This is a genomic window from Paraglaciecola sp. MB-3u-78 (assembly GCF_002835935.1).
Taxonomy (GTDB): domain Bacteria; phylum Pseudomonadota; class Gammaproteobacteria; order Enterobacterales; family Alteromonadaceae; genus Paraglaciecola.
Genome location: NZ_PJCF01000003.1, coordinates 288,358 through 403,700, shown reverse-complemented (window position 1 = coordinate 403,700; position 115,343 = coordinate 288,358). Strand labels below are relative to the sequence as shown.

94 protein-coding genes, 1 tRNA gene and 8 pseudogenes (2 of these 103 only partly in view) are annotated in these 115,343 nt (G+C 41.5%); 33 read left to right on the top strand and 70 right to left on the bottom strand.

Annotated features, from left to right (window positions below):
* The 25 genes and pseudogenes from CXF95_RS05730 to CXF95_RS05615 form a co-directional block, all read right to left on the bottom strand.
* Positions 1–470, bottom strand: a pseudogene (locus tag CXF95_RS05730) (IS1634 family transposase); its annotated part reaches 784 nt to the left of the window's first position; the annotation flags it as partial.
* Between the two features lie 27 nt (positions 471–497).
* On the bottom strand, positions 498–2,114 hold the full coding sequence (locus CXF95_RS05725) for an IS66 family transposase (protein WP_101197785.1): 1,617 nt from the start codon (positions 2,112–2,114) through the stop codon (positions 498–500).
* Positions 2,115–2,149: 35 nt separating this feature from the next.
* Positions 2,150–2,515 (bottom strand): IS66 family insertion sequence element accessory protein TnpB, encoded by a 366-nt coding sequence (gene tnpB, locus CXF95_RS05720; protein ID WP_101197784.1) that lies wholly within the window; start codon positions 2,513–2,515, stop codon positions 2,150–2,152.
* Entirely contained in the window at positions 2,512–2,814 is a 303-nt protein-coding gene (locus tag CXF95_RS05715) for a hypothetical protein (protein WP_101197783.1), read from the bottom strand. Before CXF95_RS05715 ends, tnpB begins: the two co-directional genes overlap by 4 nt.
* 83 nt (positions 2,815–2,897) lie before the next feature.
* A pseudogene (locus CXF95_RS05710) lies at positions 2,898–3,251 on the bottom strand (DUF4277 domain-containing protein); the annotation flags it as partial.
* 329 nt (positions 3,252–3,580) lie between these two features.
* Positions 3,581–3,697: pseudogene (locus CXF95_RS05705) on the bottom strand (helix-turn-helix domain-containing protein); the annotation flags it as partial.
* Between the two features lie 337 nt (positions 3,698–4,034).
* Complete coding sequence (locus tag CXF95_RS05700) at positions 4,035–5,612, bottom strand: bifunctional diguanylate cyclase/phosphodiesterase (protein WP_232787665.1); 1,578 nt, start codon at positions 5,610–5,612, stop codon at positions 4,035–4,037.
* A gap of 113 nt (positions 5,613–5,725) precedes the next feature.
* Positions 5,726–5,890 carry a hypothetical protein gene (locus CXF95_RS30395; protein ID WP_232787664.1) on the bottom strand — a complete coding sequence of 55 codons (165 nt, stop codon included), beginning with the start codon at positions 5,888–5,890 and terminating at the stop codon, positions 5,726–5,728.
* A 161-nt stretch (positions 5,891–6,051) separates the two neighbouring features.
* Positions 6,052–7,287: a methyl-accepting chemotaxis protein gene (locus tag CXF95_RS05695; protein ID WP_157828082.1), complete on the bottom strand. Its 1,236-nt coding sequence runs from the start codon at positions 7,285–7,287 to the stop codon at positions 6,052–6,054.
* Positions 7,288–7,308: 21 nt separating this feature from the next.
* Positions 7,309–8,319 carry a chemotaxis response regulator protein-glutamate methylesterase gene (locus CXF95_RS05690; protein ID WP_232787663.1) on the bottom strand — a complete coding sequence of 337 codons (1,011 nt, stop codon included), beginning with the start codon at positions 8,317–8,319 and terminating at the stop codon, positions 7,309–7,311.
* Positions 8,320–8,408: 89 nt separating this feature from the next.
* Positions 8,409–9,059, bottom strand: coding sequence for a chemoreceptor glutamine deamidase CheD (gene cheD / locus CXF95_RS05685; RefSeq protein WP_369809286.1), 651 nt, complete (start codon positions 9,057–9,059; stop codon positions 8,409–8,411).
* Positions 9,056–9,943: a protein-glutamate O-methyltransferase CheR gene (locus CXF95_RS05680; protein ID WP_101197780.1), complete on the bottom strand. Its 888-nt coding sequence runs from the start codon at positions 9,941–9,943 to the stop codon at positions 9,056–9,058. Before CXF95_RS05680 ends, cheD begins: the two co-directional genes overlap by 4 nt.
* A 125-nt stretch (positions 9,944–10,068) precedes the next feature.
* A complete protein-coding gene (locus CXF95_RS05675) occupies positions 10,069–13,233 on the bottom strand; it encodes a methyl-accepting chemotaxis protein (RefSeq protein ID WP_101197779.1) in 3,165 nt (1,054 codons plus the stop codon).
* A 96-nt stretch (positions 13,234–13,329) separates the two neighbouring features.
* Positions 13,330–13,842: a chemotaxis protein CheW gene (locus CXF95_RS05670; RefSeq protein ID WP_232787662.1), complete on the bottom strand. Its 513-nt coding sequence runs from the start codon at positions 13,840–13,842 to the stop codon at positions 13,330–13,332.
* Entirely contained in the window at positions 13,829–14,353 is a 525-nt protein-coding gene (locus tag CXF95_RS05665) for a chemotaxis protein CheW (protein WP_101197778.1), read from the bottom strand. Before CXF95_RS05665 ends, CXF95_RS05670 begins: the two co-directional genes overlap by 14 nt.
* A gap of 11 nt (positions 14,354–14,364) precedes the next feature.
* The gene (locus CXF95_RS05660) at positions 14,365–16,530 is read right to left on the bottom strand and encodes a chemotaxis protein CheA (protein WP_101197777.1); all 2,166 of its coding nucleotides are present in this window, start codon (positions 16,528–16,530) and stop codon (positions 14,365–14,367) included.
* A gap of 38 nt (positions 16,531–16,568) precedes the next feature.
* Positions 16,569–16,931 (bottom strand): response regulator, encoded by a 363-nt coding sequence (locus tag CXF95_RS05655; RefSeq protein ID WP_101197776.1) that lies wholly within the window; start codon positions 16,929–16,931, stop codon positions 16,569–16,571.
* Positions 16,932–16,971: 40 nt separating this feature from the next.
* Positions 16,972–17,253 carry a lipid asymmetry maintenance protein MlaB gene (locus CXF95_RS05650; RefSeq protein WP_101197775.1) on the bottom strand — a complete coding sequence of 94 codons (282 nt, stop codon included), beginning with the start codon at positions 17,251–17,253 and terminating at the stop codon, positions 16,972–16,974.
* A 934-nt stretch (positions 17,254–18,187) separates the two neighbouring features.
* The gene (locus tag CXF95_RS05645) at positions 18,188–19,789 is read right to left on the bottom strand and encodes an IS1634 family transposase (RefSeq protein ID WP_101197774.1); all 1,602 of its coding nucleotides are present in this window, start codon (positions 19,787–19,789) and stop codon (positions 18,188–18,190) included.
* Positions 19,790–19,908: 119 nt separating this feature from the next.
* Positions 19,909–21,045: pseudogene (locus CXF95_RS05640) on the bottom strand (IS1182 family transposase); the annotation flags it as partial.
* A 433-nt stretch (positions 21,046–21,478) separates the two neighbouring features.
* Complete coding sequence (locus CXF95_RS05635) at positions 21,479–21,661, bottom strand: hypothetical protein (protein ID WP_232787693.1); 183 nt, start codon at positions 21,659–21,661, stop codon at positions 21,479–21,481.
* 25 nt (positions 21,662–21,686) lie between these two features.
* Positions 21,687–23,846, bottom strand: coding sequence for a response regulator (locus CXF95_RS05630; RefSeq protein WP_101197773.1), 2,160 nt, complete (start codon positions 23,844–23,846; stop codon positions 21,687–21,689).
* A gap of 202 nt (positions 23,847–24,048) precedes the next feature.
* Positions 24,049–24,672: a tyrosine-type recombinase/integrase gene (locus CXF95_RS05625; RefSeq protein WP_101197772.1), complete on the bottom strand. Its 624-nt coding sequence runs from the start codon at positions 24,670–24,672 to the stop codon at positions 24,049–24,051.
* Positions 24,673–25,645: 973 nt separating this feature from the next.
* Positions 25,646–27,877, bottom strand: a complete 2,232-nt coding sequence (locus tag CXF95_RS05620; protein WP_101197966.1) for a S9 family peptidase — start codon at positions 27,875–27,877, stop codon at positions 25,646–25,648.
* Between the two features lie 143 nt (positions 27,878–28,020).
* The gene (locus CXF95_RS05615) at positions 28,021–28,668 is read right to left on the bottom strand and encodes a UPF0149 family protein (RefSeq protein ID WP_101197771.1); all 648 of its coding nucleotides are present in this window, start codon (positions 28,666–28,668) and stop codon (positions 28,021–28,023) included.
* Positions 28,669–28,830: 162 nt separating this feature from the next.
* On the opposite strand from CXF95_RS05615, the gene CXF95_RS05610 reads away from it, so the two are divergent.
* Positions 28,831–31,002, top strand: a complete 2,172-nt coding sequence (locus CXF95_RS05610; protein ID WP_101197770.1) for a TonB-dependent receptor domain-containing protein — start codon at positions 28,831–28,833, stop codon at positions 31,000–31,002.
* Between the two features lie 107 nt (positions 31,003–31,109).
* Here CXF95_RS05610 and CXF95_RS05605 read toward each other — a convergent pair whose 3' ends face one another.
* The 4 genes from CXF95_RS05605 to CXF95_RS05590 all read right to left on the bottom strand — a co-directional run bounded on the left by CXF95_RS05605 (position 31,110) and on the right by CXF95_RS05590 (position 34,031).
* Positions 31,110–32,237, bottom strand: coding sequence for a MalY/PatB family protein (locus CXF95_RS05605; RefSeq protein WP_101197769.1), 1,128 nt, complete (start codon positions 32,235–32,237; stop codon positions 31,110–31,112).
* A 49-nt stretch (positions 32,238–32,286) separates the two neighbouring features.
* Positions 32,287–32,673, bottom strand: coding sequence for a response regulator (locus tag CXF95_RS05600; RefSeq protein ID WP_101197768.1), 387 nt, complete (start codon positions 32,671–32,673; stop codon positions 32,287–32,289).
* Positions 32,674–32,915: 242 nt separating this feature from the next.
* On the bottom strand, positions 32,916–33,041 hold the full coding sequence (locus tag CXF95_RS31110; protein WP_255418891.1) for a hypothetical protein: 126 nt from the start codon (positions 33,039–33,041) through the stop codon (positions 32,916–32,918).
* 369 nt (positions 33,042–33,410) lie between these two features.
* Complete coding sequence (locus CXF95_RS05590; RefSeq protein WP_101197767.1) at positions 33,411–34,031, bottom strand: FKBP-type peptidyl-prolyl cis-trans isomerase; 621 nt, start codon at positions 34,029–34,031, stop codon at positions 33,411–33,413.
* A gap of 192 nt (positions 34,032–34,223) precedes the next feature.
* Between CXF95_RS05590 and ppc the strand changes: the two genes are divergently transcribed.
* Together ppc and CXF95_RS05580 are read left to right on the top strand one after the other, a co-directional pair.
* Positions 34,224–36,845 (top strand): phosphoenolpyruvate carboxylase, encoded by a 2,622-nt coding sequence (gene ppc, locus CXF95_RS05585; protein WP_101197766.1) that lies wholly within the window; start codon positions 34,224–34,226, stop codon positions 36,843–36,845.
* Positions 36,846–37,266: 421 nt separating this feature from the next.
* A complete protein-coding gene (locus tag CXF95_RS05580) occupies positions 37,267–38,211 on the top strand; it encodes a family 16 glycosylhydrolase (protein WP_232787661.1) in 945 nt (314 codons plus the stop codon).
* A gap of 175 nt (positions 38,212–38,386) precedes the next feature.
* Here the strand turns inward: CXF95_RS05580 and CXF95_RS05575 are convergent, their stop codons facing one another.
* The 14 genes from CXF95_RS05575 to CXF95_RS05510 all read right to left on the bottom strand — a co-directional run bounded on the left by CXF95_RS05575 (position 38,387) and on the right by CXF95_RS05510 (position 56,807).
* Positions 38,387–39,112 (bottom strand): ABC transporter substrate-binding protein, encoded by a 726-nt coding sequence (locus tag CXF95_RS05575; RefSeq protein ID WP_232787660.1) that lies wholly within the window; start codon positions 39,110–39,112, stop codon positions 38,387–38,389.
* A gap of 460 nt (positions 39,113–39,572) precedes the next feature.
* Positions 39,573–40,754, bottom strand: a complete 1,182-nt coding sequence (gene tuf, locus CXF95_RS05570) for an elongation factor Tu (RefSeq protein WP_101197764.1) — start codon at positions 40,752–40,754, stop codon at positions 39,573–39,575.
* Between the two features lie 67 nt (positions 40,755–40,821).
* Positions 40,822–42,924 carry an elongation factor G gene (fusA, locus tag CXF95_RS05565; protein WP_101197763.1) on the bottom strand — a complete coding sequence of 701 codons (2,103 nt, stop codon included), beginning with the start codon at positions 42,922–42,924 and terminating at the stop codon, positions 40,822–40,824.
* A 12-nt stretch (positions 42,925–42,936) separates the two neighbouring features.
* The gene (rpsG, locus tag CXF95_RS05560) at positions 42,937–43,407 is read right to left on the bottom strand and encodes a 30S ribosomal protein S7 (RefSeq protein ID WP_101197762.1); all 471 of its coding nucleotides are present in this window, start codon (positions 43,405–43,407) and stop codon (positions 42,937–42,939) included.
* A gap of 79 nt (positions 43,408–43,486) precedes the next feature.
* Complete coding sequence (rpsL, locus tag CXF95_RS05555) at positions 43,487–43,861, bottom strand: 30S ribosomal protein S12 (protein WP_101197761.1); 375 nt, start codon at positions 43,859–43,861, stop codon at positions 43,487–43,489.
* A gap of 235 nt (positions 43,862–44,096) precedes the next feature.
* The gene (gene rpoC / locus CXF95_RS05550; RefSeq protein WP_101197760.1) at positions 44,097–48,281 is read right to left on the bottom strand and encodes a DNA-directed RNA polymerase subunit beta'; all 4,185 of its coding nucleotides are present in this window, start codon (positions 48,279–48,281) and stop codon (positions 44,097–44,099) included.
* Positions 48,282–48,369: 88 nt separating this feature from the next.
* Positions 48,370–52,398, bottom strand: coding sequence for a DNA-directed RNA polymerase subunit beta (rpoB, locus tag CXF95_RS05545; RefSeq protein WP_101197759.1), 4,029 nt, complete (start codon positions 52,396–52,398; stop codon positions 48,370–48,372).
* Positions 52,399–52,692: 294 nt separating this feature from the next.
* On the bottom strand, positions 52,693–53,064 hold the full coding sequence (gene rplL, locus CXF95_RS05540) for a 50S ribosomal protein L7/L12 (RefSeq protein WP_101197758.1): 372 nt from the start codon (positions 53,062–53,064) through the stop codon (positions 52,693–52,695).
* A 53-nt stretch (positions 53,065–53,117) separates the two neighbouring features.
* The gene (gene rplJ / locus CXF95_RS05535) at positions 53,118–53,636 is read right to left on the bottom strand and encodes a 50S ribosomal protein L10 (RefSeq protein ID WP_101197757.1); all 519 of its coding nucleotides are present in this window, start codon (positions 53,634–53,636) and stop codon (positions 53,118–53,120) included.
* 368 nt (positions 53,637–54,004) lie between these two features.
* Entirely contained in the window at positions 54,005–54,703 is a 699-nt protein-coding gene (gene rplA / locus CXF95_RS05530) for a 50S ribosomal protein L1 (protein WP_101197756.1), read from the bottom strand.
* Positions 54,704–54,706: 3 nt separating this feature from the next.
* Positions 54,707–55,135: a 50S ribosomal protein L11 gene (gene rplK, locus CXF95_RS05525; RefSeq protein ID WP_101197755.1), complete on the bottom strand. Its 429-nt coding sequence runs from the start codon at positions 55,133–55,135 to the stop codon at positions 54,707–54,709.
* A gap of 364 nt (positions 55,136–55,499) precedes the next feature.
* On the bottom strand, positions 55,500–56,036 hold the full coding sequence (nusG, locus tag CXF95_RS05520) for a transcription termination/antitermination protein NusG (RefSeq protein WP_101197754.1): 537 nt from the start codon (positions 56,034–56,036) through the stop codon (positions 55,500–55,502).
* A gap of 3 nt (positions 56,037–56,039) precedes the next feature.
* Positions 56,040–56,417, bottom strand: coding sequence for a preprotein translocase subunit SecE (gene secE / locus CXF95_RS05515; protein ID WP_101197753.1), 378 nt, complete (start codon positions 56,415–56,417; stop codon positions 56,040–56,042).
* 313 nt (positions 56,418–56,730) lie between these two features.
* Positions 56,731–56,807, bottom strand: a tRNA-Trp gene (locus CXF95_RS05510).
* 523 nt (positions 56,808–57,330) lie between these two features.
* On the opposite strand from CXF95_RS05510, the gene CXF95_RS05505 reads away from it, so the two are divergent.
* A complete protein-coding gene (locus CXF95_RS05505) occupies positions 57,331–58,035 on the top strand; it encodes a DUF445 domain-containing protein (RefSeq protein WP_101197752.1) in 705 nt (234 codons plus the stop codon).
* 5 nt (positions 58,036–58,040) lie between these two features.
* Here the strand turns inward: CXF95_RS05505 and CXF95_RS05500 are convergent, their stop codons facing one another.
* From CXF95_RS05500 to CXF95_RS05465, 8 genes are all read right to left on the bottom strand, one after another.
* Positions 58,041–58,748 (bottom strand): RluA family pseudouridine synthase, encoded by a 708-nt coding sequence (locus CXF95_RS05500; protein ID WP_198556505.1) that lies wholly within the window; start codon positions 58,746–58,748, stop codon positions 58,041–58,043.
* Complete coding sequence (locus tag CXF95_RS05495) at positions 58,712–59,290, bottom strand: hypothetical protein (RefSeq protein ID WP_101197751.1); 579 nt, start codon at positions 59,288–59,290, stop codon at positions 58,712–58,714. The genes CXF95_RS05500 and CXF95_RS05495 overlap by 37 nt, the downstream gene beginning before the upstream one ends.
* A gap of 24 nt (positions 59,291–59,314) precedes the next feature.
* Positions 59,315–61,156, bottom strand: coding sequence for an ABC transporter ATP-binding protein (locus tag CXF95_RS05490; RefSeq protein ID WP_101197750.1), 1,842 nt, complete (start codon positions 61,154–61,156; stop codon positions 59,315–59,317).
* 69 nt (positions 61,157–61,225) lie between these two features.
* Positions 61,226–61,852 carry an RraA family protein gene (locus CXF95_RS05485; RefSeq protein ID WP_101197749.1) on the bottom strand — a complete coding sequence of 209 codons (627 nt, stop codon included), beginning with the start codon at positions 61,850–61,852 and terminating at the stop codon, positions 61,226–61,228.
* A 4-nt stretch (positions 61,853–61,856) separates the two neighbouring features.
* Positions 61,857–62,276, bottom strand: coding sequence for an MAPEG family protein (locus CXF95_RS05480; protein ID WP_101197748.1), 420 nt, complete (start codon positions 62,274–62,276; stop codon positions 61,857–61,859).
* An 85-nt stretch (positions 62,277–62,361) separates the two neighbouring features.
* Positions 62,362–64,875 (bottom strand): ABC transporter permease, encoded by a 2,514-nt coding sequence (locus tag CXF95_RS05475; protein ID WP_101197747.1) that lies wholly within the window; start codon positions 64,873–64,875, stop codon positions 62,362–62,364.
* 28 nt (positions 64,876–64,903) lie between these two features.
* Positions 64,904–65,584 carry an ABC transporter ATP-binding protein gene (locus CXF95_RS05470; RefSeq protein WP_101197746.1) on the bottom strand — a complete coding sequence of 227 codons (681 nt, stop codon included), beginning with the start codon at positions 65,582–65,584 and terminating at the stop codon, positions 64,904–64,906.
* A gap of 45 nt (positions 65,585–65,629) precedes the next feature.
* A complete protein-coding gene (locus CXF95_RS05465; RefSeq protein ID WP_101197745.1) occupies positions 65,630–66,961 on the bottom strand; it encodes an efflux RND transporter periplasmic adaptor subunit in 1,332 nt (443 codons plus the stop codon).
* 203 nt (positions 66,962–67,164) lie between these two features.
* Between CXF95_RS05465 and CXF95_RS05460 the strand changes: the two genes are divergently transcribed.
* Both CXF95_RS05460 and CXF95_RS05455 read left to right on the top strand, forming a co-directional pair.
* The gene (locus CXF95_RS05460; RefSeq protein WP_101197744.1) at positions 67,165–68,568 is read left to right on the top strand and encodes a sigma-54 dependent transcriptional regulator; all 1,404 of its coding nucleotides are present in this window, start codon (positions 67,165–67,167) and stop codon (positions 68,566–68,568) included.
* Complete coding sequence (locus tag CXF95_RS05455; RefSeq protein WP_101197743.1) at positions 68,558–69,910, top strand: PAS domain-containing sensor histidine kinase; 1,353 nt, start codon at positions 68,558–68,560, stop codon at positions 69,908–69,910. Before CXF95_RS05460 ends, CXF95_RS05455 begins: the two co-directional genes overlap by 11 nt.
* A 180-nt stretch (positions 69,911–70,090) precedes the next feature.
* Here CXF95_RS05455 and CXF95_RS05450 read toward each other — a convergent pair whose 3' ends face one another.
* Positions 70,091–71,431, bottom strand: coding sequence for a sensor histidine kinase (locus CXF95_RS05450; RefSeq protein ID WP_101197742.1), 1,341 nt, complete (start codon positions 71,429–71,431; stop codon positions 70,091–70,093).
* A 581-nt stretch (positions 71,432–72,012) separates the two neighbouring features.
* Between CXF95_RS05450 and CXF95_RS05445 the strand changes: the two genes are divergently transcribed.
* From CXF95_RS05445 to CXF95_RS05435, 3 genes are all read left to right on the top strand, one after another.
* Complete coding sequence (locus CXF95_RS05445; protein WP_157828081.1) at positions 72,013–74,940, top strand: ligand-binding sensor domain-containing diguanylate cyclase; 2,928 nt, start codon at positions 72,013–72,015, stop codon at positions 74,938–74,940.
* A 101-nt stretch (positions 74,941–75,041) separates the two neighbouring features.
* Complete coding sequence (locus CXF95_RS05440; protein WP_101197740.1) at positions 75,042–75,398, top strand: hypothetical protein; 357 nt, start codon at positions 75,042–75,044, stop codon at positions 75,396–75,398.
* Between the two features lie 184 nt (positions 75,399–75,582).
* Positions 75,583–76,464: a universal stress protein gene (locus CXF95_RS05435; RefSeq protein WP_101197739.1), complete on the top strand. Its 882-nt coding sequence runs from the start codon at positions 75,583–75,585 to the stop codon at positions 76,462–76,464.
* A 78-nt stretch (positions 76,465–76,542) separates the two neighbouring features.
* Here CXF95_RS05435 and CXF95_RS30385 read toward each other — a convergent pair whose 3' ends face one another.
* On the bottom strand, positions 76,543–76,773 hold the full coding sequence (locus CXF95_RS30385; protein ID WP_232787692.1) for a hypothetical protein: 231 nt from the start codon (positions 76,771–76,773) through the stop codon (positions 76,543–76,545).
* Positions 76,680–76,892, bottom strand: coding sequence for an SDR family NAD(P)-dependent oxidoreductase (locus CXF95_RS30380; RefSeq protein WP_232787686.1), 213 nt, complete (start codon positions 76,890–76,892; stop codon positions 76,680–76,682). Before CXF95_RS30380 ends, CXF95_RS30385 begins: the two co-directional genes overlap by 94 nt.
* A 65-nt stretch (positions 76,893–76,957) precedes the next feature.
* Here CXF95_RS30380 and CXF95_RS05425 point away from each other — a divergent pair, with 65 nt between their 5' ends.
* Complete coding sequence (locus CXF95_RS05425) at positions 76,958–77,194, top strand: TetR/AcrR family transcriptional regulator C-terminal domain-containing protein (protein WP_101197738.1); 237 nt, start codon at positions 76,958–76,960, stop codon at positions 77,192–77,194.
* Between the two features lie 1,108 nt (positions 77,195–78,302).
* On the opposite strand, the gene CXF95_RS05415 is transcribed toward CXF95_RS05425, so the two are convergent.
* Entirely contained in the window at positions 78,303–79,004 is a 702-nt protein-coding gene (locus CXF95_RS05415; protein ID WP_101197736.1) for a hypothetical protein, read from the bottom strand.
* A complete protein-coding gene (locus tag CXF95_RS05410; RefSeq protein ID WP_101197735.1) occupies positions 78,997–79,335 on the bottom strand; it encodes a PadR family transcriptional regulator in 339 nt (112 codons plus the stop codon). Before CXF95_RS05410 ends, CXF95_RS05415 begins: the two co-directional genes overlap by 8 nt.
* Positions 79,336–79,606: 271 nt before the next feature.
* Here CXF95_RS05410 and CXF95_RS31375 point away from each other — a divergent pair, with 271 nt between their 5' ends.
* A complete protein-coding gene (locus CXF95_RS31375) occupies positions 79,607–79,864 on the top strand; it encodes a M13-type metalloendopeptidase (protein WP_101197734.1) in 258 nt (85 codons plus the stop codon).
* A gap of 114 nt (positions 79,865–79,978) precedes the next feature.
* Here the strand turns inward: CXF95_RS31375 and dbpA are convergent, their stop codons facing one another.
* From dbpA to pyrC, 3 genes are all read right to left on the bottom strand, one after another.
* Entirely contained in the window at positions 79,979–81,358 is a 1,380-nt protein-coding gene (dbpA, locus tag CXF95_RS05400) for an ATP-dependent RNA helicase DbpA (protein ID WP_101197733.1), read from the bottom strand.
* 35 nt (positions 81,359–81,393) lie between these two features.
* On the bottom strand, positions 81,394–82,083 hold the full coding sequence (locus tag CXF95_RS05395; RefSeq protein ID WP_101197732.1) for a crotonase/enoyl-CoA hydratase family protein: 690 nt from the start codon (positions 82,081–82,083) through the stop codon (positions 81,394–81,396).
* A 253-nt stretch (positions 82,084–82,336) separates the two neighbouring features.
* Positions 82,337–83,374 carry a dihydroorotase gene (gene pyrC / locus CXF95_RS05390; RefSeq protein ID WP_101197731.1) on the bottom strand — a complete coding sequence of 346 codons (1,038 nt, stop codon included), beginning with the start codon at positions 83,372–83,374 and terminating at the stop codon, positions 82,337–82,339.
* 208 nt (positions 83,375–83,582) lie between these two features.
* On the opposite strand from pyrC, the gene CXF95_RS05385 reads away from it, so the two are divergent.
* The 4 genes from CXF95_RS05385 (at position 83,583) to CXF95_RS05370 (ending at position 87,079) form a co-directional block, all read left to right on the top strand.
* Positions 83,583–85,325, top strand: a complete 1,743-nt coding sequence (locus tag CXF95_RS05385) for a lysophospholipid acyltransferase family protein (protein WP_101197730.1) — start codon at positions 83,583–83,585, stop codon at positions 85,323–85,325.
* 243 nt (positions 85,326–85,568) lie between these two features.
* Positions 85,569–85,835 (top strand): hypothetical protein, encoded by a 267-nt coding sequence (locus CXF95_RS05380; protein ID WP_101197729.1) that lies wholly within the window; start codon positions 85,569–85,571, stop codon positions 85,833–85,835.
* A 274-nt stretch (positions 85,836–86,109) separates the two neighbouring features.
* Positions 86,110–86,409, top strand: a complete 300-nt coding sequence (locus CXF95_RS05375; protein ID WP_157828079.1) for a hypothetical protein — start codon at positions 86,110–86,112, stop codon at positions 86,407–86,409.
* On the top strand, positions 86,378–87,079 hold the full coding sequence (locus CXF95_RS05370) for a TonB-dependent receptor domain-containing protein (RefSeq protein WP_101197727.1): 702 nt from the start codon (positions 86,378–86,380) through the stop codon (positions 87,077–87,079). Before CXF95_RS05375 ends, CXF95_RS05370 begins: the two co-directional genes overlap by 32 nt.
* Before the next feature lie 402 nt (positions 87,080–87,481).
* On the opposite strand, the gene CXF95_RS05365 is transcribed toward CXF95_RS05370, so the two are convergent.
* The 4 genes from CXF95_RS05365 to CXF95_RS05350 all read right to left on the bottom strand — a co-directional run bounded on the left by CXF95_RS05365 (position 87,482) and on the right by CXF95_RS05350 (position 89,793).
* A complete protein-coding gene (locus tag CXF95_RS05365; protein WP_101197726.1) occupies positions 87,482–87,685 on the bottom strand; it encodes a hypothetical protein in 204 nt (67 codons plus the stop codon).
* 184 nt (positions 87,686–87,869) lie between these two features.
* Positions 87,870–88,205, bottom strand: coding sequence for a zinc ribbon domain-containing protein YjdM (locus CXF95_RS05360; protein ID WP_101197725.1), 336 nt, complete (start codon positions 88,203–88,205; stop codon positions 87,870–87,872).
* A 170-nt stretch (positions 88,206–88,375) separates the two neighbouring features.
* A complete protein-coding gene (locus CXF95_RS05355; RefSeq protein WP_101197724.1) occupies positions 88,376–88,897 on the bottom strand; it encodes a hypothetical protein in 522 nt (173 codons plus the stop codon).
* Between the two features lie 368 nt (positions 88,898–89,265).
* Entirely contained in the window at positions 89,266–89,793 is a 528-nt protein-coding gene (locus CXF95_RS05350; RefSeq protein WP_101197963.1) for a hypothetical protein, read from the bottom strand.
* Between the two features lie 240 nt (positions 89,794–90,033).
* On the opposite strand from CXF95_RS05350, the gene CXF95_RS05345 reads away from it, so the two are divergent.
* The 4 genes from CXF95_RS05345 to CXF95_RS31105 all read left to right on the top strand — a co-directional run bounded on the left by CXF95_RS05345 (position 90,034) and on the right by CXF95_RS31105 (position 92,047).
* On the top strand, positions 90,034–90,816 hold the full coding sequence (locus CXF95_RS05345) for an AsmA family protein (RefSeq protein WP_101197723.1): 783 nt from the start codon (positions 90,034–90,036) through the stop codon (positions 90,814–90,816).
* Positions 90,817–90,972: 156 nt separating this feature from the next.
* Positions 90,973–91,245, top strand: a complete 273-nt coding sequence (locus CXF95_RS05340; protein WP_157828077.1) for a TonB-dependent receptor — start codon at positions 90,973–90,975, stop codon at positions 91,243–91,245.
* A gap of 56 nt (positions 91,246–91,301) precedes the next feature.
* Positions 91,302–91,817 carry a nuclear transport factor 2 family protein gene (locus CXF95_RS05335; RefSeq protein ID WP_101197722.1) on the top strand — a complete coding sequence of 172 codons (516 nt, stop codon included), beginning with the start codon at positions 91,302–91,304 and terminating at the stop codon, positions 91,815–91,817.
* A gap of 116 nt (positions 91,818–91,933) precedes the next feature.
* On the top strand, positions 91,934–92,047 hold the full coding sequence (locus tag CXF95_RS31105; protein WP_255418899.1) for a transposase: 114 nt from the start codon (positions 91,934–91,936) through the stop codon (positions 92,045–92,047).
* A 334-nt stretch (positions 92,048–92,381) separates the two neighbouring features.
* Here the strand turns inward: CXF95_RS31105 and CXF95_RS05325 are convergent, their stop codons facing one another.
* Entirely contained in the window at positions 92,382–93,263 is an 882-nt protein-coding gene (locus CXF95_RS05325) for a LysR family transcriptional regulator (RefSeq protein WP_101197721.1), read from the bottom strand.
* Between the two features lie 131 nt (positions 93,264–93,394).
* Between CXF95_RS05325 and CXF95_RS05320 the strand changes: the two genes are divergently transcribed.
* The 3 genes from CXF95_RS05320 (at position 93,395) to CXF95_RS05310 (ending at position 96,789) form a co-directional block, all read left to right on the top strand.
* Positions 93,395–94,015 (top strand): glutathione S-transferase family protein, encoded by a 621-nt coding sequence (locus tag CXF95_RS05320; protein ID WP_101197720.1) that lies wholly within the window; start codon positions 93,395–93,397, stop codon positions 94,013–94,015.
* Positions 94,016–94,141: 126 nt separating this feature from the next.
* Positions 94,142–96,274, top strand: a complete 2,133-nt coding sequence (locus tag CXF95_RS05315; protein ID WP_101197719.1) for a pyridoxamine 5'-phosphate oxidase family protein — start codon at positions 94,142–94,144, stop codon at positions 96,272–96,274.
* Between the two features lie 47 nt (positions 96,275–96,321).
* Positions 96,322–96,789 carry a nuclear transport factor 2 family protein gene (locus CXF95_RS05310; protein WP_101197718.1) on the top strand — a complete coding sequence of 156 codons (468 nt, stop codon included), beginning with the start codon at positions 96,322–96,324 and terminating at the stop codon, positions 96,787–96,789.
* Between the two features lie 356 nt (positions 96,790–97,145).
* Here the strand turns inward: CXF95_RS05310 and CXF95_RS05305 are convergent, their stop codons facing one another.
* Entirely contained in the window at positions 97,146–97,757 is a 612-nt protein-coding gene (locus tag CXF95_RS05305; protein ID WP_101197717.1) for a hypothetical protein, read from the bottom strand.
* A gap of 622 nt (positions 97,758–98,379) precedes the next feature.
* Here CXF95_RS05305 and CXF95_RS05300 point away from each other — a divergent pair.
* Positions 98,380–100,263: an acyltransferase family protein gene (locus CXF95_RS05300; RefSeq protein ID WP_101197716.1), complete on the top strand. Its 1,884-nt coding sequence runs from the start codon at positions 98,380–98,382 to the stop codon at positions 100,261–100,263.
* A gap of 230 nt (positions 100,264–100,493) precedes the next feature.
* Here the strand turns inward: CXF95_RS05300 and CXF95_RS05295 are convergent, their stop codons facing one another.
* The gene (locus CXF95_RS05295; protein ID WP_101197715.1) at positions 100,494–102,131 is read right to left on the bottom strand and encodes an IS1634 family transposase; all 1,638 of its coding nucleotides are present in this window, start codon (positions 102,129–102,131) and stop codon (positions 100,494–100,496) included.
* 240 nt (positions 102,132–102,371) lie between these two features.
* Here CXF95_RS05295 and CXF95_RS05290 point away from each other — a divergent pair, with 240 nt between their 5' ends.
* The 8 genes and pseudogenes from CXF95_RS05290 to CXF95_RS05255 form a co-directional block, all read left to right on the top strand.
* Positions 102,372–102,923, top strand: coding sequence for a GbsR/MarR family transcriptional regulator (locus tag CXF95_RS05290; RefSeq protein WP_101197714.1), 552 nt, complete (start codon positions 102,372–102,374; stop codon positions 102,921–102,923).
* A gap of 77 nt (positions 102,924–103,000) precedes the next feature.
* Positions 103,001–104,380 (top strand): cytochrome ubiquinol oxidase subunit I, encoded by a 1,380-nt coding sequence (locus CXF95_RS05285; RefSeq protein WP_101197713.1) that lies wholly within the window; start codon positions 103,001–103,003, stop codon positions 104,378–104,380.
* Positions 104,377–105,375, top strand: a complete 999-nt coding sequence (gene cydB, locus CXF95_RS05280; RefSeq protein WP_101197712.1) for a cytochrome d ubiquinol oxidase subunit II — start codon at positions 104,377–104,379, stop codon at positions 105,373–105,375. Before CXF95_RS05285 ends, cydB begins: the two co-directional genes overlap by 4 nt.
* Positions 105,376–105,584: 209 nt before the next feature.
* Positions 105,585–106,133 carry a hypothetical protein gene (locus tag CXF95_RS05275; RefSeq protein ID WP_101197711.1) on the top strand — a complete coding sequence of 183 codons (549 nt, stop codon included), beginning with the start codon at positions 105,585–105,587 and terminating at the stop codon, positions 106,131–106,133.
* Between the two features lie 9 nt (positions 106,134–106,142).
* Complete coding sequence (locus CXF95_RS05270) at positions 106,143–106,610, top strand: RidA family protein (RefSeq protein WP_101197710.1); 468 nt, start codon at positions 106,143–106,145, stop codon at positions 106,608–106,610.
* On the top strand, positions 106,591–107,346 hold the full coding sequence (locus CXF95_RS05265) for a phytanoyl-CoA dioxygenase family protein (RefSeq protein ID WP_157828076.1): 756 nt from the start codon (positions 106,591–106,593) through the stop codon (positions 107,344–107,346). The genes CXF95_RS05270 and CXF95_RS05265 overlap by 20 nt, the downstream gene beginning before the upstream one ends.
* A 101-nt stretch (positions 107,347–107,447) precedes the next feature.
* Positions 107,448–109,304: a choice-of-anchor I family protein gene (locus CXF95_RS05260; RefSeq protein ID WP_101197708.1), complete on the top strand. Its 1,857-nt coding sequence runs from the start codon at positions 107,448–107,450 to the stop codon at positions 109,302–109,304.
* Positions 109,305–109,660: 356 nt separating this feature from the next.
* A pseudogene (locus CXF95_RS05255) lies at positions 109,661–109,816 on the top strand (IS5/IS1182 family transposase); the annotation flags it as partial.
* On the opposite strand, the gene CXF95_RS05250 reads toward CXF95_RS05255, so the two are convergent.
* On the bottom strand, positions 109,778–110,500 hold the full coding sequence (locus CXF95_RS05250; protein WP_255418888.1) for an NnrS family protein: 723 nt from the start codon (positions 110,498–110,500) through the stop codon (positions 109,778–109,780). The pseudogene CXF95_RS05255 and the gene CXF95_RS05250 sit on opposite strands and share 39 nt — an antisense overlap.
* Before the next feature lie 137 nt (positions 110,501–110,637).
* Positions 110,638–111,164 (bottom strand): annotated as a pseudogene (mog, locus tag CXF95_RS05245) (molybdopterin adenylyltransferase).
* Between the two features lie 328 nt (positions 111,165–111,492).
* On the opposite strand from mog, the gene CXF95_RS05240 reads away from it, so the two are divergent.
* Positions 111,493–111,873 (top strand): SirB2 family protein, encoded by a 381-nt coding sequence (locus CXF95_RS05240; protein WP_101197707.1) that lies wholly within the window; start codon positions 111,493–111,495, stop codon positions 111,871–111,873.
* A gap of 28 nt (positions 111,874–111,901) precedes the next feature.
* On the opposite strand, the pseudogene nrdD reads toward CXF95_RS05240, so the two are convergent.
* Both nrdD and CXF95_RS29495 read right to left on the bottom strand, forming a co-directional pair.
* A pseudogene (gene nrdD / locus CXF95_RS05235) lies at positions 111,902–112,993 on the bottom strand (anaerobic ribonucleoside-triphosphate reductase); the annotation flags it as partial.
* A gap of 197 nt (positions 112,994–113,190) precedes the next feature.
* On the bottom strand, positions 113,191–114,171 hold the full coding sequence (locus CXF95_RS29495; protein ID WP_157828074.1) for a transposase: 981 nt from the start codon (positions 114,169–114,171) through the stop codon (positions 113,191–113,193).
* Positions 114,172–114,563: 392 nt separating this feature from the next.
* Here CXF95_RS29495 and CXF95_RS05225 point away from each other — a divergent pair.
* Positions 114,564–115,343 (top strand): annotated as a pseudogene (locus tag CXF95_RS05225) (choice-of-anchor I family protein); its annotated part runs 369 nt beyond the window's last position; the annotation flags it as partial.

Here is a 115,343-nt window from a genome sequence, read left to right as displayed (position 1 = left end):
TCGCTGTCATAACTGACGCCTTCATAGCCTTGGGAAATAGGGGTAAACAGTAAAGTGGGGGCTTGTGCAACCAGTGCCTTCGCTTCTCTCAGTGTTTGCGGCACCCGCGTGATAAATAATTGACCTTGGGCGTCTAATTCCTCAATCGTTTCTTTGACATAAAGCGCCGCATCGGCCACTAAATAGCGGCTGGCTTGAGCCGCTTTTAAACTACCAATATGCGCCTTCACAATCTGTTTAAAGCCTTCCATATCATTGTTGTTGCCACTGGCGGGCTTCATGTACACCGGAATACCCGACTGGTTTTCGCAAATGAGATTTAATATCACCTGATTGAGCTCAGGGCGATGGTCACGTGAATAGCCTTGGGCAATGCGAATGTGTCCAAACTCACCCACTGGTGTGGCTTGGCCATCATAATGGAAACTAGTGGAGTCGAGATGCACCGCTTGGCAATCTAACCCTAGATGATTGTAAGCGGCTAATCAACCCACGTATCAAACAGTCGTAATACTGCGCTTATAGTTCCACGGCAATAACGCTTCAAAATCTTCCACCGTTTCCGCATAGGGTATCGCTTTGAATATAGTATTGAGATATGCGTATGGCTCAATGCCATGTAACCGAGCGGTTTCAATCAAGCTGTAATGTGCGGCACTGGCGTTTGCGCCAGCAGGTGTGTCGGCGAATAACCATGCACGCCTCCCAACGGCAAAAGGGCGAATGGCGTTTTCAGCCATAATGTTACTGATGCGAAGCTGCCCATCTGTGCAATACACAGTGAGTTTATCCCACTGATTATGCAAGTAGGTCATGGCCTTGCCAGTTAAACTGTCGGTGGCCACGCGCGGTTTGTTTGCCGTGAGCCATGCCTGCAGTGTGTTTAATATCGGCATGCTCTTAGCTTGGCGAACGGCCAGTCTTTTCTCATTGCTAGCATGTTTGATGGTGCGCTCAATCCCATAGAGCTTGTTAATCAGGCTCAAGGCCATGTCGGCTTTGCTGGCTTTTATTTTTTTCCCTTTAGGTTGTGATTGCTGTGCCTCGATGAATTTGCGGCGAGCGTGATCCATACAGCCTAATTGAATGAGCTGGTTTTTGCGGCACACTTCGTTGTAACCTGCATAACCGTCGGTTTGCAGGTAGCCATGAGTAAATCCATGTAGCAAGCGCATAGGCACATGGCGAGCACGCGATGGGTCATAGTCAAACAGCACGCTTTGTTGGTCGGCTTTACCGCCGAGTGTCACCCACATAAATTTATCGCCCGTGGGCGCAAGCCCTGGCTCTTTTAATACCTGAATGCGGGTTTCATCCGCCATAATGAGTGAGCCGGCATGCTGAGTCTCCCTTAATAAGTTAATTAAGGGTTGGATTTGTTTGCCTAGCGCAATGACATAGTTGGCGAGTGTTGTTCTTGATATGCTGCCCCCGTATCGTTCGATAATCCCCTCTAATCGATAAAGCGGCATGCCATCGGCGTATTTAGCAATAATGATGTAGGTCATTAAGTTGATACTGCCCATGGCTTTGGGTACAGGGTGTTTAATGACCTCAGCCGCTTTCATGGTGGTTGTGCCTTGTTCGTCTTTAAACACCGCCTTTTCCTGCATGTACTCTAGTACCTGTACTTTGGCAGGGATAATATCTAGCTCTTCTCTGACTTTCACAAAGAAGGTATTGATTGCGCCTTCTTTTTCAGTATCTGACAAATACGCAAACACTTGGGTGCGTGGTAGGTTTTTAGCAAAGGGTTTGCGACCGGTTTTGGCTTTAGGCTCGCTTGTGGTCGGTAACTCAGGCTCAGTTTGTTCTGGCTCACTGGTCGCTTCGGCTTCGTTGAACAAGTTACCTTGCTCTGGCGGGGTTTGTTCAGAGCTGCTGCCAAAGCGTTTGCTATTAGATAAGCGTAAATACTCTTCGAGTAACTCAACGCGCTTTTTAAGTGAATCGATGACATCAGACTTCTTTTCGATGATGTCACTTTGCTCTGCAATCAGTGTTTCTTTTTCCCCAATCACCCCGTCTTTTTCAGACAGCATAGCTTGCAACCTTGACATGGTATCGGTGTCGCTAAAAGCCTTGTTTTTATGGGTGTTGGGCGGTAATTTCATGCCCGATATTATACTAAACTTGAGGCTAAAAAGCCCTAAAAAACACTGTCGAAATGCAACTTTTTATGGCCCTTCATGGCACTAATATCAAGACCATCAAGTAGCCAGTTTATTTGCTGGCCGTTGAGTGTTATCACCTCCTTTTCACACCTCGGCCAAATGAATCTATCTTCCTCTAGGCTTTTGTAATACAGCACGAAACCATTGTTTTCCCAGAACAGACATTTGATTTTAGTGCGCCGTTTATTGGTGAACACATACAAGTGACCCGAAAAAGGGTTGTGACCCAACTCACATTCGACAATGGCGCTAATGCCTCGAAATGACTTACGGAAGTCAATTGCCTGCGGATATAGATAAATATGCGTAAGCGACATGCACGGGCGCATCGCACTTGTCATGACAATGCCGCCGTTAGCTGTTTCACCACATCGATATTATTGGGCGCAATACCCGATAACGACAGGCCATTGGCGAAGTGCAGCGTTAATAATTCTGGCTTGGGTAAATACTCTGGAATAGGCAATGCAATGAAACCCGTTTTGACCGGTGCTGTTTCTTGCGTTTCTAATCTACGCTTATGGTGACTTAGTCGCTGCGGGTTTAGTTGATGCTTTTTACAATACTGCGTTTGTGTTAATGCTGAATCCTTCCATTGGCTTACGTGTTGCTGCCAAAAGATGATGGGTTGTTTTGACATGTCATTTCCTCACTTGATTTCAGTGACGAAATTATGCACCAGCGGTAATGGTAAAATAAGACCGTGGGTTTATTTGGCGCTTACAGATGATTGACCACCCGCTCGCCTATGCCTTGGTAAAGAGAGGATACGCCCTTGTCGTAAAGTGCATCCAAACATCGCCCAAGCGCATCGTCATTAATATCATCGGCAGATATTCCTTCCCCGAGCAAACGGTCAAGCGGTTTGCTTTCAAAATATTCACTGTACATATGCAAAGTGCGACCGGTAAAACCTAAACCATTGAGTAGCATCGCCACGAATAATTGTCCAAAGCTGACTTTACGCTCATTAGAGCCACCTAATGCATCATCAATGTATTGTGCAAGTTGAATATCTTTACAAAATCCAGCGACAAGGCCAAGGTGATCGAGGGATTTGGAGGAGGGGTAAGTCATTATTTATAGCTCTCAAAAGAGAGTAATAGATCAAAACTGGGGATCGGCGTCAAGGTGTTTTTAACAAACCCACATCAAGTGGTCAATTAATAACCAAATTCAATTCTAAATTTAGGTGCGGAATGACAGATATATCGTCATGTCTGCGTATTTAGCAAACCCATTGCTTCCACCCAAATTTAACTAAGACAAACCGTGATTGAGAATATTTAACCGGCTTTCCATCTGAAAATATGAAATGTAGCTCATCAAATAGGGCTCGATTTCATGAATTGAATAAGCGAGTTATGTTGGATGACTAGTTAATACTCGCTGGCTTCACTCTTATGTAGTGCTTGTGCAATTTTAGCGATGGGCCACCCTTCACTACGCAACAACACCGCTTTAATACGGTCACGCTCCCTTCCATCACGTGCTTTTGTATGCCGTGCTTCTAGCGCCGTTTTTGCTCGGGTGTGAGGGAAATATCAATCATGTGTAGAGCCTGATCCTCAAACCAGACAAAATCAAGCATTTTCATTGATCACGGGTATATACGCGGGATTTCAAGCATAAGGCTTTTTATAAATGGCTCGCGTATTTTGCGCGTCCTAAACTTAAATACAAGTTTCAAAAAGAGGGCCACTTTTAGACTACCTTCAACACAACGGACTAGTAGTATGAGAAAAATAAAAACGTTATTTGTGCTGAAAATCAGCACAAATGGGCAGGTAGTACGTTGACATCAAGGGAGCGTTAATACACGCCATGTTAACTGTCTTGTGGTTTTTAATAACGCATATCCTAAGTCAACTTTATAAGACTTTCATTATAATACTTTCTTTCTAATTCTATTACTCTGAGGGGCTTGGAATAGTAATAACCTTGGATGAAATTACAGCGCATGGTTCTAAGGGCAATGATCTGGAATTCTGATTCAACGCCTTCGGCAACAGTCTGCAAGCCCAGACCATTAGCTAATGAGATGATCCCAGAGCACATTGCATACGCATGTTTATCTTGAATTATGTTATCGATAAACGACTTATCGATCTTTAAATAGTTGATAGGTAATACTTGTAAATAAGCCAAATTAGAAAAACCGGTTCCAAAATCATCAAGTGAAAATGATATTCCAATCTTGCGCAATTGATTCATTATGTCGATAACGGCATTAATATTTTCAAACAACGAGTTCTCAACAATTTCAATATCCAAATTTTCGCCACTTAAATTGCTTTGGTTAAGAAGTTCAGAGACAAAGTTAACAAAGTCCTTGTGCTGCAATGTGACCCCCGTTACATTAATAGAAACACGTGGCACATCAAATCCCTGATCTTTCCACTCTTTTATTTGATTTATTACTGTTTTAAAAATCCATTTTTCTAACTCGTATGTCAGATTCGATTTATTCGCAATTTCGATTATTGAAGGCGGTGACACTAAGCCATGCTTGTGGTGATCCCATCTTAGCAGTGCTTCCAGACCTGCCAATCTCTCATTGTTTGCATCAATCTTCGGTTGGTAAACAATATGCAACTTGTGTTGAGCTAAGTTTTGACTAAGATCTAGGGTAAGCTCATACTTCATCAATACGTTTTTCCTAACATCGTCAGTGACAACTTCCGAGTTAATTCCTGGTTTTTGTGGAAGATTTTTTACAAAAAGTTTTGCCATAAGATAAACGTCATTGGGTGCAGATACTTTAAAATTGTCTTGAATGATGGCCATATTTATATTGGGTGTTATCTCATATACCGATGTTTTAACGGGGCCTGCCAGACATGCTAGCAATTGACTTGTGATTTCGTTAATTAGCTTTACACCAGGACCTTGAGCAATATTTAGGGCTATAAATACACCTAAGTGCCTGTTTTCGGTTCTGCCAAACACATGTTTACCTACTTTGGATATACCACGTTTTAATCTTGCAGATATCTCCAAAATGACCTTATTAGCAATAATAGAACCATAATGGTTCTCAATATATTCGATATCAGAAAACTCTAAACACAAGACATAATATTCTAGATTATTAACACTTTTTGATAATACTTGGTTTATTTTTTCAAAAAAAGTGTTACTCAAAAAAGCATTGGTTAAGGGGTCTCTGTTTTCCTTCAGTTGACTGCGCATCCTGTGCACGGATACTTCTTCGGGTTGGATTACCTCTTGTCGCACTATCTTGGCCATGGATAAAAAAGATTGGCGTTCCTGTTCGCAAAGTGTTCGGGGTACCTGATCCATAATGCAGAAAGTACCCAGTGGCAGGGTATCGTTTCCTCTGATCACAGCACCAGCATAAAATCGGATATACGGTTTTCCTGTCACCATTGGATGGATTTTGAATATAGGGTTGGCGAGGGTATCTTCTACAATCAATAATTCTTTTTCATGAATAGCATGAGAACAAAATGCCTCATCCCTATGTATCTCTTTAACCCCTAGCCCAATATTGGATAAGAACCATTGTCGTTCGGAATCTAAAAGAGATATTAGTGCAGTAGATACTTTAAAACGGTAGTAGCAAGTTCTGTTAGATCATCAAAGCGACTAGAGTGATCTGAGTCTAGTAGCTTTGTCGCTTTTAATGATTCTAAACGCTCAGTTTCTCTTTGGTGTAATGGCGCAACGTAATTATGCATTATAGTGTTTTTCATGAGATAAAAATTTATCCTTATTTAGTTTATGGAGTCTTTATCGAACGAATTACGCATTTACCACTTTGCTTACATAAAGTAGAATTATTAAATGCATAGTGTTCCCCAAACTCTGGTTATTAATGTTCCCGTGTTAGTTATCTTATGTAGCAGTTCATTATTTAGAACAACTCAACGTCACCTTCTTCCATGGAGTTTTGTTCCACTTTGCGCTCTAGTTTTTGGCTGTTGAATGTATTCCTTAGCTGGGTCATTTTTTCTGCCATCGCCACCAGTGTATGTAAACTCTTTGCGCCATACAGATTTTTTGGATATGCATCTACGGCCACCTCGTTGATGTGAATGAGACGAGCCTGAATATGGGTTGAAAGCTGATTGACAATATCTTCGAATTGTAAGGCACGCATGGCATTCTTAATTTCATTCTGTATTACATGGCTACTTTCTTTAAGTTCGACGACGATGTTATTGGTGGAGTTATTAATGCCCTCAACTTCAGCCAACATTTTGTCAATATTTTTTTTGTCTGCGATGGCGCTATTCATGTCCAACGTGGCAATACTGTTCACTACATCACTGACCTCGATCATACTTTCTCTAGTCTCTTGAATTTTTAAGCGTATTTGTTCATTCAAGGTTGACGAGTTAACAGAAAGCGCTCTTACTTCATTGGCCACCACAGCAAACCCCCGGCCTGCTTCGCCTGCTCTGGCCGCTTCAATAGCAGCGTTTAGCGCCAGTAAATTAGTTTGATCGGCCAGTTTTTGTACACTGTCCAGAATGCTGTACATACCTTCCATATGTTTAGCCATATGATTTATTTTAGGGATTGCACCAAGACTTTTTTCACTAATATCCACCAATAAATCCACATAATGCCCAATGATGCTGTCTGCTTTGAGGATGAAATTGGCCATATTCATGGTTTCAGTCACTTCATTACTTTTATTGTCATTACCGGTAAGATTATGAACAAGGTCTGATGCAATTGAGCTTTGATGACTGGTTTGATTAGCCACTTCACTAAAGCTGTTTTGCAACAAAACAACGGCGTCGGACAAAAGGATCTGGATACGGTCAATATCCTCGTTTATCTGTTGTGTTTCAGCACCCATTATATGTTCCAGCTGTGTGCCAATCACGTCAAGTTGATGCCCTGTTTCATATTGTGTTGTTTTACTCATACTAAGTAATTGGTCAGCAAAGTGTTGTGAAGAACTATCGCGTATAATATGTATTATCCATATACCCACAGTTACCGCCAAGGCGGTGAAATGTATTGCATGGTTAATTGTGAAGGCAACTAAAAACAAACTTAATAATGAGGTGAACAGAGGTAACCTCGATAGTTTGATTTTATCCATGTAACTTGGTGCGGCAATTTTCGAATATGTCATTGTGTGATCCATTTCTTTTTTTTAGTTGATTTTGTTGGAGCATTGCATCACCAATTGGTGGCCTATCTCTTCCAGGGGAAGTACTTGCACAGCAGCATCCTGCTCAATTGCTATTCGCGGCATACCCCACACCACACTGCTATCTTGATCTTGGGCAATCGTCATAGCACCAGCGCTACGCATGTTTTTCATTCCAGCTGCCCCATCCATGCCCATTCCAGTCAGAATGACGCCTATCGCTTTGTGTTTGCAGGACTGGGCAACAGAGTTGAACAACACGTCAACGGAGGGTCTGTGACGGTTAACAGGAGGTGATGTGTCGCACATCAGCCGGTACTTGCCTGCCGACTTTTGTACTGTCATATGCTCAGCGCCGTTAGCGATATAGACATGATTAACTAACAAGTCCTCTTCAGGTTGATTAAATTCTTTTACTATCAGGTTAACCAGCTTGTTTAATGCTTTGGCAAAACGATAGGTAAAACCTGGCGGCATATGTTGTACAACAAGAATAGGTGGCATCTTGTCAGGTAGTGTAAGCAAAATTTGTTTGATTGCCTCGGTGCCACCTGTAGAGGCACCTATGGAAATCAAGTCAATTTTTTTGTTAGGATATTCCAGTACTGGAATAGACTCTGCTTGCAATCGTTGTTGGTTTTGCCTGTTTCGGATCAGTGCCGCTATATTGGCAGTGGCAGCCTGCTTTATTTTGCGGGTGATCACTTCAGCCAGGGCCTGCAACTCGGTGACCACTTTTAGTTTGGGTTTGGCGATAAAATCGACCGCACCCATGTGCATTGCTTGCATCGTTCTGTCTGCACCTTGTTCTGTGAGGGTTGAGATCATAACTACAGGCATGGGACGCAGACGAATGATATTTTCCAGAAACGTTAGGCCATCCATACGTGGCATCTCAATATCCAGAGTGATCACGTCGGGATTAAGGCGTTTTATTTTTGCCCGCGCCTCAATTGGATCACTCGCGGTCCCTATTACTTTAATGCGAGGGTCTTGACAAAGGATCTCGCTCAATAATTTTCGGAAAAGCAGGGAATCATCGACAATCAATACTTTAATCAATGGTTGCAGATCCAGCCGTCATTAGCCACCCGATAACTAGCCTAAAAAAGCTCAACATCACCTCCCACTGGTGGCTTATCAATAACTTTCTGGTAGTCACGTTCGCGGGCTAAAATAGTATCGTTGTGCATGTGAAGAATCCTTAGCATTTGTACCTTGCCATTTAGTGGATTAAAAACTATCTTGCGTGGACACGTGCTACCTAAATCGTGGGCAATAATGGATATCATCTCAAGTGATAGGTAGTGCAGCACAAAATCACAGTTTTTTTGGCCAACGTCACCCATATTTTGAATTATTTTGCCACCACCAAAAACCTTGCATTTGAGATTTTTCCGTTGCCCACCATTTTTTAATATCCCGTTAATCAAATACTCCATGGCGTAGTTGCCATAACGTGTGGCGTCGCTTTCAACATTGCCCCAGCTAACTTCATGGCTTGGCTTCTTGGTCAAGGGCAACATAAAATGATTCATCCCTCCAATACCGGCGAATTCATCCCAAATGCAGGCCGATACGCAGGACCCTAAGGTGGTAGCAATTAATTCATCGTCGCGACTGACGTAATATTCACCGGGCAATATTTTGGCAACAAATTTTTGCGTTTGTCTATCCAGATAACGATTAACGTGCTCAAAACCTCGAATGCAGGTTTTAGGCAGAGGGAGTGCGTCTCTAGACAGCATGTTCATAATGCCTCCACTGTGTGTAAATCAGGGCTGCTTTTTTTTGCAAAAATAGTGCGCCCTAGCATGTCGAATACGGTGTTATCTTTAGGCAGACTCTCGCTGTGCCCCAGCATCAATATTCCCCCAGGGCGAAGCATCTGGTAAAAACGCTGGATCAGTTTAGCCTGTGTTGGTCGGTCAAAATAAATAAGTACGTTGCGACACATGATCACATCAAACGGCCCCCGCATAGGCCAGTTTTCCAACAAATTTAACGGCATAAAAGTGATTAAATCTGCCAGCTTTTGTACTACTTTAATATTGCCTGCATTGACTTCATCGCCACGTAAAAACCACTTTTTCCTGACTGATTCAGGCAACGCTTTTATACTCTCGGCTTGGTATACACCTCGCTGCGCGGTGGCAAGCACATCGGTGTCTAAATCTGTGGCCAGAATTTTCACGTTCCAATTGTTTATAAGAGCAGGCATAGACTGCAACAACGTAATTGCAAGACTGTAAGGTTCTTCACCCGTAGAACAGGCAGCAGACCAAACTCTAAGCTTGCGGGTGTGAGCATAGTGTTGGATATGCTCAGGTAAAAACTGCTCAGTTAGGTGCTCAAAATGATGCATCTCACGGAAAAAACTGGTTAAATTGGTCGTTATCGCATTGATAAAGCTCGTTAACTCACCCTCATTATTTTGTTGTAAAAGCTGGCAGTACGCTTTAAAACTAGCGAGTTTTAAATCTCTGGTACGGCGCATCAGACGGCGATAAACCATTTCGCGCTTACGCTCATCCAAAACTATACCGGTGCGCTCATATACTAGTTTACAGATAAAGCTGAATTCTTTTTCACTTAAGCTAAATTCTGCGGATCTGTCATTATTCACCCTAGTGCTCACTATTTTCTTTCCCTTTAAACCTAGTTTCCTGATGCTAATTACACGGTGAATTAATTATACGCAACCTCGTGTTTGGTGATTTGACTGAACGGTTCGCGGCAGCTTAAGCTGCCGCATAGACGAGCTTAAAACTCTTCCCACTTTTCGTTTCCTGCCACTTTACGTTGGTTTGTAGTGCTGGCTCGCTTGGCGCTAGGGGCAGCGCGTCGCGATGCAACTGGCGCGGATGCACGATGGCCTGTAATTGGCGCCACTATGGCATCTTGATGCTCGTCAGTTTGAAAGAAGGAGACTTGCTCAATGAGTTCCTGTGATTGTTCTTCCATGGCTTTACTGGAGGCCGTTGCTTCTTCCACCAGCGCTGCGTTTTGCTGGGTAATTTCATCCATCTGCGCCACTGCCTGACTGACTTCAGTAATGCCTGCGGATTGCTCTTTACTAGCGCTAGCAATGTCTGAAATCATCACCACCACTTCTTGCACCGCCTTGACTAACTCAGCAAAGGTTTTGCCGGTTTCATCCACTAACATAGTGCCTTTACCTACTGCTGCAACACTGTTTTTGATGAGACCTTTTATCTCTTTGGCTGCTGCTGCGCTGCGCTGGGCCAAATTACGTACTTCGGCCGCTACCACCGCAAAACCACGTCCCTGCTCACCCGCTCTGGCTGCTTCTACCGCCGCGTTTAAGGCTAGTAAATTAGTCTGAAAAGCAATCTCATCGATAACCCCTATGATATCGGCTATCTGGGTGCTGGACTTGTCAATTTCTTGCATTGCGCCAACGGCATTGACCACCACTTCACTGCCGTTGCTGGCTTTTTCCATTACACCCGTAGACAGTTTGGCCGCCTCGTTGGCATTTTCAGCATTTAGTTGCACTGTGGTGGTAAGTTCTTCCATCGCCGAGGCAGTCTGTTCCAGACTCGCGGCTTGTGCTTCGGTGCGCTGGCTTAGATCGTTGTTACCTTGGGCAATTTCTCTTGCAGCAGAAAACACATTAGTCGATGCATTTCTTATCTCACCAACCATATTACGCAGGTTGTTCATCGATTCATTGACCGCATTTGCCAGTGCCAGGAATTCCCCCCCGTACTCACCGTCCATATTTTGACTCAAGTCGCCTTTAGCGAGTCCCTGTGTGACGTTAATTGCAGAGGTGATGGGTTCGACAATATTATCCATTAGTTTATTAATGTTTTCCCCCAACACTTTCATAAAGCCCTGATATTCCTCAGTATTGATACGGGTATCCAGTTCACCACGAATAGCTGCGGTAATTAAACCTTCAATTTGTCGCTGCGCATCTTTCTCTTCTGTGCTATCTATCCACTGCACGGCTGTGCCTAAATGTGTACCTTCCTGGTCTTGGAGGGCGATGGCGGTGAGGTTAAACTCCAAGCCTGCAACCGCTATATCTACATTAAAAGGCAAGTTAGCCGGATTGCCTAACAAGTTCTGCTGATGGGCTGGGTTTTTGTGAAATGCGTCAAAATTTGTACCGATAATTTTGTCGGCATTAAAAGCGGGAAGGGCAGTACGCAGCTGCATTTCGCGTCTACGGAACATCGCTTCGACAGACGGATTCATATAGACAATATTGCCTTTGGTATCCGCCATCATGACATTCGTTGTCATGCCTTCAACGGCAGAACTAAGGCGCCCTACTTCAGTGGCTCTTAGTCTCGCTTCAGTTACGTCCAACCATTCCAGTGAATTGCCGATGTAATTTCCGGATGCGTCATTTATTGCTGTCACGTTTAATTCAAAGCGCAGATGTTCAACGGTAATATCTGTTGTCCAGGGTAAGTTACTGGGGTCGTTAAGCAGTTTGCGTTGATGAGCAGGATTGGCATGGAAAACATCGATGCAGGTGCCCATAATTTTTTCTGCTGAAGCACTAAATCCCGGGTATTTTTTCTGAAAGGTTGGTTCGTGTTTTTGCATCAGATCAAGTGTCGCTTGGTTAGCGTAAGTGATAATAAAATCACGGTCTATCATAACCTGAGCGGTACCAGACTGGTCAATGGCACCTTGTAACTGAGCCGTTTTGTTTTCTTGCTCGCGGACATTGGTGACATCTTGCCATTCCAGTGAATTGCCGATGTAGTTTCCAGCCGCGTCATTTATCGCTGTCACGTTTAATTCAAAGCGCAGATGTTCAACGGTAATATCTGTTTTCCAGGGCAAGTTACTGGGGTCGTTAAGTAGTTTGCGTTGATGAGCAGGATTGGCATGGAAAACATCGATGCAGGTGCCCATGATTTTTTCTGCTGAAGCACTAAATCCCGGGTATTTTTTCTGAAAAGTTGGTTCGTGTTTTTGCATCAGATCAAGTGTCGCTTTGTTAGCGTAAGTGATAATAAAATCACGGTTGATCATAACTTGAGGAGTACCTGACTGATCGATAGCGCCCTGCAATTGGACTGCTTTGTCGCTTGATTCTCGCATGGCCGTTACATCCTGCCACTCCAGTGCGTTACCTATGTATTGATTATTCTCATCAAAAATGGCGGTGACATTGAGTTCAAAGGTCAGATGTTCAACCTTTATATCAGTGACCCATGGCAGGTTATTTGGATCACTTAACAGACTTCGTTGGTGAGACGGTTTTGTGTGAAATGAGTCTATGCAACTGCCAACAATTGAATCGGCCTTAAACCCTGGATATTTTATCTGAAAAGTGGCTTCATGCTCCTTTAACAACTTTAAGGTGGCCTCGTTCGCATACGTAACGTTTAACTGACGGTCAACCATTACAGAAGCTGTGCCAGACTGGTCTATTGCTCCTTTGAAAAATGCAGCATTTGCGTTCTCAGGTTTACTCATGAAGTCCCCCTCAATATTGAAGGCCTCTTGTGCCTGTGAAACGGGGATCTCAACCACTGCAGGTGCGGGCTTGGTCAAGTTGGAAGACAAAATGATATAGGCAGACACCCATGCATCCTTTGTCTGCTTATCAAAGTGGCTGCCTAAACCGCTTTCAAGGGTTTTTAACCACGCTTGTGCAAAGGTACGATAACTTGTCTCTTTTACATTGTGTTTGGCTCGACTTTCCCCTAGCTCATGCAAAAATGGCAGTAGTGTGTCCAAGTCGTCTAAGAGACTTACTGCTTTGCCAAGCATAGCCATCAATTTTTCACCTTGGAGTTTCATGTCCTCACTAAACAAAGATTCCAATTCAGGATCCAACTCGAATAAGGTGTTATAAAAAACCCCTGCAGAGTCGTCTGCTGTTAACTCCAATCTGTTCCAGCTTTGGCGCACCAGTTCTATATGTGTGGGTGTCATAAAAGTTCCTTAAAGTCATATGATATATTTGTAAACCTAATTAGGTTTTGTTCAACGAGTATTGGATGGGTAAAACCAAGGTATTAGGACATTGTGCTACACCGCCCTAACTTGGTTGATTACGTTGTACAAGTGTTCGGCATCTAACAGTTTTGTGGTGTTAAGTAAAATAACGATATTGTCTTTGATTGTGGCCATGCCAGTGATAAACCGTTGGTCTATATTGCTACCAAAGTTTGGTGCTTCTCGTATATCTTTTTTATCCAATTTGTAAACGTCTGACACGGCATCAACGACTATGCCGACCACTATTTCTTTTTCATCTATGCGAGTATGCAAAACAATCACCACTGTGGTGTCGTTATAACTTTTTGGCGGGCGTTGAAAACGTTCGCTCAAATCAACGATAGGGATGATTGTGCCGCGTAAATTAATCACCCCTTTTAGATAATTGGGAGCATTGGGGATATTGGTGACTTTTGACCAGACACGAATTTCTTTGACTGCTAATATATCCACGCCATATTCTTCCCCATCGAGGACAAAACTCAGTACTTCTTGATCACTGCTCAGCAGAGCAGAGCGGCTGGTATTATCAGTGTTCAACATCGTCTTCATCCAGATTTAGTAATTTTTTGATATTTAATAAGGTCACAACATTGTTGCCAACATTGACCAAACCCGTTACATATTCTAGGGGCACTGAACCACCGAAAGCGGGTGTGTTTTTAATCTCGCTTTTTTCCGCATTCAAAACATCTGAAACTGCATCAACTACGAAACCCATGGTGCGACTCACGGTTGCATCTTTTATTGCAACTATGATGGTCACAGTAAACGGGGAATATTCCACTTCTCCCACCTTAAACAGAATACGAAGATCAATCACCGGTACTATATTGCCGCGCAGATTGGTCACACCTTTGACATGTACAGGAGCGTTGGGGATAAGAGTGGGGGCAACCCAACCACGTATTTCATTTACCGCGAGTATATCCAGTCCATAGTGTTCCACACCTAATGTAAATGTTAGGTATTGATCCCCACCTGTAATAAAATCAATTCCTTCAAGTCGTAACACTTGCTCACTGATGGCCTGGTCGGCTACTTCTATTTTCATCACATGTATCCTTAGGCGACCTTAAATTGACGTTTTACATTTGAGCGCCGGCAGGAAGCGGTGATTAGTCCCGGAATATCGAGGATCATAGACACAGAGCCATCACCAAGGATGGTGGCCCCTGAGATCCCTTCAATACGTTTGTAATTACTTTCCAAACTTTTTATCACAACTTGTTGCTGGGCCAATAGATCATCCACTAACAAACCGATTTTTTGTCCGTCACTCTCCACGACTACCAGCAAAGCATTGTCGATATCGGTATTGTCGGCACTGATATCAAATTCCTTATACAGGTAAATGATAGGAACGTTATCTTCTCGCAAGCGATACATCACCATGTCACCTGACACCCTGTTTACCAGCTCTGGTTTAACTTGTAGTGATTCCACTATGGTTATCAGTGGGATGATGAAGACTTGCTGTCCAACCCGCACAAGTTGCCCATCCAGTATCGCCAGAGTTAAGGGTAAATGGACTTTAATGGTGGTGCCCACATCAACCTTGGATTGAACAACAATACGCCCACCCAATGATTTGATGTTACGCTTTACCACATCCATGCCTACTCCGCGGCCTGAGATATCACTAACCTGAGCGGCAGTAGAAAAGCCGGGTTGAAAAAGCAGATCATAGATTTCGTTGTCACTGAGCTGCTCGTTACTGTCAATTAACCCTTTTTCAATGGCTTTGTTACGTATTATAAGGGTGTTGAGCCCTTTACCATCATCACTGACTTCAATCACTACGTTGCCACCCTGATGATGGGCATCAAGTCGGATACACCCTTGCTCAGGTTTGCCTTTACGAATACGTTCTTCAGGGGTTTCAATACCGTGATCAATGGCATTGCGCACCAGATGCACCAAGGGATCGGTAATTTTTTCCATTACCGTCTTATCCAATTCGGTATTTTCGCCGAGGATCACGAGTTCAACTTTTTTGTCTATTTGGATGGCAACGTCGCGGACCATCCGCGGGAAACGATTAAAAGCAAAACTAATGGGCAACATCCGAATACGCATGACGCTTTCTTGTAACTCTTTGGTATTTTGTAATAACTGCTCTAAACCATGAAAAAGCCTTTCCAATTTAGTCATATCGAAATTATTGCCCAGCTCCGATAACATAGACTGGGTAATAACCAACTCACCGACTAGATTAATAAGGCTATCTACTTTGTCGATACCCACTCTTATGGATGATGAAGAGCTGGGATGGGTATTTTTATCTGAGCGAGGGGCTCGTATTTCGGGGGCCGCTTTTTTGTCTGCTCCAGCAAACTGCTGCTCCGGCTCTTCAGTATTTGTTGTCAGCATATTCTCGATGTCGACTGAAGGCACCTCGAAGGGTTCAGATGTCATTGCATTGTCTTGGGTGGATGTGTTGTCGCCAACTAACTGAATATCCAGTGTACATTCGTCGATTACCCAGTCGAACACTTCTAAAATATCTTCTTTACTGGCGCTGCTGTTACTTAGCTCAAGATCCCAACGTATGAAACATTCATCAACGGTGAGATCGGCAAAATTCGGAACTTCACTGATATCAGCACTGGTCGCCAGATCTCCCAGAGCCGCCAGTTCTCTAAATAACCTTAGGGGTTCGTTGCCAGCGAGTAATATTTGCGGTTCCGGAACAAATTTTATTTGCCAATGTTTAGTGACTTTGTTGTCAGTACCGGAAGAGGTATTAGCGTCATTTTTGCTATTTTGGCTGAGCATAGGTCCGGATCCCGCTTGTGATGTTTGAGTCACTGCATCAGCTTGCACAGTGTTTACCGTTTTGTCTGTTGCACCTAAAATACGCTCGAATGCGGCAATTAATTCTATCGATTGGTATAAGTTTGGTGTTTCTTTAGCTTGTAGTGCAGTGAACATGCCACGCAGGCAATCACAAGAGCGCAGCAAAAGTTCAATACATTCTTCATTTAATTCGCGCTTACCGTCTCTGGCTTCATCCAGCAGGGTTTCAAGTACGTGGGTGAAATTTGCCACATCGCCAAAACCAAAGGTGCCGCTGCCGCCTTTTATCGAATGTGCCGCGCGAAAGATAGTGTTGATCACTTCCGGATCGTTACTTTGGCCGATGATGAGCAATGCTTGCTCCATTACATCTAAACCTTCAAGGCTTTCTTCGAAAAAAACCTCATGAAATTGTTCCATGTCGATAGACATAAGCGAATATTTTTCCCTGTATTATTAAGGCTGTTTAATTATCCGATCACTCGTGCCACTGTGGCTAACAACTTATCTGGATTGAATGGTTTAACTAACCATCCTGTCGCACCCGCTGCCTTGCCTTCGGATTTTTTGTCCATGGAGGATTCTGTTGTCAATAATAGAATTGGAGTGTATTTGTAATTTGCTAACGCTCTTAAGTTTCTAACCAAATCAATGCCATTCATAATCGGCATATTTAAATCAGTAACAATAACGTCAAACTTACTGCTTTTGGCTTTGTTTAATCCTGCCTGTCCGTCGGGTGCATCAGTCACCTGATGGCCTGCTGATTTTAGGGTTGTAGCAACCATGTTACGCATGGAAGCCGAGTCATCTACGATTAATATTTGTGCCATTTATCAAATCCTGAGTCATGAGTTAACATTTATATTTTTTCTAATTATGTAAGCCCAAATCCTCAAATAGCCCCAATATACGAGCCGCATCAAGTAGAGGAGGAGAAGGATTTTTCCAGCTGATTTTTCCGCCGCAAGTGTCGACTTCTTTTTTCAGGGAGAGGATAAGCTGCAGACCAGCGCTATCTGCTATTCGCACTTTATCTGCTTTTAATTCGATGGTTGAACATTTTCCAAGTGAAATAGCCAAACGCTGGTGCAAATTACTGACTTGTGAGATATTCAATGATTCGCCTAACGATAGGCTTGTTTTAGTACTCATGTTGATATTTCCATTTCTAGGCTAAAGACTTATGTCGAAAGCCAATACATCTGCAATACATCTGCAATACATCTCCAATACATCCATATATCAGGCATTGTAATTCTTAAAAGATAAAGAATTATTTTTAGATAATGCCATTAAACTTTAGTCATAGGACGTTAAAATTAACGTTCCCCGTGGTTTTTTTATTTGACTTTTTAATTTAAACATGAAGAAAATATTAATCTGACCTGCGCTAGGTTTTATGTCTGAGGGAGTCAGATTTATATAAGACATGCCTATGAATGCACTCTTAATCAAGGTTTCAATAGATTTACAATGGTAAGCGAGACGGACTAATCAGTAAAAGTTTTTTATATACACGTATAACTTAACAATAATTTTGTGTATACATAACTATACTTAGGTATAATTTTAAATACTTTCTTGCTATCAAAATAAGTAAAAATACCTATAGCTTTTTTTATTTTCAAAAAAAATATCGTTAATTTAGTGTTATAAAAAATGATTTTGTTATTATTTCGCCACTTTTTGTTTGGCGAGCTTTAGCTTTTAGTCTTTTTTGAGTTCTGCTTTTATCGAATTAAATACGTGAAATGTCTTCAATATGAATCATGTATTGTCCGGTGACCACGTCATGGCTTTGATAAGGTAGGATAGACCGTTTTCTTCATCATTTTATGACTAAGCAAGGTGGGTAAACTATGTGTTATCCCGTGTCTTACCTTCCACAACACCCAAACAGGCTTGATACCTTTGTCTTTGACAGAATTGAGCTAAACAGCAGATTTCTTGCTGGTACTCGGTTTTAATCGACAATCACAAGCTGGTGGGTAGCGCTTCATTTTCACGCTTTAAAGTGAAGAGTTCGAGATTATTTAATATTTGACAATATAGCTTAAAGTATACCAGCCGATCTTCCGCACCCACTTTAAGAATAAATTCTCCGGTATACATCACCAAGGCAATTAATGATGATGTGTTGTCGTTCTTTTAAGTTCATCACCAGCGGAATGTGTTCAGCTTGATACAGAACTGTAATATTTTCGAAGCATTGGAAAACCCATCGAGCAGTGGGTGTTTGGCTTGGCTTTTTTTTCTGGTCGGGGAAGTAACACGCCTTGTCTTTGAGTGTTTTGCGGATTTGATGCTCTAGACTGGCGTACACCATTAAACAACTGGTCATGACCATCAGTAAGGCTTCAATACGTTCTGGCTTCTTGAGGTAAATGGCACTGGTTAGGAAGTCGGGACTTTTTAAGAAACGAAAGCCTTTTTCAACATTTTGCTGGGCTTTGTAGCTGCTGAGTAAACTGGCCATATCCAAATCATCACTGACATCATTGGTGGCAATAATGAACAGTCCGAGTTGCTGTAAAGCGGTTTGGCGTGATATCAGAGGTGTGCATAATTCGCCCGTGATTTGATATTCAATGCGCGTGGGTAATTCGCCTCGTTTAGGTCGTCCTGCGTTTGCATATACCGCCACTTCAATTGCTCGGGCATTGACATCACACACGGTTTGTTTACTTCGCCATTTTACAATGGCGCTTTGTGCATCTTGGACGCAGGCAAAGCGTTGTTGGCTTAACTGTTTGAAGCTTTTTCGCGCTTGCTCGCCGGCTTTTAACATGCGCTTGTTTAAGTTGTGTTGCTCACGCTTGTAAGCCTGCTCACTGCGAATGAGTAACCATGTTTGTTTAACACCGCCATATTCGCTGTCATAACTGACGCCTTCATAGCCTTGGGAAATAGGGGTAAACAGTAAAGTGGGGGCTTGTGCAACCAGTGCCTTCGCTTCTCTCAGTGTTTGCGGCACCCGCGTGATAAATAATTGACCTTGGGCGTCTAATTCCTCAATCGTTTCTTTGACATAAAGCGCCGCATCGGCCACTAAATAGCGGCTGGCTTGAGCCGCTTTTAAACTACCAATATGCGCCTTCACAATCTGTTTAAAGCCTTCCATATCATTGTTGTTGCCACTGGCGGGCTTCATGTACACCGGAATACCCGACTGGTTTTCGCAAATGAGATTTAATATCACCTGATTGAGCTCAGGGCGATGGTCACGTGAATAGCCTTGGGCAATGCGAATGTGTCCAAACTCACCCACTGGTGTGGCTTGGCCATCATAATGGAAACTAGTGGAGTCGAGATGCACCGCTTGGCAATCTAACCCTAGATGATTGACCACCCGCTCGCCTATGCCTTGGTAAAGAGAGGATACGCCCTTGTCGTAAAGTGCATCCAAACATCGCCCAAGCGCATCGTCATTAATATCATCGGCAGATATTCCTTCCCCGAGCAAACGGTCAAGCGGTTTGCTTTCAAAATATTCACTGTACATATGCAAAGTGCGACCGGTAAAACCTAAACCATTGAGTAGCATCGCCACGAATAATTGTCCAAAGCTGACTTTACGCTCATTAGAGCCACCTAATGCATCATCAATGTATTGTGCAAGTTGAATATCTTTACAAAATCCAGCGACAAGGCCAAGGTGATCGAGGGATTTGGAGGAGGGGTAAGTCATTATTTATAGCTCTCAAAAGAGAGTAATAGATCAAAACTGGGGATCGGCGTCAAGGTGTTTTTAACAAACCCACATCAAGTGGTCAATTAATAACCAAATTCAATTCTAAATTTAGGTGCGGAATGACAGCTACAATCTCGGCAAGCATAAAAATTAACGTATACCTTTTGCTCAAGGCCGTCTTCGGTTACGTTCCGTCGATGCGGTAATTCCTCGCCCGCTGGGCAAATATAAAGGTCTTTGTCTTTATCGTATTTAAATAATGACTTGTTAAAGATGCCTTTCTTTGCTGAGCCTGATGTATCAGTTTGTGGCACGTTTGCCGTCATGCCTAAATCTTGTGTGGCCTTGATATCGTTGCGACTAAAGTACCCCTTGTCGGCGATGATAGTGATGTCTTGTTTACCTAATGTTTTTTGGACTTGCTCTGCCACTAAGGTGAGCTGGCCTCTGTCTGTTGTCATAGTGACATCGTGTTCAACAATCAAGTGATGTTTTGTATCCACAGCGCTTTGCACGTTGTAGCACACCTGTCTTTGCATATGTTGCGTCTTCATCAAACGTGCATCAGGGTCGGTTTGTGATACTTGCTTGTCTGGGTGTTCATTCACTTGTATTTCGAGTGCTTTAAGCTCAACTAATCGCTGCTCAAGCCATGCTAATTTTGAAGTAGATACTGTGGTGTCGATATCCTTTTCATCCCCGTCTTTGGTGTCCATTTGACTTAAGTATTGTTGAATACTCTTTTCTGTTCGCTCGATATGAGCCTGAACTTTGGCGGGTGTATAATTCTTGGATTTGTTGTTGACGGCTTTAAACTTACTACCATCAATGGCGAACACTGAATCCTCAAACATGTTGAGCTGACGACATAACTCAACAAACTTGCGGCAGACATTTTTGATCCCCTTGCCATTATCTTTTCTAAAGTTGGCGATAGTTTTAAAGTCAGGTCTTAAACGCTCAAGCAACCACATTAATTCAACGTTGCGGTGACTTTCCTTTTCCAACCTGCGAGATGACTGAATGCGATTTAAGTAACCATAGATGTAGAGTTTTAACATTGTAGAAGGATGATAGCCTGGGCGGCCAGTAAGCTTTGGGTTAACGGTCTCAAAACCTAAGTCTAATAAATCAAGGTGGTCAACAAACATATCGATAACTCGAACTGGATTATCTTCGGTAACAAAGTCATCTATTGCTTCTGGGAAGAGTGTCGATTGGTGTCTTGGTTGACCTTTAATATGGTGAGACATGTCAGATATACTCTGGTTTAGCTTACCATTTTATTATACCAAATTCGGTCTTAAAGTTGGATCGGTGGCTAAGACTGATTGATCATAAACATCACATACTTAGACCAAAAGGTGATCAATAGTTTTTACACAGTCTGCCGACATAGCAGACATACGAACGAAGAATTATATTGCTGCATTTTGCTGCTAAAACCCATCTTTAGGAACGTCTTCTATCCATAGGCCATGTGTCAAATAAGTCGTTCAACCATAATAATCTACACTTAGATTGTTAAGGTTATGTGCTCGTCATATACGAATAATGTGGAGCTTGATGCAAACACCATGAAATCTAGTAAGGTTTACGCGGGACTTGGTTACCAGCGCCGCTAAACAGCCAATAAAATCCAGCTACTCAAAGAGCACATGACTGCGACGGTCAACGGTGGTGCCGTCACGATAGGGTGTTTAGAGTGGGTAACAAACCTTGCCGTAAGTCGTTATTGCCGCACTTTTTTTCTGATAGCAGTTTTTCGATGTCACGGAAGCTAAGTGTAATTTTGTGACCAAACCAGACAGCATGACTGATTATTTGGTGTAGATAACGATATCCGGCATAAATATTGGTGTTTTTCATGCCCAGATTATCGCATATTGCTGAGTCATCTTGTTAACTTGACAGTACCTAGGTCACTTGCCGAAGCTAAACTATGGATTGCCGTAATTAAGGCCTTCTTGTCAATCGGCTTGGTCAGTACTTGATCCATACCCGCGTCTAGGCATAACTCATGGTCAGACTTAAGCGCATTGGCTGTTAATCCAATAATTGGAATGGTCAGTTGCATTTCTTGCAGAATATAACGTGTTGCCGTCACGCCATCCATTGTTGGCATTTGCATATCCATCAATATCACTTCAGGTGGAATTGTGCTGTTTTTCAGCCAATCTATGGCTTGTTGACCATCGGGCATTATGACAACTTCGTGTCCATTATCCACAAGAATAGCTTCGATAATATACGCATTAATATCGTTGTCTTCAGCCACTAATATGGGCCCATGCAGTATTGGGGTATTCGTCTTTGCCTGCTTTTGCACAGAGCGTAAATGATACTCCAGCGTTTCCACTACGATGGGTTTTTCAATAATCGCGTCAATATGCGCTTTTACATCCGCCATGATATCCAGATTGTCATATGCGGCAGTGACCAGAAATATATACTTCGGAAGTCGGTTACATTCTATAAAATGCTTAATAACGTCACCGCCATTAACTTCAGGCATAAAGTAATCTAAAAGCAGAACATCGTAGCATTGTGTGCCATTTATAAACGCCTTTCCGTTCTCAAACACATCCGTTTTATAACCAATATCTCTGGCGATGGATGCCATTAATTCGCGACTTGAGGCCAAATCATCTACCACCGCGCACGTCATAAAGTGGGTATCATGAGGTATTTTCTTTTTCGGTGCTGATGCCTTTTGAACAGGAATTGAAACGGTAAATCGACTGCCTTTGCCAATATCACTTTGCAACTCTAATTTTCCATTCAGCAGCTGAGTCAGTCTAGAACTGATAGCAAGCCCTAAACCCGTGCCGCCATATTTTTTTGAGGTACTTGAGTCAGCTTGGCTAAACTCTTCAAAAATACTCTGTTGTTTATCGGTTTCGATACCAATACCAGTATCAGTAACACTGAAAACAAGCCAAAGACGTTTTTCTTGCACGGTTGCACCGACCGACAGTGTGACTGATCCTTTTTCGGTAAATTTAATGGCGTTGGTCATTAAGTTATTTAAGACTTGAACAATTTTACCTGCGTCACTTTTTATGTATTCAGGTATGTTCGATGGCTTTTCATAAACAAAAGCTATATTTTTTTGTCGACATAAAATATCGGTGTTGGTGCAGGTTTGATCTATTAGCTCAAGGAGCGAAAAAACACTTTCATCTAACTCTAGTTTACCCGCTTCAATTTTTTCGAAATCTAGAATATCGTTAATCAGCAAAAGCAATTGTTGGCCTGATGCCTTTGCCCTTGATACATAGTCTTTTGCCTGATTTGGCCGGCTTAATGCTAAATCAAGCAATCCAAACATTCCGCTCATTGGGGTGCGTAATTCATGGGACATATTAGCGACAAATTGCGCTTTGACTTTATTCGACTCAACCGCTTTTTGTTCTGCCTCAATGGCTCGGGTTGCTGCGAGCTTTAAATCACTCATTTGTCGAGTAATAAGTCTTTTCATCGGCTCAAAAATAAACAAAACTTCTAGGGTAAGTAAAAATAATGTAAGCGCCCATAGCCAAGTTTCAATCTGATACAACGAGCTTACCCGTTTTTCGGCATCGTTTTCAAAAACACTAACAACCAAATTCAAATCATTTAGGAGTCGTTCGGTGTCGACCTCTGCAATCTGTTGGAGCAGATATTCTGGCGAAGTCGTGCCTTTGATAAAACTGCTGATAATATTAATCAAGGTCTTAGAACGCTGGTCTAATTGAACGTCACCGAAGTAGAGTGATTTGGCCTCATCTGGGATGTGCTTCAAGTTAATCAATTTATTATGGTTACTGGCAAACGTGGCGACGGCGTCCTCGAGCTGTTTGTTAACAACATCGATTTCACCCGCCTTATCAATTCGATAGGATAGCAACGCGATCCGTTGGCTTAACATTCGCTGTTGACCGGCTACATTGATAATTTGCGCGTCTTGGCCTTGTTGGTTAATGATTTTCGACAACCAAAACCAAGAAGAGGTAACTAAGATTGCCAACAAAAATACGGCTAGTAAATATCTAAAGCGGATCGACAGGGTCATATTACAGCGTTAACCTTAATGCAAACGATAAGTAAAAGCTGAACCTTAGCAAGGAATGTGAAAATAACAAAACGTTGATTATGCTCATACAAAATAAGTCACCGTGATATCGGTAAAATAAACGTAATTCAGAATTCAAAACAAGCACCACCCACCGTCTGCTGATCGCTCAAAGCGTCCATGCTTATTTGAAAATATTGGGCTAGATGTCAGTGTGCTCAGACAATTCAAGGGCATCATCAACCTCTACACCGAGATATCTGACTGTGCTTTCTAGCTTGGTATGCCCTAATAATATTTGAACTGCACGAAGGTTCTTTGTTCGCTTATAGATAAGCGATGCTTTCGTTCTTCTCATCGAATGTGTTCCATAAGCAGTAGCATCAAGTCCTATGCTAGAAACCCAGCGTTTGACTATTCTGGAATATTGTCGAGTAGAAAGGTGGTCGTGGTTTTTTACTCTGCTTGTAAATAGATAGTCGTCATTTTTTAAGCCATTGGATTTTATCCATGAAGTAATAGTCACTTTAGTTTTTGGTGTTATTTCAAATTGAACAGGTTTTCCTGTCTTTTGTTGAACCAATATCGCTCGCGATTGAACAGTTGTTCCGTGAGCAATATCACGGACTTTCAATTTAATAAAATCGCATGCTCTAAGTTTACAATCCAGCGCTAAATTGAACATTGTTAACTCTCGGAGGTTATTACTAATATCCAACCTTGTACGAATAGACCATACCTCCTCAAGCTTTAGGGGTAGCTTTTGTCCAACAAGTTTGTCTTTATTCCAGCTTGGTTTTGGTATGTAAGGAATTATTTGATACATGACAGTTATCCTTTGATAAAGGGACTATCAAGTATGGATGATTTTCAGATGGTCGTTTTTTCCGACATTGCAGACATTAGTGGCTCAAGCTATTACCAATTATGTAGCCAAAAGCATCAGGAATAATTTAACTTTGTTCTGACCCCGATAGTTTTTGATGATAAGTGTGGCTGGCTTCGCAGGTTACAGCGTTAAATAGGCGATGAATTATCAATTTCAAGGGAATATTCCAGAGTTAAATTATGTAAAGAAACCTGATAGTGCGTCGCTCAATTTATACAAACTCAAAATCAAGGGGTCACAGCACTTGAAAAGGCGTCGAGTGATAGTCCGCTAACGCGGTGTGACCTTGTTATATTTCAACGCCTAGACGTATGTCCGGTGAGTGCTAATTGCCGTCAGTCACATTTGATTAATCGTATGATTGTTTTTAGCTCAATATAGTCTGATAGTTCGAATTCTCTTACGACCGCTTTAGGTCGTTAGCTGCCCTTTTGGGCTGCGAACTAGACTGACAAATTATCGCGAAAATCAGTTTAACTGAAGTGACTCCGAATGATGGGTATTGGCACATTTGAGCCGAATAGATAAAGGCAGAGCTACGCAGCATCTTCCCGCGCGGCGGCGGCCTTCTGTACGACTTATTTTTTGTCTACAGCCACAAAAAGTAAGCAAAAATGGCCGCTCGTCAAACTATGTTCTTCATCCAATTATTTCTGGTATTTAGTAGGTCAAAAGCACCCGCTTCGGCTACGCCGATTTTAATCTTAGGTGGCTCCACCACTGCTGTTTCCGCCTTTAAAGTTTCAGCAAAAAATGGCTTGTTTTAGGGGCAAATGGCATGCGGACGCCGCGCGGGATGATGGCGCGAAGGGTGCTTTTAGTCTCTTAATCAAAAATAATTCGTATAAAAAACGGCGACCTCTAAAACTTAAAGGCCGTCGTTTAATCTAGTCGCGTTAATCTACTCAGATTACAAATTATTCATAAAATAATTCGCTCGCATGGTACTTAAGTGCAATGACGTGCCTTTACCTTCAACAATTCCATGACGCCTATTCGGATAAGACATCAGGTCAAATTGTTTATTGTGTTTGACTAACTCATTGATTAATCGCTCACTGCCTTGGTAGTGCACATTATCGTCACCTGTACCATGCACTAGCAATAATTTCCCTTCTAGTTTTGAGGCGTGATTAATAGCTGAAAATTCCACATAGTTTTCGACATTATCTTCTAACAGACCTGAATAACGTTCTTGATAAATAGAATCATATAGGTGTTTGTCAGGCACTGGCGCCTGAGACACACCCACCTTGAACAACTCAGGATATCGGAACATCAAATTGAGTGTTAAAGAGCCTCCACCAGAATGGCCCCATACACCCACACGATTACAATCGATAAACTTCCAGCGAGCACAAGTAGCGTTAATAGCATCTGACTGATCCCGTGTTTCTAAGTCACCATTACTTGCGTAAATAGAACGTCGCCAATCGTGACCTCTAGGCGCTGCTGTGCCACGGTTATCAATAGAAGAAATTACAAAGCCGCGTTGCGACATCATAAAATGCCACATACCTCGGTTTCCCTGCCAAGCATCTCGCACGGTTTGACCAGCCGGCTCACCGTAAACATAATGGATCAATGGATATTTTTTACTCTTGTCTAGCCCTGCAGGGCTTAACATATAACCGTCTAAACGTAATCCGTCTTGAGCTTTTACGCTGTAAAACTCAACTTCACCTAAGCTTAACTCATCCAATTTTGCCATCAGCGCAGCATTATCTTCTAGCATATGATGTGCCTTGTGATCGGGTAACGAAATTAAGCTATAAACCGGTGGCGACAAAAAAGATGAATGGGTATGTATCGCCCAACTGGAGTCAGCTGATATTTTATATGAATTACTACCGCTAAATTGACTTGGAGTGACCTGCTCCATTTTACCGCTGCCGTCTAAACGTGTCCGTTGTAAGTATCGCTGAGACACATTGTCGGGAGAGGCAATAAAATATAACCAACCGTTTTTCTCATCAACCGAAACCAATTCAGTTACGTCAAACTCTCCTGGTGTAAGGTCTGTGTATGTTTTGCCATTGCGAGATACACGATACACGTGTTTCCAGCCATCTCTTTCACTCTGCCAAATAAAGTCGTCAGAGTTTTCAAGCCATTCAGGCTCAATCATCAACTCAATAAATGTGTCTTCTTTTTCAGTAAGAAATGTCTCAGCTTTGCCTGTATTTGCATCAGCGTAAAACAAGGAATTGGTATCCTGTTTACGATTAAATTGTTGAATCAGTAATTGCTCACTGTTATTCGCCCAATCCATTCGCGGTACGTACATATCTTTAGCCACACCGGGCAGTGACATCCATTGAGTCTTGACAGTTTCAAGACCGACTACTCCAATACGCGCTGCAGCATTTTCTTCGCCCACTTTCGGATAGGGAATAGCGGTCACTACAGGATATAAAGTATCGGTGTTATTAATGATCAAAAAGTCTTTGGCTGCATGGGTATCTAATTGCCAATAAGCAATACGCTGACTGTCTGGACTCCAACGATATCCATCGCGAATAGAGAACTCTTCTTCATATGCCCAATCGAACAACCCGTTGATAACAGTGCTTGAAGCGTCATTGGTCAGCGCCTGTACTTTTCTTGACTTAAGATCTTGCACATAAATGTTGTTTTTCCACACATAAGCGAACTTCAAACCATCAGGTGAAAATTTACCGAACATCATTTCTGCTGGTGCAGATTGCTCGCCGCCTAACTGCCATAACTCATTAGTATTAAGGTCGCGGATCCAATAATCGCCGCGATCTTTCTTACGCCAAACATATTTAGCATTGGTGTAGATCAATATTTTAGATTTGTCTTCAGACCATTGATAATCATCTACAGCTAATGCTTTGTCAGAGCCTTGGGGAATAAGTTGTTTAAGGGGCAATAAAACAGTGCGCTCTAATGTAGCAGGATCGTATTGTACAATTTCCTCATACACCTTGATGTCGTCCCCATATTGGTCTTTTTCTAGTTTGGCATCTTTGTAACCTGATGCAGTTTCTAATGCACTATAGCTAGCACCTTCGTCTAACCAGCGCACCGCTCCAGGTTTTTTTGCGTTGTATTCCCAGTCGCCATATATAGTCTCGTTAGTCAACTTTACGCCATTTTTAACAGGTTCTTTGTTCAAGTTATTCCCCCCTACGCAGGCAGTTAAAGTGTACAAGACGGCTACAAGGATTGTGGCACTCTTATAGCTAGTAAAACTTCTCATTTATATTTTCCCTTGTTTTTGTTTTTGTTTTTGTTTTTAGTAAGTTTATCAAAGCTACTTTATTTTTGTTCAAACGTTTCAAACTGGTTGGGTAAATAGTCAACCAATCTGCCAGACAATCCTACGTAGGTTTTTAAGGTTTGTGGGAAAGATAAAAAGATTTTTGGCAGTATATTAAGCAACTGGTCGTTGCCTCTATTTTCAGCCTGCTTAACTGCCAAGGGGATATCTGCAAAGGTAGTAAACATATATAAACAATGGCTTAGGTCTTTTTGAAGCTGCAGCATCTGCGTGACTTCACTGAGTTGCATTTTATTCCAAGCATGTTGCCAAACTGATTCAAGTTGACTATGCCCAAACAACATACCTTGGCACCACACGGCTACTGAACTTTGCTTTTGACCGTCCTGATTAAATGTTATCCCCATGGGTAAATGTATCTTTTCTTCACTCATACTTTTTAATTGCACTTGCAATACTTTCATCAAGATATCGGTGAGATTATCTGCATGTTTAGTGTTAATCAGTTGATGATCCGTTTTCATCGCCCAAAGTAACCACTTTTCAGGCATAGGAATTTCGGGTGCTGCTGCGACTGCGAAAACAACGCCTTGGATAAAGGCATAAGGATGCAACACACCGCATAATTCTTCGGACTCACATAATGAGTGAAGCGCGGCGTGAGTGTCTGATTCAAATTTTTGCATAACCTAAAATTACTAACCTTTTACCTTGTTGTGCCCAAGGCATATTTATCTCTGTGACATGACTCTAGATTAACAGTTGAGAGAATTTATTCAAAAAGTGATTGCACAGAGCTACAATTGTTATAATATAACATCACTTTATCATTTAAATTATAGTGACATATGTCTTTTAATCTATCAAAAATTTCCTTATTTGTATTGGCCGTAATTGCCAGTCGACCCGTTTTATCAGAAGACAAGCCAACTCAAAAAGATGAAAATGACATTGAAAAATTGATTATCACGGCCTCCCCACTTGGGCGTTCAGTTTTACAGTCTTCCACCCCTGTTTCAATTTTAAGTGGTGAGGAATTAGAAAAAAATCAAAGTGCCACCTTAGGTGAAACTCTCAAGTCGGTACCAGGAGTAAACAGTACTTATTTTGGTCCTGTTTCTAGTAGCCCTATTATTAGAGGCTTAGATGGCCCAAGAGTAAAAGTCATACAAAATGGATTAGATAGTTCTGATGCATCACGCGTGGGCCCTGATCACGTAACAACCAATGAAACGAGCACAGCGACTCAAATCGAAGTGTTACGTGGGCCATCGACATTGTTATACGGGAGTGGAGCAATTGGTGGTGTGGTAAACGTAGTTGATAACCGCTTACCTAAAACCCGCCAAGATACAACATCAGGCCGAGTCAGTGCACTTAACGATTCAGTTTCAAACGAACGTTCCGTATCGACTGATCTTAATGGCGGTTCTGGGAAAGTAGCATGGCATCTTGATGCGTTTAAACGTAAAACTGATGATTATGATGTGCCTGAGTTTGCCCTTGAAGATGGTGACATAGTAGACACCATTGATAATTCAGATATAGATTCCCAAGGTTTTACTTTTGGAGCAGGTTGGATTGGTGACGATGTGACAGTTGCTTTATCTTATGGCCGATTAGAAACGGATTATGGTATTCCTGGGCATGCCCATGAAGATCATGAGGAACACGATGAAGAAGAGGGACATGACGAAGAAGTCATTGAGGAAGCAGCAGTCTTTGCTCGGATGAAACAAGATCGTGTTCAATCAACGGTCGATTGGAAGAACCTTTCTGGCTTATTCACCGAAGTGCATTGGCATAGTGCTTATACAGATTATCAACATAGTGAAATCGAAGAAGGCGTTGTAGGCACCACTTTCGCCAATGACTCTCTTGAATCAAGACTTTGGGCTAAACATAAAGCTGTTTTAGGTTGGGAAGGCGTTGTAGGTTTACATTATACAAACTCTGAATTTTCAGCTTTTGGAGAAGAAGCCTTTACGCCATCTACCGATTCAACCAATGCGGCTTTATTTGTATTAGAAGAAAAATCAATTGGCGATTTTTTATGGCAGCTTGGCGGTAGAATTGAGGACGTATCTCACAAACCAGACAACGACTTTTTTATCGATAACGAAGTTGATGCAGATTTTAAAAACCTAACGTATACAGCAGCCAGTGCATCAGCAGGATTTGTTTATCAAGTGAACGATAACCAATCGATTGCATTAAATTATGCATTCTCTGAACGGGCACCGTCTTCATCTGAAATTTTTTCAAATGGACTCCATATTAGTACGTCTACCTATGAAGTTGGAGCAGGTTTTGATTTAGTGATTGATGACAGTGATCCAGACGATATTGAGTTTGCTGTGGTGCAATCTAGTCATGAAGTTGATAAAGAAATCTCTAATAATTTAGATATTACTTATAGGATCCAAGCTGATAACCTTCAAATGAATTTCAGTGTATTTTACAACCAAATCGATAACTATTTGTTTCAACAAAACACCGGCTTAGAATTCCACGACCATGAAGCAGAGGAAGTTCATGCCGCGGAAGAGGAAGAAGGCACACCGGTGTATTTATTCACTCAACAAGATGCGGAGCTTTATGGTTTTGAAGTTGATGTTGATTGGCATTTAAATGAGTATTTACGAGTTAGCGCTTTTACTGACTTTACCCGGGCAAGGTTAGCCCATAGTGATGATAACAACACCAATTTACCTAGAATTCCACCAATGAGATTGGGTGCAGAATTACACTGGGAACAAGATAATTGGCACGCAGAATTAGGCGCAACCCACTACTCAAAACAAGATGAAATTGCTGACTATGAAACCCAAACCGATGGATATACCTTAGTTTCTGCGTCGTTTAATTATTATGTTCCGTTGGGCGACAATGATTTAACCCTTTACGTGAAAGGTAATAATTTGACGAATGAGTTAGCCAAGGTTCATAGCTCTTTTATAAAAGATGTGGCTCCTTTGCCTGCCCGTTCTTTCGTTGTGGGTGCTAAGTACAACTTTTAGTTACCGTATTTCTAGATAGGACACTCCATGAAAAAGGGCCTAACTTCACAGTTAGGCCCTTTTTTTAATCTAAAATAATCATTAGGCTTTAATCTTGTATAACGGCACTAGGCCTTTAACAATACCATCGCTTGTTCGAGTTGTGAACGTGGGCAGCCAAAGTTAATACGTACAAAATTCTTATCACCAAAATCAATCCCAGGTGAAGGGCCAATACCTTTGTCTTCAAAGTATTTTTGAGGGTTATCAACCCCTAAACCACTGGCATCAATCCACGCCAAAAAGGTTGCTTGTGGTGTCAGTAATTTTAAGCCATCTATACTGGCTATTTCTGCCGCTAAATAATCTCTATTGCCACGTAAGTAGGTTAATAATTCCTGATGCCAATCATCACACAGCGTAAAAGCAGCTTCGGTGGCAGCTAAACCTAAAACCGTTACCCACGGCACCATACCCTTACCTGCAACATTAAATTTTTGTCTTGTAGCCGAGTCTTCAATAATCGCAAAAGACGTACCTAAACCTGCAACATTAAAGGTTTTACTTGCAGCCATAAGCGTAATGGCCTGTCCTTTAAAACCTGCTAGTTTTCCCGCTGGAATATGTTTGGTATTTTCATCTAAAATAATGTCACAGTGAATTTCGTCAGAGCACAACATAACGTTATTGCTTAAACAAATATCGGCGATACGTTGCAACTCACCTGACGTAAGTACTGTACCAACGGGATTCATTGGATTACATATTATAAATAACTTACATGCAGGATCAGCCGCTTGCTTTTCAAGTTCGTCAAGGTCTATTGTCCAACGACCGTCGACTTCCACTGTACCAATATCGACCTTAACCAAATCATGTAACTTAGGTGCGGCAATAAGAGGTGGATAGTTAGGGGTTTGAATTAACACTTTATCACCTGGCTGACAAAATGCCTTGCAGGCTACATTAAATGCAGGTACCACACCCGGTGTCCACACAATCCAGTCTGCTGAAATACTCCAATCATATTGACGAGCTAACCAATCTACAACCGCTTGATTTGCCGTGACATGGTCATTGGGCAAGGTATAACCCATCAAACCATGCTCAGTGCGCTCTTTTATGGCATCTAAAATCGGCTCAGCACACCTAAATTCTGTATCCGCAATCCACATGGGCAAAATATCGCGGCCTTTATATCTTTCCCACTTGAGTGAGTAACTGGGTGTTCTATCAATAATATTGCCAAACTGCATGAATAGTGTCACTTAAATTGAAAGTTTAAGAAAATGAAATACGACTTGATTAGCCATTAGCGTCACGGATAAGTCGCTCGATTTTGGTTAATAGGTCATGAGTAATGAAAGGCTTTACAATAAAGTCAGTGGCGCCTAACCGCATAGAATCGACCACCAACTGTTTGGTTGCATTAGCGGTTATCATCAAAAATGGGCATTCGGAATTAGTCTTGCGCAGTGCTGCGAGTATCTCTAAGCCACTGACATCAGGCATTAACCAGTCACATATCACCAATGAAATCTTGTCCATACTGTCGCTTTGTACATAATCTAAAGCTTGTTTGCTATCAGAAAAGACATGAATTTCACCCGATATGACTTCTTTAAGAATAAGCTGGACTAATTCAAGCGTCACAATATCGTCGTCAATTACCACTAGGTTACAGTAGAGCATGGATTTTCCCTCGGTCAAATAACTTCAATGTATAAAAATATCTCAGTATCTTGGAAAATAGATTACTTGATAGAATGCCAAAGTAACATTATTTACGGTGGCCCCGCTCTAACCTTTTCAAAAATGCCCAACAAATACTTGGCGACGATGATTTTAAGAGCTTTAGTCTAACTTATAAGTGGCAATATGATACCGCGGATATTCGTTTAGATTCATCCTCACATATTCTTGTGCTTTGGTCATCAACTAACGATATTCTGGGCTGATATGCCTAAATGTAAGTTGTTGCCTTGTTCTTTGTATTTGTCAGCCAGTTCATCTACCCCATCTATATCTGAAGGATCCAACACCAGATTCATTAAAATCAATGATCACGTCCTGTGGATCGTTCTAGGGTCGAACCAACCTTAAAGTGTTTACAGCAGTAGAATCAGCTCTACGGAATTGACTAAATAACTGGCGAACAGTTCCAATTATGATGTTTAAAAGGTATAAAAAAGGGTGAAACTGGATTATTTAGAAGCACAGCTTCGCCCAGTTGAACAGTTTGACAAGCGGACGCCGCGCGGGAAGTCAAGATTGGGTGCAGATCATCACGGATGTGTGAATGACTAATCCAAAGTTTTTATAGCAAGATGTCTACTAAGTCTCCTAATAATTGACGAACAGTCCTGTATGGTAATTTAAAGACATAAAAAAAGGCCAGATATCCGGCCTTCATTATACTAACTTGCTAACTAAGAAATGATATCGAGTAACTCAACATCAAAAATTAGTGTGCTGTGGGGGCTAATGGCGCCGCCTGCACCTTGTTCACCATAGGCTAGCTCGGCTGGAACATGAAGTTTTAACTTAGTTCCTGCTTTCATAAACTGCAGTGCTTCAGTCCAACCTTTAATCACGCCATTTACTGGAAATTCAGCTGGCTGACCACGGTCGTAAGAACTATCAAATACGCTACCGTCTAACAAAGTACCGTGATAATGAACACGTACAGTTGAATTCAAGTTCGGTACTTCTCCCTCGCCTTGACTGACTAATTCGTATTGAAGGCCACTTTCTGTCACTGTAATTTCTTCACGTTTAGCATTTTCTGCTAAATACTCTTCGCCTTGAGTAATCACTTCTGCAAATTCAGCTGACTTAGCGGCTTGCATAATTTCATGAATTTCATTGAAAGCAACACGTAAAGTATCATTATCAACTTGAGCTGGCTGATTGTTAAATGCATCGGCAAGACCTTCTTGCACTGCTGCAATATCTAAACCCTCGAAAGGATTAGCGCGCAATTGCTCGCCCATTTGTAGACCAATACCGTAACTTGCTTGTGTTTCTATGCTAGAAAATTTATCTGACACTTTGGCTCCTAACTTTGCGTGCCTCTTTTCTCATAAAAGAGATTTTGGCACTATCGCTGTAAAAGCGGGCTAGTATATAGATAAACGTCACAAAAAACACATTTGGGAATGAATAAACGTCTTATATGCTTAGACAAATAGTTGACTTCTAAGTATCGTATATTTAGGTTTTAATCAGTTTTAGAGGCGTATATGTCACAGGTTTTGGATTCTCAGTTAATAGGCACAGTGCGAAATTTAGGCGCTGTATTAGGCGACACCATCCGTGACCAGCTGGGCGAGCAATGGTTAGCGCGAATTGAAATGGTCAGAATAGAAGGACGAAAAGCCCATCATGGAGATGAAGACTGTGCCCAACGTGTAAAGCAACTTTTTTCTGAACTGAAAAATGATGAATTGCTGACTGTCGGTAGAGCTTTCTCACAATTTCTAAATTTGGCCAATATTGCTGAGCAGGAATTTAACAGCAGTAACGATCAAAACGACCCTATCGATACCTTGTTTAGTCATTTGGATGAAGCGGGTATAAAAGCTGACACATTTGAAAAGGCTCTAGAGCACCTTAATATTGAGCTGGTCTTAACCGCTCACCCCACAGAAGTGACACGTAGAACACTGATTCATAAGCATAGCGAGCTTGCTAAATGCCTGAGCAAAGAACATACCTCGGATATTAATGAATCAGAGCGAGACAAAATTGAAACTCGTATTGCTGAACTCATCAGTCAAGCATGGCACACCGAAGAAATTCGTACTATTCGCCCTACCCCTGTTGACGAAGCCCGTTGGGGATTCTCAGTCATTGAAAACTCATTGTGGGAAGCCGTCCCTGAGTTTATTCGTGAATTAGATAAACGTTTCGTAGACAAATTTGGTTTGGCTATCCCTTTAGATGTCTCACCTGTGAAATTTGGTTCATGGATGGGCGGCGATAGAGACGGCAATCCCTTCGTCACGTCAAAAGTAACAGAGCAAGTTTTACTGTTAGCACGCAAACGCGCGGCCAAATTGTTTGCAAAAGACATTGATATTTTGCAGACCGAATTATCCATGAGCGATTGCGACGCAATTCTTAGAGAGCAAGTAGGCGATGAACTCGAACCCTATCGTGCGGTGTTAAGACCTCTTTTAGATAAATTAGTCAAAACCCAAGAAGGTATCATCGAAAAGCTCAAAGGTGTACCTGTAGATATGACAGATTGGGTTGACGATAAAGAACAATTACTTGTTCCTTTGATGACTTGTTATCACTCATTACAATCATGTGGTATGTCTGTTATCGCCAAAGGGCATCTGCAAAACACGATCCGCAGGATCCACTGTTTTGGGGTGCATTTACTTAAGTTAGATGTGCGCCAAGACTCAGAAAGACATGCGGATGTATTTTCTGAACTAACCCGTCATTTAGGTTTAGGTGATTACGGCCATTGGAGTGAAGAAGACAAACAAGCTTTTTTACTTAAAGAGTTAGGCTCAAAACGTCCATTGTTTCCGCCAGCATGGCAGCCCAGTGCAGATGTACAGGAAGTTTTAGACACCTGTAAAGTGATTGCTCAAAACAGCAAAGACGGATTTGGTATTTATATCATCTCTATGGCTAGCCTGCCCTCAGACGTTTTAAGTGTAAATTTATTACTTAAGGAACTGGGTGTAACTTGGCCGATGCCAGTGGCTCCTTTGTTTGAGACATTAGACGACTTAAACGCAGCGGCGAGTGTCACTAAAAAACTGTTTTCTATTGATTGGTACCGCGGTTATATCCAAGGCCATCAATATGTGATGATTGGATATTCAGACTCAGCTAAAGATGCAGGTGCTATGGCCGCAGGTTGGGCACAGTATGAATCTCAAGAAGCCTTGGTCGCCTTAGCCGAAGAAAACGACATTGGACTCACTTTATTTCATGGACGAGGAGGCACCATTGGCCGTGGCGGTTTACCTGCTCACGCAGCGATACTGTCGCAACCTCCGGGTTCGTTAAGCGGCGGTTTCAGAGTCACCGAACAAGGCGAAACCATACGTTATAAATTTGGGATGCCTATTTTGGCACAGCGTAGCTTAGCGATGTATGCTAGTGCAATATTAGAAGCGCTGATTTTACCGCCACCTGCTCCTAAACAAGCATGGCGGGAGGCTATGATAAAAATGGCAGCGGACGGGCGTGATAACTATCGTCAAATCGTCAGACATGACGAAAACTTTGTGCCTTACTTCCGCGTAGCCACACCAGAACAAGAATTAGGTAAACTGCCATTGGGCAGTCGTCCCGCGAAACGTAAACCCACAGGTGGCATTGAGAGTTTGCGAGCTATCCCATGGATATTCGCATGGGCACAAACCCGTATGGTTTTACCTTCTTGGTTAGGTGTAATGAAGGCAGTACAAAGCTCTTTAGACGCAGGCAAAGAAGACACCATTCAGGACATGTTAGCTAATTGGCCATTTTTCTATTCAAGGTTATCTATGTTAGACATGGTTTTCGCAAAGGCCGACCCAAAAATCAGTCAAGAATACGACCAAAGCCTGGTACCTCAAGAACTCAGGCACTTCGGTGATGCATTACGCGCTGAGTTACAACAAAGCATAGATTTGTTACTCAAATTGCTTGACCAAAAAACAGTCATGGAAAGCGATCCAAAAGGCACAACTTCAATGAATATCCGCGCAAGTTACCTGCAACCATTGCACTACTTACAAATCGAACTGCTTAAAAGAATAAGGCAACTTGATGATAATGAACACGACGCAACACTAGAGCGCGCCATGATGGTGACGATTGCCGGCATAGCGGTTGGAATGAGGAATACAGGTTAGAGATATTCGGCCATTATAATACTCGCCAAGGAAGGCAAGATGGTATATGGACATCAAGTGTTAGGCGGAGTTCTTCGGAGCATTGCTTCAGCCTGATTAGCAATCCAACTCGGAAGTCAAATATGGGTGTTCAACATCCGGGATGATGAGATGGACATCTCAAAGTGAATTCAGAGTCAGCCTCTTTTGCTGCCCACGCTATTGCTGCCGGAGCATGGACACACAGTCTCAATACGCTTCTGACTTAGGTCAATAATCGAATCTGAACCTTTAATTGCACAAGTTTGGGGATTCTTACAATACAAGTCATTGAAAAATCACTTTTATTTACACTGTATTGGTAGTTATAATCTTTACTCTTTAATATTACTTTTATCTATGCTGGCTGCTGGAATGCCCAAGATACCCAATGAGGCCGAATGTGACACCCATTAAACAGAGAATAAATCTAGCTATCGTTGTGATGTTACTAAGTAGTTGTATCCGAGGTTCTTTAGACCAAGGCCACAATAGTTTGGATAATTTACCTACAGCCTATGCAGGTTATACTGGTATTTACTTGGATTTCACTCTGGTTTTGGATGAACGTTTTGATGTCTTCGATTCGCAGATTTGGGAAATAGGTGACGGGGCCGTAGGCGGTGAAGCTGCCTGTCGTTTCCAGCCTCAAGGGGTACAGGTTGACAATGGACTACTCCATTTAATTATTCAACAAGAGCCAATAGCACCAGGATGGTCAAATGATCATCAGATGCAAAAATCCGCTTATGAGTTCTCCTGTGGAGAGTTAAGAACGACAGAGAGTAAAAAAATTCGCTATGGCCGTTACGAAACCCGCATGAAAGCCCCTGCTAGAGCTGTAGCATCGGGTTATATATCTTCTTTTTTCACCTACACCAATGAAGGAGAGCCCCGTGAATGGGAAGAAATAGATGTGGAGTTGGAGGGGGGGAGACCTGACAAATTTCAAGCAAATTTAATTTATGGAAGAAATACCTGGCAGTGGTGGGCGACCCGAGAATGGGGTGCTTGGGAAGATAAAATTAATATTGCACCTGTTGATGAGTGGCGAGTTTACGCTATCGAATGGATGCCCGCAGAAATCAACTGGTATGTCGACGGTGTATTAACAAAATCCCTTAAACAGGATGCGTTAGATTGTGATCCAAACTGCGTACCTCCACAAGTTTATCCAACACCTATCCCCGATAATCTCAGCCAATTAATGATTAATTTTTGGATACCAAAGGATGAAATCCAAAATGATTTTGGTGGTAACAAAAAACGCAATGTTTACCCTATGTATACCAAATATGACTGGATCCGATTTTATCAGTTAGACGCAGAGCCATTAACACAATGGTAAAACCTAACTATTTACACAGATAAAGACCAAGAGAAGATGATTGATACTAGATGCGTAAAGAGTAGTGAAACAGCTTAACTTCTGATTCACATTGGAAGACACCACAGCAGTTGGCTATACAATTTTAGTCTATTATTGCCAGTTCATTAACTAACGGCCACTTTACAATATCCACTCAGTTTCGAGACGCCTCCCAACTGCGACTAATCCTTTTTAATTCGCCATTATCAGTTAAAGTTTCAATAGCCTTATTGATTTTATTTAAAGTCTCAACATCAGAGGATTGTTTACTCAACAGAATAAAAATGTCCGCGCTATATATCTCCAGAGGATGGGGCTCAAATTCATTTTCCATTTGATATTTTTGAATAAAAGATTTCATGGTGTTGGGGTCGACTAAAAAACCATCTAAATAACCTTTCATCAATAAGGTCACGTTCTGTTCAAGGTCGATCACTTCACTTATGTTGGCGTTAAAGTCTGGGGTATTGATTAGTTTTTCATAGTCTTTACCATAATAATAACCACTTTCCACACCCAATATATATTGACTGCCCACTAAATCGGACAAAGTGCGTAATTGGATATTTTGGGCATTACCCTTTTTAACGAACAGCTTCACCGTTTCTTTGCGATAAGGATGCGAAAAATAAGCAAATTTTTCTCGATCTTTGGACCAGGATGCACCCATAGCTAAATCCATTTTACCCGTGTTAATAAAAAGTAGGTGCGTCTTCCAAGGTATCTCTGCTATGGTAAAACTTAACTTTGCTTCCGACATGATGGCGTTAAAAGAATCAATATCTAAACCGACAAGTTGACGGTCTGTATTATGATATTGATAGGGGGTACCACAACTCCCAACCCACAGATAATTCTTTGGCTTTAACAGGGGCCACAAACAATAGAATGACGAACATAAAAAGAAAATGTGGCTTCATTTTTTCACTTAGATGTTTAAATTATCTACACACTTTACCAACATTAAATTCTTACGCCATGTTTTATCATCGTTCAATGGTACCAATTAGCCGCTTTCTTAGGTTACCCCTATAAACCCCCACTAAAGTTAACAAGGGAAACAAAGCGGATAATAAGGAAACTAGGGCTATAACTGCACCACTTAGCCACATATAAACTTCAGTCTGGCTATCAAAGTATCAACATCATATTCACGGCAAAAGCCGTGGCAACAAAGGTTTCAATGCGATTCATATGTTCGCCACGAATTTTAAATGGGTGAACATTAGGTTTATTCGGCATCAGTTTATCTTTTTTGAAACTGAGACTATTAAAATATTTTTTGCAGCCAATAAAAAAGGCCACCGAGGTGACCTTTTTTGCATAAGTAAACGGGTTACTTATATAATTTTAGACACTACACCAGCACCTACAGTACGGCCACCTTCACGGATTGCGAAGCGTAAACCTTCGTCCATCGCGATTGGGTGAATTAGATCAACTACGAATTTCAAGTTGTCACCAGGCATAACCATTTCTACGCCTTCAGGAAGCTCAACAGCCCCTGTTACGTCCGTTGTACGGAAGTAAAACTGTGGACGGTATCCTTTGAAAAATGGAGTATGACGGCCGCCTTCGTCTTTACTTAGTACGTATACTTCAGCTTCAAACTTAGTGTGTGGATTGATTGAACCAGGCTTAGCCAATACTTGACCACGCTCTACGTCTTCTCGTTTAGTACCACGTAATAGGGCACCAACGTTCTCACCAGCACGACCTTCGTCAAGTAATTTACGGAACATTTCTACGCCCGTACAAACACTCTTAGTCGTATCTCTGATACCAACGATTTCTACTTCATCACCTGTCTTAACGATACCGCGCTCAACACGACCTGTTACCACAGTTCCACGACCTGAAATTGAGAAAACATCTTCAATTGGAAGTAGGAAAGGCTTGTCAATATCACGCTCTGGAAGTGGGATATAGGTGTCTAGTGCTTCAGCTAGCTCAATGATTTTTGCTTCCCAAGCTGGGTCGCCTTCAAGGGCTTTAAGTGCTGAACCTTGGATAACCGGTAAATCGTCACCTGGGAATTCGTATTCAGATAGAAGTTCACGCACTTCCATTTCTACCAATTCTAGTAATTCTTCATCGTCAACCATGTCACATTTGTTCATGAATACAACCATGAAAGGTACGCCAACCTGACGACCTAACAAGATGTGCTCACGTGTTTGTGGCATAGGACCATCTGTTGCAGCTACTACCAAAATAGCACCATCCATTTGAGCAGCACCAGTGATCATGTTTTTAACATAATCGGCGTGACCAGGACAATCTACGTGGGCATAGTGACGTGCAGGTGTATCATATTCAACGTGAGACGTTGAAATAGTGATACCACGCTCACGCTCTTCAGGAGCGTTATCGATCATATCGAATGCTGATGCATTGCCACCATAAGTTTTAGCTAATACAGTAGTGATTGCGGCTGTTAATGTTGTTTTACCATGGTCAACGTGACCGATAGTACCGACGTTTACATGCGGTTTAGTACGTTCAAACTTTGCTTTTGCCATTTTACTGGTTTCCTAAGTTAAAAATCCGACCTCAATTTTGAGTACCGGATCAGACCTTCATTAAAATTTAAGTGCGCGCGTTGGTAATGGCTTTAGTGACATTACTGGGCGCTTCTGTGTATTTAAAAAATTCCATTGAATATGACGCTCGCCCTTGAGTTGCACTGCGCAAGTCAGTAGCGTAGCCAAACATTTCTGATAACGGTACTTTAGCATGTATTATTTTAATACCTGCCACACCATCATCCATGCCTTCAATCATACCCCGACGCCTATTAAGGTCGCCGACTACGTCACCCATCCAGTCTTCTGGAGTGGTGATTTCGACTTTCATTGTTGGTTCAAGTAAAACAGGATTTGCTTCAGCAGCCCCCTTCCTAAACCCCATCGACCCAGCGATTTTAAACGCCATTTCTGAAGAGTCAACATCATGATAGGAACCATCAAACAAGGTAACTTTTACATCAAGCACCGGGTATCCAGCTACCACACCATTTTGCATCTGTTCTTCGATACCTTTATCAACTGAAGGGATGAATTCTTTTGGAACTGAGCCCCCTACAATCTTGTTAATAAACTCGTATCCAGCACCTTCTTCATTAGGTTCGATAGTTAACCAGACGTGACCAAACTGGCCTCTGCCGCCTGATTGACGAACAAACTTACCTTCAACATCGACTTTTTTGCGGATGGTTTCACGATAGGCAACCTGAGGTTTACCAACATTACACTCAACATTGAACTCACGTTTCATTCGGTCAACAATAATATCAAGATGTAATTCACCCATACCCGATATAATAGTTTGACCAGACTCTTCGTCAGTACGTACCTTAAAAGAAGGATCTTCTGCCGCTAGTTTACCTAGGGCAACACCCATTTTTTCTTGGTCTGGTTGCGAGCGTGGTTCTACTGCAATAGAAATAACCGGTTCAGGAAATTCCATACGCTCTAGTGTAATGATGTGGTTAGGGTCACACAATGTGTCACCGGTAGTTACATCTTTTAAACCTATTGCGGCAGCAATATCACCAGCACGTACTTGTTTAAGTTCTTCTCTATCCTTGGCATGCATTTGCACAATTCGTCCAAATCGCTCACGCTTAGCTTTCACTGGGTTGTAAAAAGCGTCGCCTGTGTTAACAACACCAGAATAACAACGGAAGAACGTTAACGTACCAACAAAGGGGTCAGTGGCAATTTTAAATGCCAATGCAGCAAAGGGTGCAGCATCATCTGCCGGACGCTCTGCTTCTGTCTCATCTTTGTCGCTTAGTACACCTTTTATCGCCGGTACATCAATAGGTGCAGGTAGATACTCGATGACTGCATCAAGAACGGCCTGAACACCTTTGTTTTTGAATGCAGAACCACAAGTTGCGAGTACTATTTCATTCGCAAGTGTACGTTTACGTAAACCAAATTTAATTTCATCTTCGGTGAGGTCAATGCCTTCCAAATATTTATTCATCAATTCATCGGTCGCTTCCGCTGCTGCTTCAATGAGCTCAGTGCGCAATTCTTGGGCTCTGTCCATCAAATCAGCTGGGACTTCTTCATAAGTGAAGGTCATGCCTAGATCAGAATCATTCCAATTAATGGCTTTCATCTTGATAAGGTCAACCACACCTTTAAAAGTTTCTTCAGCACCGATATTTAAATGAATAGGAACACAATTGGCACCTAAACGAGTTTCTATTTGTTTAACAACACGTTCAAAATCTGCTCCAGTTCTGTCCATTTTGTTGACAAATACTATGCGTGGTACGCGGTATTTATCAGCTTGACGCCAAACTGTTTCAGATTGAGGCTCTACACCTGACGTACCACAAAACACAACGACTGCACCATCAAGCACACGCAGAGAACGCTCTACTTCAATAGTGAAGTCAACATGTCCAGGGGTGTCGATGATATTAATTCGATGTTGTTCGAATTGTTTGTCCATGCCCGACCAAAAACAGGTCGTCGCTGCCGAAGTAATAGTAATGCCGCGCTCTTGCTCTTGTTCCATCCAGTCCATTGTGGCTGCGCCATCGTGAACTTCACCGATCTTGTGAGACAAGCCAGTATAGAAAAGAACGCGCTCAGTGGTCGTGGTTTTACCCGCGTCCACATGGGCGACAATACCAATATTCCGATAACGCTCAAGGGGCGTTTTACGAGTCATAACTTTCTCTTATTACCAACGGTAGTGAGCGAAAGCTTTGTTAGCTTCGGCCATACGGTGAACGTCTTCACGTTTCTTAACCGCAGAACCTTTGTTTTCAGCAGCGTCGAGCATTTCAGCTGCAAGGCGTTGAGCCATTGATTTTTCACCACGTTTACGAGCAGCGTCCACTAACCAACGCATACCTAGGGCATTTCGACGAACAGGACGGACTTCTACTGGAACTTGATAAGTAGAACCACCAACACGACGAGATTTAACCTCGACTGTAGGGCGAATGTTGTCCAATGCGCTTTCAAATATTTCTAAGTGCGTTTTGTCAGCTTTAGCAGCAACAATTTCTAGTGCACCGTAAACGATTTTTTCAGCAGTCGATTTTTTGCCGTCTAACATGACGACATTCATAAATTTTGCAAGTAATTCTGATCCGAACTTAGGATCGGGTAGGATTTTACGTTGACCTACGACTCTTCTTCTTGGCATTTCAAATTCTCCGTAGAATTTTCAGGGTATTCCCAAAACTCAATTAATACTTTAGTTTGGCCTTACTAACGGAGAACCGTTAAGACTTAGGCCTTTTTGTACCGTATTTAGAACGGCCAGCTCTTCGATCACTCACGCCAGAACAATCTAATGTACCGCGAACAGTGTGATAACGAACACCTGGTAAATCTTTAACACGACCACCACGAATAAGAACAACACTGTGCTCTTGTAAGTTGTGACCTTCACCACCGATGTATGAAGACACTTCAAAACCGTTGGTCAAACGAACACGACATACTTTACGCAATGCAGAGTTCGGCTTTTTTGGTGTGGTGGTATATACACGAGTACATACTCCACGGCGTTGTGGACAGGCTTGCAAAGCGGCGACGTTGCTCTTCGTCGCAGGTTGTTTGCGTGGCTTGCGCACTAACTGGTTAACTGTTGCCATTAACTAGCTCCTGGTTAAAATTACGACTGATTGCCCTTTTTTGAGGGCGTAAAACGCGAAAAATCCGCGAGCCCTATTTCATTGACGATTAAGTCATCGAATTTCGGGTCGCGGAAGTCTAATGATCAATGGGTGAACTGTCAAGTAAGACTGCTGCTAAACTGCATTAAATATGGCTTGGCATAATGCTTTAGTCAGCAATCCTAAAAATCCAGATCACTTTGCGATCTTATTTTTATTCGTCAGCAGGAGTTTCACTGACTTCAGCATTAAGCGCTTCGGTGAGTGCTAATTCTGCTTCAGATGCAGAAACAGAAGGTTCTTCCCGTTCCTGAAGTTCTGCTAGTTTTCTAGCAGTACGTTTTTGGTGATGCGTGAAGCCGGTACCGGCTGGTATCAAACGTCCAACAATAACGTTTTCTTTCAAGCCACGTAACTCATCTTCTTTACCTTGCACTGCTGCTTCAGTAAGAACACGAGTCGTTTCTTGGAAAGATGCCGCTGAGATAAATGACTCAGTAGACAACGACGCTTTAGTGATACCTAATAACACAGTTTGGTACTCGGCTGGGATTTTGCCCTGTCTTTCCAACTCACGGTTAGCGATTTTCACGTTAGACACTTCAACTTGCTCACCTTCTAAGAACTTACTGTCACCTGAATAAGTGATCAAACACTTACGCAACATCTGACGAATAACCACTTCGATGTGCTTATCATTAATTTTTACCCCTTGCAGGCGGTAAACTTCTTGTACTTCATTAACGATATAGTTGGAAACAGCACTGATACCACGCAATCTAAGAATGTCATGGGGAGACTCAGCACCATCTGCGATGACTTCACCTTTCTCAACGTTTTCACCTTCAAACACGTTGAGGTTACGCCATTTAGGGATCATCTCTTCGTAATGATCGCCGCCTTTAGGCGTAATAGTTAGACGTTTCTTACCTTTAGTCTCTTTACCAAAACCAATCATACCTGATACTTCAGCTAGGATGGCTGGCTCTTTAGGCTTACGGGCTTCGAACAAGTCAGCAACCCGTGGAAGACCACCGGTAATATCACGAGTCTTCGAGCTTTCTTGTGGAATACGCGCAAGTACATCACCTGGCTTAGCTTCCATACCATCGGTTGCTTCAATGGAAGTAAAGCTTGGTAGACGAATTTCTTGTAAACCAAATTCTTCACTTTCAAGGATAAGCTTAGGCTCTTTCGCATTCGCTTTAGATAAGTCGTTAACCACAATACGAGTCAGACCAGTTAAGTCATCTTGCTGCATCTCAGTGTTACTATCATCAACATCAGAGTAGCTAATTTTCGCAGCACGTTCAGTCACAATTGGGTGAGAATGCGGGTCCCAGTTAGCAACCACTTCACCAGAGGTAACTTTAGCATTATCATCTAATGTTAAAATTGCACCGTAAGGCACTTTATAACGCTCTTTCTCACGACCTTGATCATCGATAATGGTGATTTCAGTTGAACGAGAAACAATCACTACTTTGTCGTCACTGTTACGCACATACTTAGCGTTATGCAGTTTCAAGGTACCAGTAGTTTTCACTTGTACATTGTTTTCCGCAGATGCTCTTGATGCCGCCCCACCAATGTGGAAGGTACGCATCGTAAGCTGTGTGCCTGGTTCACCGATTGACTGAGCGGCGATAACACCGACAGCTTCACCATGGCCAACCATATGCCCACGAGCCAAATCACGGCCATAACATCTAGCACAAACACCAAAGTCGTTTTCACAGGTAATAACAGAACGTACTTGAATTTGGTCAATGGAGTTGACCTCAAGTAAGTCTACTAAGGCTTCGTCTAGCAGAACATTACGCTCTACTAACACTTCCTTAGTACCAGGTTTCATAACGTCTTCAGCAACAGTACGACCTAGTACACGTTCGCGAAGTGGTTCAACAACATCGCCACCTTCGATAAGAGGCGTCATTTTAACACCTTCGAAAGTGCCACAGTCATCGTTGTTGATAATCAAATCCTGCGCAACATCAACCAAACGTCGTGTTAGGTAACCCGAGTTAGCAGTCTTAAGCGCCGTATCGGCCAAACCTTTACGTGCTCCGTGAGTAGAGATGAAGTACTGAAGTACGTTCAAACCTTCACGGAAGTTAGCGGTAATAGGTGTTTCGATTATAGAACCATCCGGTTTCGCCATCAGACCACGCATACCAGCTAACTGACGGATTTGCGCGGGGCTACCCCGAGCACCGGAATCGGCCATCATAAATACTGAGTTGAAAGAGATTTGTTCTTCCATTTCACCATCACGATTTTTAACTGTCTCAACCGACAAGTTATCCATCATGGCTTTGGCCACTTTTTCGTTGGCGTTCGACCAGATATCGATAACTTTGTTGTAACGCTCACCCGCGGTGACAAGACCAGATTGGAATTGCTCCTGAATTTCACGCACTTCAGCTTCTGCATCTTCGATGATATCTTTCTTAGCATCAGGAATAACCATGTCATCTATACCTACAGATGCACCGGCAATCATCGCGTAGTGAAAACCTGTGTACATGATTTGGTCAGCTGCAATAACTGTGTCTTTCAAACCTAGGGTACGGTAACAAGCATTCAATAACTTAGAAATTTGCTTCTTGCCCATAGCTTTGTTGATGATTTCGAAAGGGATTCCTTTTGGCAAGGCCAATGAGAAAATCGCACGTCCAACAGTAGTATCTGTCAGTGTGACTTTTTCAACTTTATTGCCTTCAGCATCCGTATCGTATTCTGTCATACGTACTTTAACGCGAGCATGTAATTCTGCTGTGTCAGTACGATATGCTTTTTCAGCTTCGTGTGGACTGGTGAACATCATGCCTTCACCTTTACCATTAACGCGGTCACGCGTCATATAGTACAAGCCCATTACCACATCCTGTGAAGGAACGATAATTGGCTCACCATTGGCTGGTGAAAGAATGTTGTTGGTAGACATCATCAATGCGCGAGATTCAAGCTGTGCTTCAATCGTCAACGGGATGTGAACCGCCATTTGGTCACCATCGAAATCGGCGTTGTATGCAGCACACACTAATGGGTGTAACTGAATAGCTTTACCTTCGATTAGGATAGGTTCAAATGCTTGGATACCCAATCTGTGAAGTGTGGGTGCACGGTTAAGTAACACTGGGTGTTCACGAATCACTTCGTCTAATACATCCCATACTTCTGGATCTTCACGCTCTACTAATTTCTTAGCCGCTTTAATGGTAGTGGCTAATCCACGGGCTTCTAGTTTTCCATAAATAAATGGTTTGAATAATTCAAGTGCCATTTTTTTAGGTAAACCACATTGGTGCAAACGTAAAGTAGGACCAACAACAATAACCGAACGACCTGAATAATCGACTCGTTTACCTAGTAAGTTCTGACGGAAACGACCTTGCTTACCTTTGATCATATCTGCCAAAGATTTAAGAGGACGTTTATTAGAACCTGTTATAGCACGACCACGACGTCCATTATCTAGCAAGGCATCCACTGCTTCTTGCAACATACGTTTTTCGTTACGTACAATAATGTCTGGTGCAGCAAGGTCTAGAAGACGCTTCAAACGGTTGTTACGGTTAATAACTCGACGATATAAATCGTTCAAATCAGACGTAGCAAAACGTCCACCGTCTAGTGGAACCAAAGGACGTAAGTCGGGTGGTAACACAGGTAGAATGGTTAAAATCATCCACTCAGGTTTGTTACCTGATAATTGGAAAGATTCTAGTAATTTCAAACGTTTAGTGATTTTCTTACGCTTGGTTTCAGAGTTAATTGAAGGTAACTCTTCACGCATAGAGATAACATCAGCATCAACATCTAGTGCTTTAAGCAATTCATAAACTGCTTCAGCACCCATTTTTGCTTCAAACTCGTCACCGTGCTCTTCCAGTGCATCCAAATATTCTTCTTCAGTTAGAAGTTTGCTGCGCTCAAGCGTAGTCATACCTGGCTCTGATACCACGTATGATTCAAAATAAAGTACACGTTCAATATCACGCAAGGTCATATCTAACATTAAACCAATACGGGACGGTAATGATTTTAAGAACCAAATATGTGCAACTGGACTTGCCAGATCAATGTGACCCATACGCTCTCGACGTACTTTAGTTAAGGTAACTTCTACCCCACATTTTTCACATATTACACCGCGGTGTTTAAGACGCTTATATTTACCACACAAACATTCGTAATCTTTTACAGGACCAAAAATACGTGCACAGAACAAACCGTCACGTTCTGGTTTAAAAGTACGGTAGTTAATTGTTTCTGGCTTCTTAACTTCACCAAACGACCATGAACGGATCATATCCGGTGATGCAAGACCGATTCGAATATTATCGAACTCTTCGGACTTATGTTGTTGCTTAAGAAACTTTAATAAATCTTTCACATTTCTCTCCCAGCGGAGTCAATTGCAAAGGTGTAACACTTGCACTGACAAGTGCTACACCATCCTATCTAAAAGCTCAAAAAGAAGCTTATCGCTCTTCTAGTTCGATGTTGATACCTAGCGAACGAATTTCTTTCAACAGTACGTTGAAGGATTCCGGCATCCCAGGTTCCATACGATGATCACCATCCACAATGTTTTTATACATTTTGGTACGGCCATTCACGTCATCAGACTTAACGGTTAACATTTCTTGCAAGGTGTAGGCGGCACCATAAGCTTCAAGTGCCCATACTTCCATCTCACCGAAACGTTGACCACCGAACTGCGCTTTACCGCCTAGCGGTTGCTGCGTAACCAAGCTGTATGAACCAGTAGAACGAGCATGCATTTTATCGTCTACCAAATGGTTCAGTTTCAACATGTACATATAACCCACAGTCACAGGGCGCTCAAATGCGCGACCAGTTCGACCGTCGAACAAAGTAATTTGTCCACTTTCCGGGATATCTGCCAACGTTAACATATGCTTGATTTCAGCTTCAGTTGCACCATCGAAAACAGGCGTTCCCATGGGTACACCTTTACGAAGGTTACCGGCTAAGCGTGTTACTTCATCGTCGCTGAAGGTACTCAAATCGACTGACTGATGAGATTTACCCGCGCTGTAAACTTCTTGTAAGAAGCTACGCAACTTGGCCATCTCTTCATGTTCTTTAAGCATACGGTCGATTTTAACACCGATACCGCTAGCAGCCATACCTAAGTGAGTTTCAAGTACCTGACCGATGTTCATACGCGAAGGTACGCCCAAAGGGTTCAGTACGATATCAACCGGCGTACCGTAATCATCATAGGGCATATCTTCAACAGGTTTGATAGTCGATATAACACCTTTGTTACCATGACGACCGGCCATTTTATCACCAGGTTGAATATGACGTTTAACTGCAAGGTAAACCTTAACAATTTTAAGCACACCAGGTGCTAAATCATCACCTTGGGTGATCTTACGACGTTTAATTTCAAACTTAGTATCAAAGTCAGCTTTGATTTCAACGTGCTGATCAGCAATTTGATCAAGCTCAGATTGCGCATCTTCATCGTCAAGGGTTAAGTCAAACCACTTATCACGTGGCATGCTGTCAAGTCTCGCCTGATCAACACCAAACTTAAGCAACAAGTTACCTGCACGAGCAAAGATGCCGTCAGCTAAAATATTGAATTCGTCAGATAAGTCTTTTTTCACTTCACGTAATTGCATATCTTCAATTTCGCGAGCGCGTTTGTCTTTCTCAACACCATCACGAGTAAAGACCTGAACGTCGATAACGGTTCCATGTACGCTGTTAGGCACACGTAACGAAGTATCTTTAACGTCAGATGCTTTCTCACCGAAAATAGCTCGTAAAAGTTTCTCTTCTGGGGTCAGCTGAGTTTCACCTTTAGGTGTTACTTTACCTACTAGAATATCACCGCCTTTCACTTCAGCACCGATATACACCACACCAGACTCATCCAGTTTACCTAGCGCAGACTCACCAACATTTGGGATGTCAGCACTAATTTCTTCTGGACCAAGCTTAGTATCACGAGCAATACAGCTTAATTCTTGAATGTGGATAGAAGTAAATCTGTCTTCCATCGCTACACGTTCAGAAATCAAAATTGAATCTTCGAAGTTGTAACCATTCCAAGGCATGAATGCGATACGCATATTTTGGCCTAGTGCCAATTCACCCATATCGGTAGACGGACCATCGGCCAATACATCCCCTGCAACAACCGGTTCGCCAACATTACAAGTGGGCCTTTGGTTGATACAAGTGTTCTGGTTAGAACGGGTATATTTGGTTAGGTTGTAGATATCAATTCCTGCTTCACCAGCAGTCATTTCAGCTTCATTAACCTTAACAACAATGCGGCTGGCATCAACGAAAGAAACTGAACCACCACGTTTAGCGATGATAGTTACACCTGAATCAACAGCTACAATTTTTTCCATACCTGTTCCAACTAACGGCTTCTCAGCAATTAAAGTAGGAACAGCTTGACGTTGCATGTTGGCACCCATTAGTGCTCGGTTAGCATCATCATGCTCTAGGAACGGGATAATGCTCGCAGCAACAGATACAATTTGTTGCGGTGACACATCCATATAAGTGATATCAGACACAGGCATTAACGTGGTTTCACCACGGAAACGACAAGGGATCAAGTCTTCAGTCAACTTACCTTTTTTATCAAGTACAACGTTTGCTTGTGCAATCGCATATTGACCTTCTTCAATCGCTGATAAATAGTCAATTTCGTCAGTCACAACACCGTCAGTTATTTTACGATATGGGGTTTCTAAGAAACCGTAATCGTTAGTTCGGGCATAACTTGCAAGGGAGTTGATCAAACCAATGTTTGGACCTTCAGGTGTCTCGATTGGACAAACACGACCATAGTGAGTCGGATGTACATCACGAACTTCAAAACCAGCACGTTCACGAGTCAAACCACCTGGACCTAAGGCAGAAATACGACGTTTGTGTGTCACTTCAGACAATGGATTGTTCTGATCCATAAACTGCGACAATTGGCTTGAACCGAAGAACTCTTTAACTGCAGCCGAGATAGGTTTGGCATTGATCAAATCTTGAGGCATGATTGCATCGAGATCACCCAAGCTCAAACGCTCTTTAACGGCACGTTCTACACGAACTAGACCAACACGGAATTGATTTTCAGCCATTTCGCCAACAGAACGAATACGTCTGTTACCCAAGTGGTCAATATCATCAACTTCGTCTTTACCATCACGGATAGTGATAAGCTGTTTCATTACAGCTACGATATCAGCTTTATCTAACACGCCTTTACCAGTAGATATGTCACGACCTAAACGGCGATTGAACTTCATACGTCCAACAGCAGATAAGTCATAACGATCTTCTGAGAAGAACAAGTTATTAAATAAAGTCTCAGCCGCGTCTTTAGTCGGTGGCTCGCCAGGACGCATCATGCGATAGATTTCAACTAAAGCTTCAAGCTTATTAGTTGAACCATCGATACGTAAGGTATCTGAAATATAAGCACCATGGTCAAGCTCGTTGATGTAAAGCGTATCAAATGCTTTGATACCTGCTTCAGTCATCTCAGCAATGTTTTCTAAAGTTAACAGGTCATTTGCACTAACAATGACTTCACCTGTTTCTTTATTAATGTAGTCACGGGCAAATACACGACCTACTAAATATTCAGCAGGTACTTCAAGCTCGGTTATTTTAGCTTTTTCTAGTGCTCGAGTATGACGTGCCGAAATACGACGACCCGTTTCAACGACCACTTTGCCTTTATTATCTAGAATATCGAATTGTGCAGTTTCGCCACGAAGACGATCTGGCACGATATCTGACAAGTATTTTTCACCATCGATACGTACTTGGTTTGTTTCAAAGAACAACTCAAGAATCTCTTCGGTAGGCATTTCTAATGCACGTAACATAATAGTTGCCGGCAACTTACGGCGTCTATCTATACGTACAAATAAATTATCTTTAGGGTCAAATTCAAAGTCTAACCACGAACCACGGTAAGGAATAACGCGGGCGTTATATAACACTTTACCTGATGAGTGAGTTTTCCCTTTGTCGTGATCGAAGAACACGCCTGGTGAACGGTGCAATTGCGACACTATGACACGTTCAGTACCATTGATAACGAATGTACCGTTATCAGTCATGAGTGGAATTTCACCCATGTAGACTTCTTGCTCTTTAATGTCTTTTACTGTGCCCGGAGCTGCTTCTCTATCAAACAACACTAAACGCAATTTCACACGTAGTGGTGCAGAAAATGTAACACCACGAATTTGACATTCTTTCACATCAAATACTGGGGCACCTAAACGGTAACTTACATACTGCAACTCAGCGTTACCGGAGTAACTCTTTATTGGGAAAACTGATCGAAATGCTGCTTCCAGTCCATGTTGACCATCTACATCAAGGTCAATAAACTTCTTAAAAGAATCTAATTGGATTGAAAGTAGATACGGTATTTCCAATACCTGTGGACGTTTGCCAAAATCCTTACGGATACGTTTCTTTTCGCTATAAGAGTAAACCATGGGTTCCTCAGCCTGCCGATTTTTGACCCAACCTGCTTAACCAGATGTCGATAAAGACATAAAGTTAAACAAACTTCCGCTATCCTTTAAGGTTGCAGAAAAACGTTTACCAAAGTCATTAAGAGGCTTACTTAACTTATTGGTTTTATTTAGTTTTACCTACAATTTGCGCTTCTTTACTAGGACTAATATCAAAGGATGAAAATAGTAAATCCTACAGCGCAAAAAGGCTGGTGACTAAAAAGTCACCAGCCTATGCCATTTCAGGCTAACAATCTGTGTTTAGACAGATTATTATTTAAGCTCAACTTCAGCGCCAGCTTCTTCAAGCGTCTTCTTAAGTTCATCAGCATCTGCTTTAGAAATACCTTCTTTCACAGGTGTTGGAGCAGCTTCAACTAATGTTTTAGCTTCTTTCAATCCAAGACCTGTAGCAGTACGTACAGCTTTGATTACTGAAACTTTATTTGGACCAAAAGATGTCATAACAACATCAAATTCAGTCTGCTCTTCAACAGCTTCAGCAGCTGCTGCAGGGCCAGCAACAGCAACAGCTGCTGCAGCAGAAACGTTGAATTTTTCTTCAGCCGCTTCAATAAGTTCCACAAGTTCCATTACTGGCATTTCAGCAATAGCGTTTAATATGTCATCTTTAGTTAGAGCCATTTCTCTAAACTCCTGGGTTTAATGTTAAAAATTTATAATGCCAAAGTCGAAAATTATTTTTCGTCTTTGATCGCCGCTAATACACGCACAAATTTGCCTGGAACTTCGTTGATAGTACGAACGAATTTCTCGACAGGTGCTTTGAAGGTAGCAAGTAATCTTGACAACGCTTCGTCGCGGGTAGGAAGTGACGCTACTGCATCCAGTTTTTCTGGACCCAATAAACCACTACCAATAGAAAGTGCAGTTACGTTTAACTTACTGTTAGTTTTTGCATAGTCTTTGAAAAGACGTGCAGCACTACCAGGTGCATCTATGGAAAAACCATAGATTAACGGACCAGTTAAAGCACTGTTCATATCAGAAAACTTACTATCAGCTAAAGCGAGTTTTGCCAGTGTGTTACGAACTACTCGTAAGTAAACACCTTGTTCACGGGCTTTAACACGAAGGTCAGTTAATTCTGCTACTTCCATGCCACGGTATTCAGCGACGGCAACAGATAGAGCTCGAGACGCAACATCGTTTATCTCTGTTACGATCTCTTTTTTTGCTGCTAAGCCTAATGCCACTGAGTTCACCTCTTAAAGTCTGAAACATCATTTCTTTTTGAAATATCCGTTTCAGGATTCACAGATTGATATCATTACTCAAGTTTAAACCTGAATAAATCCACCGCTCTACGGTGTTCGTTAATCCCAGAGAGTCTGAGTCGAAACCACCGTCTGCGCAGGCTTGCGGTTTAAGTAAGTTGTTTGCGACATGTGACTATAAAATCACTATCTAGGCGAATGCTCTCTTACTTCATTCACCAACTTACGCCTGCGGTCTTGGACGGGAGTCTGTCGTTTAGCTAATTTTGAAAAAGCTAAACTCAGACTCCAACCCACAACCGTTATAGAGAAACAGATAACCTATTGGCTACCTGCTAAAACCAAACTTACTTAACTTCTAAGCTAGCTTGGTCTACAGAAACACCCGCACCCATTGTTGTACTAAGGCTAATTTTCTTAATGAAAGTGCCTTTAGCTGAAGAAGGCTTAGCTTTGTTAAGCGCTTCTAGCAATGCTGCCAAGTTTTCTTGAATCTGGTTTGTTTCAAAACCGATTTTACCAATGCTTGCATGGATAATACCGTTTTTGTCGTTACGATAACGAACCTGACCTGCTTTAGCATTCTTAACTGCTGTCGCAACGTCTGGTGTAACCGTACCGGTTTTAGGGTTAGGCATAAGTCCACGTGGACCTAAAATTTGTCCTAGCTGACCAACAACGCGCATTGCATCTGGTGAAGCAACTACAACGTCAAAGTTCATTTCGCCTTTTTTCACTAGCTCGGCTAAATCTTCCATACCAACAATGTCAGCACCGGCAGCTTTAGCGGCTTCAACATTTGCACCTTGAGTAAACACTGCAACACGAACGTCTTTACCTGTACCATTTGGTAATACAGTTGCGCCACGAACGTTTTGATCAGATTTACGTGCATCTATGCCAAGGTTGACAGCAACGTCAACACTTTCTGCAAATTTAGCTGTTGCTAATTCTTTTAATAAAGCGACTGCTTCGTTAAATTCGTATTCTTTTGTCGCATCAACTTTGTCTTTAACTAAGCGAGCGCGTTTTGATAATTTAGCCATGTCTTACCCCTCTACCACTAAGCCCATGCTGCGTGCAGAGCCAGCGATGGTGTTTACTGCTGCATCTAAACTTGCTGCAGTCAAATCAGGTTCTTTCGTTTTAGCAATCTCTTCTAATTGCTCGCGCGTCACTTTACCTACTTTTTCAGTGTTTGGACGGCCAGAACCACTCTTTATGCCAGCTGCTTTCTTAAGTAAGAAAGAAGCAGGAGGAGTTTTAGTTAAAAATGTAAAAGAACGATCTTCGTATACAGTAATTTCTACTGGTACCGGAGCGCCTTTTTCAAGAGATTCTGTTTTTGCGTTAAACGCTTTACAGAATTCCATTATATTTACACCGTGTTGACCTAATGCAGGACCAACTGGAGGACTAGGATTCGCAGCACCTGCCGCAACCTGAAGCTTAATTAAGCCTGTGACTTTCTTCGCCATGATAATACTCTCTAATTTGGGTATAACGCCTTGTAAACACTGAGAATGCTTACTCTATTGGCTTCCCGTTCTAATAAAATGGTCGCAAAGTATAGATTAACCTACACCTCAGCACAAGTCTTATTGTTGACAATCTTTATTTTTGTGCTTCATATATTGAATTGCTAACGTCAAGGAACGTCAAGGAACGTCAAGGCACCTATTATGGCACAAACATATTCCATTTGACCTAGTATGCTGCTTGGTAACACAAATTCAAATTTAAAAGATGACTGATACAACGGCTAATTAGAAAACATTACTTTATGAGCAATAAAAAAGGATGCCAATTGCATCCTTTTTTTAATCAATTTTGTTAAGAAAACTAGCCTTTTTCTACCTGACCAAACTCTAACTCTACTGGTGTAGAACGACCAAATATAAGTACTGAAACCTTTAAGCGACTTTTTTCGTAATCGACTTCTTCGACAACACCGTTGAAATCTGCAAAAGGTCCCTCGGTAACACGTACCACTTCGCCCGGTTCGAACAAAGTTTTTGGTTTTGGCTTATCAATGCCTTCTTGAAGTCGGTTTAAAATAGCATCCGCTTCTTTCGCAGTAATAGGCGCAGGGCGGTCTGAAGTACCACCAATAAATCCTAAAACCCGAGGCACACTTTTCACCAAATGCCATGAATCTTCATTCATGTCCATTTGAACTAATACGTAACCTGGAAAAAATTTACGTTCACTTTTTCTTTGTTGCCCAGCACGCATTTCAACCACTTCTTCGGTAGGCACTAAAATCTCACCAAAGTAGTCTTCCATTTCATTCATTTTGATATGTTCTAACAACGTTTTTTGAACTCGGCCTTCATAACCAGAGAAAGCTTGAACCACGTACCATTTTTTATCAGACATAGCCTAAATCCCTAATCCAGTTATAAATGAGACAATCTCAACGATAATTCCGTCTAGTCCCCACAAGATAAGTGCCATAACGACAGTCGCTGCTAAAACAATCATAGTAGTAGTGGTCGTTTCTTGACGAGTGGGCCATACGACTTTGCGTACTTCAGTGCGTGATTCTTTTGCAAAAGTAATAAAGGTGCTGCCTTTAACTGTGGTGGAAGCTATAAATCCGGCAATACCCACAGCTGCGACAGCCACAATGGCAATGTACAGAACGGAGAGCTCTGGAAAAAAGTGATTAACAGCAACTACGCCCCCTAACAAACCAAATATTACCAACCACTTCAACATATCTAACGGGTTGGAATTGTTTTCTGTATTTTCACTCATGCTAAACCCTAACTCTCTTATTAGTTACGTCGTCACCTAAAAATGGGACATTTTTGCCAATAAAATGGCAGGGGTGGAGGGATGACCTCAGTTGCATCCATGCAACTGACCGCAAGCGGCGCTGACGCGGTTCAAATCGTTCCAGACGAATTAGTATTCCAGGCTTCCTGCCTTACACCCCTTCGGGGCCATGCTCCGCATGTTCTAATTTATTCCAGAAAAATTAGTCAAACCGTGGGCGTTCTCACCCCTCTACCTTTAATACCTATTTTACTTCTTCGCCAGAGATCAACTCGGGTCTTCTACCTATTTGTGGCAGGGGTGGAGGGATTCGAACCCCCAACCATCGGTTTTGGAGACCGCTGTTCTACCAATTGGAACTACACCCCTAAAACTCATAGCGATTGTCGGATATCAAAATAACTATCCAACAACGCAAATTTTAGTTACATCAACCTTGTAGAATCATCTATTTTTCGGGAAAAATTCTGAATCACTATCAAGGAGGGAGGCGTATTATACTTATTGGCAACGGGGATTCAAGAAGAAAGATTGAAGAAGACAAGTGAGCAGTATACAAACCTGTAAAATATGTATGTATTCTTTCACCTCCTTGGCGCTTAAATGCTTGTCTTGCTAACCTGTCATCGGTGCGTAAAAGTAATCCCAGTGATTTGTGGATATGGGCTGTTTAATGTCGAGGGGAACAATATACTGCTTCCGCCACAAACATGCAGTCGGATCAAAAGGCGCTGCAATCATCGAGAGCATTTTTAATGGAAAAATGTCGCACTTGATGCAACTTATTTAAGAACAAAGGACATAAATACCAGTATTATAGTCCCTCTGTGTTGACAGCATTCATTTTACTGATATAAACCCTTCCTAATTTAACTGTCTTGGAGTCATTTTTTTGAACAAGAGTATTATCACCAATGGATTAGCCCTCGCCATAGTTCTGCTTGGTTTTATCTTAGACAACGACATCATCAAAACTGTCGGGCTGTTTGCCATATCAGGTGCCCTGACCAATTGGATAGCAGTACACATGTTGTTTGAAAAAGTACCAGGCTTATATGGTTCTGGCGTGATACCAGAACGTTTCGAAGATTTTAAAAGCGGGATCCGCACACTGGTGATGGAACAGTTTTTTAGTAAAGACAACATTCAACGTTTTCTAAGCGACAACAAACAGCCTATTCACCTAGACTTTTCCCCTATTATCAAAAAGGTGGATTTAGCCCCTACATTTGATTCATTGGTTGAAGTTATCAAAGATTCTTCATTTGGACAGATGCTCGGAATGTTCGGTGGTGTTGAAGCCTTAGAACCTATGCGACAACCTTTTGTAGATAAAATGGGGGCGGCGCTAGAAGATATCACTCAAGATCCTAAGTTCACATTACTATTGCAAGCAGAGTTAACTCAGCCAGATGTGCAGCAAGACCTGCACGAAAAAATCAATAATATTGTTGAACAACGTCTGAATGAACTAACGCCCAAAATGGTCAAAGACATTATTCAGAATATGATCAGAGAACATTTAGGTTGGTTAGTTGTGTGGGGCGGCGTTTTTGGAGCACTAATTGGACTACTGGCCGCGTTATTTAACGTCTAAACAATCTAAAAAGGACAAGGACTGGTCAAGGTCATCCGCTTTTGCGATCGCGGATGATCAAATACGATATCAAGGGCATGTAACAAAAGTCTGGGTGCCATTTTTTGGGTTAATGCTGTGCCATACAAGTCACACCCCAAAATGGGATGCCCAATGGCCTGACTGTGGATACGCAGCTGATGTGTCCTGCCTGTCAAAGGCGTGAAAATCACTCGAGTACGCACAGGATCCTTCAATCTTTCTGTCACTTCAAAATGACTTTGAGCTGTCTTGCCATCCTGATGGCAAATTTTAAGCCTAGGAAAAAGTAAAGGGTCCTTAGCAATGGGTAAATCAATCAATCCCTCACTGTCCACCACCTCACCAGCTAAAATACTCACATAACGTTTTATTATCGTTCGAGCTTGAAACTGCTTGGTCAAATTTGCATTCATCACTTTATTTTTAGCTAATAACATGATCCCAGAAGTGCCAAGATCTAAGCGATGGGTCAACCTGATATCCGGATATTGCTGGACTAACCGATAATGAACAGAATCTTTATTCAGTGGGTTTTTACCTGATAAACTCAATAAACCACTAGGCTTATTGATGGCCAACAGATATTCATCTTCAAACAATATTTCGATTTTTTCAAGACAAAGTGGTGCGACAAAGTTGTCTATAGGGATGGTTGTCAAACTAATCTCATACCAATAAATTCTGATAAACATACTTCACCCAACACATATATTCCGTATTCAAAACGTTCTTGGACTAAAAGTTCGGGAATAATTGATAACTTGTTAATTGTATAAAAAGCGTCGCTCAAAGGCTCAGGATAGAAACTAACTAAACCCTTGTAAGTTGTGTCAGTTGAAACTATGACATTATTGTCGAACAAAACCTCTTCATTACATTCAACACTGGGTATACACAGTAATACAAAAACAGTAGTCACCAATGCAGGTTCAATTTTGATTAGCGTATCGTGACCTTTCAACAGTAAATCGCTGTAAGCAATATCTCCATCAACTTCTTCAGATTCAACCGCTTTAAGATTACGCAACGAGGGATGCATCACAAGTTTAATTGGAATGCCCAATTCCAAATATGCCCGTTGCACTATGGGAATAATATCATTGATTATCACAGGGTGATCGACATAAGAAAATGTCAAACGCGTAGGTTTATTTTGAGCGTTGACACTATCATGCAAAAAAACACTAAAGAATAAAACACAGCATAATAAGGCGCCCGTAACATATATTTTCAAAAACACTCCTATTGTGGCAAAATTTTACTCTAAACCAATAAAACCGCCTGTTTGATGCTCCCATAGCTTGGCATAAATTCCACGTTTGTGTATTAGTTCTTTGTGTGTGCCTGATTCAACTATCTTGCCTTCGTCAAGCACCAGTAATCTATCCATCTGCGCAATAGTCGACAACCGATGTGCGATAGCCAGTACAGTTTTATTTTCCATGACTTTGTTTAGACAATGTTGAATTGCCACTTCTACTTCAGAATCAAGTGCCGAGGTGGCTTCATCTAGAATTAAAATTGGTGCGTCTTTTAACATCACCCGAGCGATGGCGATACGCTGACGTTGCCCACCCGAGAGTTTCACCCCACGCTCGCCTACATGGGCGTCGTAGCCTGTTCTGCCCTGCATATCAGACAAGGTTTGTACAAACTCGTGAGACTCTGCCTGCTTGGCCGCTTTTAGCATATCCTCCTCACTGGCATCTAGACGTCCATACAAAATGTTATCCCGAACGGAACGATGCAACAATGAAGTGTCTTGGGTCACCATGCTTATATTAGCCCGCAAGGTTTCTTGCTGAACCTGACTGATATCCTGTCCATCTATGCTGATACTGCCACTTTGAATATCATAAAAACGCAGCAGAAGATTCACCAGCGTCGACTTGCCAGCGCCTGAACGCCCAACTAAGCCCACTTTTTCTCCTGCCTTGATTTTGATATCAAGATCTTTTAAAACAGTAATGGGAATATCATTGGCACCCGCATACCCAAAGTTCACCTTGTTGAAATGAATTGCCCCTCCTTTCATCTCTAACACTTTTGCATTTGGCTTATCTTGCACATCAACCGGCAACGACAGACTATTAATACCGTCCTGCACTGTACCGATGTTTTCAAATAGCGAAGACACTTCCCACATTACCCATTGCGACATACCGTTAAGGCGTAAACACAAACTCACGGTAATCGCGATTTCACCGGGCGTAACCAGCTCCAACGTCCATAGATATATCGCCAGCGCAGTAATACTGAATACCAGTAGAGCATTGCTAAACCAAACACAACCATACAACACAGTTACCAAGCGCATCTGAGGATAGACTTTTTTTAAGAAACCCAACATGCCCTCTTTGGCGTATTCTGCTTCGCGATTGGTGTGAGCAAACAATTTGACTGTAGTGATATTGGTATAACTATCCACAATACGCCCTGTCATCATCGAACGTGCATCGGCTTGACGCTGCGACACCCTTTTCAATTTGGGAATAAGCGTACGCAAGATCACTAAATAAACTAAAAACCAGATAATAAGGGGAGCACTTAAGCGCCAATCGGCTGAGACAACCAAAAACAAGATACTGAAAAAATACACACTGACATACACTAAGATATCCAGTGTTTTCATCACAGTTTCACGCACTGACAACGCAGTTTGCATGACTTTAGTGGCTATACGCCCAGCAAACTCATTTTGAAAAAAACCTAAGCTTTGACCAATCATATATCGGTGTGCTTGCCAACGGATCTGCATCGGAAAATTTCCCATCAGTCCCTGATGCGACAACAAAGATTGGGTCACCACTAATACCGGTAAAATAACCAAGACCAGCACTGCCATCCAAATTAAGCTGCCTAGCTCTTGCTGTAAAAATGTCTCTCTGTCGCTTTCAGCCAACCAATCAACAAGTTGACCAAGAAAACCAAATAATGACACTTCAAGGGCCGCAATGGCGGCAGCTAAGAAAGAAACGCAAAAAATGACAGGCCACATGCCTTGAGTATAATAACGACAAAACGCGAAGATTGTATCAGGTGGCTGCGTTGGATGAGCAGCAGGAAACGGGTTAGTTAACCGTTCAAAAAATGAAAACATGGGGATTATTAACCTTGGATTATACTGCCTGTTAAAAAAGAATATTCAACAGGCTTTTTCTAAATTAGGTTAATCAGAATACCCTAATTCTTGTAGTTTCGATTCAACTTTTTTCGAATGTTGGACTTTCCATTCAGCCAAATTCATTCCAGCATCTTTATCTGTACGTGCTTTGGCAAGGTGATAAACCTCTGTGAGTTTATCTTTTGGAATAACCGCAATGCCCTCTTCATCTGCCACAATATAGTCACCGGCATTTACCGTGACACCGCCACACTGAATAGGCTGATTAAGAGGAAACATTTGTTCTTTAGCTCCGGGCTTGGGCATCACCCCACGGGCATAAATCGGAAACTGCGCCTCACGAATTTCGCCAATATCGCGAATAAACCCATCAATGATCATAGCAACAACGCCTCGCTGCTTAGCTATAGCACAGACATTCCCGCCTGTATTAGCATAATCAGGGCCTGCTTCAACGACAAGCACATCACCTGCTTTAGCACGATAAATAGCAGCGTGAAGACTTAGGTGATCACCTTTTCCACATTTAACAGTAAAAGCAGGGCCAGCAATGCGTGGCATCTGAGGCCACATTTGATTAATAACAGGGTCGATAAACTGCTCTATGGGTAAACCTTCAGAATATTCGCATGGAGAGACGTCGAGTAACTGTTCAATTGTCGGCTTTGACATACGACTAAGCTCCTATAAATTTTGAGGCAAATAAAACAACCCAATAAAAACAAATACCAACCTGCACCAAGAAAAAAGCGAAGCGGATCTGAACCGCCAACACACTCGTCGATATTAAGTGCGTAATAGACTGTCCTAAACGCGCTGCCAACAACAGCAAGGCTAAGTTATTGGTGATTGCTGCAGAATCAGTCGCCAAAGCCAACAACATCAAACCACCTATAAACGCAAAACTCTCGACACAGTTACTCTGTGCTCTCGTTATCCGTTCACCAAAGCCAGGTGAGTTAGAGCCGTCGGCTTTAAAATCATTTACCGCCTGCTGCTTTTTTGCCACCAATACAGTGCGATATACCGCCAGCCAAACCAATAACACTAATATCCAAGTGATATAGCCTAAAAGTCCAATAATAGTGTCATTCATCAATTTCTGCCCCAGTATTAAGTGGGTATTACTGTATATCAAACAAGATGTTAGGCCAACACCAATCAGTGTTCGCCAATACCAATTATTCCTGTCTCAAGGCTTTAATTGGGTTAGCTCTAGCGACTTTTGCCGCGTTTCCGCCCACCGTTGCCCAAGCCACCAAAAGTAAACTGCTTCCTACCACTAAACAAATCGGCCCCAACCACAGTGTATTGATTCGATAAGAAAAGGACTCAAGCCAGATCAACATCGCATAAATAGAGACAGGCCATGCAATCAGGTTGGCTATCATGACCGGTTTGGAGAATTGCCAAATTAATAGGGAAACAATATCTTTTACGCTAGCTCCCATCACTTTTCTAATCCCAATTTCACGCGTTCTACGCTCAGTGGTAAAAGAGGCCAGACCGTATAAACCTAAACATGCGATACCTATGGCCAATAATGAAAAAACCGAAAACATTTTTGTTTGCATAGACTCTTCTGAGTACTGGGCTTTCATCATCTCATCTAAAAACTGCAGGTCTATTGGCTGCATAGGGATGGTTTGCTTCCAGATTGATTCCACTTTTTGCATCAGTGCAGCAACGTTATTGGTACTAAAGGTTAAACTGGCTACCCGTAAACGATTGGTGTTCATAGTGTAAGCCGTTGGCCGCACACCAAATTTTATTGAACGAAAATAAATGTCTGGCACTATGCCAATAATCGTCAGAGCCTGCCCTTTATAGTTGCCTGACTCTAGTGTTTTTCCTATTGCTTGCTCGGGTGATGTAAAGCCAAATTTATGCAACGCCGACTCATTTAAGATAACGGATGCGGTCAATTGTCCATTCTGTCCATCAGTATCTTGCTTAATTTCATCGCTACCAAAATCCTCACTGAATAGTCGTCCGGCAAGGGGGTTAACCTCATAGGCTTCAAAAAATCCATATCCCATATCATGGTAATTAAGCAATACTTGTGGATTTTCACCTACTAGATGTTCGCCATCAAGCAAAGTGAACTGATTGTTATTTTCATTATCTTGGGTGGGTGACTCAGAAGAATAAACAACTGAAGATATCTCAGGTAATTTAAGCAATTCATGCCTGAGTCTTTGTCTATTATCCCCAGCACCTCTTATATTAAGTACTAACTTATCTTCACTGACATAACCCACATCCACTGATTGCGCATATAAAGTTTGTGCATAAATTACTGCCGTACACACAACTAAAGTAATTGAAGTAGCAAATTGCACTACCACTAAGGTCAGCCTTAAACTTGAAGACGTCTTAGATTCAGCACCTTTACTGGAACGCAACAAATACGCCGGCTGAAATCCAGATAAAAATATCGCGGGATACGAACCTGCACCTAAACCAATCAACAAACCCAGACCTAACAACACAAAAACCAATTTTAAATCACTAAACAAGTTGAGTTCTAGCTGCCTGCCTAAAGCTTGATTGTATAAAGGTAATAATAATTCGACCAAGGCTAAAGCTAAAACCAATGAAATCAACACTAAGGCAATTGCCTCGCCCAAAAACTGCACCGCGACCTGTCCTCGACTCGCTCCTAATACTTTACGCATGGCCACTTCTCGGGCACGATGGCTAACCCGAGCGGTGGACAAATTCATAAAATTAATACAAGCGATCAACAAGATTAACCCAGCAACAATACTGAAGGTGATAATCAATGTTTTGTCACCCATAGGGGTTAAATCGCCCATATTTCCTGCATCTTCTCGTGCTCTAAGATGCAAGTTTTCCAAATACATCAATTTATGCCGCATGTTGTCGCTGACTTTTTCATCAGTAGCCAACTCTCCAATATTTTCCTCATACATTTTCACGAAAGGGCTTTCATTATCAACCCAATAAGTAAGCCTTTGCTGAAACTGTTCGAGGCTGATTCCAGAACGCATTTTAAAATAGGTATACACATTCAAACTGGTCCAAGTATTTAAGCCTTGGTTATTTTCTATAATAGTCGGATCGACATAGACAATCATGTCTAAGTCTAAATGAGTTGCTTCAGGTAAGTTTTTAATCACCCCAGATACGGGCACTAAGCTCGGCTCAGCACCCAAGCAGCAGATTGTCATCACTTCGCCCACCACATCTGTCTTGCCAAAATAACGGTTCGCCATATCTTCTGTGATGATCATGTCGTAAGGTTTGTTAAATGAACTATCTTTAGAACCATGCAGAAACGGCAGGTCAAAAATATTGAAAAAACTGCCGTCAACAAAAGTCACAGTCTCTGCCAGTGCACCTTCTTCTTTACGTACTGTGGAATCAAAACGAATCAATCGAACGCCATCTTCTACTTCATTTTTAGCGTAATCACGCACTGCCTCCATCATGTTTCCTGCCGAACGTACTGTCAAAAACGGAGGGTTATCTGGATTATAATATGCTGAATGCATACGCACTATTCGGTCGCTGTCAGTTAACCATTTATCAAACCCAGTCTCTTCACGGACAAATAACATGATCAAAATACAGCTCATTAAGCCTAAGGCTAAACCCGCAATATTAATAACCGAAAACACACCATTTTTAATGATGTTGCGCCAAGCTGTTATCAGGTAATTTTTAAACATAATTTATTCTTCCATTTCGATGCTGGGGTTAAGCTGCACGCACAATTTCGGTTACCACTGCACCATCAAACAGATTGATGGTTCTATTCGCGTAGTCTGCATCACTTGGGTTATGTGTCACCATCACAATGGTGGAACCTTGCTGATTTAGAGAACGCAGCATTTCCATGACTTCTTGGCCGTGAGCACTATCAAGATTTCCAGTAGGCTCATCTGCTAAGATAAGCCCTTGATTGCCCACCACAGCTCTGGCTACGGCCACACGTTGTTGCTGACCTCCAGATAATTGGCTAGGCATATGTTTAGCACGATGAGCCACACCCACCATATCCATCACAACCAACACTTTTTCTTTGCGTTCGGCGGCTGGCATATTGTGATAAAGCAAGGCCAGTTCAATATTTTCAAAGACATTCAACTCTTCTATCAAATTGAAATTCTGGAAGATGAAACCAATATGATGTTTACGAATGGCTGAGAGTTGTTTTTCTGAATAACCAGAAATATCTTCGTTATTAAAAATATACTGACCACCGTTCGACGAATCCAACATGCCAATTAAATTCAGTAAGGTAGATTTACCACAGCCAGAGGGACCCATAATGGCCACAAATTCACCTTTTTGTATTTCAATGTTCACGTTATTTAACGCTATAGTTTCAACTTCGTCGGTGCGATACATTCTGCATAAATTATGTAGTTTCAACATTTGCCTTTCCTTAAATTTGTAAAATCATCATTTGCAAATAATGCTTTAGTTAAGCTTGAGTAGATCCATATCTTGGTAACTTGTATAAGGGCTAGTCACAATCTTTTCGCCGACGTCTAAACCTTCAATTACTTCAATAAAGCGGCTGTTGCGTCTGCCCAATCTCACGGTGCGTCTAACCGCTTGATTACCATCTTGGGTCACAACAAAAATCCAGTTGCCACCTGTATCTTGATAAAATGCACCGTTTGGAATAAGCAACGCTTCGCTGGCATCACCAAGAGTGAGTTTAGTTTGTATGGTCTGCCCTCGGCGGATGTCAGCAGGTTGTTGCTGAGTAAATTTAAAATCCACTTCGAATTGGCCGTTTTGCACTTGCGGGTAAATTTTCGAGACCACCATGGCGTAATCGTCGTAGCTTGCCTGTTGCCCAATATCGACTCTACCTAAGTAAAACTCATCAATAAAGGCGGTGACTTTATAATCATTAGGGGTGTCAATTTGCCCAAGGCGTTCACCACGTCCAATACTTTGCCCCACTTCGATATTGAAGCCCGACAATGTGCCGTCAACCGGTGCTTTGACATTCATGTTGTCTAGGTTTTGCCTTGAGATAGCCAAGTTACCTTCAAGCCTTGTAGTGGTGTCCTTTAAAAACACTAATTGCTCTGTTTGCATGCGCGCATCAGATTGCTGACTTTCTAAGGTCAATGCCAGACGACTTTTATACCAATCAAGAGTGTCATGGGTATCATCAAACGTTGACTGACTCACCGCACCCGTTTTCACTAATGCTTGTTCTCGGGAAACTTGTCTACTCAGCAATTTGATTTGATACCTGATATCTACCAGATTACGCTTATGCTCAAGGCGGTTTTGTTCAAGGTTAAGTTCAATTGAACGCATATTATTCAGTTGCTCTGCCACTCTTGCTTCATTGCCTAATACACTTAATTGCAAAGAGGCATTCGACAACTCAACAATTAAATGACCCGCCTGCAGACTGGCACCGTCTTCCACTAGAATACGTTCTACTCTTCCGCCCTCGACGGCATCCAAATATACCGTTTTGGCTGGTGTGACCCGGCCTCGAATAGGGATGAAATCTTCAAAAATTCCAGACTTCACAGTGGAAATAGCAATACGCTCAGTTGTCACACTCAAGGCTTTACCGCTAGGCGCACTGAGTAACCAATAAGCCAACAAAACCGTTACACTCAAACCAATGATTATTAAACCTATACGTTTAGGTAGATTGTTCTGTGGGGCAATTTTGCGATCCATCCCAGCGCCTGCAGACGCACCACTAGGAGTTGATATCCCCTTGGGCGGGTTAACACTTACTAAATCTGGGTGTGTAGGTTTTATTTGTTTCAAATTGACGTCCTAGACAGTAGCAATGATGGCTAATTTGTTTATATTGATAGTGTTATATCAAGTATCGTTCCAAAACCTATCTTATTGTTTTTATTGTATTTATATATTATTCGCTACTTATTTACACTTGAGATGTGTACGAATTCGAACAGTAGTGTACGATAATGAACACATGAAGCTGTGTTATTTACAGAGGTAACCTGATAGTGATAGAAGGCAAAATACTGATTGTCGATGATGATCAGGACATATTAACCGCAGGGAAATTATTATTAAAAAGACATTTTAGTCAGGTAATGATCTGCAACTCCCCACAAAATATTCCAAAACTCATGGCGGATAATCGCTTTGACGCCGTTTTGCTTGATATGAATTTCAGCCCCGGTGAAAGTTCTGGCGCCCAAGGTTACAATTGGCTGAAAAAAATTCTGGAAATAGATCCACAAAGTGTGGTGGTACTTATCACCGCACACGGCGGTATTGATGTTGCCGTAGAGGCTATGAAATTAGGCGCTACCGATTTTGTCGCCAAACCTTGGCAAAACGAAAAATTGGTCGCCACCTTAACCACTGCTGTGTTGTTGGGCAAAACACGTAATGAAGCCACTGAATTACGGCATACTAATCAACTACTTGCTCTGGATACCAATAACGCACAGCAACAACCCCTACTAGCCCAATCTGCTGTGATGCAACACGTTCACTCGTTAATAGAAAAAAGTGCGCCTACTGATGCAAACGTATTGATTTTAGGAGAAAACGGTACTGGAAAGGAGTTGGTTGCCAGAGAGTTACACCGCCAAAGTTTGCGCACTGATCAAGTATTTATGTCGGTTGATTTAGGCGCCATGTCAGAAACCTTATTCGAAAGTGAATTATTTGGCCATAAGAAAGGCGCATTCACAGGCGCAAATGAGCATCGCGTGGGGCGTTTGCAAGCAGCTAACGGCGGCACATTATTTTTAGACGAGGTAGGTAATTTGCCATTACACCTGCAAGCTAAATTACTGACTATTTTAGAACAAAGAAAAGTCACACCTCTTGGCACCAACAAAGCCATCGCCTTTGATGTGAGAGTCATCACCGCCACCAATATACCTAAACAAGATTTAAACAATGAATCTCGATTTCGTCAGGACTTGTTGTTTCGCTTAAACACAGTAGAAATCACCTTACCGCCATTGCGTGACAGAGTGGCCGATATTGAACCTATCGCAAACCACTACGTCGCCTTCTACTCTAGAAAATATAAAAAACCAGAAAAGACCATCGCTGCTAATGCACTAAACATGATCAAACATTATCCGTGGCCCGGTAATGTTCGTGCATTACGTCATGCAATTGAAAGAGCCATCATTCTATCTGAGTCAGAGCAATTATCTCCCGACGACTTTCAGCTAAGTCACGTCACTAAACCAACAATCACAACTGCACCAAGCAGCACTCAATTATCAGTAGAAACATCTGAGCTTAATCTCGACAAGATCGAAAAATCGACCATTGAAACGGCTTTAAGACAATATCGTTACAACATTAGTCATACTGCTAAAGCATTAGGTCTCACTCGGGCAGCGTTATATCGCAGGATGGAAAAACATGGGCTTTAAACAATTCTCAATATTTATCGCAATTCGCACTATCTTGGTGATGGCTAACCTGCTGCTACTGAGCATACTAATTAGCGCACAGGGTTATCATGCAACTACCTTAATCGCCGTTATTTTACTGGGATTTCAAAGCCTATCTTTGGTGCGCTTTGTATCTAAAACTAACGCAGAATTAGTCCGTTTTTTAGACGCTGCACGGTACGCCGATTATTCACAGCGCTTTGACCTGTCGTCTTTAGGTTCAGGCTTTGGTGAGTTGGGCAGTGCGTTTACTGACATACTTCAACGCTTTCAAACGGTACGCTGTGCTCAAGAAGAGCAACAGCGACACCTCAAAGCCATTGTAGAACATGTTCCGGTGCCACTAATAAGCATTAGTAGTGATGGCTTACTTACACTGTGGAATAATGCGGCTCGCAAATTATTTGGTGCCAATCATGTGACTAAATTGAGCGACTTAAAACCTTTCGGTGAAGAGTTTGCTAAACACCTATCAGCAGTCAAACCAGGGGAAAGACGTTTAGTGAATTTTACGATTGACGGCATGGAGCATCAATTAAGTATCTCAGCCACACAAATACTTACGCCCAATAAACAGGAAATACTAGTAAGCATGCAAGACATACAAAGCGAATTGGATATTGCACAACTTCATGCATGGCAAGATTTAGTAAAAGTGTTAACCCATGAAATCATGAATAGCATCACCCCTGTCGCCTCTTTGGCCAAAACCACAGTAGATTTAGTTGCAGACTGCAAACACAAAGCAGACGCTTACCCTGAGCTTAGCGAAGACCTGCAAGATATCTCACAAGCAGTCGAAACAGTCGCCAGACGCAGTGATGGTTTGATTCAGTTTGTTAGCAGCTACCGACAATTAACGAGGCTTCCTAGCCCCAATAAAAATAAAATCAAGGTCGCAACTTTGTTTCAGCAAAGTTGCTCGTTAGCCACACAACAATGGAATGAAAAAGGCATAGAAGTACAAATCAAAGTAGAACCATCTGAACTTGAAGTCACAGTCGATAAAGACATGTTAGAACAAGTCTTGCTGAATCTATTACAAAACGCCGAACATGCCGTTGAAAACTGCACATCCCCTAAAGTTAGCTTAAACGCATTGTTAAACAAAAGGGGGCACCTAGTCATCGAAGTAAGCGACAATGGCAAAGGTATCCCTGATGAGATTGGCAACAAAATCTTTGTACCTTTTTACACCACTAAACAACAAGGCTCAGGTGTAGGTTTAGCTCTGACACGACAAATCATGCTGGCCCATGGTGGCGCAATTCAATATGAAGTAAAAGAAGCAGGTGGGACAGTTTTTAGAATGACGTTTTGAGTCAAAGTCCAAAACAAGTTTTTGAATAAAGCAAAGCGCCTAATCTAGGTTGAACTGTTATCAATTAACCACAAGGTCCCTTGGTAAGGAGTTAAACATCAAGACCATATTTAATACCAATCCGTATAAGATAAAATAGATTTGTAAAAACATTCACTTTGTCTTCATGATTTTTATTGTTCACTTCAGTTTTAGTGGTAACTCCAGCGTCACTTCGGTTCCCGAGCCTTCAACACTGCTAACAATAACATTGCCCTGTAATGGACCGTTGACAAGATTATACACAATACTCATTCCCAACCCTGTGCCTCCACTGCCTCTTGTTGTAGTAAAAAAAGGCTCATAAATGCGATCTAAAGTGGCTTGATTTATGCCTTTCCCATTATCTGTTATGTGGATTTTAATTTTCCCACTTTCATCAAAATAGTACTTGAGAGTGCAGGTTTTCGGTTGCTTATTCAGTCGATCATTAAAGCCATGATGAATAGCATTAGTCACAATATTGATGATGACTTGATAGAGTTTTGCAGGAAAGGTAGAAATGTCTAGAGAGTCAGCAGATGACTCAACACTTAAAACGATTCCGTTTTTTTTAGCAAGTGGCGACAAACTTGACATCACAGCAGGTATCCACTGATGTAAATCGATTCTGTTGACTTCATCATTAATTTGTTCGCTAGAAATTTGTTTGAAGTTCATGACTAATTCTGCAGACCGGCTTAAGTTGTAACTAATCAGCGAAGAGGCTTCTGCAATTTGTGAGCAATACTTTTTAAGGTTTTGTTTGGTGAGTGTCTCAGAATTAAAAGATGACAATAATAAATTAACACTACTTTCTAATGTTGAGTTGGCTAAGATTGCCACACTCAGAGGTGTATTAATTTCGTGTGCGACACCAGCAACTAGGCGCCCCAAAGATGCGAGTTTCTCTTGCTCTATCATTTGTTCTTGGGTTGCTTCGAGTGAATTCAAAGCCTCTTGAAGCTCTAGAGTTCTGGCACCTACCATACCTTCTAAATCGGCATTCAGGTTTTTCAATTCCTGAACCATATTGTTGCGCTCTAACTCGGCCGAGATTCGCCCTTCAAAGAATTGAAAAGTATCTAAAACCATTTCTGGGTCTTGAATTGAATGTTCAAACAATCCAACCATCAAGCCAACAATAGTCCCACTTGAGTCATGCAAAGGTATCCCAACATAACCCTTAATATTCATATCAACTAATAATTGGTCTGCTGGGTACTTAGCACAAACATTGGTAGGATAGACACAAATAGTGTCATGATAAACGTTGAAACAAGGTGAAGATTCTAAGGCATATTCAAAATTTTCTTGGATCCCTTGGTGGGTAGCAAATGCAATCGTTTTTGAAGTCATCTTTTCAGCATCAATACGCGCTATAAAAGTATACTCAGAGCCAATAATTTTATGTAAATGCAGAATTAAAGAATGAAAAAAATCGTCTCCATAACTCATTTTTAATGAACGTATAACCTCCATCACTTCCTTGATATTTAACATGCCTTACCACTCCATAACGTCTCTAACATAACCGAGACTTTATCACTAAATTGGGCAATGAGTCAGCGCTGCACTTGTATTTAACCCTGACCAGTAATTCAATCGTATCTGGGGTAAAAGTAAACCTTTGGATCGAAAGTCACAGAGGCGTTGATTTTGTGACAATGACGAAGGGTGACACTTTACTCTCCAAATAGCATCTGAAAGTGAATATTCAAAGGCAGTGCGCTGCCATGTTTTAGCTTTTTGGTTGCTAAAACCTACATATGTTTAATTATCATCATTCTATTCGAGTCAATTTATAATCAGACACACTTAATATTCTTAGTCGTATCACAATAATATTCAAAAAATATATTTAACAAGAAATTTAAAAAGTGTTTATTGTTCAGTTTCTCAAATTTGTAATATAAAAACTTGATTTAAAGTTATTTCTGATTGAATGTAGATCACTCACAGGGCGATGGAGTATCACTATTATTGCATGCATAATTAGTTGTAAAGCAAGTGCAAAAATCTGTTTACCATTTGCTATATTATTCTTTTTGTTTATCGCAACAATCACCTTGGCAACTCCTATTGTGCCAACGCATTTCACGCATCTATCAGTTGAAGATGGTTTATCTCAAATTACGGTATCCGATATCGTCGAAGACAATATCGGATTTATGTGGTTCTCTACTCAAAATGGGGTCAATCGATTTGATGGCTACAATTTTGTTCAATATAAAAAAGATAAAAATCTTGATGGTTCGGGTCCGATCGGCGATTTCGTGTATAAGTTGGCAGTTAATAGAGATAGTGGTGATATTTGGGCGGCCAGTTCCAGCGGCATAAGTCGATATGAACATAAGTCTGACCGTTTTTTCCACTATCCTCTCATCGACTCTAAAGGACAGCAGCACCATTTTGTTGCAACCGTTGTTTATGATAGAACAGGACAATTGTGGGCTGGCACAAATTTAGGATTGTTTAAATTCCAAGAAACGACTAATTCCTTTGTACATATAAAATTTAGTAATAACATTAATTTCCGTGTTCAAGATATTCAACAAGATATAAATGGTGTCATTTGGCTGGCGACAAATCAGGGATTGTATGGATTTAAAGAGGATGAACCGCTATACACTGTTGCAGATTTAAAAAATGTTGAAGTCACCGACATCGAACTTATTGACCAGCATAAGATCTGGTTTTCCACAAACGGCAAAGGAATTTATGTAAAAGATGATACGGCTGACTTAGAACACATTATAAGACCGTTAAAAACATTATCATTAGAACTTTCAAGACGAGCTATTTCATCTATAAAACAACTCCGCAATGGCGACATTTGGATTAGTACACTAGATGGACTAACCATAACGCGACTCGAATTAAATTCTGTCACAACCAATCTGAAACATAACACCGATACATCTAGTTTACTCAGTGCCAGCCATATGACTAGGACTTATGAGAGTCGCTCTGGGTTGATTTGGCAAGGAACTTGGACTTCTGGATTTTCAAAATTTGACCCCAATGGCCTACAGTTTAAAACACTTAATGCCGGAGACAGTAAAACAACCAGAGGAATGGCGAATGATGCAAATGGTAATATTTGGTTTGGCACTCCTGAAGGCTTATGGAAACGTGATATCAAGGGAAAAATAACCGGGCCATGGAACTTCAAAAACCCACTAGATGGCCCAAGCATCCTAGAGGAAAATAGCATCATGTCGATTGCTTATGCCAATACAAACAATAAAATCTGGGTTGGCACTCGCTCTGGTTTGGCTTATCTGACTGAAAACCAAAAATATCTTAAATATGTGACTAACATTCATGGCTCTATGATTTATACCTTGTCAACTGACGACATTGGAAACGTTTGGGTCGGTGACTTTAATAATGGTCTGTTCTATGTAGACGGAACAACTCACCAAGTTTTGAATCACTGGCAAATGGGCAGCATTACTAAGATTTTGGTGGATACTGGTGGATTCGCTTGGGCTGGCACTATGGAAGGACTCATAAGGGTCAACAAACATACAGGTGAACTTTTAAATTTATATTCACCTGATAGAAAGCCTTCTCAGCGCAGTCCACGGGTGGTTACTTGGATTTCAAAATCACAACAAGATCATTATTGGATTGGTGCCCAAGGCTCAGGAATAATGACGTTAGATTTTGATGAGCAACAACAAGAATTTACATTTCAGCAGGTCGCTCCCAAATCCCATTTATCAACATTATCAATAGGTGGAATAGAGCAAGATATACATGGCAATGTTTGGGCTAGCACGACTGAGGGAGTGGCTAAACTAGACCCAACGTCAAGGGGCGAACCTGAATACTTTAGTGGTAAAAATGGTGCAAAAAATGAAGGTTATTACATCAATAGCAGTTTGACTAATATTGACGGCGAAATACTGTTTGGCAGCCCTACAGGTATCACCTTTTTTCAGCCAAGCGATGTCGCTCAATCTGATTGGCGCCCGCCGATTGTTTTCACGCAATTATCAATTTTAGGTAATCCCATATCAGTCCAACAAACAGATGATCAAATCTTCCCCCTTAAATCACCCATTTATCAGGCAAAAGAAGTCACACTTCAGCCGGAAGACAATGTATTTAGTATCGAATTTAGTGCCCTCGATCTTTCTGCACCCAAAAGAAATCAATATGCATTCAAATTGGAAGGCTTTGATTCAACATGGAACACAGTCATACCCGGAAACAGAGTTGCCACTTATACCAATCTCGATGATGGTAGCTATACATTATTAGTTAAAGGGACCAATAAAGATGGTGTTTGGAGTGACAACATTGGCCAAATAGTAATAACGGTAGTCCCGCCCTGGTGGCTTACGACTTGGGCTAAAACCATATGGATAATAACCGTATTAGCACTGTTAATAAGTGCCTATCGAAGGCGCGTTTATGCGTTGAAGGAGCAATCTCATTTATTATCTATCCAGGTTGAAGAAAGAACAGCTGAGTTAGAGACGATGAATAAGAAACTGTTAACCCTATCTAGTATTGATGATTTAACCGGCCTTAGGAATCGTCGGGACTATAGAAGCAATGCATTGCAAGAATCATCTAGATTTGAGCGCGGCGGCGAGCCTTTTTGTATTTTGCTGGTAGATATTGATTTTTTTAAACAGGTCAACGATGTTAATGGTCATGCCTGTGGTGACAAAGTACTGGTCGAAACGGGTAAATTAATGGACAGTCTGATTAGGCAGCAAGATTTGTTGGCCCGCTGGGGCGGAGAAGAATTTATCATGATGATTGTTGAAACCCAAATTCAACAAGGTCAAAAAATTGCTGAAAAGATTAGATTAGCCATCTACCAGAATATTGTTGAATTTGAAGGCCAAGACATTCATGTTTCAGTTACCATCGGAGTGAGTCAAATTCTTCCAACAGAAAAATTAGATGATTGTATCAATCGGGCAGATAAGAATTTATATTTAGGTAAAGAAAATGGCCGAAATAAAGTTATCACAGATACCAAACTTTAGCATTTTTGTTACCCGCACATCGCCTAAAATATTTATCTAAACTCATAAGTTTCTTCGTAACTTTCGTAAACTTAGGTCACTTATAAACCAATGGAAGTTATATGAAACTCATCATCAAACTCGTCATTTCACTTCTTGTGATATTAGCTGTTGCCTATTATGGAAGCGTATTTGTCATGCCTAGCATTACCATAGTCAATAACTCTGGTCGTATTACTGAACAAATGGAAGTCACCTTACCAAGCTCGAATTTGAATTTTGGGGCACTAATGAATGGGGAGCACAACACATTGCACTATACCCTTGAACAAAAAGATGGTGTTTACCGCTACAAATTTAAACATGAAAATTCAACTGTATATTTCGGCAGCTGTGGTTATGTGACAAATAATGAAATTCACAAAAGAGTAGTGATTACTGTCAATGAAAACAACCAAGTTATTTGCAAAACGGAATAACATTAAGTCACTAACGTCAGAGTAAATTCTTTAGCTCGAAATATCAGAGGCGTTGACTTTTTCAGTCGGTAAAGGCGATGTTTTCCTTAACTGGCTTCGCCACTGCCATTTATTGTTGTAGATCAAATGCCTTTCTGCTTAAAATGGCTAATATACACTTTCGTTAAATGTTCAGGAAACACAGATGAAAATTGAAAATATTTTGGTCATATCAGATCAACAAGACAAGCAACAAAGTGCCCTGGCACATGCAAAGTCATTGGTTGACCGTTATGGAGCGAAACTTCATATTGTGGCTTTTAATTATGAGCATTTTGCTACGCTAGATACCAAATTAAACAATGAACAGCAGCTCGATGTTCAGAATAAAATCCTTGCGTCAGGTCAAAAGTGGCTCGATGGTCAAATGACTAAATTAAGTCTGCAAACAAAATCAACAAGTGAAGTGTTATGGGAAAAAGACATTGTAGGCTGGGTTAAAAAGCATTGTGCCTCCCAATCCTACGATTTGATTATTAAGACAGGGCACCGCAGCGAAGGGCCCTTTTATGTGCCTACGGATTGGCATTTGATACGGAATAACCTAGTGCCCACTTTGCTAGTGGCAGAAAAAAAGTGGCGCAAAAAACAAACCATCATGGTGACACTTGATTTAGGTACTCATTTCAAAGCAAAACAAGCACTCAATCAAAAATTGATTGATGCAGGGATCAACTTTGCTACAAGCACAAATATGCCATTGCATATTTGCTACAGTTTACCTATCTCACCTGTACTAAAAGATTTGGGCATAATTGATACCAAAACGGCTGTTAAAGAAGCCAAATTGAAATATATTCCACTCATTCAAGGGATGCTTGGAGATCACCATATTCCAGTGGAGAATATTCATATTAAAGCCGGCGCAGCCTCTAAGGTGATACCTAGTCTCGCCTCAAAACACGCTGCGGGACTAGTGATTATTGGTAGTATTGGACGCAAAGGCTTAAAGGCCAAACTAATGGGTAATACCGCCGAAGGAGTCTTAGCATTATTAAAGACCGATATCCTAGTGATACAGCCCTAGATAATTGAGCAACTAATTAACGCCAAGAACAAGGTTTTCAGAATTTAACCTTGTTCTGATCTCAGTGATCCTCGAAACCTACAGTAAGTTCTGCACAATCAGTTGCTGTTGTCTCAATCCATCGGGATCACAATGGGTTTTTAACTGAGCAAAGTTTTCGGCCCATTCGGAAGTTCTTATCCTAATAGGGGGAGCGTTATTTTTAGCAACACGGATCACCACATCAGCGACTGCATGGGGTGTTTGGTATAACCCTTCTGTGGCGGCTCTGTTTTGTGCATTACCGATATATTTCTGTAATAGGCGCAATAGAATTCGTTAAATGGTTGCCCTATTAAACCACCTACAGAAGTCACATTAATAATATGCCCACTGCGCGCCTTACGCATATGAGGCAATACCGCTTTAGTACAACGCACCACCCCCATGAAATTCACATCCATCACCCAATCAATTTCTTGCTCCCTTGCATGTTCTGTTGTTTTAACAAACCTTGGCTTACATTGCAGACAGTCAAAGTGGGCTAAACATTTGGTTGAAACAGACCACAGAAGATGGCCGCTTAGTGATTGAGAATATTGACATAGCGGCCACACAGTTTAGCGGCCTACTAAAGTCATTCGCCTATTGGCCGCAGATAGTGGGTTTTGGTGGGTATCCAGAATCGCCTGAGTATCGGCAAATCATTGATTCAGCGGTCGCTATGTTTTTAAAGCAGTATCAAACATAAGCTTCAATAACCTGAGCTCGGGATAAATAGATTTATTTATAAATTTTCAAAGCGCTAGAAGGCGGGTTAACTGGCCCTAACATCTGCCATCTAAACGGTGGCAGATGCACTAAGAAACGTAAAGGTTTAATCCGGCGAATTTTCAATTCTGTTCATTTTATGTCGTAATTTTTTACACATTTAAAAACTTATATTTTTTATTTTTTATTTTTTATTTTTTAACCATATGATATTTAAGAACAAATTATTTGCTGGTTCAGATATTACTTATCTACCATGATGTTATTAAACACATTACTGATCGTGATGGTTGAATTGGATTACCAACACAATTTAACTATTTTTCGAGGGAATGTAATTATGTTAAAGAAACGAGGTTTATCATTAGCCTGCTGTTTTATGCTGATTTTAATGGGTGGAATGAGTACGGCCCATGCAAATTTAATAGAAGATGCTGTAGGTCTATTATCAAAAATAGAGCGTTGCATAATGTAATGTCTCTATTTTCCCCTACTATTTATCTTCTATTCATCTTCTATTCATCTTCTATTCATCTTCTATTCATCTTCTATTCATCACCATGCTGATCCATACAATTATCAACTACGCAGCCAAATTCGGTTCTGGTGATGACATCGTCTGACTTACGGGTTAGAAAGAGCGAAAGCACGCTTCGCGCCATCTTCCCGCGCGGCGTCTGCTTGCCATTTGCCCCTAAAACAAGCCATTTTTTGCTGAAACTTTAAAGGTGGAAAAGCAGTGGCGGAGCCACCAAAGAATAAAAATCGGCGTAGCCGAAGCTTTTGACTAACCCTCGCATGTATGTTCGCCAATTATTTCTGTTATTTAATAGGGTGAAACTGGACTTTTTAGAAGCACTGCTTTTCCCAGTTGAACAGCTCGACAGGGAAGTCGAGATTGGGTGCCGATCATCAGGGAAGTGTGATTGGTTAATTTAAAGTGTTTGAATCTGGTTGCGAAGGAAGGGCTAAATTTGCCAGATAATTGGATGAAAAACATAGTTTGGCGAGCGGGCTTTTTTGCTTACTTTTTTTTGTCTGCAGAAAAGCAGTCATATGCCTGCTTTCTGATTGGTCAATAAATAGTTTTACTTTGAAAATCGCTTAAACAAAAAGTAAACATACAAGGGTAAAGTGAAAAAGGGTGCCAACATCATAAAGGCTAGAATCGGCCCCACTTTTTGGTCAACAGGCTCTAATGAACTGATCACCGTATATCCGAAAAGGTAAGGCAACAACATATAAGCTAACGCAAAAGCGCTAAATAACCAGACCGACGGGTTCGATTTTTTCAAGAACCAATAAGTCGAACCAGCGAACACCATCGCCCAGAGTATGGATGGGGTATGAATAAACATTCCAAGTTCAAGGTGAGAGATGCTGTTTTCATTCCATACAAGTCTCCAATATTCGGTGTTAAACAATATAAAATGTACTTCACCCGCCGACAAAAGCTGCGACAGCTGCTCTGATGGTTCATCTACATTTGATAACCAACCAACAAATAAGGCAATAGTTGGCAACGTTAATACACATAAAATAATACTCAATGCTTTTACAAAAACTGTCGATTTTACCATTGCGTTTTGCCCATCCCAAATTGCCGATGCTGTTTGTCGTAGTAGCCAGGTGGTTGTATCTTGATTAGTTTGCTGGCGTTCTGTGTATTCTTCTTCCATATCGCCAATGAGCTCGTTACGATATGCAGGATTTGCTAATCGAGACAACAACCACGAAGCTAACCTAGGCATTGCAGAGCGATGTTCTTTAGATGAATTAATATTAAGCATGACACTCGCCTCCTACTTGTAGTGCAACGCCTTGCCACATGGTATCCATAGCCTCTTTAGCGTGTTTAAGTGCGGCTTTACCTTGGGCAGTCACCGAAAAAAAGCGTTTAGGTCTACCACCACGCTGAGCGGTTGCCTCTCCAAATTTAGACACGACTAAGCCTTTTTTTTCCATTCGTTCTAGAGTTGAGTACAAAGCACCTAGTGCAACATCTCTGTCTATCTCAGACTGTAAAAGCTGACGAATTGCTGCACCATAGGCGTTGGTTTCTAATCGCAATAATGCGAGCAAAACTGTCTGTTCAAATTCACCTAACGTTTTTTGATTCATAATTACCCCCTAAATTTTCTTACCATGTAATTTTTGAAGGTTGATCCTACAACGGATAATACTACATTGTAGTAATTTAAGGTGATACATAGGTATGTCAAACTATACACATCAAAATAGACGAGATTTTTCTATCAATGCTGAAACCTCGTATCTTTTGAAATAAAAGGGAATATAGGTCTGTGGTGTGCTAGAACCAGGCCTAAAAGATAGTGAGAATGAGCGTATATAATTCGCTCGAAGGCCGGAATGACGTGGAGTTCAAGAAAAGATGGTGCGAAGCATTCTATATTGCAGCCATCTTGCAACCTGCGTTTTTCAATATGATAGCGATGAAACGTTAGAAGGGCTAAATGTAAATGGTGAATTTACTTTAGGTGAGAACATTGGTGATTTGGGTGGTAGCAGTATTGTCTTTAAAACCTATCAATTTTCCCTTGAGGGTAACAGAAGGCGACGCACTTTATCTACGACCCGCAGGACCTGTAAAAACCTGATAATAAGATACATAAAATGTCACACAAATTGAAACGGAGCCAAATGGCTCCGTTTCAATGTTTAATGACTAGACATAATGTGGGTTTTAATATCGTCAGACATTTAGCTGTTGCTCGAACTAAGTAGCTCGTGGCTCAAAACTAATTTAGCTTAATTTTCTCGCCTTAAACTTACGCCCTTTTAACTTTCCTTCGTTAACTTGTTTAAGTGCGCGCTTAATACTACGGGTTTTAACTGCCACATAAGTATGAGTAGCGGTAACGTTGATTTTGCCTATATCATCACCGGCAATATCGGCGTCTTTCGTTAAAGCGCCCAAAATATCTCCGGGACGAATTTTGCTTTTTTTGCCGCCGTCTATACAGATGGTAGAATATTCAGGTTGGATTAAACGGTTAGCATGAAAACGCAGGGCTTGGATACCGGTCCATTTTATTTTCGCTTTTTGATAATCTTCAATGGCATTGGCGCGAGGCATTTCCTTTTTGGTACACAAGGTCAGCGCTAAACCTTTAGCATCAGCGCGGCCAGTTCGACCAATGCGGTGAATATGCACTTCAGGATCAGGGGTGATTTGATAGCTAATGACCGCGTTCACTTCTTTTATGTCTAAGCCACGTGAAGCAACGTCGGTGGCAACCAACACCGAAACACTTCGATTAGAAAAACGGGTTAAGACCTCCGTTCTGTCGCGCTGCTCTAAATCACCATGCAAAGCTAATACAGACACGCCTAATTTGGTGAGTTCGTCTGCCACTTCCTGACAGGCAATTTTAGTATTACAAAATACTATGGCTGATTCTGCTTGGTAGTGACTTAACATCGCCGCCACCGCTTTAATACGATGGGGCTCTTCTACTTCAAAGAACAGCTGTTCAATACTAGTGGTTTCATGAGTGGCTTCAACACTGACTTGAAGAGGATTACGCTGTACATCACGACTTATTTGCGCAATAGAATCAGGATAGGTAGCAGAAAAAAGCAAGGTTTGTCTGTCAAGTGGCACGGCATCAATGACTTTGGCCATTTCTACTTCAAAGCCCATATCTAACATCCGGTCGGCTTCGTCAAGCACTAAAGTATTCACTTCGCTTAGGTCTAAGCGACCGCGAAACAAATGGTCCATTATGCGCCCAGGCGTACCCACAATTATATGTGCGCCATGTTCTAGAGAGCCAATTTGTGGGCCCAATGGCGTGCCGCCACATAAAGTTAAGACTTTGATATTATGAATACCACGGCCTAACTTACGGATTTCTAACGCCACTTGTTCCGCGAGTTCACGTGTAGGGCACATAACCAATGCTTGAATACGAAATCGCTTCACCTTGAGGTTGTGTAATAGACCTAAACCAAAGGCAGCGGTTTTACCGCTACCGGTTTTGGCTTTGCCGACTACATCTTTGCCTTCAATAATGGCAGGTAAGCTCATGGCTTGGATGTCGGTCATTTCTTTGAAACCCATAGATTCCAAGTTATCGAGCAAGGCGTTGTTTAAACCTAGTGAAGCAAATTCTTTATTCAAAATATTCTCTTTTGTTGGGCTGCCAACAGTATCCTTTATAGGCTACTGTGACGGTCTTTTTCAATACATTGGTCGAGCACTTGCAATAATTCTGCTCGTGCTTTTAATTTAGTCTGGTGATGGGCTTGCATATCTAGTTTTGTCATAGCCTGCGCAATCGCTAGTACTGTAGGTGCAAATTCGGCTTCGCTAACGACCTTATCTAAAAATCCAGCGGTAACCGCTGCTTGTGGTGAGACCATTTCAGCTAAAATCACTGAACGGTTAAAAAATACTGGCGCCAATCTACCTCTGGCCAATTCTACACCACCATAGTGCATAGTCATACCTATTGCGACTTCGTTTAAACCTATCTTAAATGCTCCGTCAACACCCACTCGATAATCAGCGGCTAACAATAAAAATGCGCCCTTAGCAACCGCGTGTCCATTACATGCAGCCAACACCGGATAGGGAAACGCTAACATACGTCTTGCCAATTTTGAGCCTTTTTCAACCAAGTCCATGGCTGCACTCATGCTCTCTTTCATTATTTTTAAATCATAACCACCAGAAAACATACCAGCTTGCCCGGTCAATACCACAACAGCCTGAGCTTGTTCTGCTTGATCCAATGCTTGATTAAGTTCGTCGACCACTTGATGTGAAATGGCGTTTACTTTGCCATTTTGGATAGTAATAGTGGCTACTTGGTTTTCAATTTGACAGGTAACGAGTTCGCTCATGTTAGTTCTCTTGATAAAAAAGGGGGGGATTTGAATTTAGTTATCCGTCATATACCCCTTTCAGGGCAACTAATAAATTTGTATAGCAGACTATCAATCAAACTGTAGGATTATTAAAAATCGATGCAAATATAATAAGATTGTATAAAAACCCCCTATATTTCAAAGCTGGAGCGGAAAAGACAAGGTTTACACCACAACCCAGAAAAATTAACCCAGATTTAGACAGACCACTGCATGCTAAAGTCGAGTGTCAAACAGGGTTAATTTTCCAGTCAACAGTTTGCCCTGCAAAAAATGGCACTATCGGTTCGCCATTTGGCAAGATAACAAATTCAGGTACAGTCCAACTTTGTTTTACCAAGGTCACCGTACTTTGGTTACGAGGTAGTTCATAAAAATCGGCACCGTGGAAACTGGCAAAACCCTCTAGCTTATCTAGTGCATTGAGTTCATCAAAAACCTGAGTATAAAGTTCCAGGGCACTCCATGCACTATAACAACCGGCACAACCACAAGCGTTTTCTTTAGCATGTTTAGCATGGGGTGCTGAGTCTGTGCCTAAGAAAAATTTATTCGAACCACTAGCGACTACCTTGCGAAGAGCTTGCTGATGCGAGCTGCGTTTTAATACAGGTAAACAATAGTTGTGTGGTTTAATACCACCTACCAACAAATCATTACGATTTAACAATAGATGTTGGGGAGTAATAGTGGCGGCTACATTAGCAGCGCTACACAAAACAAAGTCAGCCGCGTCACTGGTAGTGATATGTTCAAACACCACTTTCAATTCAGGGAAGGCTTGCACAATTTTAGCCATATATTGATCGATAAATATTTTTTCACGATCAAAAATATCCACATGGCTCTCAGTGACTTCACCGTGCACCAATAACAACAAACCTTGTTTTTGCATCTCATCGAACACTGAGTATAACGCTTCAATACCGCTTACCGCTTGCTCTGAATTGGTAGTCGCTCCAGCAGGATATAATTTGGCAGCTATCACACCTGAATTTTTGGCCTCGATAATATCTTGCTTAGTCGTTTGATTCGTCAGATACAGCGTCATCAAAGGTTCAAAATGACTACCTTGAGGGCGAGCAGCTAAAATACGCGCTTTATATTCACCGGCCAACTTCGCATTCACCACAGGAGGTACTAGATTTGGCATGACTATCGCTCGAGCAAAACACCTAGCAGTAGCAGGTACGGTTTCGTCGAGCATATCGCCGTCTCTAAAATGTAAATGCCAATCGTCTGGTGTGGTGATAGTAATCTGTTGCATCTTTGCCCTGCTTGTATTTTCTGTAAAAAATAGATAAACGTAAGGTGATTATTATGCCTTAAATCTACCAGCAAACACCAAATTCTCAGAACATTTGTTGTTTCAAAAACATAATACTTTGTCATCGAATAATAATCTTCTGAATTTAGTGACAAATTAAAGCACTATTAATGTCATAATTTATTTATTTTTCTCGTGGAATTGTTTTATGTCTGCAGCCATAAGCCTGCTAAATGTTGTCCCTGATAATAAAAAGAACTTTTTTAACAAACTTATCTTCAGATTATTAGATCGTATCCTTGCTATTAATAAGTTGGACGGCTTGTACCGTGAAAATAATCTTCACGGTTTAGACAAAACAACCTTTGCAAAAAGCCTATTAGATGGTCTGAATATACAATTGTTAGGCTTGGAAGCCTTACAAGCTAAAATCCCTAAAACCGGGCCACTTGTTATCGCTAGTAATCACCCTTTTGGTGGCATCGAAGGGGTATTTTTAGCTTGGGCAATTGAAAAGGTGCGCCCCGACATAAAAGTAATGGCCAACCAAGGGCTGAAGATATTTCCGGAGCTTGAAGACTATTTCATTTTTACCAATCCCCTCTCAGAAAAAGATCCAAAAAATGCGCCATCTATTCGTACTTGTTTAAAACATGTGAAAACCGGCGGTGCATTACTTATTTTCCCTGCGGGGCGCGTAAGTTATTTTCATAAAGACACCAAACGTATCGCTGACCACAGCTGGAACAGATTGATTACCAGCATCGCCAATCGCAGTAATGCGCGGTACTTACCTATATTTGTCAGTGGTTTTAACAGCCCATTGTTTTATCGTTTAGGTCGGATTTATTTTAGGCTACGCATGTTGATGTTACCTCGTGAATTAATCAACAAGCGCAATGCAAAAATAACCATCACCGCCGGTGAGCCGATTGAGATTAAACATTATGCAAAAGAGTTAGACCTAGATACACAAACAGCGCTTTTTAGGGCACAAAGTTATTTGCTTGATCCTAATTGGCAAACACCGTGGCCGGCGGATCCTGTCACCCAATTACAACCACTTGCCGCTGAAGTCAGCGGTGAGACAATTTTGCAAGAAGTGCTGCAGCTTCCCAATGAACAACACCTGCTGGATCACAAAGATTTATCCGTATACTTTGGTTATCAACATCAAATTCCTAATACAGTAAATGAAATCGCCCGGCTACGGGAAATGGTATTTCGTGAACATAACGAAGGTAGCGGTGAACCATTAGACACCGATCACTTCGACGCCACTTACACGCATTTATTTGTGATGAAACAACACACCGGCCAAATAATCGGCGCTTACCGCATGGGGCAAACCGACAAGTTATTAGCCGATGGCAACTTAGAAAACCTATATTTGCACCCCATGTTTGATTTTGGCCCTGACTTTGTGAATCGCCAACAACCCTGCTTAGAAATGGGCCGTTCATTTTTAATACCCGAATATCAACGCAGTTTCCAAGGCCTATTTTTGTTATGGCGTGGTATTGGCGCCTTTGTTTGTCAATATCCTCAGTACCGAACCTTATATGGCACCGTCTCAATCAGTAAATTATACGACGTGCGCAGTGCTGCCATTATCCAGCAGGCCATGGTCACACCCACAGACAAAGTTGTACCAAGGGCGCCGTTCGAACATAAGTTACACCCAGAAGTACAAGACTTTGCAAAACAACATGGCTTAAAAGACCATGTTAGCGCCTTGCTTAAAGGGATTGAATCCGATGGAAAAGACGTACCCATCTTACTGAAACACTACAATAAACTGGGCGCTGTTTTTCATTGTTTAGGCATAGATAAAAGTTTTAATGATACCCCCGGATTATTGCTGAGTGTGGATTTACCCAAGGCGCCAGAGAAATTATTGAAGTTGTATATGGCGCTCGGGTGGCAAGAATACAAAGACTATCAGGCTTGAAATGGCAAAACTCTGATATGAATCAATCCCATGTATAAAAAAGTTGAGATAAAAGTGTTGCGTTTGTACACTGTTTCTAAGTTCTAAAAGGAAGTCCATTCATCTTTTCATTGAAGCATAAATTTTGCTATTTCCTGTGTCTGGTAATGTTGCTGCAAGGCGGCTTACGCTTGCTGTTCAACAGTTAGCAAAGTTGCGTCTGCAAAGTTTTAATGACATAGAACTGATCTGTACCGGCAAGAAATGAAATGGATTTCGTTATCTAAAACGGCCCAAACTAACCACTTTGTTTTTGTGAATGCCCCTGAAGAAGCCTTTGACATAGACATTAAAAACCTGTGTCCTGACAATGTCCTGTCTGACTTCAAAAATATTATCCCGCCTTTGGATCATGATGGACTTGCTCAGTTTGTTAGCTATCGAGCCAGATTAGTTAGACTCGCGCAACAGCCTTACACTGCCTATCCCTATCAAAAAGCCCACTCTCGCGGCCCTCCTGTTTTTTCTTGAATAAATAACTAACAACATTTTACCAGTGCAAACTGGTATTGATAATTTTGTGCGCGCAAGCGCCGTAGTTCAAGAGAATAACAATGAATAAACACAACGTTTCAGCGGCATACGTATTGGCCGTTATCGGCACTTTGAGTACCGTACTATAACCGCCCAAGCTAAGCAAACAGATGACCTAGAGACAATTGAAGTACTCGGCCATCAAGAAACTTCTACACTGAAACTTGATATACAAGCACTAACCGATAGCTCGGCAGACTATCGAGATAGTTTGCGCCGACTACCCGGAATGAGCATTAATGGGAACCTTGGTTACGCTACAGATACAATATTCGCCAGTATAAATGGTTTAAAACAACAACGTGATCAGGTAGAGGATGCCCGCAGCTTAGAGGTGCCAAATAGTTTTTACTCTCGCTCTGGATTTGGCACAGAGCTAGGTCTTCGTCACGGACAACACCTTTTACATGGGGTTTATCAACGTGTTAATACTAACGACAGTGGTACGCCAGCATTAGCGATGGACATAAAATATATTGATGCCCCTTGGTATTTCGGCAGGTCTTGCTGATGGCAATAATTATTTAGGTAACCTTGCATTAAATGAGGAAACGGCCAACCAAGTCGATCTTGGGTTTAGCTATCAAAGTGCCCAATTAACTATTGCACCACGGATTTTCTATCAATCGATTCAAGATTACATTGTGGGTAGCCCCTCTGAAGATGCAGTAGCCAATATGGTGTCCACCATGATGAGTGGTAGTTCACCACTGCAATGGCAAAATACCGATGCCACAATTTGGGGAGCCGATGTATTAATGACTGCCCAACTAACAAATAGAATTGACCTAGGTATGACCGCGAGTTGGGTTCGAGGGACCCGAGATGACCTTAACCAACCGTTATATCGCATTGCTCCTGCTAGCTTGATAACACAATTACATTGGCGCGATGAAAATCTGACATTATCCATAGAGTCACAACTACTTGCATCTCAGCAACAGGTATCAGAGATACAAAATGAGTCTCCCAGCGCAGGTGCCGGAATAATCAATCTGTCATCTCAATACCGGTTCAATGAAAATATAAGTGTCTCTTTTTCCGCTAAAAATGTGTTTGATAAAATCTATCAAACACACCTTGGTGGCATTAATTGTGTTGCCGAAACAGATGTAGCAGTGGGAGAAAGACTTTACGAAACAGGCCGTGAGTTGAGCGCTAATTTCACACTGCTTTGGTAAGTCCTGATGAGTGCTGTAAACCAGCCAGCACTTTTTAGTATTTAGGCTACGAAGCTGGTCATTGCGTGATACGAGCTAAAAGATAAAATTTATTTACCACAGAGGAAAAGGAGCGCGGTCGCTGCACAGAGGAAAGGAAGGAAGGAAGGAAGGAAGGAAAAAAACATACACTTTTTACCTCTGTGACCTCTTGTTCCCTGTGGTTTAAATTATTTTGCTTTTATCTTCTCGTTTTTAGTCGATCACTGCGTGATAAGTGCTTATTTTGTTAGAACAATAGATCAAGTGAAACTTTTTGTGCTTTGCAAGAGTAACCCGAACAGCCGTATGGCATAGCTTACAGGTTCGGATTGCTCAATCTAACGAGCTGGGCAGTGGCTAATTTACGGTGGCATTTAATGGCTAAAATGATGTGGATGACTGATGCACAAGATTATTATTGGTCGCGCTTTTCAATACGCTTTGTAACCAAACTCGTGTCTGTTCTTCTGACTCAAAAAAAACGTAATTAACACCGGCATCTTGATATATTTCTTCCCAAAAACGCTGCGTTATTTCAGCAAACGCTATGTTCACAAAGACCACCGCTGTTGCACTTAAGTGCATGGTCTTCACCTGCTTAATTGTCTGAACAAACATTACATTAGCTTCAGCTTACATTAAAGGTGTGCCATTGAGTAACACTAAGATTGCCCAAGAAAAGAAGGCATTATTTGCTCACGAAGTGCGCTAATATCTTGTCAGAAATCAGCGCCCACTTGGTTCGACACTTTAATTCGTAGAATTGGCACTATACCTTTTTAACAAACTCAGACTTCAACTTCATGGCACCTATCCCATCAATCTTACAATCGATATCATGATCGCCATCTACCAAACGAATATTCTTCACTTTAGTGCCTACTTTAACAACAGCAGACGAACCTTTCACTTTGAGATCTTTGATCACGGTAATAGTATCGCCGTCAGTTAGTACATTACCGTTTGAGTCTTTGATTACTTTTTCGTCTTCGTTTACTTCGCCAGATTGTGACCATTCATGAGCACATTCTGGACACACGTACATATCTCTATCTTCATAGGTGAAAGTGGAGTCGCACTGTGGACATTGGGGTAAATCGCTCATGGAAAAATCCTTATAACAAATACTTGGCAAAATAATTAAAGACAATTATCCGCGCTTTGTTAGGCAATTACCAGCTACATACTCCGCCCTTTTAAGAGCCTAAGAAATACCAGAGTCAATATTTGATTGGATGAACGACTTAAAATGATTTGGTATTTATGACGGTGCGACTAAGCTTGTTGACGCACATAGGTAGCAGTGCTGGGTGCGATCCCAAAGTTGATTTCATCTTTATTACCTAACAAAGAATTTATCACTGCTAACAAAGAAAAATGATGGACTGCGTGACTTGAGACAAAAACCAACTCACGGGCTAAAGTCGATTGGGTTTGAGTATTTTGCGTTTTATTTACGGAAGTCTCACATACTACGGTAAGGGACATATCAGTATCTAGTTGACTGACTTCTTTTAGCCACTGCTCTACTTTTTGCCACTGTAACAAGGCCGTCTGCGGGCAAGATTCAACACTAGAATAACGATTGCGTTTATTGTAATTAATCAGCCCTTGGTTTAATCCATCTTTTAAGGCTAAATAATGATCTAATATATGCCGCATATGAGCGCCAGCGCTGCTAGCAAAATGAGGTTTAATCACCACTTGATAATTTTCAGCTGATAAACCCAGCAGATACGCCTTTGCCTGTTGCACAGTTTCTAATTGGTCTTCAAGTGTTATGGCATGATTGAGCATGTGATTCCTGTATTATTATTATTGATCTAGTTATCCCCTCTAATGACCATGGGTCCTCCATTTTTATTTCATGATTTATATTTCATGACAAAGGAGACATTCTTAGCATAAAAAATTATTCATGCCCTGCATTGCGATCGAATCAAATTTACTACACTAATATTACAGTCATATTATGTTCTAAATCATTGTATTACTATTTATTAAATGCTTTGGTAGTTCAGCTATTAGGATGATAAAAGCTAAAGCTAGAAACACTAGCTAGGCACTTCGTGAGTAATAGTTTGCCTCCCAAACATCTTAGTGGTCACCAAGAGGTGCTTAAGAACAAAGTGAACACGCTAAACAATTTAGGTTGACACCACCCGTTAGTATTTCGAAATTACTACGTCTATAAAGCCCTGCCAAATTTCATTTGGCACCCAGATTGCCAACATGTCCTCCTTGGCAAGTTCTGCAGATTCCTTCAATTGAGTCACACGATATAAATATGTAAATACTGCACCACGCCAATTTAAGCGGCAATGGGTTAGTGTTATCCCCTCACTCTTATTAAATTGTTTCATTGTTAATATATATTCGCGAAAATTTTCAATTGTCGGGTTGTCCCACTCAACTTGAATATTATAATAGGTTAGATTCAGCTCATTCATTAAGCTTGATTCTTCTTTTCTATCTCCAGGTAATAAATCAATAACCTTAGTGACACCCAAGGCCTTAAGGGTTTCAAAATGTCCTTGATTCGGCATTCCCGAGCTGACCATATTGGGTGTATCAACGTGATAATTTTTCAAATCTGATAACGGGGCATCTAGAGCATTTTCTGATGCCTTTGAAGATGGCGCAAAAATAGCGGATAAAAGTACAGCGACTAGCGTAAAAATAATTGTTTTCATGTTCTGCCTTCCGAGCTCAATAACAAAAAAGGATGTAGGTGGTTTCTTACCAGCAAGCAGTATAAACCTAGTCATACTCACATTCAAAATTTGCCACACACTTTAAAACTTAACGTTTCGATTACTGACATTAACATTACACTTATTACAAGTGGGTTGGTAATCAGCTAAGAGTTAATTGGGTAATTCAGAAGTTCTGATACAATAATAGGTTTAACTAAATAGCTAAAAGAGTATTTCATGAAAAAAGGACTAGGGATTTTTGCTTTGATAGTGCTGCTGATTGCAGGTAGTGCTTGGTATATGTTGAGCGGAGCGGGCGATTTTATTCGTGCGCAAATAGAACAACAAGGGAGTAAGTATCTGGGAACCACTGTGTCAGTCTTCAAGGTAGACTTGGCATTGACTGATGGACGAATGACCATCAGTGATCTAGATATAAAAAATCCCCAAGGCTTCAGTAATCAAGACGCGTTCAGTGTCAATGCGATCACTCTCGACTTAGGCGAAGTGATCAATGAACCTTATGTGATACAGACAATTAGCATCCATGCACCAGAAATTCTTTATGAAGTAGACAAAGATGGCAAGGGTAACCTGATAGTACTGAAAAACAATTTGGCCGCCAATCTGCCAAAAACTAAAAATGAACCGGCACCCACATCACAAGACGTGGCCAATCCTTTGGTTATTGTTGAAAACATAACAGTCAGTAATGTTCGCCTTAAGCTCAATTTTGAAAAACTACCTACTGGCGATCTTAATATTGAGACAAAAGAGTATGAGGTGACCTTACCCACCTTCAATGCAGGCTCTATTGGCCAACCCAATGGCATGCCAGCAGATCAAGTGGGAGTGGCTGTGGTTCAAGCCATGCTCGATAACGTGATTGCTGCAGCTAAATCTGAAGCAAAAAAACGCTTAGAAGACGAGGCTAAGAAAAAAGCCAAAGAAGAACTTAATAAACAAAAGGATAAGTTGTTAGAAAAAGCTAACGATAAGCTCAAAGATCTATTCAGTTGAGGTTAATATCCATCACTAAAGATGGGTAGAACTTATAAATTAGTGGGTTGTTTTAAATAGAGCCTGCACCAAGCAAGGAACATTATTTGGTGCAGACTCTAAGACTGGCATAGTGCGATTAGTTCCGAATACGAGCAGCCCCTCGTTGAAAATTACATGGGTTTTGTTTGGTTTAATCTCCAATATACCGGAGACCGAGCAACAGAATTTAATGTAAATGAGCCCAATTATAGAGAAATGGACGCTTATACTGTTGCCAATTTGCGTGTCGGTGTTAGGTTTAGAGACTATGAAGTGTCTTTATTTGCAAACAACTTGTTTGATGACGATGGTGTAGTTCGGGCAATTGGCCGCCCACCATTTGATCCACCAGCAAGTATACGCGTCAACCCGCGTTCTATTGGCATCACCTTTCGTGGTCACTATTAAATAATTGTTTGGCTACTGGCTTACCAGTAGCCAATTTCTATAAAGGATAAAAATATATGCAGCGATATTTAGCCGGACTTTTACTCATAATATGCTCTTTAACAGTCATGAGTTTTGCCCAGGACCACAAAATACAAACAACAACAGAAAATCAGGCCATTAGTCAGTTAATGGACGGTCTTCACTATGCCGCTAGCCAAGCCGACCTAGACGGCTATTTAGGTTCTTTTACTCCTACCGGTGTATTTATGGGAACAGACGATTGGGAGCGATGGACACGACCCATCACCTTAGATGAATATGTGAAAGAGCGTTTCAAAGAGGGTACAGGTTGGACATACACATCGGTCGAGCGTCATATTAATTTTGCAGATGATGGCCAAACCGCTTGGCTGGATGAAATTATTGTGTCGAAAAAATGGGGCCGGTTTAGAGGCACGGGTGTAGTAACAAAGCAAAACAACACATGGAAAATTGCACATTATTCCATGAGTGTATTAGTAGCAAATGAGGCTTTTGTTGATATTTCCAAAATTAATCAAAAAGCGTTTGAAGCGCGAAAATCTAACTAATTGCATAAGTGATATTTGTTTTTGCCACCATTAATTTAGGTCTGCAAGCATTATTGTCCCAGTCCATCATCGGCTCCAGCGCAAAAACGTATCCCCCGTTTATTACCCCTTGAGTAATCGGCTTCAAACTCCACTTAACCGTCAACCATCAATATGAAATTGTTACTGCGAAGGTCACAACGGGAAATGTTCATGACACCCAAGCCGTGGGTGAATTAGCAAGGGGGTAAACGGATCAATTGTATGGCGATAAAGGCTATTTGAATAAAGTCTTAGAAGCCGACTTATTCGACACATGTGACAGGCGCATCAAAACCGTTCGCAAAACATGAAAACCAAAGCAATGTCGTTGTGGGATCGGGCTATGTTCTCAAAGCGCTTTATAATTGAAACTTGGATTCAATTATAAAGCGACCCACTAATAAATATTTAATTTATCGAGCACTCAAGGCATCGCAGTATTAATGGCTTATTGCTAAAAAGAAAACAAGCCATGTCTAAATATAACTGACCTAGAGCATAACTCTATAATTATTGCTTAAGCAGATCTCAGGTTAACAACTATCACAAAAGCACCTGCACCAAGTGATCTATCAACTTCCTAATTCGAACCGTTAAATGGCGACTCGAAGGGTACACAGCATATAAATTAAATTCATTTGCGGTCTTGTCTTCAAACAAAGCTACTAACTCACCACTTTTAAGAAAAGGGTCAGCCGTGTAAAGCGGGCAACGACCAATGCCTAATCCCCCTGCCGCCATATTCGCGATGGCACGAGGTGAATTTGCAGTAAAAGATCCGCTAACAAGAAATTTTTGTATTTTTCCATTTATAGTAAATCCCCAATGCTCTGGGTCTGATGATGATATTTGTCGCAAACAATTATGGGTCGACAGTGCACTTGGATGTAGTGGTTCACCAAATGCCCGGATATATTCGGGAGATGCCACCACCACTAATCGCATAGTGAGTAACTTACGGGCGATAAGGGTGGAATTTTGTAGAGGGCCAAAACGGATCGCTAGGTCAAAACCTCCATTTAACATATCCACATGTTGATCGGAGAGATGCAGATTAATAGACACCTTGGGATGTGCTATTTGAAAAGGACGAATTGCCTCTACCAATTCCCCCGCGCCAAACCCTGTCGGCGCTGTAATTCGAATTGGCCCGGCTAATTCAGATTGACGCTCATGCACCAAATCTTCCAACTCATCAAATTGATCTAGCAATAACACACAGCGCTCAAAATACGCTAGACCGGTATCACTTAAAGTGACACGCCTAGTAGTACGATGGAACAGTTGTGCGTCCAAACGTACTTCTAGTTGCCGCACATGTTTGCTCGCCAAGTTAGTGCTAATACCTAACTGCTTTGCCCCCGCGGTAAACGATTTTTGCCCCGCCACAGCAACAAAAATACGCATACTATCAATCGTATCCACAATAATCCCCTGCCGCCAATTATTATATTCATAATGGAGATAATGTTTCAACAATATAGTATATTGTCTTTAAATCAAGCAGTGCCTATTATTTCCTCTCACCCAGTAATCATTCAATAGAGGAACACATTATGTCAAATGCCATTCGTATTCACAGCTTCCCACTTTCGGGTCATGCTCATCGAGTACAATTATTCGCAAGTGTTGCAGGTATTGCGCACCAAATTGTCCACGTTGATCTCCCAGCGGGAGAACATAAACAAGCACCATTTCTCAGTCTTAATCCTTTGGGAGTAGTGCCCGTTATTGAAGATGGAGATGCCATTGTGCATGACTCAATTTCAATCCTCATTTATTTAGCACGCAAATATGCGCCTGCATTTATCCCTGAGGATCTGCAACAAGAAGCTGAAATGCATCGTTTTCTTGCCATGTCTGCAGGTGAAATTTCTTATGGCGTAGGCGCGGCGAGACTTATAAATGTATTCAATTCACCATCCGATCCTCTGTTTGCTAAAGCCACAGCAGAAAAAGCGTTGATAAAACTGGAACAGCAACTAGTTGGCCGTGACTTTTTGGTAGCCAATAAAATCAGCCTGGCTGACTTTGCCATATACAGTTACGTGGCCCATGCACCTGAAGGTGATGTGTCATTAGAACCTTATCCTAATGTACGTCGCTGGCTAACCAACATTGAAAGCCTGAAAGGTTTTGTGCCCATGCAAGCCACCAAAGTAGGGTTAGCGGCATAAGCCTTTAATACAAGTTGATCACTAGCTCGCACATCAAGCACAAATACACCCTGCTGATGGGTTTGCGAGCTAGTAGTAGTAGATGTTACCCAGCGCTTTCGAAAACCACACACAGAGATGATTATCATGCAAAACGAGACTCGCGATAAAACCGATCAAAAAACCAACCTATCGCCATTTCATTCTGGTGAGCAGGAAATTCAAACTCGTGTGGGCAAGCGTGAAGCGATGGAAAATTTTGGGAAGCGTGCAATACGTTCATATATGCCAGAACAACACCGAGAGTTTTACCAACAACTGCCTTTTATTATTGCAGGCAGTGTTGATGCACAAGGCTGGCCTTGGGCGTCGGTGCTTTCGGGACAGCCTGGTTTTATAAGTTCGCCTGACCCGACGACATTAACCATGAGAGTATCTGCAATCTTCGGTGACCCTATTACACCACAATTAAAAAAAGAGGGTAGCCCCTTAGGTTTACTCGGTATAGAAATGAATTCTCGTCGTCGCAACCGAGTTAATGGTCGAGTACAGCATACTAGTGCAACGCATTTTTCAATATCTGTTGACCAATCATTTGGCAATTGCCCACAATATATACAGAGTCGTAGTATTAAATTTAATGAAAAAACTCAGGTAACTAAAGATCCCAATAATATACAAAATTTTACTAAACTAAGTCATGAAGTGAGTGAATTAATTCGTGGTGCAGACACCTTTTTTGTGTCTAGTTATGTGCCAGCCAAAGACCGTCCAGAACTAGAAGGCGTCGATGTATCACACCGTGGTGGGCGCCCTGGTTTTGTGAAAGTAGCAGGTAATACACTGACTATTCCTGATTACTCAGGCAACTATCATTTCAACACACTAGGTAACTTTTTAGTTAACCCTAAAGCGGGCTTAGTGTTTATTGACTTTTCCACTGGCGACTTAATAATGCTAACCGGTACAGTCAAATTATTATGGGAAGACGAACCAGAAGTTACCGCATTTAAAGGTGCCGAGCGCGCATGGCGTTTTATACTCGACCACGGCGTTACATTAAAAAAGGCATTGCCTTTTCGTGCATCGTTTAATGAGTATTCACCTAACACATTAATGGCCGGAGGTTGGCAGCAAGCAAATGCCACGTTGGCTGCTGAAGCTGCACGGGAGTCGTGGTTAGCCTACACCGTAAAACGCATTGAAGATGAGAGTGATGTTATTCGTTCTTTTTATTTAGAACCGAAGGAAGGCAAGCCATTGACCTCTTCAAAAGCGGGGCAATTTTTGACTGTGCGCCTTACACCGCCTGATGCAAACGCAGCTGTTATTAGAACCTACACTGTCTCATCTGCTCCAGACAAACCCTATTACCGTATTTCGGTTAAACGGGATACTAATGGCACTATTTCACAATACCTACACGACACAGTGCGCGTTGGCGATGTAATTGAAGCCAAAGCACCTACTGGTGACTTTTGTATTGATGCAGCAGAAAAACGCCCAGCCGTATTAATTGCTGCGGGCGTTGGCATTACGCCTATGATGGCCATGACGTCACACATTCTCAATGAAGCTAAGCGTACTCGTCATCTAAGACCATTAACCATATTACACGCTGCACAAACTACCCAACGGCGAGCGTTTGCCGATAGTTTCCGTGATGCCGAGAAACAAGCCAACGGTAAAATCCGTTATTACTCTTTTATTACTCAACCCAAAGAACAGGAAAAAATAGGCGTTGATTTTAATGGAAGTGATTACATCAGCGCCGATACACTTCGACAAATATTAGCCCTCGACGATTATGATTTTTACCTATGTGGTCCATCTGCGTTTATGCAGGTACTCTATGCTGCAATTCGCAGTTTAGGTGTAAGTGATGCTCGTATTTTTGCCGAAGCATTTGGCCCAGCAGCACTCATTCGCCAAGTCGATAATGAGTCTGTGTTGCCACCAGCAGAAAACGAAGCCGATGAAGCGGCCATAAAATTCGCTAAGTCGGGCTTTGAACAAAGATGGAACGCAGGTGATACCACACTGTTAGAAACAGCAGAACAACATGGGCTCACACCGAGTTTTGGTTGCCGTACTGGCGCTTGCGGCTCCTGTGCGGTGAAACTGCTATCAGGCTCAATCACCTACCGCAGCAAACCTAAAGCTACGCCAGCAAAAGGCGAGATATTAATCTGCTGTGCAGTACCAAAAAAAGAAAGCACTGAGCTAGATAACAATGAACAAAATTCGAATCAAATCAGCACAGTTGAAATTGATTTATAAGTATTACAACACTTACCTATAGCCCATTGATAAAGGAACACTATATTATGCAAACACGACCACCACTACCGCCGTTCACCGAAGAAACGGCTCGCCAAAAAGTGCGCCTTGCCGAAGATGGCTGGAACAGTCGTAATCCTGAAAAAGTCGCATTGGCCTATACCCCCGACACACAATGGCGAAATCGTTCAACCTTTATTCATTCCCGAGAAGAAGCACGAACATTTCTCACCGAAAAATGGGCCAAAGAAAAAGAGTATCGGTTAATCAAAGAACTTTGGGCATTTACTGATAATCGAATAGCGGTGCGGTACGCTTACGAATGGCACGACGAAAACGGTAACTGGTTTCGTTCCTACGGCAATGAAAACTGGGAATTTGATGGCGACGGTTTAATGCGCAATCGGTTCGCCTGTATTAACGACCTAGCCATTGCAGAAAGCGAACGCAAATTTCATTGGCCACAAGGTCGACGCCCAGATGATCACCCGAGTCTGTCTGAACTTAATTTTTAACATATATAAATTTTTTACATTGCGATGTAACCCATAGCTTATATTTCTGGGTTACATCGCAATCTAATTAACCAAGTCCCCTCCTTTATTTTTAATCCATCCAAGACGCCCATTTCATCGAATAAGCGATCCTACACAACATATGTGGATCCTCATTTTTGTTGAGATAAGACTTGCGCGGTTTTAAAGGGCTATTCACCTTATTGAGAATAGAGATTATGTATTCATTATCACTTAACATGAGATAAGCGCCCTATATTCTCAGTTGTGGTGGTATGAATTTCACTGGAGGCGACGGAGCACTTTGTGCCATTAGCTGACATTAACAATGCGTACCCCATATCACAGGTTAAGTTTTATGTGAGTAAGATAGCCTCTGTGGGACACTTAAAGAAATAAACCTTATCAAAAGATGAAGCTATCGGAAGGTTCATCTTAAGCTCGCTAAAATTAGTTGCTATCGACGGAAGACTTAAGTTCGGCGCTGTATCATGCTCTACAAACAGAGGAGGAGCCTGTCCAGAAACAATAACCAACCAGTGCTCGTCACATTTAGCGTAACCCAAAAGGGCTTTATGCTTCCTATGTAGCACAGGAAATAAATTATCCTCTGTGAAATTCTCTAGAAGGCATCCTCTATTGCCCGTCACAACAGAAGCTTTATGTCCATCATTGAATAATTGAATGTATTGGAGAAAATTTGGAAGTTGAGGACAGATATGTTTGCGCTGCTTACTATCCTTTAGGTCTGTTTCTGTCCTAACCATTAGCTCAATCGAATGCCGACTCATTGATGCTGATACTGTATTTATCAAAGAGGCTATTTCGGACAATGTATCATTATAATTATTGCTATCAACAGCGATACCATCTTCGAAAATCAGACCTATCTCTAATGGTAAGCTAGTATCAGTAGCTTCAAGTAAATCACTGCCAAATTTGTTTTGCGCAGACTCTATTTGTTGCATCGAAAATCTTTGATATGAACTTCGTTCAGCAAGCGTAACTTCTACTCCTATACATTCTCCAATTTAACAACCCTCTACAAAATTCTTTGCTAAATACCATTAAAATTTGGAGTTTGTGACCGAAATCCAGTATTGAGGTCAAGATTCCCAATGTACTTCGCTCGAAGCCATCTGTCGCCTGTGTTGCCATTTGCAGACATTGACGAAAACTGTTTGTGGGCTCTTATTTTTACTATTTTTACTTAATGCGGAAGAAAGCGATGTTAGTGAAGCTGGGCGTTTAGGTCACGCTATAAATAGTTGACAAGTAATTTCACTGAGTGGTAATTTCATTTTTGCAGGAAATTAAGATTTAGTGCCTAAAAATGGCGTCTTTAGTAAACGGAGTTTTGAATCCTCATGTTCATTTCTTTAGTTCGCTTTTAATCTCATTATTTCAATTCAGACGTTAGGTTTTATTTCAGGCAAATAGGTGGAAAAAACCTGTAACGCCGGTTGTATCAATACACAAACGAGCTGGGCTTTTATGCGTCCAGCCTATCAACTAGATGTCCTGAAAAGAATAAGCGATCTTTAGAGTCCGCATAGTTTATGCGGTTAGTTACAAGCAAGGAATTACAAGATGCAGTTTAGAAAGGACATAAATGGCCTTAGAGCTATTGCAGTTATATCTGTGGTGTTATTCCACTTTAATGCATCTTGGATCCCCGGCGGTTTTGCAGGGGTAGATGTATTTTTTGTTATTTCAGGGTTTTTAATGACTGGCATAATATTTAGGGGAATAGAACAAGAAAAATTTTCTATTTTGAAGTTTTATGTCGCTCGTGCAAATAGAATTATTCCTGCCTTAGCGGCGCTTTGTTTGGTATTGCTAGTGTTCGGGTGGTTTTATCTAACCCCCTTTGATTATAAAGCTTTAGGTAAGCACGTAGGCAGCAGTATTGGTTTTTTTTCCAATATTACCTATTGGAAAGAATCAGGCTATTTTGATGCTACTTCACACGAAAAATGGCTATTGCATACTTGGTCATTATCAGCTGAATGGCAATTCTATATAATCTATCCGCTAGTACTTGTCGTGATGAGCAAGTTTATGCCTGTAAAGGCGATGAAAGCAACGGTTCTACTTGGAACGGCCTTAGGCTTTATCTTTTGCGTTATCGCCACTTACAAATGGCCTGACGCTTCATATTACCTGCTACCTACCAGAGCGTGGGAAATGATGATTGGAGGCATTGCTTACCTATACCCTTTTACTCTAACGGAGAAAAGGAAAAAACTATTAGAGTGGTTTGGCTTAACTTTAATTATTAGTTCTTATCTCTTAATATCAAAAGATAACCCTTGGCCAGGTTATTTAGCATTTTTCCCAGTTTTAGGTTCGTTCCTGATAATCCAAGCCCAACGAAATGATAGCTTTATCACTAGCAATGTAGTTTCCCAAAAAATTGGGGCTTGGTCTTATTCAATATATCTATGGCACTGGCCGTTAGTTGTCGCTATTTATTACTTTTCATTAAGTGTTACGTTCATTTATCTAGGTATTGCGTTGTCAGTATTATTAGGGTATCTGAGCAATAGATATATTGAAAAAGTTAAATTTAGGAATGATTTTGGCAATTTATTTACCTATTTAAAATGTAAGCCTATGTATATGGCTTTACTTGTTGGTGTAGCAGGTCAAGTTATATTTATACAAAATGGTTTTATGAAGCTAGCTTCTTCTGAATATCAATATTTATTAAATGCATCGCAAGCAAGTCCATATAGAAATAAGTGCCACATTAATCAATATCAAATACCCGCTCAATCTTGTGAGTATTTTGGTTCAAATATAACGTGGGCAACTTTTGGCGACAGTCACTCGATAGAAATTGCATATGCATTAGCAAAAAAACTGCAAACGGCAGATATAGGTCTAAAACATTTTAGCTTTTCTGGTTGTAGGCCATCTTACTTAGAAAATCATGCGTTTAGTGAATGTTCAAAGTGGTATAACGAAACTGTAAGTTATATTTTAAATAATAAGAAAATAAGAAATATCGTATTTAATCATAGATTTACTTCTACTATGCTTGGAGGAAATGCTTACTACTACCCAAAATTAAACCACAAATTAATAGGTGATGAAGTCATACGAATGACAAAGAAAATTGATGAGTTGATCATTGAGCTTGCTGCAAGTAAAGATAATGTTTATGTTTTTTATCCTATACCAGAGTTACAGCGCGACATAAAACAACTGATAGGTTTTTCATATTTAAAAAATAGCAGTCTAGTTAATATTTATGGTACAGACTTATCTTGGTATAGAGAGAGAAATAAATACTTCATTCATCATTTTGATAATGCTAATTACCCAAAAAATGTACATTTGCTGCGGCCTCAAGATGTGTTTTGTGATGAGAAAAAGTGCTTTGCTGTCAGGAATGGGATACCGCTGTATTTTGATGATAATCACCCATCAATCCTAGGGGCTGCTGAACTTGTCAATCTTATAAAATAAGTACTAAAAGATCCGGAATATAGATCGAAATCAATGGGTAACATTCAGCAGGGTATTATTGACCGAGAGCGTCAAACTCTGGAAGGGTTGGATATTAAGTCTTTTACCGCCTTGTCCGCTTTGGCGTACTTCCCAACTTTCTGTGTGTCTATAATTCGCTCAAACCGGTCCTATTAATATTAAATCCATTTCACCACAAATGAGAATCACAGCGAACCAACTGACATTGATCAGACCCCCACGCTACTTTTTTGAATATTATACAAATGCAGCGAATGGCCTCCAATCAAATTAATGATTTTTGTCCTTAGTTTATCGAATCCATCTAAGTAAGTGCTTGTTTTATCATAGGTTTCTTCAGGCTGAACGAGGTTGATACCCTCGAAGCATTGAAACACCCAGCGCAGTGTGGGGGTAGCAGAGGGTATGTTAATCTGGTTTGGGATGGTTTCATTGGCTTTTTTCATGCTCGCGCGCATGCGTCGTTGCGCGATTGAGTAAACCAATAAAGATAAGGTCATGATCATTAACAATGCGTCGATACGACTAGGCTTTTTGATGAACAAGGATGACACAAAAAACAGTGGGTCTTTTAGGAATCTAAACCCTCTTTCTACCACCGATTGCGCCTTGTAATGATGCAGAATTCCCTCAGGTGATAGCGCTTTTTCGTCGGCATTTGTGGCGAGTATAAAGCATGATTTTTGTTCAATAGCATGTTGAATTGCTTTATCATTTAGCTCAACCACCGCGCTCGTTTGCCATACAATTTGTTTGACTGGTGCATCTTTTTTAGGTCGGCCTTTTCCCTCGTAAACCTTGTGTGCTATGCAGTTAAGCTCAGTCAGTTGGTGATACTTTTGTCGCTTGTTAAGCGCGGCCAACGACTTCAGTGCGTCCTCTTTGCAAGTGAAGCGCTGGGCTTGCAAATGAAATAACTCTTTGTCTAATTTTTCCTTGGCGCGGTCGGCTTGTCTGCCAATCGTTTTTGTTGCACGCTCACCTGCGGCTTTTGAATTGACGACTATCCAGCGCTGTTTAATATCCATGTGCTCTACTTCATTCACTGTGTACTGGTAGTTGTCATCAATAGTCGTCCATTCTTGCGCAGTTAGGGCTTCTGTAATGAGTGTTTTTTCTAGTTTAATAGTGGACGGGATAAGCGTAATAAACGTCAGTTGCGATAAGAACTCAGCATTGTCTTTATGGTAAAGCTTACAGTCAGCGACCAAGTAGTTAGGCTTGGGCGCAGTTTTCACCATCTTGACCAGCGCCTTAGCGCGCTCTTTAAACACTTTTGTATCAGCGCTATTACCATCCCAATTTTTAACGGCCAAGGGTATTCCTCCGTCTTGACTGACAATCATTTCTTGTACAACTTGTTTTAAATCAGGGCGATGCGCTTTGCTATGACCGTGTGTAATTCTGATAACATGCTCGTCACAGCCTTCCTCATCATGCGCATACTCGCCGGTTAACGAATGACTTGTGGTATCAAGGGATTTAAACTGGCAATCTACAGCCTCTATTTCGCAGGCCTGATGCGATACCAAGGAAAACAGACTTTCACAACCAAAGTCATAACATTGGTCCAGTGTTCGGCCTAGTTTATGGCGATTAAAGTGAGATGCCTCAACGCCTTCACGAAATAGATGCTCCATCGGGAGATTGGCAAAAAACTGAGGGCTAAGCGTCAAAGGGCGATTACAAAACCCCAGGCCATTCATTATCATGCCCTTTATCGCCTCGCCCGGGCTAATTTCTTGAAGATCATCTTGCGGCAAATGCTTATCTAACAAAGGCACCATGTTTAAGTCGTCGATAACGCCAGCAACAATGCCATGGTGGTCTAACCGTTTGATTTTCATTGTGATTTCACCCTCAAAAGTTGAGGTGATATTGTACTAAACCCGCGATCTTGTGGGAAATATTATAAATAGAAATTATTCAATTTGGTCTGATCAATGTCAGAACCAAGACAATAAATTGAGAATCCATTTCAACTCAACTTAGAATCCACACATATCTTAGATATGACTTGACCTAGATCAAAAAAAACCCTAAAGTTTCAATAATTACTGAAACTTCAGAATGTTTGGAACAGAAAAATGAAAATGACACCTATGATTGAAACCTTCGTTATGCACTTTGGTGAAATGGGAAGTCGCTGGGGGTTTAATCGCACTGTTGGGCAAATGTATGCGTTGCTGGTGATCACCAAAGATCCTATTAGCGCGAATCAAATTGCTGAAGCGCTGAGCATTTCTCGCGGCAATGTGAGTATGGGATTGAAGGAATTGCAGTCTTGGCAGTTGATTCAACTGCAGCATAAACCTGCTGACAGAAAAGATTACTTTCAAACTAATGGCAGTATTTGGGATATGGCGAATCGGGTGTTTGAAGAGCGTCGTAAACGAGAAATGGATCCTACCCTTTCCTTGTTACGAGATATTCTGCTTGATACACCAGCCAATGAACAAGAACAACACGCACAAGATAAACTCAAAGAAGTGCATGACTTACTTGAAGGTATCACCAAGTGGTCAAGCGAGTTACAGCGGTTGAGTCCAGAAAAACTCGATACTCTGATGAAGTTAGGCTCGGGTGTTGGCAAAGTATTGGATATGAAAGATAAATTATTAAAACGAAGTAATGAATAAGCCGCTCGGCAAAGTATAAATTATCAAGTAGCTAACAACGCGTTACAAACTTTCCCACATTTAAATAGAGGTGTCCCGTGGCTGACGTCTTCCTGTTGTCTCGCTTACAATTTGCGACCAACATCAGTTTTCATATTTTATTTCCCAGTATTAGCATCGCTTTGGGCTGGTTCTTATTCTATTTCAAAGTACGCTTTAATATCAGCAGGCATCCTGTTTGGATGCGTATCTATCGTTTTTGGGTAAAAGTGTTTGCGCTTACTTTTGCCCTAGGTGTGGTCAGTGGCATTACTATGTCATTCCAATTTGGCACCAATTGGCCGGGATATATGGAGACGGTGGGTAATATTGCTGGGCCACTTTTAGGGTATGAAGTACTCACTGCTTTCTTTTTAGAAGCCACGTTTTTAGGCGTGATGTTATTTGGCATTCACCGCGTACCAAGCTGGTTGCATACCCTAGCGACGTTATTGGTGGCGGTGGGCACAACCATTTCAGCTTTTTGGATTATCGCCCTTAATTCTTGGATGCAAACCCCAGCAGGTTATGAAATGCGTGACGGTGTGGCCCATGCATTAGATTGGTGGGCCATCATTTTTAACCCTTCATTTCCTTACCGCTTGACGCACGTGTTGTTAGCGTCTGGTCTAACGGCATCATTTTTAATCGCTGGTATTTCAGCCTACCGTATTGTCAGGGGAGACAATAAAAAAGCGCCACGATTGGCACTAAAAACAGCTGTTTTTGTTGCCGCCATACTGGTGCCTTTGCAAATATTTGTCGGTGACTTACATGGTTTAAATACCCTTGAGAACCAACCACAAAAAGTGGCGGCAATGGAAGGCATATGGGATACCCAAAAAGGGGTGCCGCTTTTATTATTTGCAGTACCAGACGAGAAAAATCGCACCAATCATTTTGAGTTAGCTATTCCAAATATCACTAGCATCATTTTAACCCACGACCCAGATGGGGAGGTTCAAGGCCTCAATGATTTTATCGGCGAACATCCGCCTGTGGCGCCGTTGTTTTATGGGTTTCGGATCATGATAGGTACTGGCATGTTAATGCTAATCATTGCTTGGTTTACCAGCTTCAAACTAATCCGAAACCAACCCCTAAGCAAAGGTGTGTTGTATAGCCTGATTGGTATGAGTTTTTCAGGTTGGATCGCTACACTTGCAGGTTGGTATGTCACCGAAATTGGACGCCAACCTTATTTAGTGTCTGGCCTTCTAAAAACATCGGACGCCGTTACCGACATTGCCCCAGAAAACGTGATGTTTACCTTTATTTTGTATTTATCAGTGTATGTTGGTTTGTTAATTGCCTATTTACATACCCTATTTTTAATGGCTCGAAGAGCGGTTGAGATAGAAGAAATCCAACCTGAAGAAAGACTGCAACAAAAACACTTTCCCAAAACACCCAACACCACAGCCGGAGAATTATCATGATTGCAGACGCTAACTTACCTGTTATTTTCGCCGGACTGATGGCGTTATCTGTAATTGTGTATGCCATTTTAGACGGCTACGATTTAGGTGTTGGCATATTGCTACCCCTTAACAATGATCAACAAGCAGACCAAATGATTGCCTCCATCGGCCCCTTTTGGGATGCCAATGAAACCTGGTTAGTATTGGCTGTAGGCCTGTTACTTATTGCTTTTCCCAGTGCCCATAACGTGATTTTAAAGGCGCTATATATACCCTCTGCCATTATGTTGGTTGGTTTGATATTACGTGGTGTGGCCTTTGACTTTCGGGCCAAGGTTGCACAAGTCAACAAACACCGTTGGAATCAGATTTTCAAATTAGGTTCTTGTATTGCCTCCGCCAGTCAGGGGTATATGTTGGGTAGCTTTGTGATGGGCTTTGAAGATTCGTTTATGGCTTATGCATTTGCGGCATTAAGTGCGTTAGGCGTCACTTGTGCCTACTCATTAATTGGCAGTACATGGCTGATATTAAAAACCTCTGATGACTTACAATTAAGGGCTATAAAATGGGCCAAGTTAACGGGGAAAATCAGTTTTGTAGGTATATTATCCGTGTGTATTATGAACCCACTGATCAATCAACTTGTATTCGAGCGCTGGACCACCCCACCTTTCGCCTATTTTATGGCTATTGTGCCATTTGTTTGTTTTACCTTGTTATTTATTGGTAATTTAGTGCTAAAGCAATTACCACTAAAAGATGACAGCGGTTGCTGGCTCCCCTTTCTTATCACTGTGGTGGTCTATGTATTTTGTTTTTGTGGCCTCGCTTTTAGCTTCTACCCTTATGTAGTTCCGGGAAAGTTAACTATTTGGGATGCAGCCAGCGCGCCTGAATCCCTGCGCTTTATTTTGTATGGGGCGTTAATAGTCATCCCCTGCATTTTGGCTTACACCGTGTTTTCGTATCGGGTGTTTTGGGGCAAAGTAGAAGACTTGCGTTACTACTAGGCCTAGTTTAAAGGCATTGGAATATTAACCTTTGATGTACCAGCTTAAAAAAACACCCCATAAATGACAGTGCGTAAGACACACAATCATCACAGTTCACCATGAATTTACGATAATTTGTTATAAAAATACTTAGCCTCTAGATTTTTCTATGTGTTTAGATAGATGGTAGGCACTAAGGAACTTATTATTTAAGGTATGTGTGTGTAATGGAAAATATTGTTATTTGGTTCTTCAGAGTGACTAACATTCGATTGATAATTGGCATGTGTGCAGTTTATTTAATATTTCCGCTGTATCTTTTACCTAATATTATTAACGCTGGCAGTATTGGACCACTCGACTTACTCTTTTGGTATAACCAAGACACGCTTTATCAAATGTTAACGGGTTATGGAGAAGCCATTCGTGGCAGATACATCATTGGTTTGTTAACTGTGGATCTAGCCTACCCCATTTTTTATGGCACGTTATTGACCATGATTCTGGCCTTAATCATAAAAAACTTTTCTATCCCATTCCCTAAAAAAATAATTTTTTTACCTTATGTTGTCGTTCTTTTTGACTTAACTGAAAACTCTATGTTGATTTTTCTGCTCAGTACTTACCCGACAAAACATTCTGTCATTGCAGATACGGCTGGGTTTGTCACAGCGACAAAGTGGAGTGGCTTTGCAATTATAACTATGATTTTAATCTATTTAGTTGTTTACGGTATACGTAGCAGACAAAGTAAAGCAACTAATAACACCCATTAAGGAGCCATCTTGAACTTTATAAATTTAAGGTTAGTAACAACCTTTTTCGCTGTTTTGAGCAGCATCGCCCCTTCCCCGCAAGCATCAGGGGAGCCAGTCGAATATTTTTCGTCCCAGCGAAATATTGATAACAATTACCCGTTTTCGAATGCGGTGCGCGTGGGAAATTTGTTATTTTTATCAGGCGAATTAGGCACTCTACCGAATACCAGTAAGCTGATTGCCGGTGGGATTGAAGCAGAAACAAAACAAACTATGGATAATATTCAGGCAAGTTTGGCTAAACATAGTTTAACTATGAACGACTTGGTGAAATGCACAGTGATGTTGGCAGACATAAAAGATTGGCCCGCTTTTAATCTAGTTTATACAGACTATTTCCCAAAACACTTTCCTGCTCGCAGTGCATTTGCTACAAACGGCTTAGCCCTTAATGCACGGGTTGAGGTGGAGTGTATTGGAGCATTTAGTGGTTAATGAGCAAACCCAACAACAGTTCGCCAAAAATGGATTTATAAAACTAGACAAGTTTTTAGTACCTTCCTCCCTGTCTAAGGTTAAGCAAGTAGTGGACGTTTTCCACCACGCTTGGTGTACTGATAATCGTGATTTTTATGAAACGAGCGCGATTAATAGTTCAGGCTTAACGTCTGAGCAATATTTGACTGAAGCGCAACGATTAGTTTTATTTACGTTGATCAGTGATATGCGCTTATTAGAAGCAGTGAACCAAGTCGTACACTCTCCCGTGTTTATGGGCACTCAGTTATTTTTCGACCCTTTCAATACCAAACAAGCCAACTATTGGCATCGTGATCCACAATACCATTTGACGGTTGAGCAGCAAAAATTGGCACTGACTGGACCAGAAGTCTTACATGTCAGAATTCCACTGACTGCGGATCCCGGTGTTGAGGTGATCCCCGGCTCCCATATAAACTGGGATACTGACGAGGAATTGCAAGTCAGGTTGGAGCAAAATGGCCATAAGCATTCTGAAAGCTTAGCAAATGGCGTTTCAATACCGCTGATGTTAGGAGATGTACTGCTATTCTCTGCAAATATGATCCACAGAGGCTTGTATGGAAATAATAGGCTTGCCCTAGATATATTATATTGTGAGCGAGTCCCACAACTAACTGAATTTATACAACTAAAACATCAACCTTCTGCACAAATGTTTCCTGACTTAGATAAAAGCTTATTTCTATAAAAGCTCTTTAATGTCATAAAGCTGTCATTTCTCTATCACATTACTGTCATCGGACTTTCATATGCTGCTTGTAATTAAACAGCATATAAAGGAAAAAACTGATGTCAGTAGTTAAATGTTTTAAGTATTCAGCCCTTGCCTTAGCAATGAGCTTATCTCTAACGGGTTGTTTCTTAGAAGGTGATGATGGTGAACCCGGTGCGATTGGCACTCAAGGTGAATTGGGTAACCCTGGAACAGATGGTAGTGATGGCATTAATGGTCAAAACGCCAATGCGAGTATTAGTATTAGTCTGAGTTTGGTTGGGCGCATCCAACTTAACCCCAGCGATCCTGAAGGCGCGGCAGAAATTGTGCAATTTCACCCCGCCTCCAACACTATCTATTCAATCAATAGTGCCGCTGATGAACCAACCATTGAAATCATTGATGCCTCATCTTTGACCTCAGAAGCTTTGACCAATCCTCTATCCAGTGAAAATCTAACATCGACAGCACTCGTTCTGCCCACTGTGCAAGATGGCATTATATTAGCTGGCCCCACAAGTGTTGCAGTATCTGGTGACTGGATGGCTGTGGCCGTGCCCGCTAAAGATAAAGCAACCAATGGTTTGGTATTGTTTTATAACGGCATAAATACGACCTCGCCCATTTTTGTAAAAGCGGTTGAAGTTGGCAACTTACCCGATATGGTGACTTTCACACCCGATGCCAGCAAAGTATTAACGGCTAATGAAGGTGAGCCAAGTGGTGATTACAATATTGATCCAGAAGGTTCGATATCAGTCATCAACATTGCAAACGATATGCCCAGCGACACATCAACCACTATCAGCTTCTCTGACTATAACGGCAAACAAGCTGAGCTTGAAGCTAAGGGCATGCACTTCCCTAATCCATCAGGTCGTACTATCAATGGCACTTTGATCACCACAACAGTGGCGCAAGATTTAGAGCCAGAATACATCACTACTACCAATGAAGTTGCCTACGTCACACTTCAAGAAAACAACGGTTTAGCCATTATTGATTTAACCGACAACAGTGTAAAAGTGATTGGGCTTGGTTTTAAAGACTGGAGTAGCTATCAGATAGATGGCATGGAAGATGGTACAGTGAGTTTTGGTCAATATGAGGACCTGTACGGTATGTACATGCCTGATACCATCGCCTCATATCAGTGGAAAGACGCTCACTTTTTGTTGACCGCAAACGAAGGTGATGCAAGGGAGTATTTCTTCGACACCTTAAATGCAAACGGCGAACAAGACCAAGACTTATGCGATGCAGCAGGTGGCCAAGACTTTGACCAAGTTGATGGTTGTTTGTCTTTCACCGAAGAAACTCAAGCCCGCCGCCTTAATTATGAACTCGGCTCTAATCTGGACACCATAGCCGGTGATGACCCAAGAGATTTTGATTTCACTGCTTATCCTCTAGGGCGTTTAACCGTGACAGAAGAGTTAGGTGACAGTGACAATGATGGTAAATATGAAGCGCTTTACGCCTATGGTGCCCGTTCATTCACTATCTGGGACAGTAATGGTCTAGTGGTGTTTGATTCGGGTGATGACTTTGAGCGCATTACTGCTTCTATCCATGGCAATACTTTTAATAACAACAACGACAAAAATGAAGGAGACTCTCGTTCTGCAAATAAAGGTCCAGAGCCTGAAGCATTAACAGTAGGGCAAGTAGGCGACAAAACCTATGCGTTTATTGGTTTAGAGCGTATGGGCGGCATTTTTGTTTACGATGTCACCAACCCTTATGCTACTAAGTTTGTGGATTATGTGATTAACCGCGGTCTTACCGAAGGTGGCAACATAGAGGGTGACAGCGGCCCAGAAGGCATGACGTTTGTTGATGCTACCAATAGCCCAACAGGTAACGCTTTAGTTATTATCGGTAATGAAGTTAGCGGTACAGTGTCGGTTTGGCAGATTACTGAGAACTAAGCAGAAAGCAACAAAAATGGGCTTGGGTAGTTTCGCATGTATAGAAAAATGAAAGTGAAAACGCCCTAGCCTATTAAACAATTGTATTTCATCACAAAATTCATGTTAATGGATTTTCATACGGCAAATTTTCGACTCGTTAATAACAGTCAGAGGATTCTATTTTTAAAACAGCCGACCACTAAAGTGGACAGTTGAGTAATTAGACAGCAAGTGCGACAGGCTGTGTGAAAACTATTGATCACCTTTTGGTCTAAGCTCTATGTTTTTATGATCAAACATTCTTAATGTTGCCGCCTATTAAATCACCAATTTTGGTATAATTATATGGTCAACTAAACCATAGAGAAAACATGATGGCTCATCATATTTTAGGTCAGTCAAGAACACAAACCACCTTGTTTCCAGAAACGCTTGATGACTTTGTTACTGAAGATAATCCGGTTCGAGTCGTGGATTTATTTGTGGAGGGTTTAGAACTTGAAACACTTGGATTTGAGCGTGTTGTTGCTAAAGGCAAATAAGCCACTTAACCCTGAATTGGGGATAAATTTAGCAAGGGTGGAAAAGTGTAGAATGAATATTAGCCAAAGTGAGCCTAGTGATATGCGATCCAACCAAATGATGGAGGCTACTTTTGCAGTTTGTGTGCCATTGGCGGTGAACATTGGAATGACTCGCCCACCCACTATGGCGATTAATAATGTCACTAGCCAAACTGCATTTTGTGAGCCTAACTGTTGAATATCATAGCGACCTGTTTCAACGCCAATGTACATTAGGGCATTACAAAGTGTAATTAAAAACAATACTGGTACAAAAAATAAATTCCGTTGTTGATTCGACTTAATTAATGGCCGCGCCAGCAATACCGCACAAATAGGCAAAAAGCTTAAATCGATGGCAGCAACTATATAGACAGATAAATCTTGCCCAAATAACAACACTAGACGCCCACTTAGCCAAAGCAGAGAGATAAAAAGCAGGGTTTTGTTGTATGGCGCTCTAAGCCCTGTCCAATTTTGTACCGCTGTCAGTAAAAAACCTACAAAAATGGCACTGACAAAACCAAATAACATCTCATGGCTATGCCAAAATAAGATATTAGCAAAAGTGCGTAATTGAATATGGCCCATTAAAGCCAAGCCCCATAACAGCATCGCGATAGTGCTAAATATCGCACCAAATAGGAACATAGGACGAAATGCTTAACGAATTAGGGGAGTAAGCTTTTGTTCTTCAGCAAGATCAGTGATTTGCATTGTGGTTGTCATCCTGTAAAAGGTAAATATTGAGCAAGAGCATCTATTCAGTGTTAATGAAATTTTTTTGACTATTTGGGTCTAAATGCCGTGATCACTTGTGTATTACATTCTAAGTAGGGGACGTCCATTAAATCGATGCAATAAGGGATGGCCGGAAATATCGCATCTAGACATTGGCGTATGGCTTTGGGTTTTCCCGGTAAATTAACAATCAAACTGTCTTGCCGCAGACCCGCCATTTGTTGGGATAAAATCGCAGTAGGCACATATTTTAAAGACTCAGTGCGCATTAATTCTCCGAAACCTGGCATAATGCGGTCGCAAACTGCTTCTGTTGCTTCAGGAGTAACATCACGTTTAGCTGGTCCTGTTAGGCCTGTGGTTATAATTAAACAACAACTATGAAGATCCGCTAGTTCAATCAGAGTTTGTTCAATTGTATCTTGTTCATCTGGATCAGACGGTATTCAGCTTGCCAGTCCCTGCTAAGGTATTGGTCTAAAGTCTCCCTGATGGCTTGACTGGAAATATCTTCAGACACCCCAGCGCTAGCTCGATCGCTGACTATGCCAATTTTTGCTACTTTTGTGTGCATTTGAGGGTCCTAATTTAATGGCCGCATGCCATCTTGTATCAATTGCAGCCCATAATGATAACTATGGTTTAGGCAAACATTAGCGGGGCTTTAATATGCACCTATTATACCCTCATAGGTCGGTGGATTAGTCTTATGTATATGATATTAAAAGAGTTAACCATAAGGGAGTAGTTGACCTACCTCCTTTGCGCAGAGTACAAAGCCTCAAGTTGCCAAGAGCAACCTCAAACAGCTCCTCTTGCCCTTTTGGGCTTCACCCATATGTCCTGTTGATAAAATTTGCTTTATGCTCCTTAACTGAATTTCCTTATTTATAAGCGCTGAGATGGAATTTTATTTAACCGTTAAATTTATGCATATTACTTGTGCATTGTTGAGTGCCAGCCTATTTGTTTCGAGGCTAGTCTTGGACATGTCAGGCAAGCCAGGTTGGCGAACCAGTGTTTGGCGTCATGTACCGCATATTAACGATACACTTTTGCTGGTATTGGCGTTTGTTTTGTTAGCGTTAGGACCATGGCAGCCTTTGTTGCATCAATGGTTAGGCATTAAGATAATATTACTTTTGGGCTATATATTGATGGGGTTTGTCGCATTAAAAGTGACTTTTAGTGTTTTAATTCGCACCTTAGCTGCCATTGTTGCGCTGCTGCTTTTAACCGGCATCTTTTATTTGGCTCACTTTAAACCTATTTTATTGAGCTAATGTCTGCTCACCACTAACAAGACCAACCTTATACTTGATTGGCCTTGTTGCTGTCTTTATTCGTTGCCCCAGGCTGACGATGGTAATGCCGCAACTTATGCTCGCTGCGCCGCCCACTGCTGAAGGCTGAGACACGTTTTAAGTAGCCGATAACACGGGTGCCATAGTCAATGTCTTTGCTGCCACAATTGGGGCAACAGTCCAAAGTGCGTTTGTCTAGGGTTTCGCACTGGTTGCAGATGGTGATTTTTACGTTTACACAAAAATAATTGCAGCCGGTTGTTGCTGCAATATTCAGTAAGTTTAGATAACCGCCTTGATCGAGTTTTTCTTCCAGATTCAAATGCAAAGCCGAACCACCATCCAGATAATCCAATAATTTTTTGCCGTGTAACTGGAATTTATCTAAAGAATTAGACTGCTCATCTTCTACCACGTAGAAATAAGAGTTGTAACAATCCCGAGGCACAAAATAGCCATCCTGTTTATCCCATTTAGCGTTTTTAACCCCTAGATTTTCAGCCGGTACAAACTCGGTATTAAACATATAGCCATACTCTGCTTTGGCCGCTTTATTGGCGTCAAAAATGACTTTTAAGTGCTGCTGCACAAAATTAATGTATTCGTCATTATTACTGGCGGTGATCCCTTGTGACTCAGCGGCTTCAACCATGCCGTTTATGCCTATGGTTAAAAACTGTTTGTCCAGCGAGATAAAGCCCGCATCGTAAACAGTAAGTAAACCGGCCGCTTGGTATTCTTCCATCAACTTACGATAAGCCACTTGGTACTGATGGATCTTAGTGATCTCAGTCGCCATATCCCGGCCATCTTGTACCAGGCGATTCATATTAATGGTAATAACATTGATTGACCCGGTGGCAACGCCACCGGCACCGAGTGAATACGAAAACGTATTGTCGCTGATTTCATTGCGCAGGCGGCAACATGAAGCCAGTGAGTCAGCGTTATCAGATTGATAAACAAAAAATGAGTTTCCCGCTGCCAGTTGCTGCGCCATTTCATTGGCAAATTGTTGGTCTTTACACTGACCATTGTCGGTTAACATTGCCACGGTAATAACCGGGAAGGTTAATACGGTTTTTTCCCGTTCCTTGTTGAGAATTAGGGGTCAAGTTGCTTGATTAATATGCTAGAATTAGGGGTCAAGTTGCTTGATTAATGATTAATATGCTAGAATTAGGGGTCAAGTTGCTTGATTAATAAGACTTTTAATCAACCCCTCTACAGTACGACGGAATCTTTTGTTTACTCGTTTTTTCTGCCTAATTTGATGAGTAATTAGGAAATTAGGGGTCAAGTTGCTTGATTAATAAGACTTTTAATCAACCCCTCTACAGTACGACGGAATCTTTTGTTTACTCGTTTTTTCTGCCTAATTTGATGAGTAATAAAGCTAACTGAACCTGCGTGGCTCAGATTAAAATAATCTGCTATCTCCTTCAGCTTTGCCGCTGCTAACTCCTGACATAAATACATCGCAATTTTGCGTGCTTCATTTTCTGTTTGCGGGCCTCGACTGATTTTTAGCATATCTTTTGTATTTGTCTTGTAATAAGCGGCAACACCATCAGTCACTTGTTGCATCGTCAAATCCGGCTGTACAACCCGACTTTTTCTCTCTGCGCCCAACTCGGGCAAAAGTTCTTCGTAAACCCACTCTTTAAACGCTTTATCACCAAAAATAGCTGCCATGTTGCCTTTACGATGAAACATTTCTGTTTCTTTATCAATACCTTGCATAACAAAATCGCTATAACCTTTATATTGTTGTTTGTGACCTAACATCTTATAGATTGTCTCGCGTTCAAGCACATCAGTAGGTTTCACCTTGCCAATGTATGCCGGATAACTTGACCAAGGATAGTCTTCTAATCGTGCTACTAAGGGCTCTTTTGTCTCGATAGGATTACGGTGAATGTACCTGGACAGTTGTAAAAGGTAAGCGTCGTGATCAATTAAAATAGCTTTATAACGTCCTCTAAATAACGGTCCGTCAGTTAAACGTAGGCGATTGTAGCGCTGAGTATACACACCATTAATATGCCGCATAACTCTGCCTAGGTTTGCATTGGGTGTTTCAATCAAAAGATGGTAATGATTTCCCATCAGGCAATAAGCATGAACAATGCATTTAAAACGTAGCTGAGCCTGTGTAAGTGTTTCCAAAAAGCAGAGATAATATTCATCCCCATGGAATATCGTGTGCCGCTCCCTGCCACGATTCATTACATGGTAAAAAGCATTTTCATATTCAATTCGTTGAGGTCTTGGCATACATAAAGCGTAGAACCCATAGTCTTATTAATCAAGCAACTTGACCCCCTATCTTCTTTGGTAAAAAGCATTTTCATATTCAATTCGTTGAGGTCTTGGCATACATAAAGCGTAGAACCCATAGTCTTATTAATCAAGCAACTTGACCCCCTATCTTCTTAGTCTTATTAATCAAGCAACTTGACCCCCTATCCTCTTTCCATGGAATATCGTGTGCCGCTCCCTGCCACGATTCATTACATGGTAAAAAGCATTTTCATATTCAATTCGTTGAGGTCTTGGCATACATAAAGCGTAGAACCCATAGTCTTATTAATCAAGCAACTTGACCCCCTATCCTCTTCTAGTCTTATTAATCAAGCAACTTGACCCCCTATCCTTTTAACGATATGCCCAGCGACACATCAACCACTATCAGCTTCTCTGACTATAACGGCAAACAAGCTGAGCTTGAAGCTAAGGGCATGCACTTCCCTAATCCATCAGGTCGTACTATCAATGGCACTTTGATCACCACAACAGTGGCGCAAGATTTAGAGCCAGAATACATCACTACTACCAATGAAGTTGCCTACGTCACACTTCAAGAAAACAACGGTTTAGCCATTATTGATTTAACCGACAACAGTGTAAAAGTGATTGGGCTTGGTTTTAAAGACTGGAGTAGCTATCAGATAGATGGCATGGAAGATGGTACAGTGAGTTTTGGTCAATATGAGGACCTGTACGGTATGTACATGCCTGATACCATCGCCTCATATCAGTGGAAAGACGCTCACTTTTTGTTGACCGCAAACGAAGGTGATGCAAGGGAGTATTTCTTCGACACCTTAAATGCAAACGGCGAACAAGACCAAGACTTATGCGATGCAGCAGGTGGCCAAGACTTTGACCAAGTTGATGGTTGTTTGTCTTTCACCGAAGAAACTCAAGCCCGCCGCCTTAATTATGAACTCGGCTCTAATCTGGACACCATAGCCGGTGATGACCCAAGAGATTTTGATTTCACTGCTTATCCTCTAGGGCGTTTAACCGTGACAGAAGAGTTAGGTGACAGTGACAATGATGGTAAATATGAAGCGCTTTACGCCTATGGTGCCCGTTCATTCACTATCTGGGACAGTAATGGTCTAGTGGTGTTTGATTCGGGTGATGACTTTGAGCGCATTACT

Excerpts from the sequence above, each read along its gene's own strand:
- CXF95_RS05355 (WP_101197724.1), bottom strand. The coding sequence starts at position 88,897 with ATGCTCAATCATGCCATAACACTTGAAGACCAATTAGAAACTGTGCAA.
- CXF95_RS05410 (WP_101197735.1), bottom strand. The coding sequence starts at position 79,335 with ATGAATCAAAAAACGTTAGGTGAATTTGAACAGACAGTTTTGCTCGCA.
- CXF95_RS05490 (WP_101197750.1), bottom strand. The coding sequence starts at position 61,156 with ATGTTTTCATTTTTTGAACGGTTAACTAACCCGTTTCCTGCTGCTCAT.
- CXF95_RS05335 (WP_101197722.1), top strand. The coding sequence starts at position 91,302 with ATGCAGCGATATTTAGCCGGACTTTTACTCATAATATGCTCTTTAACA.
- CXF95_RS05395 (WP_101197732.1), bottom strand. The coding sequence starts at position 82,083 with ATGAGCGAACTCGTTACCTGTCAAATTGAAAACCAAGTAGCCACTATT.
- cheD (WP_369809286.1), bottom strand. The coding sequence starts at position 9,059 with ATGAACATGCTGTCTAGAGACGCACTCCCTCTGCCTAAAACCTGCATT.
- CXF95_RS05500 (WP_198556505.1), bottom strand. The coding sequence starts at position 58,748 with ATGTTTATCAGAATTTATTGGTATGAGATTAGTTTGACAACCATCCCT.
- CXF95_RS05295 (WP_101197715.1), bottom strand. The coding sequence starts at position 102,131 with ATGAAAATCAAACGGTTAGACCACCATGGCATTGTTGCTGGCGTTATC.
- CXF95_RS05360 (WP_101197725.1), bottom strand. The coding sequence starts at position 88,205 with ATGAGCGATTTACCCCAATGTCCACAGTGCGACTCCACTTTCACCTAT.
- cydB (WP_101197712.1), top strand. The coding sequence starts at position 104,377 with ATGATTGCAGACGCTAACTTACCTGTTATTTTCGCCGGACTGATGGCG.
- CXF95_RS05470 (WP_101197746.1), bottom strand. The coding sequence starts at position 65,584 with ATGTTGAAACTACATAATTTATGCAGAATGTATCGCACCGACGAAGTT.
- CXF95_RS05695 (WP_157828082.1), bottom strand. The coding sequence starts at position 7,287 with ATGACATATTCGAAAATTGCCGCACCAAGTTACATGGATAAAATCAAA.
- CXF95_RS05435 (WP_101197739.1), top strand. The coding sequence starts at position 75,583 with ATGAAAATTGAAAATATTTTGGTCATATCAGATCAACAAGACAAGCAA.
- CXF95_RS05480 (WP_101197748.1), bottom strand. The coding sequence starts at position 62,276 with ATGAATGACACTATTATTGGACTTTTAGGCTATATCACTTGGATATTA.
- CXF95_RS05380 (WP_101197729.1), top strand. The coding sequence starts at position 85,569 with ATGAAATGGATTTCGTTATCTAAAACGGCCCAAACTAACCACTTTGTT.
- CXF95_RS05715 (WP_101197783.1), bottom strand. The coding sequence starts at position 2,814 with ATGTCAAAACAACCCATCATCTTTTGGCAGCAACACGTAAGCCAATGG.
- CXF95_RS05660 (WP_101197777.1), bottom strand. The coding sequence starts at position 16,530 with ATGTCTATCGACATGGAACAATTTCATGAGGTTTTTTTCGAAGAAAGC.
- CXF95_RS05625 (WP_101197772.1), bottom strand. The coding sequence starts at position 24,672 with ATGTATCAAATAATTCCTTACATACCAAAACCAAGCTGGAATAAAGAC.
- CXF95_RS05365 (WP_101197726.1), bottom strand. The coding sequence starts at position 87,685 with ATGCACTTAAGTGCAACAGCGGTGGTCTTTGTGAACATAGCGTTTGCT.
- CXF95_RS05665 (WP_101197778.1), bottom strand. The coding sequence starts at position 14,353 with ATGAAAATAGAAGTAGCCGACCAGGCCATCAGTGAGCAAGTGTTACGA.
- CXF95_RS05290 (WP_101197714.1), top strand. The coding sequence starts at position 102,372 with ATGAAAATGACACCTATGATTGAAACCTTCGTTATGCACTTTGGTGAA.
- CXF95_RS05250 (WP_255418888.1), bottom strand. The coding sequence starts at position 110,500 with ATGTTCCTATTTGGTGCGATATTTAGCACTATCGCGATGCTGTTATGG.
- CXF95_RS05635 (WP_232787693.1), bottom strand. The coding sequence starts at position 21,661 with ATGAAAAACACCAATATTTATGCCGGATATCGTTATCTACACCAAATA.
- CXF95_RS05610 (WP_101197770.1), top strand. The coding sequence starts at position 28,831 with ATGTCTTTTAATCTATCAAAAATTTCCTTATTTGTATTGGCCGTAATT.
- CXF95_RS05605 (WP_101197769.1), bottom strand. The coding sequence starts at position 32,237 with ATGCAGTTTGGCAATATTATTGATAGAACACCCAGTTACTCACTCAAG.
- CXF95_RS31375 (WP_101197734.1), top strand. The coding sequence starts at position 79,607 with ATGGTGCGAAGCATTCTATATTGCAGCCATCTTGCAACCTGCGTTTTT.
- CXF95_RS05650 (WP_101197775.1), bottom strand. The coding sequence starts at position 17,253 with ATGAGTACTAAAACAAGCCTATCGTTAGGCGAATCATTGAATATCTCA.
- rplA (WP_101197756.1), bottom strand. The coding sequence starts at position 54,703 with ATGGCTAAATTATCAAAACGCGCTCGCTTAGTTAAAGACAAAGTTGAT.
- CXF95_RS05370 (WP_101197727.1), top strand. The coding sequence starts at position 86,378 with ATGCCCCTTGGTATTTCGGCAGGTCTTGCTGATGGCAATAATTATTTA.
- rpsL (WP_101197761.1), bottom strand. The coding sequence starts at position 43,861 with ATGGCAACAGTTAACCAGTTAGTGCGCAAGCCACGCAAACAACCTGCG.
- CXF95_RS05675 (WP_101197779.1), bottom strand. The coding sequence starts at position 13,233 with ATGACACCCACACATATAGAACTGGTGCGCCAAAGCTGGAACAGATTG.
- nusG (WP_101197754.1), bottom strand. The coding sequence starts at position 56,036 with ATGTCTGATAAAAAATGGTACGTGGTTCAAGCTTTCTCTGGTTATGAA.
- CXF95_RS30380 (WP_232787686.1), bottom strand. The coding sequence starts at position 76,892 with ATGGGGGTGGTGCGTTGTACTAAAGCGGTATTGCCTCATATGCGTAAG.
- ppc (WP_101197766.1), top strand. The coding sequence starts at position 34,224 with ATGTCACAGGTTTTGGATTCTCAGTTAATAGGCACAGTGCGAAATTTA.
- CXF95_RS29495 (WP_157828074.1), bottom strand. The coding sequence starts at position 114,171 with ATGCCAAGACCTCAACGAATTGAATATGAAAATGCTTTTTACCATGTA.
- rpoB (WP_101197759.1), bottom strand. The coding sequence starts at position 52,398 with ATGGTTTACTCTTATAGCGAAAAGAAACGTATCCGTAAGGATTTTGGC.
- CXF95_RS30395 (WP_232787664.1), bottom strand. The coding sequence starts at position 5,890 with ATGAAAAACACTATAATGCATAATTACGTTGCGCCATTACACCAAAGA.
- tnpB (WP_101197784.1), bottom strand. The coding sequence starts at position 2,515 with ATGACAAGTGCGATGCGCCCGTGCATGTCGCTTACGCATATTTATCTA.
- CXF95_RS05350 (WP_101197963.1), bottom strand. The coding sequence starts at position 89,793 with ATGAAAACAATTATTTTTACGCTAGTCGCTGTACTTTTATCCGCTATT.
- CXF95_RS05320 (WP_101197720.1), top strand. The coding sequence starts at position 93,395 with ATGTCAAATGCCATTCGTATTCACAGCTTCCCACTTTCGGGTCATGCT.
- CXF95_RS05600 (WP_101197768.1), bottom strand. The coding sequence starts at position 32,673 with ATGCTCTACTGTAACCTAGTGGTAATTGACGACGATATTGTGACGCTT.
- CXF95_RS05300 (WP_101197716.1), top strand. The coding sequence starts at position 98,380 with ATGCAGTTTAGAAAGGACATAAATGGCCTTAGAGCTATTGCAGTTATA.
- rplL (WP_101197758.1), bottom strand. The coding sequence starts at position 53,064 with ATGGCTCTAACTAAAGATGACATATTAAACGCTATTGCTGAAATGCCA.
- CXF95_RS05475 (WP_101197747.1), bottom strand. The coding sequence starts at position 64,875 with ATGTTTAAAAATTACCTGATAACAGCTTGGCGCAACATCATTAAAAAT.
- CXF95_RS05645 (WP_101197774.1), bottom strand. The coding sequence starts at position 19,789 with ATGACTTACCCCTCCTCCAAATCCCTCGATCACCTTGGCCTTGTCGCT.
- CXF95_RS05345 (WP_101197723.1), top strand. The coding sequence starts at position 90,034 with ATGAAAAAAGGACTAGGGATTTTTGCTTTGATAGTGCTGCTGATTGCA.
- CXF95_RS05415 (WP_101197736.1), bottom strand. The coding sequence starts at position 79,004 with ATGCTTAATATTAATTCATCTAAAGAACATCGCTCTGCAATGCCTAGG.
- CXF95_RS05305 (WP_101197717.1), bottom strand. The coding sequence starts at position 97,757 with ATGCAACAAATAGAGTCTGCGCAAAACAAATTTGGCAGTGATTTACTT.
- CXF95_RS05310 (WP_101197718.1), top strand. The coding sequence starts at position 96,322 with ATGCAAACACGACCACCACTACCGCCGTTCACCGAAGAAACGGCTCGC.
- CXF95_RS05440 (WP_101197740.1), top strand. The coding sequence starts at position 75,042 with ATGAAACTCATCATCAAACTCGTCATTTCACTTCTTGTGATATTAGCT.
- CXF95_RS05455 (WP_101197743.1), top strand. The coding sequence starts at position 68,558 with ATGGGCTTTAAACAATTCTCAATATTTATCGCAATTCGCACTATCTTG.
- rplK (WP_101197755.1), bottom strand. The coding sequence starts at position 55,135 with ATGGCGAAGAAAGTCACAGGCTTAATTAAGCTTCAGGTTGCGGCAGGT.
- CXF95_RS05240 (WP_101197707.1), top strand. The coding sequence starts at position 111,493 with ATGGAATTTTATTTAACCGTTAAATTTATGCATATTACTTGTGCATTG.
- CXF95_RS05655 (WP_101197776.1), bottom strand. The coding sequence starts at position 16,931 with ATGGCACAAATATTAATCGTAGATGACTCGGCTTCCATGCGTAACATG.
- fusA (WP_101197763.1), bottom strand. The coding sequence starts at position 42,924 with ATGACTCGTAAAACGCCCCTTGAGCGTTATCGGAATATTGGTATTGTC.
- secE (WP_101197753.1), bottom strand. The coding sequence starts at position 56,417 with ATGAGTGAAAATACAGAAAACAATTCCAACCCGTTAGATATGTTGAAG.
- CXF95_RS05485 (WP_101197749.1), bottom strand. The coding sequence starts at position 61,852 with ATGTCAAAGCCGACAATTGAACAGTTACTCGACGTCTCTCCATGCGAA.
- CXF95_RS05450 (WP_101197742.1), bottom strand. The coding sequence starts at position 71,431 with ATGTTAAATATCAAGGAAGTGATGGAGGTTATACGTTCATTAAAAATG.
- CXF95_RS05670 (WP_232787662.1), bottom strand. The coding sequence starts at position 13,842 with ATGTTGAACACTGATAATACCAGCCGCTCTGCTCTGCTGAGCAGTGAT.
- CXF95_RS05275 (WP_101197711.1), top strand. The coding sequence starts at position 105,585 with ATGGAAAATATTGTTATTTGGTTCTTCAGAGTGACTAACATTCGATTG.
- rpsG (WP_101197762.1), bottom strand. The coding sequence starts at position 43,407 with ATGCCAAGAAGAAGAGTCGTAGGTCAACGTAAAATCCTACCCGATCCT.
- CXF95_RS05725 (WP_101197785.1), bottom strand. The coding sequence starts at position 2,114 with ATGAAATTACCGCCCAACACCCATAAAAACAAGGCTTTTAGCGACACC.
- pyrC (WP_101197731.1), bottom strand. The coding sequence starts at position 83,374 with ATGCAACAGATTACTATCACCACACCAGACGATTGGCATTTACATTTT.
- CXF95_RS05630 (WP_101197773.1), bottom strand. The coding sequence starts at position 23,846 with ATGACCCTGTCGATCCGCTTTAGATATTTACTAGCCGTATTTTTGTTG.
- CXF95_RS05385 (WP_101197730.1), top strand. The coding sequence starts at position 83,583 with ATGTCTGCAGCCATAAGCCTGCTAAATGTTGTCCCTGATAATAAAAAG.
- tuf (WP_101197764.1), bottom strand. The coding sequence starts at position 40,754 with ATGGCAAAAGCAAAGTTTGAACGTACTAAACCGCATGTAAACGTCGGT.
- CXF95_RS05340 (WP_157828077.1), top strand. The coding sequence starts at position 90,973 with ATGGGTTTTGTTTGGTTTAATCTCCAATATACCGGAGACCGAGCAACA.
- CXF95_RS05315 (WP_101197719.1), top strand. The coding sequence starts at position 94,142 with ATGCAAAACGAGACTCGCGATAAAACCGATCAAAAAACCAACCTATCG.
- CXF95_RS05260 (WP_101197708.1), top strand. The coding sequence starts at position 107,448 with ATGTCAGTAGTTAAATGTTTTAAGTATTCAGCCCTTGCCTTAGCAATG.
- CXF95_RS05615 (WP_101197771.1), bottom strand. The coding sequence starts at position 28,668 with ATGCAAAAATTTGAATCAGACACTCACGCCGCGCTTCACTCATTATGT.